Genomic DNA, 115,343 nt, shown 5'->3' on the forward strand with positions numbered 1-115,343 from the left:
GGATGCCTCGGGTCGAGGCATCCGCTCCGCTTCTTGTCGTCTGAGGGGAGGCGCCCGTCAGTGCCCTTCCGTGCCGAGGGATCCGAGGTAGAGCCCGATGACCTTGGGGTCGTTGAGCAGCTCGCGGCCGGTGCCCTCATACGCGTCACGGCCCTGGTCGAGGACGTAGCCGCGGTCGCAGATCTGCAGGCATCGGCGGGCATTCTGCTCGACCATGATCGTGGTCACGCCCGCCTTGTTGATGTCCGAGACGCGGATGAACGCGTCGTCCTGACGGACGGGGGACAGGCCCGCCGACGGCTCGTCGAGGAGGAGCACCGACGGGTCCATCATGAGGGCGCGCGACATCGCGACCATCTGGCGTTCACCGCCCGAGAGGGAACCCGCGCGCTGCTTGAGCCGCTTGCCGAGCTCGGCGAAGATGCCGGTGACGAAATCGAGCCGCTCGGCGTAGACCTTCGGGCGCTGATACAGGCCCATCTGCAGGTTCTCTTCGATGCTGAGCGACGGGAAGACGTTGTTCGTCTGCGGCACGAAGCCGACGCCGCGCTGCACGAGCTTGTCGGACTTCAGCCCGACCACGCTCTCGCCGTCGACGGTGATGTCGCCGCCCCGCACCTTCACCATCCCGAAGATGGACTTCAGCAGCGTGGACTTGCCGGCGCCGTTCGGGCCGATGATCCCGATGAGCTCACCCTTGCGGGCGACGAGGTTCGCCGAGTTGATGATGTTGATGCCGGGCAGATAGCCCGCCGTGAGGTCCTTGACATCGACGACGATGCGTTCGCTCTTGGCAGCCTCGGCGACGCCCGCCGCAGCCGGCGACCCTGCGCCGTTCTCTGAGCTTGTCGAAGGGCTCACTTCGTCTCCTCCTCGGCCTCGGCGATCGCGGCCTCCTCGGCCTCTTTGATCTCTTCCAGCAGTTCGACGGCAGAAGTGTCGAGCTCGCCCGCGACGCGCCCGGTCACAACGCCGAGGTCGACGTCCTGGTGGCTGCCCAGGTACGCGTCGATGACCGCCTTGTCCTCCATGACCGTGTCGGGCGGACCCTCGGCGACCACCTTGCCCTCGGCCATGACGACGACCCAGTCGGCGATGTGGCGCACCATGTGCATGTCGTGCTCGACGAACAGGACCGTCATGCCGAGGTCCTTGAGGTCGAGGATGTGGTCGAGCAGCGACTCCGTCAGCGCGGGGTTCACGCCGGCCATCGGCTCGTCGAGCATGACGAGCGTGGGATCGCTCATGAGGGCGCGCGCCATCTCGAGGAGCTTGCGCTGACCGCCCGAGAGCGACGCCGCGTAGTCGTCTGCCTTCGCGTCGAGCTTGAAGCGCGTGAGCAGGTCCATCGCCTTGTCTTCGATGCCGTTGTCCTGCTTGCGCCAGATAGCAGGGACGATGCTCGCGAACAGGCCCTCGCCCTTCTGTCCGGTAGCGCCGAGCTTCATGTTCTCGAGCACCGTCAGCAGCGACAGCGACTTGGTGAGCTGGAACGTGCGCACCTGGCCCATCCGGGCCACCTTGAACGACGGGATGCCTGACAGCTGCGTTCCGTCGAACGACCATGTCCCCGAGTTGGGCTTGTCGAACCCGCAGAGGAGATTGAACAGCGTGGTCTTGCCTGCGCCGTTGGGGCCGATGAGAGCCGTGATCGCGTTGCGCGGGATCTCGAGGTGATCGACGTCGACGGCGGTGAGGCCCCCGAATCGACGGGTCACACCGTCCACGACCAGGATCGGGTCGTTCTTGGCGACGCCGGGAGCGGCGTCGCCCTTCGCGAGTCCCGCGGTCTTGGGGCGCCGGATCGACCCGGTCGCCGTCGGCACCGAACCGGTGGCGGACGCGGAGCCCGCGGGCGCGGCTGCCGCGGCGTCGGGTGCCGGTTCGGGCGTGCTGGGCGGGTTACTTGACAAAGGTCAGCTCCCTCTTGTTTCCGAAGATGCCCTGAGGGCGGAAGATCACGATGAGCATGAGCGCGACGCCCACGAGGATGAACCGGAGGATGCCTGCCTGGATCGGAGTCATCGGCAGGATGCCCTCGCTGGCCAAGGCCGGCAGGACGTTGTCGAGGAACGCCATGATCACCCAGAAGATCACCGATCCCACGGCGGGGCCGAACACCGTCGCGGCGCCGCCGAGGAGCAGGATCGTCCACAGGAAGAACGTGATCGACGTCGTGTAGGTGGCCGGGATCACCGCCGAGGGCAGCGCGAAGACCACGCCGCCCAGGGCGCCGAAGATGCCGCCGATGACGAGCGCCTGCATCTTGTAGGCGAACACGTTCTTGCCGAGAGACCGGACGGCGTCCTCGTCCTCGCGGATGCCCTTGAGCACGCGCCCCCAGGGGCTGCGCATGAGGGCCCACACCAGGTAGATCGCGATCGCGAGCAGGAAGAGTCCGAACACACGCACCCACAGCTCCTGGGCGCTCCACGTCCACGGCCCGAAGCCGTAGGTGCCTTCGGGGAACGGGTTGGCCGCGCGGAAGCCGGCGTGATAGCCGCCCAGCCCGTCCGCCGAGTTGGTGAACTCGTCGAAGACGGTCGTCGTGAACAGCAGACGGACGATCTCGGCCGCCGCGATGGTCACGATGGCGAGGTAGTCGGCACGCAGTCGCAGCGTCGGGATACCGAGGATGAACGCGAAGATCGTCGCGCCCACCATTCCGATCAGGATGCCGACCCACCAGGGAAGGCCGAAGGTCAGGATCGAGATCGCGTACGAGTACGCCCCGATCGCCATGAAGCCGGCCATACCGAAGTTCAGCAGACCCGCGTAGCCGAAGTGGACAGCGAGGCCGGTAGCCGCCAGCGCGTACGCAATGGTCGTCGGCTGAAGGATCCAGCTCGCGGTGTTGTTGAAGATCTGTCCCCAATCCATCTCGCGGCCCCTATCCCACTCGTTCCTTGCGACCCAGGATTCCCTGTGGTCTGACCAGCAGCACGATGATGAGCACGGCGAGCGCGCCCACGTACTTGAGGTCGGGTGGCAGCCAGAGCGTGGAGATCTCCACGAGCAGACCGACGATGATCGACCCGATGAGCGCGCCGAACGCGGTGCCCAGACCGCCGAGGGTCACCGCGGCGAAGATCAGCAGCAGGATCTGCACGCCCATGTCCCACCGCACACCCGGGCGGAAGTAGGCCCACAGGATGCCGGCCAGGGCCGCCAGGGCGGCGGACATCATCCACACGATGCGGATGACGCGGTCCACGTCGATTCCCGAGGCGGCGGCGAGCCCCGGGTTGTCGGAGATCGCTCGTGTCGCCTTGCCGACCCGGGTGCGCACCAGCCAGAAGGCGACGCCGACGATCACGACGATGCTGATGCCCATCGAGATCATGTCGATGATCGACAGGCTGATCGGACCGAGGATGCGGATCTTGGTCGCTCCGGCTCCGGGAAGCTGATAGCTCGTGCCGCCGATGAAGAACTGGAACGTGTAGCGCAGCGCGAGGGACAGACCGATGCTGACGATCATGAGCTGCACGAGCCCCAGCCCCTTGCGTCTCAGCGGCTTCCACAGTCCCGCATCGAGAGCCCAGCCGAATGCCGCCCCGAACACGACGACCAGGGGGATCACGATCCACATCGGCCACGAGAGGAACGTGCCGAAGACGAGCGCGACGATCGCGCCGAAGGTCACCATCTCGGCGTGCGCGAAGTTGGTCAGGCCCGTGGTGCCGAAGATCAGCGAGACGCCGATCGAGGCGAGTGCGAGCAGCAGGCCGAAGTTCAGGCCGTTGATCACGAGGGCGACGACGCGGTCGAACGCCGTCGCCGTGACGCGCTCGCCCTCGCCGAGGAACAGGTTGAGGATCTTGCTGTTCGTCAGACCGAAGGAGACTTCGAAGGATCCGGTGGTGCCCTGGATGGGCTGGGTGCCTTCGGGCAGCTGCTCGGGGTCGACGATGACCCCGTCGGGGAGAGTGTCCTCGTCGATGGTGAGGACGTACTCCTCCTTCTCGGGGACGTACAGCCGCCAGCGGCCCTCGGCGTTGGTGACGGTCTCGGCGTCGAAGCCGTTGCCCTCGATGGACATCGTCACGCCCTCGACGGGCTCTCCCTCATTGGTGACTATGCCGCCGAAGTAGAAGTCGGTCTGCTCCTGGTCCCCACCGGGGGTGTCGGGGGCGTCCGCGTGCGCACCCGTGGGTGCGGACAGGAACACCATTCCCGCGGCCAGCAGCAGGCCGAAGATCACGAGGATCCATCGGCGGCTGTTGATCGTGGTCACAGTCGTAGGACCCACAGAACCTCCCGTTCGGCACACCACGCGGACACCGAAGCTCGGGTCGCATCGGCCGTGATGACGACGCTACGACTGTAATGTGTCGTCCCTGTTTCGCCCAAGGTCACATGTGGATAAGTGATCCGATCGAAACCGGACGGCCCCCGCTTCGCCCTGTCGCCCTCGCGCGCGCCCGCGCGTGCCGTTGCTGCGGGAACAAACGGCGCCCTGCGGCGCTTAGAATCGAGTACGGAGCGTCACGAGCGCACCGGCCGCCGCCGTCCACCCCGAGAGCACGCGCGCGCCCGCGCGAGGAGACCCCCATGGAGCACAACGACCCCTTCGGCTTCGTCGGACTGACCTACGACGATGTGCTGCTGCTGCCCGGCCACACCGACGTGATCCCCAGCGAAGCCGACACCTCGTCCCGAGTGACGCGACGCATCACCGTCGCGACCCCGCTCATCTCGAGCGCGATGGACACGGTGACGGAGTCGCGCATGGCGATCGCGATCGCGCGCGAAGGCGGTCTCGGGATCATCCACCGCAACCTCTCGATCGAGGATCAGGCCGCAATGGTCGACCGCGTCAAGCGGAGCGAGTCGGGCATGATCACCGACCCGATCACGACCACCCCCGACGCGACGATCGAAGAGGTCGACTCGCTCTGCGCGCAGTACCGCATCTCGGGCCTTCCGGTCGTCGACGACGACAACCACCTCGTCGGCATCGTCACGAACCGCGACATGCGCTTCGTCTCGGGCTTCGAGCGCCAGACCACCAAGGTGCGCGACGTCATGACGACCGAGGGCCTCGTCACCGGCCGCGTCGGCATCAGCGCGGGCGAGGTCATCGCGCTCTTCGCCCAGCACCGCGTCGAGAAGCTCCCGCTCATCGACGAGCACGGCACGCTCGCGGGCCTCATCACCATCAAGGACTTCGACAAGAGCGAGAAGTACCCGCTCGCCACCAAGGACGAGCAGGGCCGCCTGCGCGTGGGCGCCGCCATCGGCTTCTTCGGCGACGCCTGGCAGCGCGCCGAGGCGCTGCGCGACGCGGGCGTCGACGTGCTCGTCGTCGACACTGCCAACGGCCAGTCGGCCGGCGTCATCGACATCGTCCGCCGCCTCAAGGCCGACGCGAGCTTCGACCACATCGACATCATCGGCGGCAACGTCGCGACCCGCGAGGGCGCGCAGGCGCTCATCGACGCGGGCGTCGACGCCGTCAAGGTCGGCGTCGGACCGGGCTCGATCTGCACCACGCGCGTCGTCGCCGGCGTCGGCGTGCCGCAGGTGACGGCCGTGTACGAGGCGTACCTCGCCGCCCGCGAGTCCGGCATCCCGGTGATCGCCGACGGCGGCCTGCAGTACTCGGGCGACATCGCCAAGGCGCTCGTCGCCGGCGCCGACACCGTCATGCTCGGCTCTCTCCTCGCCGGCACGGACGAGTCGCCGGGCGAGATCGTCTTCCAGGGCGGCAAGCAGTTCAAGCAGTACCGCGGCATGGGCTCGCTCGGCGCGCTGCAGACCCGCGGCAAGAAGACGTCCTACTCGAAGGACCGCTACTTCCAGGCCGACGTCCCCACCGACGACAAGCTCATCCCCGAGGGCATCGAGGGCCAGGTCGCCTACCGCGGCCCCGTCTCGGCCGTCGCCTATCAGCTCGTCGGAGGCCTGCGTCAGTCGATGTTCTACGTCGGCGCCCGCACGATCGACGAGCTCAAGGCCAAGGGCAAGTTCGTCCGCATCACCGCGGCCGGCCTCAAGGAGTCGCACCCCCACGACGTGCAGATCGTCGTGGAGGCCCCCAACTACAAGAAGTAGCCCGCTTCAGCGAGACGGATGCTGCGGCCCCGCGCGCTGCGCAGGGCGGCAGCATCCGTTTCTCTGCCGTCGAACCGCGTCAGGGGAGGCGGAAGGGCTCGGCCGCCCGGGCCGTTTCGTCTGTCGCGAGGTCGGCGAGGACCGAACCCACCGCGGGCGTGAACTTGAAGCCGTGACCCGAGAAGCCGGCGCCGACGACGAGGCGGCCGCGGCGGTCGAGGATGAAGTCCTGCGAGTCCGTCGAGGTGTACGTGCAGCTGATCGGCGCGGCCGAGTCGGCGTCGAGGCCCGGGAACCACTCGGCCACGTAGTCGCGCAGCTGCCCTGCCAGCGCGGGCACCGGGTGGAAGGTGCGCGCGTCGGGGTCGACGACCGGCCCCACGAGGTGGAAGCCAACCTTGACGCCCTCGCCCGGCGTCGGCATGCCGTAGACGTTCGCGGGGTACCGCTCGCGCGGCAGGAGATGGTTGAACGACGGCCACACCGGGTCGGCTGCGATCGGGGCGAAGTGCGCAGGGCTCTCCTCGGTCACGGTGAGCCGGGGGAGCGGGAACGACGGCGGAAGGATGCCGGGGGTCCAGGCTCCCGACGTCACCACCACGGTCTCGGCGACGAGGTCGCGGCGCTCGCCGCCGGCCTCGACCGTCAGCGTCACGCCGTCGGCGCGCTCGTCGAGCGAGACCACGCGGTGCCCGAACCGGACGTCGGCTCCGTAGCCGCGCGCGCCGCGCTCGAGCGCCTCGAGCGCGGCCGTGGCGCGCACCACTCCCGCGCCGGGCGTGAACAGCACGTCGGCGTCGAACCGCATGCCGCTCCAGCGCCGGGCCGCCTCGCTCGCGGTGAGCACCTCCGCGCGCTCGCCTCGGCCGACCAGGGCCCCGTGCACCTGGGCGACGACCGCGTCGTCGCCGTGCGTCAGCAGGCCGTGCAGGCGCAGCAGCGGCTCTCCGGTCGCGCGCGAGAGCTCGTCCCACTCGCTGCGGGCGAGGGTGAGCAGGTCGAGGTAGTGCGCCGCCGCGTAGGCGTTGTTGAAGTTGCGGGTCGCGCCGTGGGAGGCGCCACGGGTGTGACCGCGTTCGAACCGCTCGAGCGCGACCACGCGGTGGCCGCGGCGCGCGAGCTGCCACGTCGTCGCGAGGCCCATCGCGCCCGCGCCGACGACGACGTACGGAACATGCTCGGTCACGGGGCCTCCACGGTCTCGGATGCAGAGGGGCGCAGCATCCGTCTCCGCTCCCATCCAATCGCACCGCGTGCCGCTGCCGAGGGGGCGGTGACGGAGTGTGACGGGCGCTGCGGCGCACGGTGTCGCTAACCTGGCGCCATGATCAGGCAGCGGCGGCATCCTCTGGCGACGCAGCGGACCACGCGTCTCGAGGCGTTCACCGACGGCGTCTTCGCGATCGCGGCGACGCTGCTCGTGCTCGATCTCACGCAGCACTCCCTCGGTGAGGTCGACTCCGACGCCGAGATGTGGGCGGCGATCGGCGGCATGGGCGAGCTCTTCCTCAACTTCGCACTGAGCTTCGTGCTGCTGTGCCTGATGTGGATGGTGCACGTGCAGCAGTTCGAGCACGTCGCCCGCGTCGACTCGACGACGGTGTGGCTGAACAACGCACGCCTGCTGTTCATCGTCCTTGTGCCGTTCGCCACGAACCTCACGACCGAGTACTCCGACTACCTCGCGGGCCGGCTCGCCATGCCGGTGACCTTCTTCCTCGCCATTCTGTTCAGCTGGCTGCAATGGCAGTGGGCGGTGCGCCAGCACGACGTGCTGCTGCCCGACATGAGCCGCGCGGATGCTGTCGCTTACGGCCGCAGTTCGCTCAGCGCCCTGATCATCTCGGCGCTCGTCGTGGTGCTGGCGCCGTGGATCGGGTCCCTCGCCTTCCTGCTCTTCGCGTTCGACGGCGTGTTCACCCGCCTGCTCCGCGGGAAGAACTGACACGCCGGAAGCCCGGGACGACCGCCCCGGGTTCCGCGCGATCGCTCAGACGCCGGCGCGCAGCACCTCCGCGGGGTCGGTCTCTTCAGCCTCGACCTCCGGCGAGCCGGGAGCCGCAGCATCCGTCCCCTTCCCGGCCGGCAGCCACAGCGCCACGATCGTCGCGGCGAACAGCACCGCGGCGCCGGTGAACACGGCGGGGCGCGCGGCGTCGACGTACAGGTCGGGGAGGAGCTCGCCGCCGGCGCTGACGAAGATCGCGGTCATCACTGCCGTGCCGAGGGCCACGCCGAGCTCGCGGACGGTGGAGTTCACGCCCGACGCCTTGGCGTGGTCGATGAGTCCGAGGGTCGCGAGCAGCGCCGTCGCCGACGGGGCGAACACCAGGGCCATGCCGACGCCGGCCATGATGAACGGCGCGATCAGGGTGGGGTAGTCGAGGTCGGTCGACATGACCGCGGCGATCCAGGTGAGGGCGACGCCCTGCAGGGCGAGGCCGAGCACCAGCAGCAGCCGTGTGCCGACGCGCGGGGCGAGGATGCCGGCGATCGGGGCGACGACCATGGGCGCGAGAGTCCACGGGGTGGTCTGCAGGGCGGCCTCGAACGGCGTCGAGCCCTGCACGACCTGCAGGTACTGGATGAGGATGAACACCGCGCCGAACGTGCCGAAGCTGAACGCGAAGCCGACGATGTTCGTGATCGAGAACGAGCGGTCGTGGAAGAGGCGCAGCGGCATGAGCGGCGCCTTGGCGCGGGTCTGCCACCAGAGGAATGCCACGACGAGCAGCGTGCCGAGCACGATCTCGGCGATGACGCCGAGCGAGTCCCAGCCGTCGTCGTTGCCGCGGACGATCGCGTGGACGAGGGCGAGCACACCGGCGGCGGCGAGCAGTGCACCCGGCACGTCGATGCGCACGCGGGCGCCGAAGTCGTTGTTCAGGACGACGAGCGCAAGCGGGATCGCGATGATCGCGACGGGCACGTTGATCCAGAAGATCGCCTGCCAGTCCCAGCCCTCCATGATGGCCCCGCCGACGAGCGGGCCGACGGCGACGCCGAGGCCCGAGACGCCGCCCCAGATGCCGATCGCGAGCGCGCGTCGCGCCGGCGGCACGGCACCGCTCAGCAGCGCGAGCGACAACGGCATGACCCCCGCCGCACCGAGGCCCTGCACCGCGCGGGCGGCGATGAGCTGACCCGGGTCGGTGCTGAGCGCGGCGAGCACGGATCCCACGCCGAACACGGCGATGCCGATCGCGAAGAGGGTGCGGCGGCCGAACCGGTCGCCGAGCGCCGAGGCGATGAGGATCGCGCCGGCGAACGCCAGCGTGTACGCGTTGACGAACCACTGCAGCTCTTCGACGCTCGCGCCCATCTCGCGGTGCAGCACCGGGAGCGCGTTCGTCATGACGAGGTTGTCGAGCGTGGCCATGAACATCGGAAGGGATGCTGCGGCCAGCACGAGCGCGAAGGGCCGCGTGCGGCGCGGGGCCGCGGTGAGGGTGGTGTCGGTCACGGGAAGCTCCGTTGTAATTCGATGATTACTTGCTGGAGACAATGTAGTAATCGACTGATTACAAAGTCAAGTCATTCGCTGATAACCTTTCGGCATGACATCTCCCGGACTCAGCGGCACCGGCGCCGTCGGCGTGGAGGAGGCGGTTCCCGAAACCGGCAAGCGCCTCTCGTCGGAAGAGCGCCGGCGCCAGATCCTGGTGGCCGCTCTCGCGGTGTTCGGTGCGCGCGGCTACGAGGGCGCGACGACCGACGAGGTGGCCCGCGCGGCCGGCGTCAGCCAGCCGTACGTGGTGCGGCTGTTCGGCTCGAAGGAGAACCTCTTCCTCGCCGCGCTCGATGATGCCCTGGCCCGCATGCTCGCGGGCTTCCGCGCCGCGCTCGCCGACACCGACGCCCCGCACGACCCCGACATCACCCCCGAGAAGGCCGCCGCCAAGCGCATCGGCCAGGCGTACGTCGACCTGATCGAGGTGCGCGGCCTCCACCAGACGCTGGCACACGCCTACCTGCTGGGCAGCCACCCCGCGATCGGTGCGGCCGCCCGCAAGGGGTTCGCAACCGTGTGGCGGTTCTTCCGCGACGAGATGGGGCTCGACGCCGACGACTCGCGCGCGTTCATGGCCGAGGGCATGCTCATCAGCACGATGATCGGCCTCCGCATCGTCGACGACTACGGCTCCGACCCGCAGATCACCGAGCTCTTCCGCTCCTGCTTCCCCACCGAGCTGCCCCACGTCCTCGAGGTGCTCCCGCGCGGCATCGACCGCTGGTAGGCGACTCGGTTCGGATGACGGATGCTGCGGCCCGCAGCATCCGTTCACATCACGTGTTCTCACCGAGTACATGCGTCGTTGGCGCGCACAACGGGTGGCCTCGGTGACAGCACGCGATGTGAACGAGCGGACGTCGGGAACGGATGCTGCCGCCCTGGCCCGCGTCGGGGGCGCGGCGTAGGGTCGGGGGCATGTGCCGGAACATCCACACGCTCCACAACTTCGAGCCCGCAGCCTCGTCCGAAGAGGTCCACGCCGCCGCGCTCCAGTACGTGCGCAAGATCTCGGGCACCACGAAGCCGTCGAAGGCGAACCAGGAGGCCTTCGACCGCGCCGTCCACGAGATCGCCCACATCACGCAGCACCTGCTCGACGACCTCGTCGCGGTGGCACCGCCGAAGAACCGCGAGGTCGAGGCGGCGAAGGCGCGCGAACGCGCGATCAAGTCCGGCCGCTACGCCGCTCCGGCCGCCTGACCCGTGGGGTAGTCTGGTCGGCTCCCTGCACGGCGACGGATGCCGGACGGAGCAGACAGGGAACACCGTGGGCTACATCGACATCGCCGCCGTCTCGTATGCGCTGCCGGACGGGCGGCCGCTCCTCGACGAGGTCTCGTTCCGCGTGGGCGAGGGGTCGACGACGGCGCTCATCGGCCAGAACGGCGCCGGCAAGACCACGTTGCTGCGCATCATCCGCGGTGAGACGCCCGCGCTCGCGGGCGTCGTCTCGATCGACGGCGGCCTCGGCGTCATGGACCAGTTCGTCGGCCACGGCGAGGCGGGGCAGACCGTCCACGACCTCCTCATCGCCGTCGCCCCCGACCGCGTGCGCCGCGCCGCGCGAGAGCTCGAGGACTCCGAGGCGGCGATCATCGAGCACGACGACCTCGACACGCAGATGAGGTACGCCGGGGCGCTCGCCGACTACGCCGAGGCCGGCGGCTACGAGTACGAGACCGTGTGGGACACGTGCACGACGACGGCCCTCGGCATCCCGTTCTCGCGAGCACGATTCCGCGAGCTCACGACGCTGTCGGGCGGCGAGCAGAAGCGGCTCGCCCTCGAGGCGCTGCTGCGCGGCCCCGACCAGGTGCTGCTGCTCGACGAGCCCGACAACTACCTCGACGTTCCCGGCAAGCGCTGGCTCGAGGAGCGCCTGCGCGAGACGAACAAGACCGTGCTGCTGGTGTCGCACGACCGTGAGCTGCTGGCGCGCGCCGCCGACCGCATCGTGACGCTCGAGGCGGGCGGCGCCGGAAGCACGGCGTGGGTGCACGGCGGCGGCTTCGGCACCTACCACCGCGCGCGGGAGGACCGGATGGCGCGCCTCGACGAGCTGCGCCGCCGCTGGGACGAGCAGCACGTCAAGCTCAAGGAGCTCGTGGCGACCCTCAAGGTGAAGGCCACCGCGAACGACACCTTCACCTCTCGGTACCGCGCCGCGCAGACGCGGCTGCGCAAGTTCGAGGAGGCCGGCCCGCCGCAGGAGCGCCCGAAGGAGCAGGACCTCGACGTGCGCCTCCGCGGCGCACGCACGGGGCGCCGCGCGGTGGTGGCGGAGCAGCTCGAGCTCACCGGGCTCATGAAGCCGTTCGACCTGGAGGTGTGGTTCGGCGACCGGGTCGCGGTGCTCGGCTCGAACGGCTCGGGCAAGTCGCACTTCCTGCGGCTGCTCGCGCGCGGCGGCACCGACCCCGACGGGCGGCTCGGGCACCTGACCACCACCGGCGCGGGGCTCGAGCCCGTGGCGCACACCGGCCGGGGCATCCTCGGAGCGCGTGTCGTGCCCGGCTGGTTCGCGCAGACGCACCGCCACCCCGAGTTCGACGGCAAGACGCTGCTCGACATCCTCCATCGCGGCGAGGACGCCCGCGCCGGCCTGCCCCGCGAGGCCGCGTCGAGCGCCCTCGACCGCTACGGTCTCGTCGCCCAGGCCGAGCAGACGTTCGACAGCCTGTCGGGCGGGCAGCAGGCGCGCTTCCAGATCCTGCTGCTCGAGCTCTCGGGCGCGACGCTGCTGCTCCTCGACGAGCCGACCGACAACCTGGATCTCGTCTCGGCCGAAGCGCTGCAGGACGCCCTCGCCCGCTTCGAGGGCACCGTGCTCGCGGTCACGCACGACCGGTGGCTCGCGAAGTCCTTCGACCGCTTCCTGGTCTTCGGCTCGGACGGGCGTGTCTTCGAGTCGACCGAGCCGGTCTGGGACGAGACGCGCGTCGCGCGGGCGCGCTGACGATCACGGATGCCGAGCCCCGCGGCATCCGTGACCCACGCCGTCGGAGTCGCGCCGGGGTTTCGAGGCGCGCGAGGGCCGCCGGGTAGGCTGGACGGCGTGAGCATGGACATCGAACTCGGCCGGGCCAAGCGGGCGCGTCGCGCCTACACGTTCGACGACATCGCGGTGGTGCCGTCGCGGCGCACCCGCAACCCCGAGGACGTCTCGACCACGTGGACGATCGACGCCTTCAGCTTCGACATCCCGGTGCTGGGTGCTCCGATGGACTCGGTCGTCAGCCCGCGCACCGCGATCATGCTGGGCCAGCTCGGCGGCCTCGGCGTGCTGGACCTCGAGGGCCTCTGGACCCGCTACGACGACCCCGAGCCGCTGCTCGCCGAGATCGCCGGCCTCGAGAAGGCCGCCGCGACCCGCCGCATGCAGGAGCTGTACGCCGAGCCCATCAAGCCCGAGCTCGTGCGCGACCGGCTCGCCGAGATCCGCGCCGGGGGCGTGACGGTCGCCGGATCCCTCACCCCGCAGCGCACCCAGGACCTGTACGAGACCGTCGTCGCCGCCGGTGTCGACCTCTTCGTCATCCGCGGCACCACCGTGTCGGCCGAGCACGTCTCGAGCGTCGACCAGCCGCTGAACCTCAAGAAGTTCATCTACGACCTCGATGTCCCCGTCATCGTCGGCGGCGCGTCGACCTACACCGCGGCCCTGCACCTCATGCGTACGGGCGCGGCGGGCGTGCTGGTCGGCTTCGGCGGGGGAGCGGCGTCCACGACGCGCGCGACCCTGGGCCTCCACGCCCCGATGGCGACCGCGGTCGCCGATGTCGCCGGCGCGCGCCGCGACTACCTCGACGAGTCGGGCGGGCGCTACGTGCACGTCATCGCCGACGGCGGTGTGGGCACGTCGGGCGACATCGTGAAGGCGATCGCGATGGGCGCCGACGCCGTCATGCTGGGCGTGGCGCTGGCGCGGGCGACGGATGCTCCGGGCCGAGGCTTCCACTGGGGCCCCGAGGCGCACCACGCCAAGCTTCCGCGCGGCCGCCGCGTGAAGGTCGACCAGGTCGCGTCGCTCGAAGAGATCCTCTACGGCCCCGCGCCGGTCGCCGACGGCACCGCGAACCTCATCGGCGCGCTGCGCAAGTCGATGGCCACGACCGGGTACTCCGACCTCAAGGAGTTCCAGCGCGTCGAGGTCGTCGTCGCGCCGTATGCCGCGGGATGACGGATGCCATGACCGACCCCGACCCGACGGGAGCGGCTGAGCCGGACCCTCCGGTCGCAGAGCCTGCCGAAGCGTTCCCGCCGACGCTGCGCGAGGTGATGCTGCGCCCGCGATGGATCGGGATGCTGCTGCTCTGCCTCGTCGTCGCGGGAGTGTTCGCCTGGCTCGGGCAGTGGCAGCTGGGTCGCGCGGTGCTGACGAATCCGGTGCCCCCGGGCGCGACGGAGGAGGTGCAGCCCCTGGCCGACGTGGCGCTGCCGGGCGAGTACCTCCCGGAGCCGCTGGTCGGCCAGCGCGTCGAGACCCGCGGTACCTGGGTGCCCGAGGACTTCCTCATCGTCGAGTCGCGCTACAACGACGGCGCCCTGGGCTACTGGGTGACAGGGCAGCTGCGCATCGATCCCGACGTGAGCGCGACCGTCGGCCCGGCCTCGGTCGCCGTGGCGCTCGGGTGGGCCGCCAGCGAGGACGACGCACGTGCGGCCATCGAGGAGCTCGAGGGCGCCGCATCCGTCTCCGAGACCGTCGAGGTGACAGGGCGTCTGATCTCAGACGAGGGGCCGGTCCTTCCGCCCCGCGGCGAGGATCCGCAGACGCTGACGCGCATGTCGCCTGCCGCGCTGCTCGGGCAGTGGCACGACGTCGACGCCCTCTTCGTGTACCGCCCGTACATCGCCTCCGTCGACGCGGTCGCCGGGCTCGACGCGATCTCGTCGCCGGCCCCGGTCGAGGGCTCGGGGATCAACTGGCTCAACATCTTCTACGCCGTCGAGTGGGCCGTGTTCGCCGGCTTCGCCTTCTACCTCTGGTACCGCCTCGCGAAGGACGCGTGGGAGAAGGAGGTCGAGGACTTCGAGGACGACCGCCGCGAGGCGGAGGGCGATCCCGAACCTGCGACCTCCTGAACCGGGGACGCCCGCAGCCCTGAGCCAGGAATCCGGGCACAATGCCGCGGGTAGACTGGGGGTCATGCCCCGCACCCCCAAGCTCGCTTCCTTTCCGGCGATCCGCGGAGCCCTGAAGTTCTACCAGATCTGCTCGATCATCACGGGCACGATGCTGCTGCTGCTCGTCGCCGAGATGGTCGCGAAGTACTGGCTCGGCTACGAGCTGTTCCTCGGTGGTTCCGGAGGGTTCCTGTGGTTCGCCCCCGTCGTCGAGACGGCCTCCGGCCTCGAGTCGACCGGCGACGGGTTCAACCTGTCGCTCGGCATCCTCGTCGCGCACGGCTGGTTCTACGTCGTGTACCTGATCTCCTGCTTCCGCGTGTGGAGTCTCATGCGCTGGAACCTCCTGCGTCTGGGCATGCTGGCCGCGGGCGGCATCGTGCCCCTCCTCTCGTTCTTCATGGAGGCGCGCGTCGGCCGCGACGTCAAGACCTACCTGGCCGAGCGTGAGGCAGCCGAGCTGCACTCCCAGGCCGGGCACTCGACCCTCACCCACGCGATCCCGACGGAGAACAAGCGTTGACCGAACAAACCGAGACCTCGCAGCGCCCCGTCCTCGTCGTCGACTTCGGCGCGCAGTACGCGCAGCTGATCGCCCGCCGCGTGCGCGAGGCCGGCGTCTACAGCGAGATCGTGCCGCACACGGCGACCGCCGCCGACATCGCGGCGAAGAACCCGGTGGGCATCATCCTCTCCGGCGGCCCTTCGTCGGTCTACGAAGAGGGCGCCCCCGCGCTCGACACGGGCGTCTTCGACCTCGGCGTGCCCACGCTCGGCATCTGCTACGGCTTCCAGGTCATGGCGCAGGCGCTCGGCGGCGAGGTCGCGAACACCGGACTCCGTGAGTACGGAGCGACGGATGCTGCGGTCACAGGTGACGGCGGCGTGCTGCTGGGCGGTCAGCCGGCCGAGCAGAACGTGTGGATGAGCCACGGAGACCAGGTCGCGAAGGCTCCGGAGGGGTTCGAGGTGCTCGCGTCGACGGGCGCGACTCCGGTCGCGGCGTTCGGCAGCGACGAGCGCCGCTTCTACGGCGTGCAGTGGCACCCCGAGGTCAAGCACTCGGACCACGGCCAGCAGGTCATCGAGAACTTCCTCCACAAGGCGGCGGGGCTTCCGGCCGACTGGAACAGCGGCAACGTCATCGCCGAGCAGGTCGCCAAGATCCAGGCGCAGGTCGGCTCCGGCCGCGTCATCTGCGGCCTGTCGGGCGGCGTCGACTCCGCCGTGGCCGCGGCCCTCGTGCACAAGGCCGTCGGCGACCAGCTGGTCTGCATCTTCGTCGACCACGGGCTCCTCCGTAAGGACGAGCGCGAGCAGGTGGAGCAGGACTACGTCGCGTCGACGGGCGTGCGCCTGGTCACGGTCGACGCGCGTGAGCAGTTCCTCAACGCGCTCGCCGGTGTCAGCGATCCCGAGCAGAAGCGCAAGATCATCGGCCGCGAGTTCATCCGCACGTTCGAGCAGGCCGAGGCCGCGCTCGTCGCGGAGGCCGAGGCCGACGGCGAGCCCATCCGCTTCCTCGTGCAGGGCACGCTCTACCCCGACGTGGTCGAGTCGGGCGGCGGCACCGGCACCGCGAACATCAAGTCCCACCACAACGTGGGCGGCCTCCCCGAGGACCTGCAGTTCGAGCTGGTCGAGCCGCTGCGCACCCTGTTCAAGGACGAGGTGCGCGCCATCGGCCGCGAGCTCGGGCTGCCCGAGGTCATCGTCGGCCGCCAGCCCTTTCCGGGCCCCGGCCTCGGCATCCGGATCGTGGGTGAGGTCACCGCTGACCGCCTCGAGATTCTGCGCGATGCCGACGCCATCGCCCGCGAGGAGCTGACCCGCGCCGGCCTCGACGGCGAGATCTGGCAGTGCCCGGTCGTGCTGCTCGCCGACGTGCGCTCGGTGGGCGTGCAGGGCGACGGCCGCACCTACGGCCACCCGATCGTGCTGCGTCCGGTCTCGTCTGAAGACGCGATGACCGCCGACTGGACGCGCCTGCCCTACGACGTGCTGTCGAAGATCTCGAACCGCATCACCAACGAGGTGCGCGAGGTCAACCGCGTCGTGCTCGACGTCACGTCGAAGCCGCCGGGGACGATCGAGTGGGAGTAGCAGTGGGGGATGCCTCGGATTTCGGTCCGAGGCATCCGTCATCTCCGATCCGGTACGGGAGGATGGACGGGTGACGGACCCCGTGGACACGCTGCCCGATGCCGATTACGTGGTTCTCGGCAGCCGCGTCGCACTGGGGCTCGACGGCGGGTTCGCCGTCGCCGTGCCCGCGCGGCTGCGCCTGCTCGAGTCAGCCGGTGCTCGCGAGCCGCTCCTGCTGAGCGTCGACGGACAGTCCCCCGAGGCGCATGCGGCGCAGCGGCAGGCGTTCGTCGACGGCGGCCACGTGCCCGACGCCTCGCGCGTGCGCAACCTGTTCGACGAGCTGCTCGCCGGTGGCGAGTGGCTCGAGCGGGTCGGAGAGCCCGGCGGGCGCACGCCCGGCGTGACCTATCGGACGATCACGGATGCTGCGTCCCGGCCTGTCGTCTCGCTTCCCGTGTTCGAGAACGATCCCGAGTGGCACCTTCGCGATGTGGCAGTGGTGGCGCACGCGGCGGGCGGGGATCGAGTGCTGCGCGGCTTCCGCGGTCTGTACATCGCATGGCTGGAAGCGATCGCCGACGAGCGCCGGGCGGCCGCCGGTGATCCCGCGCGACTGTTCGTCGTGGTGTGCGAATCGCGGCAGATCGGTGAGGCGCTCGTGGGGTGGGACGCACCGCGGGTGCGGCTCGTGCACACCGTCCACAACTCGCACCTGCCCGCGCCGCACGACGACCCCGCGGCGCCGGTGAGCGGCCTGTGGGACCGCTGGCTGCCGACGCTTGCCGCATACGACGCGGTGCTGTGGCCGACCGCGGCGCAGCGCGACGAGGTCGCCGCGCGGTTCGGCGACCCCGGCACGTTCCACGTCGTGCCGAACACGATCGAGCTCGGCACGGAGCCACCGGGTGCGGCAGCGCGTGATCCGCGCCAGGTCGTCATGCTCAACCGGCTCGCTCCGCAGAAGCGCGTCGACCTCGCGATCCGGGCCTGGGAGCGCGTGGCCGAGGCCGTGCCCGAGGCGCGGCTCGACATCTACGGCGACGGTCCGCTGCGGCAGGAGCTGCAGGAGCTGATCGACGAGCTCGGGGTGGCAGCATCCGTGACGCTCCACGGAGCCACCGCCGATCGCGACGCGATCTTCGACCGTGCCGCGCTGTTCGTCACGTCCACCGCCTTCGAGGGGCAAGGGCTGTCGATCGCCGAGGCGCTCGCGCGCGGCCTGCCCGTGGTCTCGTTCGACGCCCGGTACGGCCCGCGCGAGGCGATCGCCGACGCCGGCATCGTCGTGCCCCCCGGCGACGTCGACGCCTTCGCCGACGCGATCATCGCCGTGCTGCGCGATGACGACCACCGTGCTGAGCTGTCTTCGCGGGCGCGCTCCGCTGCAACGGCCTTCGCCCCCGGCGCGGTGCGCCCCGCTCTCGTCGCGGCCTTGCGGTCGGCTGTCGAGCGGCCCTCGCGTCGCATCTGAGTGGGGTTGCCCTGCCCGGTCGGCCGAGTACGGGTGCGCGGATCAGCGACGGTGCTGTCTCCTACGGTCGATGAACTTCCGGCTCACTCGGCTCCTCTTCGGCTACGGAGACTCCTCGTGTGAGTCGGAGGTTCATCGTCGTGTGGGTGTGTTTCGTGTTCGTGTGAGTCGGAAGTTCATCGTCGTGTGGCTGTGGTTCGTGTTCGTGTGAGTCGGAGGTTCATCGTCGTGTGGGTGTGGTTCGTGTTCGTGTGAGTCGGAAGTTCATCGGCCCACAGACAAGTCCTCGCCCACGACGCGGTCGTGCGACCCGACGGCCCCCGGGGACGCCGCTGAGGCACCAGCGGGGTTCCGCCGACGGCAGAGCCGCCGGGAGCGGAAACGGATGCTGAGACCCCGGCCGGCGCGCAGGCTGGGGGCATGGCTGAAGAAGGCAAGATCCCCCAGTTCGGGGCCGAGGCGCGGCGCGAGCTGTTCCACCAGCGCGTCCTCGTGCTCGACGGACCGCTCGACGACGACAACGGCACCCTGATCGCGACGCAGCTGCTGGCGCTCGCGGCGGAGGACGAGGCATCCGATATCGCCCTCTGGGTCCACTCGCCCGGCGGCTCGGTGCCGTCGATGCTCGCGATCCGCGACGTCATGAACCTCATCCCCAACGACGTCGCAACCCTGGCGCTGGGCCTCGCGTGCAGCGCGGGGCAGTTCCTGCTGTCTGCCGGCGCCCGCGGCAAGCGGCGCGCGCTGCCGCACGCGCGGATCCTGATGCACCAGGGCTCCGCGGGCATCGGAGGATCGGCGGTCGAGGTCGAGGTGCAGGCCGACGACCTGCGCCACATGCGGGACACCGTGCTGGGAATCATCGCCGCGGATACCGGACAGAGCGTCGAGCGCATCTTCGAGGACTCGCTGCACGACCGGTGGTACACGGCCGCGCAGGCGCGGGACTACGGGTTCATCGATGGGATCGTGGAGTCCTTCGCCCAGGTGGTGCCACGTCGGAGACGGCCCGCGGGACTCGGGCTCGGACCCGCGGATGTGGCGGCATGAGCTCGTACACGATCCCGAACGTGGTGGCGCAGCATCCACGAGGCGACCGCATCATGGACGTCTACTCGCACCTGCTCGCCGAGCGCGTCGTGTATCTCGGCACAGGGATCGACGCGGGCGTCGCGAACGCGCTCATCGCGCAGCTGCTGCACCTCGACGCCGACAGCCCGGATCGCGACATCCAGCTCTACATCAACTGCGAGGGCGGCGACCCGTCGGCGATGCTCGCGGTGTACGACACGATGCAGCACGTGCGGCCGGACGTGGCGACGACGGTCGTCGGGCAGGCGATCGGCGTCGGCGCGGTGATGCTCGCCGCGGGCGCGGCCGGCAAGCGATCGGTCCTCCCGCACGCGCGCATCGTGCTGCACCAGCCGGCGGGGAAGGGGAGGGGCGCGATCCCCGACCTCATCCTCCAGGCGGACGAGCTCGTGCGGGTGCGCGGCGAGGTGGAGGAGATCCTCGCGCGGCATACCGGACAGGATGCTGCGAAACTGCGTGCCGACACCGACCGCGACCGCGTCTTCACCGCCGCCGACGCGGTGGCCTACGGCCTCGCAGACGCCGTGCTCTACCGGCCGGGCGCCCCTGGCCAGACCTTCCCCTCCCACGGGTCGTAGTCGGCGAGGAGCTCCTCCTGCGGCGGGCGCTCGGACTCGGGAACGTGCTGCAGGTTCACGCGCACCCGGTACCAGAGCGAGCTCGAGCCCCGCATCCCGTCGATCATCACGTCGGCCGGGTGGAGCTGGTCGGCGACGGACGGGTGCCGCTTCATCCATTCGTCGAGCGCGGCGACGGACTCGGACTTGGCCTTCGTGCGGGCGATCTCGATGAGCGGCATCGTGGACTGCCGTCGGCCCGATCCGTCGCCGCCGCGCGGCGGCTTCTCGGCCGGGCCCAGTTCGTCGGCGAGCCGCAGCAGCCCATCGAGCGTGCCCACCGCGTCGTCGATGCCCGCGTGCGGGTCGCCGATCTCGGCGTACCGGCCGGGCACCGTGAGCACCGTGAACTCCGCGGGGCGGCGGGACCGCACCTCGTCCCAGTCGAGCGGGGTCGACACCCGCGCATCCGGCAGGGGGCGGATCGAGTATGCCGATGCCACCGTGCGATCCTTGGCGTTCTGGTTGAAGTCGACGAACACGCTCTCCCCGCGCTCCTCCTTCCACCACCGGGCGGTGGCGAGCCCCGGCGCGCGGTTCTCGACCTCGCGCGCGAGCGTCTCGGCCGCGAGGCGCACCTGCTTGTAGTCCCAGTCCGGCGCGATGCGCACCAGGATGTGCATGCCTCGCGACCCGCTCGTCTTCGGCCAGCCAACCAGCCCGACGTCGTCGAGCACCTCGCGCGCGACGAACGCGACGTCGACGATCTGCGACCAGTCCACGCCGGGCATCGGGTCGAGATCGATCCGCAGCTCGTCGGGATGATCGAGGTCCTCGGCGCGCACGGGATGCGGGTTGAGGTCGAGGCAGCCGAGGTTGACCACCCAGGCGAGGCCCGCAGCATCCCGGATCACCGCCTCCTCGGCAGACGTGCCCCGCGCGTACTGCAGGGTCGCCGTGTCGATGAACTCGGGGTGGTTCTCGGGCACGCGCTTCTGGAAGAACGGCTCGGCGTCGATGCCCTTCGGGAAGCGCTTGAGCACCATCGGGCGACCGCCCGCACCGCGGAGCGCCCCCTCGGCGACGGCGAGGTAATAGCGGACGACGTCGAGCTTGGTGATCCCCGGCTCGGGGAACACGATCTTGGTGGGGCTCGAGATGCGCACCTCGTGCCCGTCGATCTCGAGGATCTCGGCTTCCGGCTTGGCGGGCGTCACCCGGCCAGGCTAGCGACGCACCACGACATCGACCAGGGGCGACAGCCGACCCGTCAGGCGGCGAGGGCGTAGGCGACGCAGCATCCGACGACCGCGCGCTCGGTCGCGCGCGAGCGGAGGTCGTCGACGACGCCTGCGGTCAGCTCGATCAGCGTCACCTCGAGAGCGCCGGCGACGGCCGCGATCATCTCGCTCGACGGCTCCTTGAGGCCCCGCTCGATCTCGGAGAGGTACTGCGGCGAGACTCCGGCGCGGTCAGCCGTGTCGGCGAGGCGCTCGCCGCGTTCGTGGCGAAGGCTGCGCAGCCGCTCGCCCAGCGCATCGCGCCAGAGCGGCTCCGGCTCGCGGGGAGGGCGCCGCGACGTCGCAGGCAGCGGGATGATCTCAGCCATGGCGTCACGATAAGGCGACGGCGTCGCCCACCGCGAGCCGTTCCGCTCACAGCAGAAGCAGCGGGGTGAGCGACATGCATCGTTTCGACCAGCCGCCGGCCCGGAGGCTGAGTTCTCTGCTCAACCTGAGAGTTTCCTGTTGACGTTTTGGTTAATCCCACCTAACGTCCCCCTCACGACCCTCGCTGTTCCCCACACACGAGAAAGCAGGCTCCCCCTTGTTCCGACGTCCCCTGGCGGTCATCGGCGCGCTCGCGCTGACGATCGCGACTCCCACCGTGGCCATGGCCGCGGCACCAGAAGACGACCCCACACCGAAACTCGAGCAATCCGACGCCCACGGACCCGTCGGCACGAGCTTCCGCCCGCACAGCGTCGGCGCCGACGGACGCGTCACCGTCATCGTCGAGATGGCGGGCGACCCGACGGCCGTCGCCGAGGCCAAGAAGGGCAGCAAGCTCTCGAAGTCCGAGCGCTCCGCGATCAAGCAGTCGCTCAAGACGGCTCAGGACGCCATCGGCGGCTCGCTCGAGAGCAAGGGCGGCCGGATCCAGGCCAAGATGCAGTCGGCGTACAACGGCATCCAGGTGTCGATCCCGGCCGACCAGGTCGACGCGGTCGCGGAACTCCCCAACGTCGTCGCCGTGCACCCCGTCAAGACCTATACGCTCGACAACGCCGTCTCCGTCCCGTTCATCGGGGTTCCGGACGTCTGGCAGGACACCGGCTACACCGGCGAGAACATCAAGGTCGCGATCATCGACACCGGCGTCGACTACACGCACGCGAACTTCGGCGGCATCGGCACGACCGAGGCCTACGCCGCGGCGCGGGCAGCGGAGACGCAGCCGGCGGATCCGGCGCAGTTCGGCCCCGACGCGCCGCGCGTGAAGGGCGGGTGGGACTTCGTCGGCGACACGTACAACGCCGACCCCGACTCGGAGGACTACCAGCCCGTCCCCATGCCCGACGCGAACCCGCTCGACTGCAACGGGCACGGCAGCCACGTCGCCGGCACCTCCGCGGGAAGCGGCGTCGCGGGCGGTGACACCTACACCGGTCCGTACGACGCGAGCACGCCGGCCCAGACGTTCGACATCGGTCCGGGCGTCGCGCCGGAGGCCGACGTGTACGCGCTCCGCGTCTTCGGCTGCGGCGGCTCGACCGACGTGGTCGTGCCCGCGATCGACTGGGCGGTCGACAACGACATGGACGTCATCAACATGTCGCTCGGCTCGCCGTTCGGCCGGGGCGACGACGCCGACGAGGTGGCCGCGGCCAACGCCGTCGGCGCCGGCGTGGTCGTCGTGAAGTCCGCCGGCAACGAGGGGCCGAGCCCCTACCTCGCCGGCAACGGCAACGGCGTCGTCAGCGTGGCGGCCGTCGACAGCACCGAGAGCTTCCCGGGTGCGACCATCACCGTCGACGGGGTCGCGATCCCGGCGATCAACGCCAACGGCGCGGTGCTGACCGGACTCCCGTCGATGACCGTCGTGCGCCTGTCCGACGACCCCGCCACTCCGGGCGAGAACGAGGCGCTGGGCTGCTCCACCGCTGCGTACACCAAGGCCGGTGTCACCCCGGGCGGCAACCAGCTCGCCGTCTCGACCCGCGGCACGTGCGCGCGCGTCGCGAAGGCGGTCTTCGCGCAGAAGGCCGGCGCGGCGGCGGCGGTGATGATCAACTCGACGAACGACTTCCCGCCGTTCGAGGGCACGATCACCGAGAACCCCGACACCGGTGAGCAGTACACCGTCACGATCCCGTTCCTGGGCGTGCGGTCATCCGACGGGCCGAAGCTCGTCGACGACCTCCCGGCCACCGTCGTCGAGACCCCGCTCGCCAACCCGGGCTTCCGCGGCTATGCGTCGTTCAGCTCGAGCGGGCCTCGCAGCGGCGACAGCGCGCTCGGCGTGGACGTCGCCGCTCCCGGCGTGTCGATCGTGTCCACGGGCGTCGGCACCGGCAGCGGTCCGGCCACCATCTCGGGCACGTCGATGGCGGCTCCGCACGTCGCGGGTGTCGCGGCGCTCGCCGTCCAGGCCCACCCGGCATGGTCGGCGGCCGAGGTGTCGTCGGTGCTCGTGGCGACGGCCGACCCGGACGAGGTCGCCGGCCAGAACCCCGTCCGCGGCGGCGTCGGCCTCGTCGACCCCGCTCAGGCGGTCGCCCAGAACGTGACCGCCACCGGCGACTCGTTCAAGACGAACGACGGGCGCCTGCGCGAGACGGCGCTGAGCTTCGGGTTCCAGGAGAGCGCCGACACGTTCCAGGGCAAGAAGACCGTCACGCTGACGAACTACGGCAGCGAGGCGGTCACCTACAACGCCACGTCGCAGGCCTCCGCGCAGTCCGAGGCAGCCACCGTCACCGTCAGCCCGGCACAGGTCACCGTGCCCGCCGGCCGGTCGGCGAAGGTCACGGTCACGCTCAGCGCGGCGGCCTCGGCCGCGGGCAGCTCGACGACGGGCGGTTTCGCGTTCTCGGAGTTCTCGGGCGACGTCGTGTTCACGTCGGCGGCCGACACGCTGCGCGTTCCGTACCTGCTTGTTCCGCGTGCGACGACGGATGTCTCGGCCAAGGGCGATCTCAAGGTGACCAAGAAGTCGCAGCCGGTCGACGGCGAGGCCTCGGTCGTCCTCACGAACAAGAAGGGCGCCTTCACCGGAGGTGCGTCGTTCTACACGTGGGGCCTCGAGGACCGCAAGGATGCGCCGAAGTCGTTCGCCGACACCGGCTACGACCTGCGCGCCGCGGGCGTCCGCTCGTTCCTGTACAGCGAGGAGTACGGCCAGCTGGTGGTCTTCGCGCTCAACACCCACAACCGGTGGTCGAACGCGGCGAGCAACCAGTACGAGGTGCACGTCGACACCGACCGCGACGGAGAGCCCGACTGGATCGTGTTCTCCGCCGACGGCGGTCTCGTGACCACCGGCTCGGTGAACGGCATCGCGCAGGTCTTCGCCTACGACGTGGCGGCCGGCATCACGTACGCCACCGGCTTCAACGCCTCGGCACCGACCGACAGCAGCACCATCCTGCTGCCCGTGTTCGCGGCCGACCTCGGGCTCACCGAGGAGGCGGGCACGTTCGACTACGCCGTGCAGGCGTCGTCGATCGTGAATGACGGCTCGGATGCGATGGACGGCACGGCGACGTACAACCCGTTCGCGCCGGCGCTCGGTAACAGCCAGTCGGCATCCGTGCCGGTGGGCGGCACCATCCCGGTGCCGGTCGCGGTGGATGCCGCGGCGTTCGCCGAGCAGAAGCCGCGCGGAGTCATGGTCGTCGTCATGGACAACGCGGCGGGTGCGGGCGAGGCGATCCTGGTCAAGGCCAAGTAGCCCGGCGCATCTGATCGCAACCGGCAGAGGTGGCGTCCCGTCGTAAGGCGGGGCGCCACTTCTTCGTGCGGAGGGAGACGGATGCTGCGGCCCCCCGCCACCGGAAGAGCCCGTCTCAGCGGGTGCAGAGCTTCGGGGTGTCCGTCGTCCCGAACCGGTAGTCGTAGGTCTGCCCGTCGACGGTGACGACGACCTGCATGCCGTCGACCAGCGCCTGCGTGTACGAGACGCCCGGCGACGGGCATCCGAGCGCACCGTTGTTCCACGTGACGGCGTGGGACGACACGAGTTCGGGAGTCCCGGCGACGTCGCGCTCGGCGAGATCGGCGACGATCGCATCCCAGCGGGCGGGTGGCACCGGAACGGCTTCACCTGTCGGCGCGATCGGGCCGCGCGGCGTCGGGTCCAGTGGCGGCTCGCCCGAAGCCGAAGGCTGCGGGAGGGACGGAGTCGGCTCGGTCATGGGCTCTCCTGAGCATCCGGCGAGGCAGAGCACCAGCGCCACCGCGCCCACCGTCGCGAGTCGTCGAGCCATGCCACTCCTCGAATCGGCATCAGCCTAGGCGCGGCCGGCGTCGGGTGCCGGGATCCGGAGCGAACGCACAGCAGAACGGCCGCCCGGAGAACCGGACGGCCGTTCGTGTGAAGCGCTGGGCGTCAGTTGCTGCCGCGCACGATCGCGATCATTCGGAGGATCTCGATGTACAGCCAGACGACGGTGACCATGATGCCGAAGCCGCCGAGCCAGCCGTAGGCGCGCGGGGCGCCGTTGCGCACGCCCTGCTGGATGCTGTCGAAGTCGAGCACCAGCGAGTACGCGGCCATGATGACCACGAGCACGCCGATGATGAGCCCCAGCGGGATGCCCATGAACTGCTGGCTGAGCAGACCGAAAGCACCGCCCGCGATCGGCGCGTTGAAGAGCATCAGGCCGATGTTGATGAGCGAGAACACGAGGTAGCCGACCATCGCGATGAGGAAGACCTTCGTGGCCTTCTTCGAGGCGCGGATCTTGCCGCTGGCGAAGAGCGCGAGGGTCACGCCGACGACCGAGAGGGTCGCGAGCGTCGCCTGCAGGACGATGCCCTCCCACTGCACCTCGAAGAACGCCGAGATGCCACCGACGAAGAGACCCTCGAAGGCCGCGTAGCCGAAGATGAGCGCGGGACGGATCTTCTTGCGCGAACCGAAGATCACGACGAGCGACAGGACGAACCCGCCGAGCGCGCCGAGCATCCAGGGGAGGATCGAGATCTGGCTCGGGGAGGTCGCCGACGTGCCGCCGAGCGTCCACACCCAGCCGATGGCGGCGAAGACCAGGAGGACGGCGAACAGGCCGACGGTCTTCCAGATGGTGTCTTCGTACGACATGCGGCCGGTCTCGGCGGCACCCGCGGACGGTGCCGCGTACATGCCTTCGAGGTGGGCCTGGGCCGCAGCATCCGTCCCGGCGTGCTGCGCCGTCGCGAACTGCGTCTGCCCGCCCAGGTTCGCCGCCTGCGAACCACCGGGGTAGGTCTGAACGGCCTTCGGGTCCTGGAAGGCCGGGTTGTTGAACGCGGGGTTGTTGAGGGCCACTGCTCTCACACTCCAATGTCAAGGGAATCCCAGCACGATGCTGTTGATCAACACTATCCGACCGGCCGTGACCGGGCACGGGTTCGTGCTGTGAGCTGACTATGAACGGATGCTGCACCCCCGGGCTGGAGGCGGGCTCGTGGTTACGCTGGGACGGTGCCGCGCCGAACTCCGCTCGTCATCGGGCACCGCGGCGCGCCCGGGTACCGGCCCGAGCACTCCCGCTCGTCGTACGCCCTCGCGTTCGAGATGGGCGTCGACGCCGTCGAACCCGATGTGGTCGTGTCGCGCGACGGCGTGCTCGTCGTGCGGCACGAGAACGAGATCTCGGGCACGACGGATGTCGCCGACCGCCCGGAGTTCGCGGACCGCCACGCGACGAAGTTCGTCGACGGCGTCGAGCTGAGCGGCTGGTTCACCGAGGACTTCACGTGGGACGAGCTCGCGACGCTGCGCTGTCGCGAGCGCATCGCCGGGCTGCGCCCGACGAGCGCGAGCTTCGACGACGAGCAGCCCGTGCTGCGGCTGCGCGACGTGCTCGACCAGACCCGCGAGGCCTCGCTCGAGCGGGGGCGCGAGATCGGCGTCGTCCTCGAGATCAAGCACGCGACGTACTTCGCGTCGATCGGGTGGGACGTCGCCGAGCTGGTCGACACCGAGCTGCGCGAGGCGGGCTGGGCCGACGGCGAGCTGCCGCTCACGATCGAGGCGTTCGAGTCGACCGTGCTGTTCGGGCTTCAGGAACGCGGCATCCGTGGGTCGTACGTGTATCTGCTCGAGGACGCGGGGCGCCCGTTCGACCTGTTCAGCGCACACGGCAAGGCCGCGCTCACGTACCGGCAGACCGCCGCGCCCGCCGGGCTCGACGGCCTCGTCGGACGTGTGGATGGGATCAGCGTCGACAAGCGCACGATCCTCCGCCCCGACCGGCTCGGGCGCACCGCCGGGCCGTCGCGCGTCGTCGCCGACGCGCACGAACGCGGCCTGCGGGTCTTCACCTGGACCTGCCGCCCCGAGAACCGCTTCCTCATCGGCCAGTTCCGCACCCGCGGCGGCCCCGCCTCGTTCGGCGACTGGGAGTCGGAGTGGGGCGTGATCCGGGACGCCGGCGTCGACGGTGTCTTCGTCGACCACCCCGATCTGGGTGTCGCGTTCTTCCGCCCCTGAGCCCCGTTCGCGTCCGAACGACCACCCTGGAATCGCGAAAGGGTGGATTTCCGCACGCCGCATCCGCGGAGACCCACCCTCTCGCGAGTCCAGGCACTGAATCCGGGGAACCGTGTTCCCATGTCGCTAGGGTGGGCCCGTGACCACCCCCGGTATCACCGCCGAGCCCGGCATCGTCGTCCAGGGCGTGCGGCGCGCGTTCGGCGAGGTGCAGGCCGTCCGCAACATCACACTGCGAGCGGACGCAGGCAGGGTGACCGGCCTCGTCGGGCCGAACGGCTCCGGCAAGACCACGCTGCTGCTCATGCTCGCGTCGCTCCTGGCGCCCGACGCGGGCTCGATCCGCATCGACGGCGTCGACCCGGTGACCGACCCGCAGGCCGCCCGGGCACTGCTGGGCTGGATGCCCGACGCGCTCGGCGCGTGGGGCTCGCTGACATCGCGCGAGACGCTGGCGGTGACGGCGCGGTTGTACGGGATGCCGAAGGCCGCAGCATCCGTTCGCGCCGAGGCGCTCCTTGCCGAAGTGGGCCTCGTCGATCTCGGCAACGCGCCCGCTCGCGTGCTCTCGCGCGGGCAGAAGCAGCGACTCGGACTCGCGCGCGCGCTCGTGCACGAGCCGCGGGTGCTGCTGCTCGACGAGCCGGCGTCGGGTCTCGACCCGCAGGCGCGCATCGATCTGCGGCTGCTGCTGCGGCGCTTCGCGGCCGAAGGGCGCACGGTGCTCGTGTCGAGCCACATCCTGTCGGAGCTCGAGGAGGTGGTCGACGACGCCGTGTTCCTCATGGGCGGCGTGACCGTCGACCCCGCCCGCGTCGAGGCGGCGTCGCGCCGCGCACGGCCGTGGCGGGTGCGGCTCGCCGGGGCCGAGGCATCCGATTCCCGCGCGAGCGTGGCCGCCGCGCTGCAGGTTCCCGCCGAGAGCCTGGGTGTCGACCGCCGCGACGTCATGGCGTCGTTCGCGTCGGAGCAAGATGCCGCCGCGGCCCTGCGCGACCTCGTCGCCGCGGGACTCGAGGTGGTCGAGTTCGCGGCGGCGCAGGGCGCTCTCGAGCGCACCTTCCTCGACCTCGGCGACGGGCGACCGCCCCAGGCGCCGCCACCGCCGCCGACCGCCGGCACGGACGAGAGCGAGGCGACGTCGTGAACGCGCAGCGACTCGGCACCATCGTCGGCCTCGAGCTGACGCAGCGCACCCGCAGCGTCGCCTGGTACGTGCTGCTCGGCGTGTTCGGGCTGCTGCTCGTCTTCGTGACGTCGCTGTCGTTCCTCGCCTGGGGTGCCGTCGACGAGCCCGGCGGCGCGATCTACTCCACGATCGTCTACATCACCCTGCTGCTCGTGGTGCTGGTGTCGCCGACGCTGAGCGGCAACGCGATCAACGGCGACCGGGATGCCGCGACCCTCGCACCCGTTCAGGTCACGCTGGCGACCACCCTCGAGATCCTCATCGGCAAGTTCCTGGCGGCCTGGGTCACCGGCCTCGCGTTCGTGGCGGTGGCGGTGCCGTTCCTCGTGCTGGCGACCGTCGTCGGCGGGGGAGCGCCCGGCACGATGGCGGTGTCGCTGCTCGTGCTGGTGTTCGAGGTCGGCGTCATCGCGGCGATCGGCGTCGCGCTGAGCGGCATCCTGTCGCGACCGCTGTTCTCGGTGGCCACCACCTACCTGGTCGTCGCGGCGCTCGTGATCGGCACGCTCATCGCCTTCACCCTCGTCGGCTACACGACGAGGTCGGTGGTGACCAACCACTACCGTTCGATCGAGTACGACCAGTACACCGGCGACACGTTCCCGTGCATGCCCGGCGAGACGCCGAGCGACGAGTATCCGTGCGACGACGATGTCGAGGTGCGCTGCGGCGAGTGGCAGACGTCGACGTACGAGGTCCCGCGGTTCGACCACGTGTGGTGGCTGCTCGCGGCGAACCCGTTCGTGATCCTGGCCGACGCGACGCCGACGCAGTACGACGAGAACGGCAACCCGAACGACCTCTTCGGTCAGATCAAGTTCGGCGTCCGCGCGGCTCAGCAGCCGCCCGAGCTCGAGCAGCGCTGGGACGACTGCGCGCCGCCGCTCGAGGACTTCCGACCCACCCCCGAGGAGATCATCGACCGGTCCACGCCGAGCTGGTTCGTCGGCATGGCGCTGCAGCTCCTGCTCGCGGCGGGCCTGATGTGGTGGGCGTGGGCGCGGACGCGCACCCCCGCCGGCCGTCTGCCGGCGGGGACGCGCATCGCATAGGAGAGCGGAGGTCGGGCTGCGCTCGGTGTACCGGGCTCAGCGCACGAGCGCGAGGCCGCCGGTCCAGCCGATCTGCTCGCCGACCGCGAGGGTCAGCTGGAGGAAGCCGATCGCCTCGAGCTCGTGAGCACGGGCGAGTGCGCCCGCGTCGACGGCTTCGAGGCCACCGGCGGTGATGGCGGTGATGAGCCCGGTCTTCGCGGCGTCGTCGTCGCCGGCGACGAGTACGGTGGTCGTGGCGTCGCCCTCGCGACCGCTGACGAGCGTCGCGGCGAAGTTCGTGTTGAACCCCTTCAGCACCCTCGACTCGGGCAGAGCGGACTGGAGCTCCGCGGCCGCCGAGCTGCCGGCGGGCACGACGAGGGCGTCGAACGTCGAGAAGTCGAGGGGGTTCGTGATGTCGACGACCGTCTTGCCGGCGAGCTGGGGGCCGTAGGCGGCGGCGATCTGCGCGAGTGCCGGGTACGGCACCGCCAGCACGACGATGTCGCCGTTCACGGTGGCGCCGGTGTCGGCGCTGCCGATGTGCTGGATGTCGGCGCCGCCGCGGGCGAGCACACCGCTGATGGCCTGGCCCATGTTGCCGTTTCCGAAGATCGTGATCGTGGTCATGGCTGTTCTCCTGTCGGACGAATTGCTTGTAGCTTCAAGCATCTGCTGATGACAACTCGCTTGTCGCCACAACTATTCCTAGAATCGGAGAATGGACAGGCCGCGGTTCTACACGGCGGAGGAGCAGGACACGTGGGTGCCGTTCGCGGCACTCCTCGAACTGCTTCCGCGCGAGCTCGACGCCCAGCTGCTGCGCGATGAGGACCTCACGCACTTCGACTACTTCGCGCTGTCGATGCTGTCGAACGCCGACGATCATCGCCTCCAGATGAAGGAGCTCGCGTCGATGACGAACGCGACGCTGCCGCGCCTGTCGCACGTGATCTCGCGGCTCGAAGCACGCGGCCTGGTGCGACGGGAGCGCAACACGGCCGACGCTCGCGCGACCGACGCCGTCATCACGGCCGACGGGCGCCGCAAGGTGCTGCACGCCACCCCGGGGCATGTCGAGTCCGTGCGTCATGTGCTGCTGGATGTCATCACGCCCGAGCAGGCGGAGCAGCTGCGGGGGATCACCGCAGCCGTGCTCGGCCGGCTCGACCCCGACGGGCGGATGGCCGCGAGCCGACCGCGCTGACCGGCGCGTTCGCATCGGGTGGTCTGACCGAGAGCACCCGTTATTCGCGTTCGGATCGGGTGATCTCGGTGAGAGCACGCGATAGTGACGCGGGGAGGACGCGGACGCGCAACGCGAGGACCCCGCACGTGCGTCGAGCATTCACCCGATACACCCCGTCCGTTCATCGACATGCGGGCGCGTGGCCCCGACGATGGATCGACCGGCACCGGTGCCGACAGTGACCGGCCGGAACGAAGGTTCCGGCATCCGATTCGTCCGTCGTCCCTCCACCCGAGAGGTGCCACATGACCCTTCGCGTGCTGTCGCTCTACGAAGGCTTCTTCGCCGGTGGGGCACGGATCCTCCACTCCGATGTCGTCGCGGGGCTCCACGCCGGCCGCGAGCAGTCCCACGCCGTGCTGTCGCTTTCCGCCCAGGCGCGACGAGATGCCACCGTCCAGTCCGCCCACGACGACCCCCGCTATCGACGGCTCGCCGGCGCCGGCGTCGAGATCACCGCGCTCGGGGGCACGGCGGGCGCCGAACCGATGGATCCGTCGTCGTTCCGCGAGCTCGACCTCCACCGCGCCGCCGAGGCGATCGCACAGGCCGACGTCGTGCTCTCGCTCAAGGAGCAGCCCCTCGGCCTGCTCCTCGCGCTGCGCGCGCACGGGCTCATGCCGTCCGTGCCGGTCGCAGCGTGCCTGCACCGCTCCGATCCGTCGCACTCCGGGTCCGCGCTCGGGTGGCTCCGCGAAGCGGCCGAGACGGGGCTCCTCACCGCCACGATCTCGTGTGCGCGGTCGACCGACGAGGCGTACGCGCAGCACCTGCCGTTCGGCCTCGATCGTCGCGTGGTGCCGAACGGCATCGACACCGACGTGTTCGCGCCCGCGACAGACGCGGCCGAGACCGCCGCGCTGCGCACCGGGCTCGGCATCCCGTTCGATGCGCCCGTCATCCTGCTCGCGGCCCGGTTCGACGAGATGAAGGACCCGGGGCTCTTCCTCCGCGCAGCCGCGCGTCATGCCGCGGCGCACCCCGATGCGCACTACGTCCTGTGCGGCGCCGGCATGACCTGCGACAACGCAGGTTTCGCTTCGCTGATCACGGATGCTGCGGCCCCGGCCGATCGCGTGCACGTCCTGGGCATCCGCAGCGACATGCCGGCCCTCTACCGGATCGCCGACGTCGTGGCGCTGACGAGCGCCTACGGGGAGGCCTCCCCGCTGTGCCTGCTCGAGGGCGCTGCCGCGGGGGCGACCCCCGTCACCACCGACGTCGGCGACGCCGCCCGGAGCGTCGAAAGGTTCGGGCTCGTGACTCCGCGCGACCCCGACGCCATCGCGTCCGCCTGGGACGCGGTTCTGCGCGATCGGGACCACTACCGGGACGCCGCGCTCGCCGCCCGCCCGGGCCTGTCGCGCGGCCGGATGATCGACGAGTACCGCCTGGCGATCGAGAGCCTCGCCGAGCGCCGCCGCCTCGCGGCCTGAGCGGGACGCGCGCGCCGGCACACGATGGTGACGTGCCGCGTCAGGCGTAGAAGCCGTCGCGGAGGTTGATGCCGTGCTCGACCCACACCTTGAGGGCTGCGAGCATGCCGGTCCAGCCCTCGCAGTTGCCGAATGCACTCTTCGCGCCGTCGGCGTTCGCCTGCCAGGCGGATTCGGTGATGGTCACCAGCGTGCGCGCGCCGTCGTCGACGGGTTCGAACTCGAATGTGGTCGTGGTCTCGGCCTCGACGCCGGCCCGCGCCTCCCACCGGATGACCAGCCGTCGCGGCGGGTCGGACTCGACCACGGTGACCGGGAAGCGGCCGGGGAAATCGGCGAAGTCCCACGTGACATCGGCGCCCTGCTCGAGGCGGCCGCGCGCTCCTCCGGTCGTGAAGTAGCGCGAGAGCTGCTCCGGGTCGGCGACGGCCTCGTAGACCTCCGCGACGGGTCGTGCCACCCGCCCCGACACGGTGAACGACAGCGCGGTGAGTTCTTCAGACATGTTGTAGGTTTATAACATGATGGATGCTGAGCACAAGGGGTCCGACGACGACCTGGTGTTCAAAGCGCTCGCCGCGCCGCTGCGCCGCCGCATGCTCGACGCGCTGAAGCAGGAGCCGCTGACGACGGGCGCGCTGTGCGCCCGGTTTCCCGAAGTCGACCGCACGACGGTGCTGCAGCACCTGCGCGTGCTGGAACGGGCGGAGCTCGTGACCGGGCGGAAGATCGGGCGCGAACGCCACCTGGCGCTGGCGCCGGTGCCGATCAAGCGCATCCACGACCGCTGGATCGGGGACTACGCACGCGCCGCGGTCGACCTGCTCGACCGTCTCGGCGACTGATCCGCGGGTCGGGGGGTGCTCGTTGGTTCGGGGCGTTTCGTCTCGCTCGCTCAGCGACCGGGGATCAGGCGCTCCTTCACCACGCGAGCGGTCGCGGCGGGGTCGGGGCGGTGCATGACCGACTCGGGGACGACGACGAGCTCGGCGCCATCGATCTCGTCGGCCAGACGGTCGGCGGCGGTGATCAGCATCGGGAACGTCTGCGCGCCGCGCAGCACGGTGACCGGCGCCGCGACCGAGAGCATCTCGGCGCTCGGCGTCGACGCGACGCCCACGAGGTTCGTGTCGTACACGGTCGACTGCGCGAGCGGCACGAGCGCGGCGAACTGATCGCTCGCGCGGATGCCGTCGACCATCTCGCGCGGGAGCCCGACGCCCTCGAGCTGGAACGTGACGATCGCCTCGTCGGCGCGACCGTCGTCGACGAGGGTCTGCAGGCGCTCGGCGAGATCGTCGGCCGGCTCGTCGACGCCGAACCGCAGCGGCGGCTCCGAAAGGAACAGCGCCCGCACCGGCACCCCACGGGACGCGGCGAACAGCGTCAGCACCGCGCCCGACGAATGGCCGAGCACCGCGGCCTCGCCACCGACGCCGTCGATCACGGCCGCGAGGTCCTCGACCTCGCGCTCGGGCGTGGAGTCCCGCGCGTCCCCGCTCGAGCCGCGCGCGCGGCGATCCCACGTGACCGCTCGGAAGCCGGCATCCGCCAACGCGGTCGCCAGCCCTGCCGCGTCGGCCGCCGTCGACATCGCTCCGTTCACGATGACGACGACCGGGCCGTCGCCCGTCTGGTCGTAGCCGATGGGAGTGCCGTCGGCAGAGGTCACGGTGTTCATGGGCGCCAGCCAACCACGGGTGTCCGACACGCGACAGGGGCGCAGCATCCGTCATCCGAGTCCCTGCACGCATCGGCACCCGTGTCAACCACGTGTGCGGGAGGCGCGAGCGAAGGGCACCCTTGCGGCATGAAGCACGTGACGTACGCAGACAAGGCACTCTTCCTCGACGACGAGGCGGCCGACTGGCTGATGGAGTACGCGCGTGCCCTGGGGCTTTCGGGACTGACGGACACCATCACGCTGCACGCGATCGGCCTCGACGGCAACGAGGTCGACGCGACGTTCCTGCTGAACGCGAGCACGGAGCTCATCACGCAGACGACACAGAACTCGCTGAGCGGCCCGACGAACGACGAGGCCGTCGGCTACATGCAGGAGCGGACGCGGCTCATCGTGTCGCCACCTCCCGCGCGGATGGTGGACGATCCGCTCGACATCTCGTGAGCCGCCCGGGTCTCACCGCGACCGGATCGCGAGGAACCGGATCGGCACCTCGATGAGCTCCACCGGCCCGTGGGCCGCCTCGCCGTCGAGCAGCAGCGCGTCGCCGGGCGCCATCTCGTACTCGTAGCCGCCGTGCCCGTACTTCATGCGTCCCTCGAGCATGTACAGGAACTCGGTACCGGGGTGCTGGAAGAGCGGGAACACGTTCGACGCGTCGGTGAGTGTGACGAGCGTCGGCTCGAGCGCGTTCGGGGTGTCTTTGAGCACGCCGAGCATCCGGTACAGATGCCCGTGCTGCGTGCCGCTGCGCACGCTGACGCTGCCCGCGCCGGCCTTCGTGAACGACGCCTCGCGGTCGCTCGCCGACCCGCGGAACAGTGCGGTGACCGGGATGCCGAAGCCGTCGGCCAATCGCTGCAGCGTCGTGAGCGAGCACGAGGTCGTCGCCGACTCGATCTTCGAGATCATCGCCTTCGACAGCCCGGTGCGTGCCGCGAGGTCGGCCGCCGAGATTCCCTGCTCGGCGCGGTAGCGACGCACCTGCTGGGCGATGACCGGCTCGAGCACGCCTCCCGCGTCGGCTGCTCCGGGGATCGCGGCACTCACCTCGCCATCATATGTGCGGTGCTCGCAGCCGCCCCGGCGGCCGGCGCGGCCAGCCCCTGCAGCACGTCGGCCAGCGCCACGGCGCCGAGTTCGGCGTCCGCGTCCTCCACGAGCTCCTCGGGGGAGTGCGAGATGCCGGTCGGGTTGCGGACGAACAGCATCGCGGTCGGGACGGATGCTGCGAGCACGCCCGCGTCGTGACCAGCACCCGTGCCCAGTTCGGGGGCGTCGGCCAGCGTGGCGCGGAGCGCGTCGCGCAGGCCGAGGTCGAAGTCGACGGTGGGGCTGAGGGACTCCTCGCGCACGTCGGCGCGGCAGCCCTCGTCGACGGCCGCCGCGAGCATCCGGTCGCGTGCCTCCGACACGAGCGCCGCGGTGACGAGGTCGTCGGGGTGGCGGATGTCGATCCAGAACCGCACCTGCGACGCGATGACGTTCGTCCCTCCGGGCACCGGCTCGAGGCGGCCGACGGTCGCGCGCGCGTCGGGCGTGCGGCGTGCGAGGTCGCGGATCTCGACGATCATCCGCGCGGCCGCGACCATGGGGTCGCGCCGGTCGTCCATGAGGGTCGTGCCGGCGTGGTTGCCCTGGCCGTCGACGGTCACACGCCAGCGGCCGTGGCCGAGGATCGACGAGGCGATCGCGACCGGCCGGCCGAGTTCGATGAGGCCGCGCCCCTGCTCGACATGCAGCTCGACGAATGACGAGATGCGGGCGAGCCGCCCGGGATCGGGGCCGATGTGCGCCGGGTCGAGACCGTCTCGGCGCAGGGCCTCGGCGAACGTATCGCCCTCGCGGTCGGTGAGCGCCAGCGCGCGCTCGGGGCCGATCGCACCGCCCATCAGGCGCGAGCCCAGGCACGCGACGCCGAACCGCGACCCCTCCTCCTCCGGGAAGACCGCGATCCCGATCGGGCGCTCCGGGACGACATCGCGGGCGCGCAGGAGATCGACGGCGGCGAGAGCGGATGCCACGCCCAGCGGTCCGTCGTAGCCGCCACCACCGGGCACGGAGTCGAGGTGGCTGCCGGTGATCACGGCGCCCGCGGTGCTCCCGCCCGGGTTCCACCACGCCCACAGCGTGCCGTTGCCGTCGCGCTCGAGGTCGAGGCCCCGAGCCTCGGCGTGCCCGGTGAACCATTCGCGCAGCTCGCGGTCGGCGTCGGAGTATCCGGCCCGGCTGAAGCCGCCGCGTGCCGGATCGGCTCCCACCGCCGCGATCTCGCGCAGCATGCCCGCGACGCTCATGCGCCCGCCAGGGCCGCGAGCGGACGGAACCGTGCGATGCCGGAGTCCTCACCCGTGACGAGCCGCGCGGTGAGCTCGCCCAGCAGCGGCGCGAACTTGGCGCCGTGGCCCGAGCAGGGGGAGAGGATCGTCACCCCGCCGACGCGGTCGATGATGAACTCGTCGGCGGGGGCGTTCGTGAAGAGGCACGTGGTCTCGGCGTACGGCTCGGGCACGAGCCCGGGCAGCGCCGTCGCCACGTACTCGACGAGCCGGTCGCGCCGCGCGGGGTCGACGATGCGGTCGTGTTCGAGCGCCGAGCCGATGATGCGCCCGCCGTTGTACTCCGCGACCTTCTGGCCGCGGAAGCCCGCGTCGCGCCCGCCCGGCAGACCGTAGACCTGGATGTCGGCGCGCTTGTTGATGAACGTCGGCCATGCCGCGGCGGGGTCGCGGTACGGGAAGTGCAGCGCCTGCTCCTGCCGCACCTCGAGCTTCGGGAACCCGTCGAGCGCCTCCTGCGGCAGGCCCAGGCCGCCGAGCAGCGCCGGCAGCCAGCCGCCCGCCGCGACGACGACCTGCGACGCCACGACCGTGTCGCCCGACTCCGACTCCACAAGGTAGTCGTCGCCGTGCGGGCGCACGCGAGCCGCCGCCCAGTCCTGCCGAAGCTCGGCGCCCGCGGCGGTCGCCAGCCCGACCATGGTCCTCACCGTCTCCTCGGCGTCGATGACACCCGCGTTCTCATGCCACAGCACCGGACCGTCGAACGCGAACCCCGCCCAGCGGGCCGAGGCCTCGGCAGCCGTGAGCAGCTCGTGCGGAACGCCCGCGTCCGCGAGCACACTCGCCAGCACCGACGGGTCGCGCGTGGCGCCGTAGTCGAGCGAGCCGGTCGGCGTGATGAGACGCTCGCCGCGGAGGGCTTCGAGCTCGTCCCAGCCGCGCCGCGCCTCGACCATGAGGCCGGTGTAGAACGGGTCGGGGTAGGTGTAGCGCAGGATGCGCGCCGAGCCGTGCGAGCTGCCCCACTCGCTCGCGGGAACGCTGCGCTCGAGGATGACGACGTCGTGCCCGCGATGGGCGAGCTGCCACGCCGTGGCGGCGCCTGCGAGGCCGGCGCCGATGATCGCGATCGGGTGGAGGGACATGGTGGCCTTTCAGGAGGGCGGCTCGTCGCCGGACGGAGTGAGGTCGAACCGCGCGATGAGCGCGGACTCGCAGACGATGCGGCGTTCGCGGGGGCTCTGCAGCAGCGCGCTGCCGGGCGGGAGCGGCAGGTCGTCGACCGTCGCCGCTCCCGCCAGCAGCACCGTGAGGGTGGCCGCCGGGTCCACGTGCACCGTGCCGCGGTGCAGTTCGACGCGGTATGCGGGCTCCGCCAGCCCGCGCTTGACCATGAGGTTGACGACCGAGACGCCGCCGCGATCCGCGGTCGCGATGACGCGGGCTTCACCACGGAAACGGATGCCGCGTTCCCGCGTGACGCGCCGCTCGACCCCGTCGACGGCCAGGGCGACCGTGGGCGCACTCAGCGGGATGAGCACGCGGTCGATGCCGGGGAACGCCGAGAACGGCATTCGTCCCCGCAGCTCCGCGATGCTCAGCCGCCACGCGAGCCGCTTCGCGAGCACGCGCGTGACGCCGAGGCCGTTCGCCCACGATTCCGGAGAGGCGTCGGCGGGCGTGACCACATCCAGATCCGAGAGTGCGCCCAGGTCGAGGGACATGGCGTCAGCTGCGCCCGGGGATCCAGGAGGTGCCCGCGAGCGGCACGCCTGCCATCGCGGCGGACTCGACCGTGAGGGCGACGAGGTCCTCGGGCTCGAGGTTGCGCACGTGCGACTTGCCGCACGCGCGGGCGATGGTCTGTGCCTCGAGCGTGAGCACGCGGAGGTAGTTCGCGAGCCGGCGTCCGGCGGTGACCGGGTCGAGGCGGGCCGAGAGCTCGGGGTCCTGCGTCGAGATGCCGGCGGGGTCGCGTCCGTCCTGGAAGTCGTCGTAGAAGCCGGCCGCAGAGCCGAGCTTCGCGTACTCGTCGGCGTAGCGCGGGTCGTTGTCGCCGAGCGCGATGAGGGCCGCGGTGCCGATGGCCACAGCATCCGCTCCCAATGCCAGCGCCTTCGCGACGTCGGCGCCGTTGCGGATCCCGCCCGACACGATCAGCTGCACGCCGGTGCGGTGCACGCCGAGCTCCTGCAGCGCCTGGACGGCGGGGCCGATGGCCGCGAGCGTCGGGATGCCGACGTGCTCGATGAACACCTGCTGCGTCGCCGCAGTGCCGCCCTGCATGCCGTCGAGCACGACGACGTCGGCGCCGGCCTTCACCGCGAGAGCGGTGTCGTAGTAGGGCCGCGAGGCGCCGATCTTGACGTAGATGGGCTTGCGCCAGTCGGTGATCTCGCGGATCTCGGCGATCTTGATGGTGAGGTCGTCGGGCCCGGTCCAGTCGGGGTGGCGGCTCGCGGAGCGCTGGTCGATGCCGACCGGGAGGGTGCGCATACCGGCGACGCGCTCGGTGATCTTCTGGCCGAGGAGCATGCCGCCGCCGCCGGGCTTCGCGCCCTGGCCGAGCACGATCTCGATCGCATCGGCCTTGCGGAGGTCGTCGGGGTTCATGCCGTAGCGCGACGGCAGGTACTGGTAGACGAGCGTCCTCGACTGGCCGCGCTCCTCGGGCGTCATACCGCCGTCGCCGGTCGTCGTCGAAGTGCCGGCCTCGCTCGCGCCGCGGCCGAGGGCCTCCTTGGCGTTGGCCGACAGGGCGCCGAAGCTCATGCCCGCGATCGTCACCGGGATGTCGAGGTGGACCGGCTCCAGCGCGTTGCGCGCGCCGAGGGTGACGTCGGTCGCGCACTTCTCGCGGTAGCCCTCGAGCGGGTACCGCGACATGCTCGCACCGAGGAACAGCAGATCGTCGAAGTGGGGGAGAGCGCGCTTCGCCCCCCACCCGCGGATGTCGTAGATGCCGGTGGCGGCGGCGCGCTGGATGTCGGAGATGGTGGCGCGGTCGAAGGTCGCGGACTCGCGGAGGCCGAGCGCGGCGAGATCGGTGGTCATGGTGATGCTCCTGGGTGGATCCGGATGGTCGACGGGGCTCAGTACGAGCCGGCGTTGTCGACCTTGAAGTGGTAGAGGTTGCGCGCCGAGCCGTACCTCTTGAATTCGGCGGGGTCCTCGGCGCGGCCGGCGCGGTCGAGCAGGTCGGTGAGCTCGGCGAGGTGCTCGGGGCGCATCTCCTTCTCGACGCAGTCGGCGCCGAGGGAGGCGACCTCGCCGCGCACGTAGATGCGCGCCTCGTAGATCGAGTCGCCGAGCGCTTCGCCCGCGTCGCCGCAGACGACGAGGCGGCCGGCCTGCGCCATGAACGCCGACGCATGGCCGATACTGCCTCCCACGACGATGTCGACGCCCTTCATCGAGATGCCGCAGCGTGCGCCGGTGTTGCCGTCGACGATCACGAGACCGCCGTGGCCTGTCGCACCGGTCGACTGGGAGGCGTCGCCGGTCACGTGCACGACGCCCGACATGATGTTCTCCGCCAGGCCGACGCCCGCACTGCCGTGCACGGTGGCGGTGCCGGTCTGGTGCATGCCGGCGAAGTAGTAGCCGACGTTGCCGTCGACGGTCACGTCGATGTCGGCGGTGATGCCGACCGCGATGTTGTGGCTGCCGACGGGCGACTTGACGACGAACGCGTCGCCGTCAGCGGCGTCGTGCAGCAGCTGGTTGAGCTCGCGCACGGTCGAGTCGGCGAGGTCGACCGTGGTGGCGGTGGTGCCTCCGCGAACGCTGGCGACAGGCTGGGTGGCGATGAGGGTCATCGGGCTGCTCCTTCCAGGACGGGCGCGAGCGCCCAGGTGTAGACGACGCCGGGCGAGGGCTCGAAGATGCGGGCGTCCTCGATACCGGGAAGGCCCGCGAGGGCGCGGTACTCCGACGCCATCGCGATCCAGTCCTCGGTCTCGGCGATGATCGCCGGCTTGCACGCGATGGGGTCGCGCACGACCGCCATGCTGTCGGCGGTCGTGACGACGAGCGTGTAGAACCCGTCGAACACGCCCTGCAGCGCCTTCAGCGCTGACTCGAGGTCGTCGCCGTGGCCCATGCGCCACGCGATGAAGCGGGCGGCGACCTCGGAGTCGTTCTCGCTGTCGAACTCGACGCCCTCGGCGCGCAGCCACCGGCGGATCGACGCGTGGTTGCTGAACGAGCCGTTGTGCACGAGGCAGAGATCCTCGGCGACGGTGAACGGGTGCGCGCCCACCGCCGTCACGGCGGACTCCGTCGCCATGCGGGTGTGCGAGAGCGCCTGCGTGCCGCTGATCTCGGTGAGCCCGTACACGTCGGCGAGCTCGACCGGGTGGCCGACGCCCTTCAGCACGGCGACGTTCGATCCGCGGCCGATGATGCTCTCTCCGGGAAGCGCGGCACGCACCGCGTTCTCCAGCACGGATGCCTCGACCTCCGCGTTCACGAGCACGGATTCGGCGTACGCGACCACCGTCGGCTCTGCTCCGTCCGGCAGGTTCGCGCGCAGGTCTGCCGTGAGAGCGGCGGGGTCGGCATCCGTGATCACGGTGATCGCCGACGATCCTTGGGGAGTCAGCCGATCCGAGCCGTAGAGGGCGAGGCCCGCCGAGTCGGGGCCGCGCTCGACGATCTCGCACAGCATGCCGTGCATGAGGCCGCCGAGCTCGCCGCGCAGCGCGGGGTTGCGAATCTGCAGTGCAGCGATTCCGCACATGGGTGGTTCCTTTCGTTCGTAACGGATGCTGCGGCGCTCAGTACGCCGTGAGGTAGCGGTCGAGCTCCCACTCGGTGACGGTGTTGTGCCAGCCGAGGAATTCGTCCTCCTTGGCGTCGGCGAAGTACTCCCCGACCCCGTGGCCGCCGTCGTCGAGCGCGTCGCGCAGCACGGCGTCGTCGCGGAGCGACTGCACGGCGTGGAGGAGCGTGCGGGGGAGCACGGCCGAGGTCTCGCGGAACTCGCCGGGTCCGCAGGGGGCGCCGGGGTCGGCCGCGCGCTCGATGCCGTCGAGACCGGCGTGGACCACGGCCGCGAGGGCGAGGTAGGGGTTCGCCGAGCCGTCGGCGGCGCGCAGCTCGATGCGGTTCGCGTCGGGCACGCGGATGAAGTGGGTGCGGTCGTTGCCGCCGTACGTCGCGTGCTTGGGCGACCAGGTCGCGCCCGACGCGCTCGTCGTGGCGCCGCGGCGCTTGTAGGAGTTGACGCTCGGCGCGAGGAACAGCTGCAGGCCGGGGGCGTGGTCGAGCATGCCCGCCACGAACGAGTAGGCGACGTCCGACAGGCCCAGCCCCCGCTCGTCGGCCGCGTCGGGGAACACCGGCGCGCCGTCCTCGTTCCACAGCGAGAGGTGGAAGTGGAGGCCGTTGCCGGCGCGGTCGCTGAAGGGCTTCGGCATGAAGGTCGCGGTCATGCCGCGCTGCTCGGCGAGCATGCCGATGAGGTAGCGGAGAGTGATGACCCGGTCGGCCGTGACGAGGGCCTCCTCGTACTTGAAGTTCTGCTCGAACTGACCGGGGGCGTCTTCGTGGTCGTTGGCGTAGTTGCCCCAGCCGAGCGCGTTCATCGCGTCGCTGACCGCCGCGAGGTGGTCGTACATGCGCGTCACGCCGCGGGCGTCGTAGCACGAGCGCAGACCCTCGTCCTTGGCGTCGGCCGCCGTCAGCGTGCCGTCTTCGGAGCGGTCCACGAGGAAGTACTCGACCTCGGCGCCGACCTTGGCCGACAGGCCGCGATCGGCGAGGCGCGCGAGCGCGCGCTTGAGGATGACGCGCGGTGCGTACGGCCACGGCTCGCCGTCGACGTAGGGATCGCAGTGCACGATCGCGAGGCCCTCGCGCACGAACGGGATGGGCGCGTACGAGTCGAGATCGGGCACCGCGATGAGGTCGGCGTCGTGCGGGCGCTGTCCGATGAGTCCGGCGGCGAAGCCCGCGAAGCCGAGCTCGCCGGCCTCGAGCTCGTCTGCGGCTGAGACCGGCACGAGCTTGGCGCAGGGCTTGCCGTTGAGGTCGACGAACACCGCGAGGATGAAGCGGACGTCGTCCGCCAGCGCGCGATCGCGCAGCGACTGCGGTGCGGTGGGGAGCGTGACGAGGTCACCCCCGGCGAAGGCGGGAAGGGTCATGGCGGATCTCCTCAGGTCGGGTTGACTGTTGGTGAAGCGTGTTGAACGACAGTAACAATCCATCCACGGCAGGGAGGTGTCGCCGATGTTTCGCGCACGTAAAACCGGTCTCACCTGTTGTCACGCAAGGTTCACGCGGCAGAAATCGCCGCTGAGTTGCGCGTGGTGAAAATGGGTTGCACGGCAGTGGTCTGTCGGCAGGCGCAGATCACAGGTGCACCGCAACCCGGCGGTCCCTCCCGCAGCCGCCTGCAGAGAGGCTCGCGTCATGGATCAGGGAAACACCACATTCATCCTGCTGTCGGCAGCACTCGTGCTGCTGATGGCGCCCGGTCTGGCCTTCTTCTACGGAGGTCTCGTCAAAGCGAAGAGCGTCATCAGCATGATGATGATGACGTTCGGTGCGGCCGGACTCATCGGCGTGCTGTGGGTGATCTACGGCTACGCAATCGCGTTCCCCGGCTCCGACGGACTCGTCGCGCCGTGGGCGATCGACTGGTCGGCCGTCGGGCTCGAGAGCCTCATCGAGGTGCCCGAGGGCGCGGCCTACCCGCCCATGGCGTTCGTCGCCTTCCAGGCGACGTTCGCGATCATCACCGTGGCGCTGATCTCGGGTGCGATCGCCGACCGCGCGAAGTTCGGATCATGGATGCTGTTCGCAGGCGTGTGGGCGACGGTCGTCTACTTCCCCGTCGCCAGCTGGGTCTTCAACTTCGGTCTCGCCGAGGACGGCAGCTTCGCGTACGGCGGCTGGATCACGTACGGCCTGCAGGAGGTCTTCGGCGTCGGCGTCATCGACTTCGCCGGTGGCACCGCCGTGCACATCAACGCCGGTGCGGCCGCGCTCGCGCTGGCGCTCGTCCTCGGCAAGCGTGTCGGATTCAAGAAGGGCGTCCACACGCCCCACAACCCGCCGTACGTGCTCCTCGGCGCGGGCCTGCTGTGGTTCGGCTGGTTCGGCTTCAACGGCGGCTCCGAGCTCGCGGCCGACGGCACCGCGGCCCTCGTCTACGTCAACACGATCGCGGCGACCGCCGCGGCGCTCCTCGCCTGGCTCGTGGTCGAGAAGCTCAAGGACGGCAAGCCCACCTCTGTCGGCGCCGCGTCCGGCGCCGTCGCGGGTCTCGTCGCGATCACCCCGGCGTGTGCCGCGCTCACCCCGATCTGGGCGATCGTGCTCGGTCTCGTCGCCGGTGCGCTGTGCGCTCTCGCTATCGAGCTCAAGTACAAGTGGGGCTTCGACGACTCGCTCGACGTCGTGGGCATCCACCTCGTCGGCGGCCTCATCGGCACCCTCTACCTCGGTTTCTTCGCGACCGGCGCCGGCCTGTTCATGGGCGGCGACGGCACGCAGCTCGTCGTCCAGGCGATCGCGGCCTTCGCGGTGCTGGGCTACTCGCTGATCCTCACCCTCGTGATCGGCTTCGCGATCGACAAGACACTCGGCTTCCGCGTCAAGAGCGAGGACGAGGTCGCCGGCGTCGACCTCGCCGAGCACGGCGAGACGGGCTACGTGCTCGACGAGAAGCAGCCGGCCTGACGCCGGCGCCGGGGGCGCAGCATCCGTCCCCGTCCATCTGGAATCGCGAGAGGGTAGGTTTCCGCACACCACGGCGTGCGGGAATCCGCCCTCTCGCGATGCCGGGGTGGCGGTGGCGGATGCTGGAACCCCGGCGCGGGTGCACAGAATCGGAGAATTCCGGCGACGCGCCGGTGACGGATGCCGCGGCCCGGCGCGCCGCGGATTCCCTCCGATTCTGTGCCGGCGTCAGCGTCGCCGGGAGGGAGCCGGGCCCGACGACTCCCGCACGACGACGTGCGGGATCTCGATGGGCACGGACCGGGCCGCAACGCCCTCGATCTGGCCGATGAGCGATGCGACCGCTTCCCGGCCCCGCGCGACGTGGTCGACGCGCAGCGTGGTGAGCGGGGGATCGATGTACGCCGACTCGGGGAGATCGTCGATGCCGACGACGCTGACGTCGGCGGGAACGCGCAGCCCGCGTCTCTTCAGGGCGAGGATGGCCCCGATCGCCATCTGATCGTTCGCCACGACGTACGCCGTCGCGTCGGGGAGCACGGGCAGGGCGGCGATGGCGTCGTAGCCGGATCGGGCGGACCAGTCGCCGGTGAGTTCGCCGGCGTTGATGAGGCCGAGCTCCTCGACCGCCGCGGCGAACGCGCGTGCCCGGTTGCGGCCTGCCGACCAGTTCGCCGGGCCCGCCACGTGGGCGAGCCGGCGGTGACCGAGGTCGCGGAGGTAGGCGATGAGAGCCGGCATGCCGACGCGGGAGACGTCGGTCTTCGCCAGTCGGGTGTCGTCGGCCTCGCTGTGGACGTACGTCGGCATCGTGAAGTGCGCCGCGTCGAACGCGCGCACCATCTCGTCGGTCGACGCGAGGGCGAGGACCCCGGCAAGGGTGTTCGGGCCGATGAGCGCCAGCGACTTCGTGATCGAGTCGCGGTCGTGGGCGTCGAGCGAGATGACGTCGAGCACGTAGCCCGCCTCGCGCGCCTCCATGGTGGCGCCGTGCGCCGTGAGACTCGGCCCCGTCTCCGATTCGTCGTGGACGAGTGCGCCGATGCGGTGGGACCGTCCGGACTTCAGGCTGCGGGCGGACAGGTTCGGCTGGTACTCCAGCTCGGCGAGCGCGGCCTCCACGCGCGCCTTCGTCTCGGGCCGGATCCCCGGGTAGCCCGTGAGGAACCGGCTCACCGTCTGGTGCGACACGCCGGCCACCTGCGCGACGTCGTAGATCGTCGCGGCGCGGGCCGATGCCGCGGGCGCCCCCAGTTGCGCTTCGGTCTCTTTTCTCACGATTCCCGATTGTCCCTTGACAGCGCGATGTTACCGGAAACATACTAACTCCGCCCTGATGTTTCCGAAAACATCGAACCCCTCTCTCGACGACAACGGAGTCCCCGATGCATCTCGACCGATCCGGCATCCTCTTCGGCGCCGCGTACTACGCGGAGTACCACCGGAGCGACCGCGTCGATCAAGACCTCGACCTGATGAAGGCGGCGGGCTTCACCGTCATCCGCGTCGGCGAGTCGGTGTGGTCGACGTGGGAGCCGCGCGACGGGGAGTTCGACCTGGAGTGGCTGCAGCCGGTGCTCGACGGGGCGCACGCGCGGGGCATCGCCGTCGTGCTGGGAACGCCGACGTACGCCGTTCCGCCGTGGCTGCAGACGGCCTATCCCGAGATCGCGGCGGACGTCCACACCGGCGAGCCGATGCCCTGGGGTGCTCGCCAGGAGGTCGACTACTCGCACCCCGCCTTCCGCTTCCATGCGGAGCGCGTCATCCGCGCCGTCGTCGGCAGGTACGCGTCGCACCCGGCGGTGATCGGGTACCAGGTCGACAACGAGCCCGGCATGGTGCTCTTCCACAACCGCGGCTCGTTCCAGCGGTTCGTGCGCCGGCTCGCGGCGACCTATGGCGACGTCGACACGATCAACCGCGAGTGGGGGCTCACCTACTGGTCGCACCGGCTGTCGGACTGGTCCGACCTGTGGACGCCGGACGGCAACTCGCTCCCGCAGTACGACCTCGCCTGGCGTCGCTACCAGGCCGAGCTCACCACGGAGTTCATCGCCTGGCAGGCCGACATCGTGCGCGAGTACTCGACGCCCGAGCAGTTCGTGACGACGTGCATCGCGTATCCGCGCCCGGCGCTCGACGACGAGAAGCTCGTCGAGGCGCTCGACATCACCGCGGGCAACCCGTACTACGCGATGCAGGACCACCTCGACGCCACGAAGGAGCTCGCGCCGGTGACGCCGTGGACCACGAGCGGCGTTGCGGCGATGTTCCGCCAGGCCGACCGGCTGTTCTCGTCGAACCAGGGCCGGTTCCTCGTCACCGAGACGGACGCGCAGTCGATCGGCGGATCGGAGTTCAACCTGCCGCCGTACCCCGGCCAGCTCGCGCAGGCGGCGTTCGCGTTCGTCTCGCGCGGCGCCGCGATGATCGAGTACTGGCATTGGCACACGCTGCCGTACGGCACCGAGACCTACTGGGGCGGCATCCTTCCCCACAGTCTCGAGCCGGGACGCGTCTATCGCGAGCTCGCGGGTGTCGGCGCGGACTTCGCCGCGATCGGCGACCTGCTCGACGGCTATGAGCCCGATGGCGACGTCGCGCTCCTGTGGTCGAACGACTCGCGCTTCGCGCTCGAGTTCTTCCCCACTTTCCCCACGGCGACGGGCCAGCCCGACCGAACCAGCTACACGCGCATCTTCGACGCGTTCCACCGCGGCATCGTCGACGGCCGCGCGCAGGCACGGGTGCTGCACCCCGATCAGGCCCTCTCGTGGGGTGCGGAGAAGCTCGCCGCACGGTTCCCCGTCCTCATCGCGGCCGGCTTCTACGTCGCGACCGACGCCCACCTCGACCTGCTGCGTGAGTACGCCGCCGCCGGCGGCCACCTCATCGTCGGCATCCGCACCGGCTACGGCGACGAGGAGGCGCGGGCGCGTGTCAGCGTGGCTCCGGCGCGGCTCACGGATGCCGCGGGCGTGAGCTACGAGGAATTCTCGAACCTGCGCGAACCGCTGCCGCTCGCCTCCGACGGGGACCTCACGCTGTCGGACGGCGCGCGGGCGACCCTGTGGGCCGACGGGCTCCTGCCGTCCGACGCCGACACCCTCGTCCGCTACGTGCACCCGCGGTTCGGCGACTTCGCCGCGGTGACCAGCCGCGAGCACGGCGACGGGCGCATCACCGTGGTCGGCACGGTGCCCTCCGCCGAACTGGCGGCCGACCTCGTGCGCTGGGCCGCACCGACGCCCGTGGCCGATGTGATCGCGCCGGGGCGCGCGCTTCCGGTCACGGTGAGCTCGGGCACGCTGCCCGACGGCCGCCGCGTGTGGTTCGTCTTCAACTGGAGCGCCGAACCGCAGGCGTTCACGCCGGCCGTCGACCTGGCGGACGCCGTCACGGCGGAGGAGCTGGCGGCCGACACCGAGATCTCCCTTCCGGCGTGGTCGACACGCTGCCTCGTCGGAAGGTGAGCACCCACGGGGTCATGCGATCCCACCGAGAAGAAAGAGCAATCATGAAGAAGGCACGCAGAACAGCAGCGACGCTGACCGTCGGCGCGGCCACGGTCGCGGTGCTCCTCACGGGGTGCGCCCCGAGCGGCGACGACGGCGGCGGTGCGCAGGGCCCGATCACGCAGGAACAGATCGACGAGGCGATGAGCACTCCGACGGAGCTCACGTTCTGGACCTGGGTTCCCGACATCCAGAACGAGGTCGATCTCTTCGAGGCGAAGTACCCCGACATCTCGGTGAAGGTCGAGAACGTCGGCCAGGGCCTGCCGCACTACCAGAAGCTCCGCAGCGCCATCGAGGCGGGCGAGGGCGCACCGGATGTCGCGCAGATCGAGTATCAGTACATCCCGTCGTTCGTGCTCCCCGAGTCCCTCCTCGACCTCACCCCGTACGGCGCCGACGACCTCGCCGACGACTACGTCGGCTGGGCGTGGAACCAGGTGTCGCCGGGCGACGAGGTGTGGGCCATCCCGCAGGACGTGGGTCCGATGGGCAACCTGTACCGCGAGGACATCCTCGCGTCGGCGGGCATCACCGAACCCCCGGCCACGTGGGACGATTACGCGACCGCCGCGAAGGCCGTCAAGGACAGCACGGGCTCGTACATCTCCAACCTCGGCGCGACGCAGGCCGGACAGATGATCGGGTTCTTCTGGCAGGCGGGCGTCAAGCCGTTCGGCTACGACGGCGAGGAGACCGTGTCGATCAACGTCAACAGCGACGAGGCGAAGCAGGTCGCGGACTACTGGACCGACCTGATCCAGCAGGACCTCATCTCGACCGACGTCGACTTCAACGACACCTGGTACCAGGGCCTGGCCAGCGGCAAGTACGCCGGCTGGCTGACCGCGGCCTGGGGGCCCATCTTCCTCCAGGGCACGGCCGCCGACACCTCGGGGCTGTGGCGCGCGGCGCCGCTGCCGCAGTGGAGCGCGGGCGAAGAGGTCTCGGGCAACTGGGGCGGATCGTCCGACGCCGTGCTGGCGTCGAGCGAGAACCCGATCGCCGCATACGAGCTCGCGAAGTTCATCAACAACGACCAGGAGTCCGCGATGATGCTCGCGACCGAGCAGTTCCTCTACCCGCCGCAGGTGTCGGTGCTCGAGGACCCGGCGTTCGCCGACCAGGAGTCGGAGTTCTACGGCGGCCAGCAGGTGAACAAGCTGTTCGCGGAGATCTCCACGACGGTCGACACCGACTTCCAGTGGCTCCCCTTCATGGACTACGTCTACTCCACCTATGAGGAGACCATGGGCACGGTGATCGCGGCCAAGGGTGACATCAGCGACGCCCTCGACACGTGGCAGGACCAGCTCGTCAGCTACGCAGAGGACCAGGGTTTCACCGTCGAGTGAGACCGCAGGGTGCCCGGCCGACGCCGGGCGGGCACCCTGCGCCCCGGCCGGTCGCGCCGCGGACGTGACGCGATCGGCCGGCCCGCAGCATCCATTCGAAAGGAGACCCCCGTGGCGAACGCATCGACGCTGCCTGCCGCGCGTCCCGCAGCGCCCGCGAAGAAGCGGCGCACCAGTCCCACCAAGCGCAAGCAGTACCGCGCGGCCTACCTGTTCCTGCTGCCGTTCTTCGTCGTGTTCCTCACGATGCTCGTCATCCCGCTCGTGTACGCCGGGTACCTCAGCCTGTTCGAGAGCAAGCTCATCGGCGGCGAGGTCTTCGCCGGCCTGAACAACTACGTCCGGGCGCTGACCGACCCCCAGTTCTGGGGCGGCCTCGGCCGGGTGGCGCTGTTCTTCGTCGTCCAGGTGCCGATCATGCTCGGCCTCGCCCTGTTCTTCGCGCTCGCGCTCGACACGTTCCTGGCGCGGGGATCGAAGGGCGTCCGGCTGCTGATCTTCATGCCGTACGCCGTGCCGGCGGTCGTGGCGACGCTGATGTGGGGCTACCTGTACGGCCCGGATTTCGGTCCGATCGCCCAGATGGCGCGGGCGCTCGGCCTCGGCACCCCCGACTTCCTGTCGGCCGAGAACATCCTCGGCTCGATGATGAACATCGTCACGTGGGAGTTCGTCGGCTACAACATGATCATCATGTACGCCGCGCTGCGTGCGATCCCGGGTGAGCTGTACGAGGCCGCCGAGATCGATGGCGCTGGGCAGTTCCGGCTGGCGTGGAGCATCAAGATCCCCGCCATCCGCCCGGCGATCCTCCTGACGGTGATCTTCTCGGTGATCGGGTCGTTCCAGCTGTTCGCCGAGCCGAGCCTGCTCAACGTCATCGCCCCCGATGCGATCACCATGGGCTTCACGCCGAACTACTACGCATTCAACGTCGCGTTCATCAACCAGGAGCTGAACTACGGCGCGGCTCTCGCGTTCCTGCTCGGAATCGTGATCGCGATCGTGTCGTACTTCGTGCAGCTCGGATCCGAGCGATCCGCGCGCCGTGAGCGGAAGGGGCTCGCATGACCTCCACCGAGACCCGCACGCTGGTCACCGGGGAGCGGCTCGACCGCCCGCAGACCTCCTACTCCCGCTCCCGCCGGCGCAGCTGGCTGCTGACGATCCTGCTGTGGCTGTGCGTGCTGTATTTCGTACTGCCGCTGTGGTGGCTGCTCGTGTCGTCCACGAAGGACAACTCCGCGCTGTTCTCCACCTTCGGGCTGTGGTTCGGAGGCGAGTTCTCCCTCTGGGAGAACCTGCAGACCCTGTTCACCATCCGCGGCGGGCTGTTCACGCGGTGGCTGATCAACACGGTGGTGTATTCCGTGACGGCCGCGGTCGGCGCGACCCTGCTGTCGGCGATGGCGGGCTATGCCTTCGCGAAGTACGAGTTCCCGGGCAAGAAGGTGCTCTTCAGCGCGACCCTCGGCGCCATCATGATCCCGCTGACGGCTCTCGCCCTGCCGACGTACCTGCTGTTCGCTCGAGCCGGGCTGACCGACACCCCGTGGGCCATCATCGTCCCGTCGCTCGTGAGTCCGTTCGGGGTGTACCTCATGCGGGTGTACGCGGCCGACGCGATCCCCGACACGCTCATCGAGTCGGCGCGCGTCGACGGCGCCGGCGAGTTCCGCACGTTCTGGCAGGTCGGCTTCCGGCTGCTCGGACCGGGGCTCGTGACGGTGTTCCTCTTCTCGCTCGTCGCGACGTGGAACAACTACTTCCTGCCCCTGGTCATGCTGAACACGTCCGACCTGTACCCGATCACCGTCGGCCTCGCGCAGCTGCAGGCCGCGGCCTCAGCGGGCGGCGGCACGCAGGCGCTGTTCTCGACGGTGATCACCGGCTCGTTCGTGTCGATCCTGCCGCTGATCATCGCCTTCCTGTTCCTGCAGCGCTACTGGCAGTCGGGTCTCGCGACGGGAAGCGTCAAGGGCTGATCGACGCGGGAGACGGATGCTGCGCCGCAGCGTCGTGCGGGAGGCCGGATGCGCCGGCCTCCCGCACCTCGATACCCGGGCGCGGCCGGGATTGCAAGACCTTCGCGGGGTTCGTCCTCCCACCCGCAGAATGGCGGCATGCCTGCGATCTCGCCGTTCGACGTCTCGCCCTGGGGCATCGGCTGGACCGGGTGGGAGCCGTCCCGGCAGGCGCGACGCGAGTCCGTGTTCTCGCTGTCGAACGGCCACATCGGCTGGCGCGGCACCCTCGACGAGGGCGACCCGTGCGCGACACCGGGCGCCTATCTCAACGGACTCTTCGAGCACCACCCGATGCCGTACGCGGAGGACGGCTACGGGTACCCCGAGCACGGGGAGACCGTGGTCAACGCCCCCGACGGCAAGGTCATCCGGCTTCTCGTCGACGACGAGCCGTTCGACATCCGCGAGGGGCGGCTCGACTCCCATGAGCAGCACCTCGACTTCCGGGCGGGGACCCTCCGTCGCGAGGTGCGCTGGACGTCGCCGTCCGGCGCGACGGTGCGGATCGAGTCGACGCGGCTCGTGTCGCTCGCGCATCGCGCGATCGCCGCGATCGACTACCGCGTGACGGCGGTCAGCGGTCCACTCGACGTCACCGTGCTCTCCGAGATCGTGGCGAACGAGCCGCTGCCCGAGGTGCACCCCGACGAGCGGGTGATGGCACCGCTGCGGCATCCCTACGAGCCGGTCGACCGCGTCGTCATGGAGACCGGAGCGACGCTCCTGCACCGCACGAAACGCAGCCGCATCGGCGTCGCGGTGGCGATGGACCACCTCATCGAGGGTGCCTCGTCGTCCGTCGGCACCGAGGCGTGGGAAGACGTGGCCCGCACCACGGTGACCGCGCGGCTGACGGCGGGCGGCAGCATCCGTGTCGTGAAGATCGTCGGTCACGAGTGGTCCGATGGCCTCACGGATGCCGCGCTGCGCGACCGCGTCGAGGCCGCCGTCGCGACCGCCACGCGTCTCGGGTGGGACGGACTGGCGCGCGAGCAGCAGGCGTATCTCGACGACTTCTGGGATGCCGCGGACGTCGAGCTCGAGGGCGACACACGGCTGCAGCAGGCGGTGCGGTTCGCGCTCTTCCAGGTGCTGCAGTCGGCGGCGCGGGCCGATGTGCGTTCGATCCCGGGGAAGGGGCTCACCGGCCCCGGCTATGAGGGGCACACCTTCTGGGACGCCGAGACGTTCGTGCTGCCCGTGCTGACCTACACCGCGCCCGAGGCCGCGGCGCACGCCTTGCGGTGGCGGCACTCGACGCTCGACATCGCGCGGGAGCGCGCGACGCAGCTGCACCTGGCCGGCGCCGCGTTCCCGTGGCGGACGATCAGCGGACGCGAGTGCTCGGGCTACTGGCCCGCGGGCACCGTCGCCTTCCACATCAATGCCGATATCGCCGCGGCGGTCATGCGTCATGTGCGCACGACCGGCGACCAGGAGTTCGAGCGGGAGGTGGGCGTCGAGATCCTCGTCGAGACGGCGCGGCTGTGGGAGTCGCTGGGCTACCAGGATGCGCACGGTGTGTTCCACATCGACGGGATCACCGGCCCCGACGAGTACTCGGCCCTGGTCGACGACAACACGTTCACGAACCTGGCTGCGCAGCGCAATCTCCGCGGCGCCGCCGAGGCGGCCCGGCGCCACAGCGCGCGGGCGCGCGAGCTGGGCGTGCACGACGAGGAGATCGGCCGGTGGGAGGTCATCGCCGACGCGATCGCGCTGCCGTACGACGAGGAGCGCCGCGTGCACCAGCAGGCCGCCGGCTACACCGACCTCGAGCGCTGGGACTTCGAGGCGACGTCGCCCGAGCAGTACCCGCTGCAGAGCCACTTCCCCTACTTCGACCTGTACCGCAAGCAGGTGCTGAAGCAGGCCGACCTCGTGCTGGCGCTGCAGCTGTTCCACGAGGCCTTCACCGCGGACGAGGCCGCGCGCGCCTTCGCCTACTACGAAGGACTCACGGTGCGGGACTCCTCGCTGTCGGCCTCGACCCAGGCGGTGGTGGCCGCCTGGGTCGGGCAGAGCGAACTCGCGATCGAGTACCTCACCGAAGCCGCGACCATCGACCTCAACGACCTGCGGGACGACGTCGACGACGGGCTGCACATCGCCGCGCTCGGCGGAGTCTGGACGGCTGTCGCGTGCGGCCTCGGCGGCATGAAGGACGGCCCGAGCGGCTTGGAGTTCTGCCCGCGTCTGGCCGCCCCGATCACGCGGCTCGCGTTCGGCATCCGGACGGGCGGACGGATGCTGCGCGTCGAGGTCGCCGAAGACACGGCGTCGTACGCGCTCAGCGACGGCCCGCCGCTGCCCGTCCGCCACTTCGGTGAGGCGGTGGAGCTGCGGGCGGGGGAGGCGACGCGCCTGCCGATCCCGCCCGCACCGGATCCGGGGCCTCGGCCGTCGCAGCCGAAGGGGCGCTCGCCGGAGGAGGTCCGCGCCGCGAACGGGGACTGAGGATCAGTCAGCGGAGCCGTCGGGCGTGATCTCAGCGCCGGCCGCCTCGATGGCGGTGCGGAGTCCGCCCGGCTCGAGTCCGAGCGCCCATTCGCTCACGTCGGCCACGACGTGCAGGTGCGCAGGGTGGGTGGGCGGCGTCGCGGTGTTCACGTAGGACCCGCCGCCGTCGACGGCGATGAGGATCCGGGTGCAGGCGGTCTCAGCATCCGTGATCGTGAAGTCGCCCGACGCGATGCCGTCCTCGATGATCGCGGTCAGGCGCTCCCGGTCGAGCCCATCCTGCTCTTGAAGCGCCTCGTCGAGCGCCGGGCTGAACCGGGCGAGGTGCCGCGCGTTGAGCCACATCCGCGCGAGCGGCAATGACGCGCCTCGTTCGATGTGCGCGACGAAATGCGCCACGCGCCCCCGCGGGGTGCCCGATGCCGTGAAGAACCGCTCGCGCTCCTGCACGGCGGCGCGGGTGAACGCCTCGATGACGAGGGCCTCGGCGGCGGGGAAGTAGTGCGTGATCAGCCCCGGGCGCACCCCGAGCCGGTCGGCGACGGCGCGCAGCGTGATCCGCTCGAGACCTTCGTCGAGCGCGATCGCCGTGGCGTGCTCGAGGATCTCCTCCCGGCGCTCCTCGGGACGCTTGCGCGTGCGAACCGAAATCTCACTTGACGTCACACCGTTCATGCTATTGAATGTGTGACCAATAGTCCATTGGGCATGTGACCAATAGCAACGATGCTTTCCCGGAAGGAACACCGTGACCCATTCACAGACCGAGCTCGATGACGAGTTCGTCGACACCGCGTCGCGTCCCGAGACGCGCGGAATCGAGCTGGTCGGCGATGCCGAGCGGCACGGCCGCGCACGCGACCTCTTCTTCATCTGGGCGGCGCCGAACGTCAGCATCCTGAATCTGACCATCGGCGCGACGCTCATCCTGCTCGGGCTGGAGCTGTGGCAGGCGATCGCGGTCATCCTCGCCGCCGCGCTGCTGTGGGTCTTCCCCGGGATCATCGCCGGCAGCGGCCCCGCGTCCGGAACGTCGGGCTCCGTCGTGACCCGGGCGATGTACGGCGTCCTCGGCAACCGGCTCTTCGTGGCATTCGTCGGGTGGTTCATCGGCGCGGTGTTCCTGTCGCTGACCTGGCTCGCCTCGTCGTTCATGGGCGCGGACCTGCTGCGCCGCATGGGTCTCGACGACCCCGTCTGGGTGCCCATCGGGGTGACGGTGGTGGTCGCCGCGGTCACCATCCTCGTCGCGATCTTCGGCCACGGCCTGATCGTGCGCGCCTACTCGTACATGGCAGCCGCCCTGTTCGTGATCTTCCTGCTCGTGGCCGCCTTCATCCTGCCGACGGTCGACTGGCAGTACTCCTCGCCCGTGGCGCTCGAGGGGCCCGCGCTGTGGTCGGCGATGGCCATCGGGTTCACGATCCTCGCCTCGACGCCGCTGTCGTTCATCAACAGCCCCGACATCGCGCGCTATCTCCCGCGCTCCACGAAGCCGTCGCACATCGCGCTCGCGACCGGCCTCGGCGGCGCCATCCCGTTCATCGTCTTCACGATCGTCGGCGTGCTGCTGGCGACCGGGCTCAGCGCTGCCGCCTTCGAGGCCGGCATCGACGTGGCCCTCCTCGACCTCCTGCCCGGGTGGCTCGGGCCGATCCTCGTGATCGGGGTCGTCATCAACACGATCGCCCTGAACGCGATGACCACCTACACCTCGAGCATGGCGCTGCAGGCGATCGGGTTCCGGCTGCGCCGCATCCCCGCCGCGATCATCGTGGGCGCGGTGGGCACGGCCCTGACGATCTACCTCGTGCTGTCGTCGAGCCTCCTCGAGGCCGCCAACCTCATGCTGCAGTTCCTCGTCATCGTCTCTGGGCCGGCCATGGCCATCTTCGTCGTGGACGTGCTGCTGCGCCGCTACCGGTACGACGGGGTGGAGCTGTTCGACGACCACCCGGGCGGACGCTTCTGGTACACGGGCGGATGGGGCATTCCGGGCCTGACCGCCCTGCTGGTCGGCGGACTCGCGACGGCGCTGTGCCTGTCGACGAGCGTCTGGTCGGGACCGATCGCCGAGGCGACGGGCTACATCGATCTGTCGGTGCCGGTCGGCATGCTGGTCGCCGCCGCTCTCTACGCAGGCCTCCTGCGCACCCCGCTCGGAAAGAAGGGCCGTCCATGATCACCCGCTACGTCAACGGTCGCGTCTTCACCGCAGACCCCGATCCCGAGAAGGCCTGGGCCGAGGCGTTCGCCGTCCAGGGCGACGTCATCGCGTTCGTCGGCGACAGCGCCGACGCTCCCGACGCGGAGGCGACGGTCGACCTGCAGGGCCGGCTCGTGCTCCCCGGCTTCACCGACGCGCACACCCATCTGCTCATGATGGGCGCGGCGCTCGGGCAGGTGCACCTCACCGACGCCCGGTCACTGGACGAGATCCAGTCCCGGCTGCGCGACGCCCGCGATCGGGATCCGGATGCTGCGGCCCTGCGCGGACGCGGATGGCTCTTCGACTCCGTACCCGGCGGGGCGCCCACCGCGGCGATGATCGACGCGGTGGTCTCCGACATCCCCGTCTATCTCGACGCCAACGACTACCACTCGTGCTGGGTGAACCGTGCGGCGCTCGCCGAGCTGGGCATCACGCGCGACACGCCGGATCCGATCGGCGGCGAGATCGCCCGCGACGCCGACGGCGAGCCGACCGGAATGCTGTACGAGACGGCGGCGGTGCAGTTCGCGTGGGCTCACCGTGACGCGACCACGACCGACGGCGACCGCGACGAGGCCGTCGAGCGCGCCATCGCCGCCTACCTGGCGACCGGCGTCACCGGGGTCGTCGACATGGCCTTCGACGAGTTCGGACTCGCCGCCTTCGAGCGCGCCCGCGCGCGCCGCGGCGGCGAGCTGCCGATCCGCGTGGCCGCGCACTGGCTCATCGAGAACACGGGCGACGACGAGAGGAACCTCGCTCAGGTGGCCCGCGCGGCCGAGCTCGCCGCGAGAGAGTCGTCGCCGTGGCTCCGCGTCGTCGGCATCAAGCTCATCCTCGACGGGGTCATCGACGCCTGCACGGCGGCGATGCGCCAACCTTATGCCGACGGGACGAACGCGGGGCCGATCTGGCCGCTCGCTCAGCTCGAGCCCGTGATCGTGGCCGCCGACGCGGCGGGGCTGCAGGTCGCCCAGCACGCGATCGGCGATCTCGCGAGCGACATCGCCCTCGATGCCATCGAGCGCGCGATCGCGGTCAACGGCCCGCGCGACCGGCGACACCGCATCGAGCACCTCGAGTACGCCGCGCCCGAGACCGCGGCGCGGATGGCGGCGCTCGGCGTCACGGCGTCGATGCAGCCGGTGCATTCCGACCCCGCGATCTTCGCGAACTGGGCCGAGATGCTCGGCGACGAGCGGGTCGAGCGCGCCTTCGCGTGGCCCGAGTACGAGGACGCGGGGGCGCTGCTGGCGTTCTCGACCGACGCGCCGACGGCACCGCACAGCTCCCTCGCGAACATGTACATCGCCGCGACCCGCGCCTCCGCGCTCGACCCGGGCGTGCCCGCCACTCATCCGCAGTACGCGCTGCCGCTCGATCGCGCGATCGGCCACGCGACGCGAGACGCCGCCGCCTCGGTCGGCGACGGCGACTGGCGCGGCCGCATCGCCCGCGGCTTCGCCGCCGACGTCGCGGTGCTCGACACCGACCCGTTCGCGGCCGGCGCGGATGCGCTGCTGGAGGCGCAGGTGGTCGAGACGATCATGGCGGGGCGTTCCCGGTACTCCGCGTCCGTCGAACCGGCGAGCCGAGGGTGACGCCACGCGAGCGGCTCGGTCCACCTCCCCCAGTCGGAGGGTCGGCCGTTCGAGCCGCCCTTCGCCGCTCGCCGGAGTCGGGTGTACTGTCACCGAGATGAGCCAGTCGCGCCTGCCGAAGAAGCTCTACGAGCGCGAGCTGCGGCGACTGCAGGCCCAGCTCGTCGACATGCAGGCCTGGGTGCAGGCGTCGGGTGCGCGGATCGTGGTCATCTTCGAGGGACGGGATGCCGCGGGCAAGGGCTCGACCATCAAGCGGGTCGCGGAGTATCTGAACCCGCGCGTCACCCGCATCGTCGCCCTGCCGACTCCGACGGAGCGCGAGAGGACCCAGTGGTACTTCCAGCGCTACGTCCCGCACCTGCCGGCGGCGGGCGAGATCGTGCTCATGGACCGGTCCTGGTACAACCGGGCCGGCGTCGAGCACGTGATGGGCTACTGCACCAATGCGGAGTATCACCGGTTCCTGCATCAGGCGCCGATCTTCGAGCGGATGCTGGTGGAGGACGGCGTCATCCTCCTGAAGTACTGGTTCAGCGTCTCACCGGATGAGCAGGAGGCGAGGTTCCGCTCGCGCGCCCACGACCCGATGCGGCGCTGGAAGCTGAGCCCGAACGATGTGATGTCGATCACCCGCTGGGAGGACTACTCCCGAGCGAAGGACACGATGTTCGTCCACACCGACATCCCGGAGGCACCTTGGTTCGAGGTGCCGTCGGTCGACAAGCGCCGCAGCCGGGTCAACATGATCTCCCACCTGCTCGCGAGCATCCCCTACGAGCTCGTCCCGCGCGAGGCGGTCGCGATTCCGATCCGCCCCGATTCCCGCGGGTACGAGCGCCCGCCCCGCAACCTCGAGAACTACGTCCCCGACGTCGCCGCCGAGCTGGAGCGCTCCGCTCACAGCGACGACTGAGGTCGTCAGAGCTGGACGCGCCCGATCGTGACCGAGACCGGGTCGCCGAGCGAGCCGTCCGGTAGAGGCGTCTGGTACGTCAGCGTCGCGGTCGCGAAGCCCACCGTGATCTGCACGGCGGGGTCGGTGCCCGCGAGGGCGGTGCTCGCCGAGGTCACGACGGTATCCTCCATGCGCAGCGTGAAGTAGTCGCCGACCATGCCCTGCCTGCGCGCGGACACCAGCACGAGGTCCAGACGGATGCCGCGGGCACAGGCATCGAAGAGGCGCGGCGTCGCCTTGTCGAGGCGGATCACGAGGGAGACATCCGAGATCGTCGGCTTGCCGACTCGACCGCCGCCGCCCCCGCCGGCGGACGGTGCGTTCGCCACCGTCCAACTCCAGCTCAGCACCTCGATGGCACCCGGATGCTGGTCGTCGACGACCTCCCCGGGGATCGATGAGATGGTGAGGAACAGTTCTTCGGCCACCGCACGCTCCCGTCCCGATTCCCCCGACCGCGCGACCGCGCACGACCGAACCCAGAGATACTCCCCGTGAGCCGGACCCGCAAGGGGCGACGGTCCCGGCGGCCGGTCCGTCACCGGGCGGGGAGGTCAGAGCCTGAGCACGCCGTCGGCGATCACGAGCCCGCTGCCCGACAGGTCCACGCGATCTCCCTCCACGGCGATCTCGAGCACGCTGGGCCTTCCCATGGCGTGGCCTTGGAGGATACGGATGCTGCCGCCCGGCGCGTCCCCATCGCGGGTGAGCAGCGCGGCGAGGGGTCCCGCGGCGGTGCCGGTGGCGGGGTCCTCGACGATGCCGACCGTGGGGTTGAAGAAGCGGGTGTATGCATCGGCGCCGTCCGCGCCGCCCTCGGTCGAGTAGACGTAGCACCCCTCTGCGCCGACCCCGGCGAGCAGGGTGCGCAGGCGCGCCGGTTCCGGCGCCGCGGCGTCGACGTCGGCGCGCGTGCGGAGCCCGAGCATGAGGTGCTCGGCCCCGGTCCACACCACCTCGGCGGTTCGGTCGGCAAGGGCGCCGGCGGAGAGTCCGAGGGCCTCGGCGAACCCCGCGTGGCCGGTCGTCGAGTGGAGGAACCGGGGCGCGGCCTGCCGCATCGTGACCCTCGACCGCCCGTCCTCGCTTCGCGTGATCCACACGGGCAGCACGTCGTCGCCGATCTGCTGCGCGAACTCGTCCCGTTCGGGCGGCAGCACCCCGGTGTCGGCGAGCCAGATCCACGCGCCCATCGCGTTGTGGCCGGCACCCAGCACCTCGATCCCGGCCGCCGTGAACGACCGCAGGCGGTGATCCGCGCCCGTGGCAGACGGCGCGACGAGGAACGTCGTCTCCGACTGGTTGAACTCCCGCGCGATCGCGCGCATCTCCCGCTCGCTCAGCCGGTCGGCGTCCGGCACCAGCGCGAGCGGGTTGCCAGTCAGCGGAGTTTCGGCGAAGACATCCACCCACGAGAAGCGCAGCTCGGTCAACGGTCGATCCTTCCTCAGCCGTTCCGCCAGTCTCGGCCGCGCGGGCCCGCGCGGTCAACGCACGGTTCCCGCCGAAGGGCCGATCAGCGCGGAGAAGTCGCCGGATGACGGGATTTGACGCCCTTTGACGTCCGGCGCCGACGCTGCCCGACCCCGCAGTGAGCCCCGCCATACGATCCCCGCAACCGGGCGCACCCCGCGGCCCGAGTGACGGAGGACACGATGAGCCGCATCCCGATCGGGATCGACCTCGACGGCGAAGGCGCCCACCCTGCTGCCTGGCGAGCCGCCGACCATGCACCGGCGGAGCTGTTCACGCCCGGCCGGATCGCCGCGCGCATCGCGGCCGTCGACGAGTCCGGCCTCGGGTTCGCGACGTTCCCCGAGTACGACCCCACCGCGCCCGGCGGCGTCGGCGGCGGGCTCGACACGATAGAAGCCGCGTCTTTCGCCGCCGCCTCCACCACACGTATCGGCCTTGTGCCGGTGGTCAACGCGATCCACGCCGAGCCCTACCACCTCGCCAACCAGCTCAACACCCTCGACTGGGCGTCGCGCGGCCGGGGCGGCTGGTTCGTCCGTTCCGCCGACTCGGCCGACATCGCCGCCGACTACGGCCGTGCACCTCATCGCACTGCGGCGGACGCTGACGAAGAGGCCCGCGACGTGATCGCCGCCGTGCGCCGGCTCTGGGACACGTGGGAGGACGATGTCCTCATCGCCGACGAGGAGACCGGCCGATTTCTCGATCTCGACCGCTGGCACTACGCCGACGCCGTCGGCGGCTCGTTCACGATCAAGGGCCCGGGGCTCCTCCCGAGGCCGCCGCAGGGGCAGCTCGTCGTGTGGGCGGATACGCCCGACTCGGTGCTTGCCGCGTCGGTCGACATCGCCGTGGTGAGTGGACGCAGCCTGCCGCAGATCATCGCGCGCGCAGGTGCGGCGGCCGAGCGCGGCGTGCCGCGCCGCGTCGCGTCGGTGGAGATCGCCCTCGACGCCGGTGGGCAGTCGGCGACCGAGCGCCTCCGCGCACTCGACCGCGAGGCCGAGTGGGCGCCGGGCGACAGGCTCAGGATCGTCGGTTCTGCGGCCGAGGCAGCTCGACGCCTGACCGAGCTCGCCCCCTCGGTCGATGGCATCCGCCTGCATCCGGCGGTGATCGACGTCGACCTGGCCGTCATCGCCGACGAGCTGCTGCCCCGCCTCGACGCGGAGGGCGTGCTGCACGCGCCCCTGGTGGGCGAGACGCTTCGAGACCAGTTCGGGCTGCCGCGCCCCGCCAATGTCTTCGCACTCGCGGAGGAGAACCGATGAACGACCGTCGTCTGCGAGACGCGGACTACCCGCGCCCCCATGCACGCCTGCACCTCAACGTCTTTCAGCCGTTCGGCCCGATCTACGACTGGTCGCGCACACCCCGGCTGCGCGACTACTACGAGCCCGATTCCTACCTCGCGCTCGTCCAAGAGGCCGAGCGGGGGCTCTTCAGCGCGATCTTCCTCGGCGAGAGCCTGCGGCTGCGCGAGCACCTCGGTCGGCTGAACGACATCGCGGTGACCGGTCGGCCCGACGCCCTCGCGCTGTTCGCCTACCTCGCCGCGAACACCAGCCGCATCGGCCTGGTCGCCACCCTCAACACCACCTACACCGACCCCGTCGACCTCGCTCGCCGCATCGCGACCGTCGATCTGCTCAGCGGCGGCCGTGCGGGCTGGAACGTCGTCACCACCGACAACGGCTGGACGGGGGAGAACTTCCGGCGCGGTGGCTTCCTCGATCGCGACAACCGCTACCTGTACGCCGAGGAGCACGTTGCGGTGGTGCAGGCGATCTGGGACGGCTTCGCGCCCGACGCGATCGCCACGGGCACGGATGCTGGCGCCTGGCTGCGTCCGGGCGGTGTCACGCCCGTCGAGCGCAGCGGGGAGCACCTCAGCGCCCGCGTCGTGCCGCAGGTTCCGCCGAGCCCGCAGGGCCAAGCCGTCTATTTCCAGGCGGGCGACTCCGCCGAGGGTCGTGACTTCGCCGCCCGCCGCGCCGAGGGCATCTTCACCCACCACGTGGAGTTCGACGAGGCCGTGGCGTTCACCGCCGACATCCGCCGGCGCGCCCGCTCGTACGGCCGCCCCGGCGACGACATCCTCGTCATCCCCGGCGCCTCGATCGTCGTCGGCGACTCCGCCGCCGAGGCGGACGAGAAGGCGCGCCATCTGCGCGAGCGCTTCCTCACCGATCGCCGCGTCCGCCAGATCGTCGAGGAGGTGTGGCAGGAGGACCTCTCCGACGTCGACCTCGACGGGCCGCTCCCCACTCACGCGCCCGCCGCCGACCGCCAGAGCCGCACGCACGGCATCGTGCACACCGGTCACGAGCCGTCGGCCAAGATCCGGGAGTGGCGGGCGATCTCGGAGGCACGGGGGTACAGCATCCGTCAGCTCGTCCATCACCTCACGAGCGCTCGGGCCTTCGTCGGCACCCCCGGCGGCGTGGCCGACGAGCTCGCTCACTTCGTGCGCTCGGACGCGTTCGACGGCCTCAACGTCACGCCCGACGCGTTCCCCGACGGGCTCGGCGACGTCGTCGACCGGCTCGTCCCCGAGCTGCAGGAGCGCGGCATCTACCCGAGCGAGTACGCGGGCACGACGCTGCGTGAGAACCTCGGCCTCCCCGAGACGGTCGGCCATCGCGTGCCCGAGCGGGCCGCATCGCGTGCGGAGTCGGTGGCGGTATGACGAGCCTCGCGGTGGCGGGGACGGATGCCGTGGCCTCCGCCTGCGAAGCGTCGCTGTTTCAGCCGCTGCGGCTGCGCGGGCTCGAGGTGCGCAACCGCCTCTGGCTCTCGCCGATGTGCCAGTACTCCGCGGTCGACGGATTGGCGGGTGACTGGCACCTCGCACACCTGGGCGACCGGGCGTCGGGCGGCTGGGGCCTGCTGTTCACCGAGGCGACCGCCGTCGCCCCGGAGGGGCGCATCAGTGCCGGCGACACCGGAATCTGGAACGCCGCGCAGGCCACCGCGTGGCAGCGGGTCGTCGACTTCGTGCACGCACGCGGCGCGCCCATCGCGCTCCAGCTCGCGCACGCCGGGCGCAAGGCGTCGCTCGCCGCGCCGTGGTCGGACAGCGAGGGCTCGGTCCCGCCGGAGCGCGGGGGATGGGTGGCCCGCTCGGTGAGTGCCGAGCCGGTTCCCGGGCTCGCCGCGCCGGTCGCGCTCGAGGCGGACGAGATCCCGCACATCGTGGACGCCTTCGCGGAGGCGGCGGCGCGGGGCGTGTTCGCGGGGTTCGATGCGATCGAGATCCTCGCCGGGCACGGGTTCCTGCTCCACTCCTTCCTCTCGCCGCTCACGAACCACCGCACGGACCGGCACGGGGTGGCGCACCGCAGCCGGCTTCTGGAGGAGGTGGTCGTCGCGGTGCGGGGAACCATCCCGGCGCACGTGCCGCTCCTCGTGCGGGTGTCGGCCACCGACTGGCTTGCCGGCGGCGTCTCCATCGCCGAGACCGTGGTGCTCGCGCGGCGCCTCGCCGCCCTCGGCGTGGACCTCGTCGACGTCTCGACCGGCGGGCTGCTGCCGGCCGACATCCCGGTGGGGCCCGGGTATCAGGTCGGCGCCGCGCGGCGCATCCGCGAGCAGGCGGGCGTGCCGACCGCGGCGGTCGGGCTCGTCTCCGACGCCCGTGACGCCGACCGCATCGTGCGTTCGGCCAGTGCCGATGCGGTGCTCATCGGGAGGGCGGCGCTGCGCGATCCGTACTTCGCGCTGCGCGCCGCGCACGAGCTCGGGGTGGACGCCGAGTGGCAGCCGCAGTACGCCCGCGGGGCGTGGAGCTGACCGACCTCGGGTGGCAGCATCCGTTCATCCACTCCACACGTGCGATTCATCGACTTCGCATCGCGTGGGAGGGGTGTCCGCTCGAACTGCCGTTGACGTCGGCGGGGGAGGTCGCCCAGAACGCGTGGGCGTTCATGCCGCTTTATCCGTGGGCGGCCGGCGGTGGACTACTGGTTCCGGTCGTACGGGCTCGGCACCGAGTTCTGGCACATCCCCTGATCGACCCATGGACGCGCGCCTCTCGCTTCGGAGTCAGGCCCGAGCGGGATCAGCGCCGTCGTCACGCGATGAGGACTGCTCGTGGGTGGATTCGGCGCTGCCCTCCTCCTCGAGACGTTTGGAGAGCAGGACGATCAGGATGACGCCGAACGTGTCGGCGACGAGGCTGATGTTGTACTCCCAGACGAACCAGATCCAGAACTCCGCGTAGTCGAGCGGATCGCCGTGCGTGTTCTGCTCGCCGACCCAGACGTGGTGCCCCGTCCAGAGCGCGATCCCCGTCTGGACGACGAGGATCGCCGCCAGCATGAGGGAGAGGCTGTGTCGCTGCAGGAAGGTGCCCTGCCGGGCTGCGCCGCGAAAGTTGTATCCCATGGCACAGGGTCGCGAGAAATGCCTGGCCGAGTCAACACCCCCACCCGGATGCCTCATACGGTCCGAGACCGAGCACGCGCGCTTCAGGCTGGATTCAGCCCCGGCGGGCCAGACTGGACCCGATGCGGATTCTGGTGGTGGATGACGAGGTGCGCCTGGCCGACGGCATCCGTCGCGGGCTCGAGGCGGAAGGCTTCGGCGTCGACGTCGCCCACAACGGTGTGGACGGACTGTGGCGAGCCCGCGAGACGGCGTACGACGCCATCGTGCTCGACCTCATGATGCCGGGGATGAGCGGGTGGAAGGTCTGCGAGGCGCTGCGCGCGGAGGAGAACTGGACCCCGGTGCTCATGCTCACGGCGAAGGACGGAGAGTGGGATCAGGTCGAGGCGCTCGAGACCGGCGCCGACGACTACGTGACCAAGCCGTTCTCGTTCGCCGTGCTCGTCGCCCGGCTGCGGGCGCTGATCCGCCGCGGCGGGATCGAGCGGCCGACCGTGCTCGAAGCGGGCGACCTGCGGCTCGACCCGGGAGCTCGAAAGGTCTGGCGCGGCGACGCCGAGATCGATCTGACATCGCGCGAGTTCTCCGTGCTCGAGCATCTCATCCGCCATCGCGGGCAGGTGCTCTCCAAGCGCGACCTCATCGCCGGCGTGTGGAACGACGACTTCGAGGGCGATCCGAACATCGTCGAGGTGTACGTCGGTCACCTGCGGCGCAAAGTCGACCGGCCGTTCGGCCGCGAGGCGATCGAGACCGTCCGCGGTGCGGGCTACCGTCTGGCGGCCGACGGTGGCTGAGCCACGGCGCCGGCGTTCCCTGCGGACGCGCATCAGCGCGGCCGCGACGCTGGTCGTCGCCGCCGCGCTGGTGGTCGGGGCGCTGGCGTTCTACGGCACCCTGTCGGTCAGCATCCACGATGCCACCGTCCGCGCCGCGGAGACCCGCGCCGAGCAGCTGGCGGCGCGGATCGAGGCGGAAGGACCTTCGGCGGTGACCGAGCTCGACGACGACATCGTGCAGGTGCTCGACGAGGACGGGCGTGTCGTCGCCGCTTCGGAAGAGGCCGACAGCGGCGACCTGCCGAATTCCGAAGGAAGCGTGGTCAGCTACGACGACGAGCCGATGCTCGTCGTCCGGGAAGACCTCGACGACGGCACGCTGCTCCTCGCCGTGCCGGTGGAGGACGACCAGCAGACTCTTGCGACCGTGGCCCTGCTGCTGGCGGTCGCCGTCTTCGCCGTCGTCGCGCTCGTCGCCGCGATCACGTGGTGGGTCGTGGGGCGTGCCCTCCGCCCGGTCTCCCGCATCCGGGCGGAGGTCGACGACATCAGCGCCGACCGCCTCGACCGGCGTGTGGCCGTGCCCGCGTCGGGCGACGAGATCGCCGCGCTCGCGGCGACGATGAATCGCATGCTGGACCGACTGGATGCTGCCGCCACCGCGCAGCGCCGATTCGTGTCCGACGCCTCGCACGAGCTGCGCTCCCCGCTGGCGACGATCCGCCAGCACGCCGAGCTGGCACAGCTGCATCCCGACGCGACGTCCGTGGACGACCTCGCCGAGGTGGTCCATGACGAGGGCCTCAGGATGCAGGAGCTCGTCGACGCGCTGCTGCTGCTGACCCGACTCGACGAGCGGGCGGCCCAGCCCCGAGACGACGTCGACATGGACGACCTCGCGCTCGCCGAGGCGAAGCGGCTCCGTGCCGGCGGTGCGGTCGTGGATGCGTCGGGCATCCACGCAGCACGCGTGCCCGGCGATGCCCGCCTGCTCGGCCGGCTGGTGCGCAATCTCGCCGACAACGCCGCCCGTCACGCGCGAACCGCCGTCGCGATCGGGGTGCTCGAGCGGGACGGGCAGGTGCTATTGACGGTCGACGACGACGGGGTCGGCGTGCCGCCTGCGGAGCGCGAGCGCATCTTCGAGCGCTTCGTCCGGCTCGACGAAGCCCGCGCGCGCGATGCGGGCGGCAGCGGACTGGGGCTCGCGATCGTCCGCGCGATCGCGGAGGCCGAGGGCGGCAGCGTGCGTGTCGAGGACTCTCCGCTCGGCGGCGCACGGTTCGCGGTCAGCCTGCCGGCGGCCCGCTGAACGCGGCTTCAGGATGCTTCAGGTCTGCTTCAGCGACCGCTCGGCACCATCGAAGCATGGATGACACGAACAGCACCCCCGAGACGTCCCCCGCCGTTGCCCACTCCGCCGACGCCGATCGCACCGAGGTCGTCGCATCGACTCCGACTCCCGCTCCGGCCCCGAAGCGCAGCCGCACGCGCGGCTGGTTGATCGGCGGCGGCGCCGTGCTGGCCGCGGCGCTCCTCGCCGGTGGCGGCATCGCCCTCGGCGCGGAGATGGCTGACGAGGCCGCTGATCTCACCACGTCGTCGTCGGATGACCGCGACGATGCCGGCGACGACGATGCCTCGAGCGGCGACAGCACCGGCGGCGACCTCTCGAACCTCGGCACCGACTCCGCCGACGACCTGGTCGCGATGGTCGACGCTGCGTCCGCCGCCGGTGAGGGCGAGCCCACCTCGATCGACCTGAAGCGCGACGGCAGCGCCGAGGTGACGCTCGAGGCCGCCGATGGCGCGGAGACCGAGGTGCGCGTCGACGCCGGCGGCGAGGCATCCGTCGTCTCCAGCGAGTCCGCCGACGACGACGGCGCCCCGCAGTACGTCCTCGACGCCGACTCGATCGCCGCCATCGTGGACGCTGCGCTCGCCGAGGCCGACGGCCGCATCGTCGAGATCGAGGCCGACGACGACAGCACCTCCCCCTGGGATGTCACGGTGCTCACCGCGGCCGGCGAATTCCTCGAGCTCGACCTGGATGCCCAGTTCGCGGTCGTCTCCACCGGAACCGACAGCGACGACTGAGCAGACGCGCGGCGGCGGCCCGATCACATCGGTCGGGCGGCCGCCGTCGCCGCTCCGCTCCTGGCTAGCTGCCGTCGCGCAGGTCGCCGAGCGTCGTCCGCGTGAAGCTCGCCCGATCGAACCACACGGCGCAGCCGTCGCCGGTCGGGCTCTGCCCCTCGAACCCGACCTGCAGGTCCCCGAGGTCGTCGCCCAACGCGAACGCGCGGACGAAGTGCCACCAGTCGCCGTCGGTCGAGGCGTGCAGGGCGAACACCCGCCTGACCCGCGAGACGCGGAGCCAGACCGCGTCGCCGTCGACGGTGAACGAGTTGGCGTCATCCGACACCCCGCGGGTGACGACCGACACCACCATCGGCGCTCCGGCCGGCGACCGCTCGAAGCACAGCTTCGCCCAGTGCCGCTCATCGGCCCAGACGAGGAGGACGGCGGCGTCGAACATCGCCCGGAACTCCGCGCCCACGCGAGCCGAGAAGACGAAGTCGCCCTCGCCGGGCGTGCCGAGCAGTGTGACCGCGTTGAGCATCGTCTCGGCTGCGGTGCCGCTCTCGCCGCTCGGGTCGACGAAGAGATCGCTGTGCGCGGGGGCGCGCACCTCCACCCGGTCGTCGGCGACCGTCCAGTCCGAGTCCTCCGTCGGGGTCAGCTCGAACGGAATGCCGGGAACGGCGAGGGATGTCGACATCGGGTGCTCCTGGTGTGGCGGCGGCGCCGTCGCGGCGCGGCCGAGGGGATGACGGATGCCGCGGGCCGCGGCATCCGTCATCATCATGCCGTGGCGGGGAAGGTCGGAGCGTCGTCGGGCGTTGGCTTGTCGCATGCGATCGATCGTCTACTCCCACACCGGCAGTTCGTCCGTCCTCTCGCTTGTGGAGCGTGAACTCGCGGACCCCGGCCCGAGGGAGGTGCGCGTGCGGGTGACCGTCTCGGGCGTGAATCCGACGGACTGGAAGGCGCGCGTCGCCAGTGGGGCGAAGCCGGCGTTCGACGAGGTCGTGCCGAATCAGGACGGCGCCGGTGTGATCGACGCCGTCGGCGAGGCCGTCGAGGGGCTCGCGGTCGGTGACCGCGTGTGGCTGTATCTCGCGCAGCACCAGCGCCCGACAGGCACGGCGCAGGAGTTCACCGTCGTTCCCGCCGAGCGGGCGGTGAAGCTGCCGGAGGGGGTCGGCTTCGAGATCGCGGCGAGCCTGGGCGTGCCCGCGATGACGGCGCATCGCGCGCTGACCGTGCACGAGTTCGGTCCGGCGCGGTTGTCGCCGGGTTCGCTCGACGGGCGCGTCGTGCTGGTCGCCGGGGGAGCGGGCGCCGTGGGTCACGCCGCGATCCAGCTCGCAGTCTGGGCAGGGGCGACCGTGATCGCCACCATCTCGGGCGACGAGAAGGCGGCGCTGGCGCGCGCCGCGGGTGCGCACCACATCGTGAACTACCGCGACGCGGCGGCCGCCGAGCAGATCTCGGCGCTCGCACCTGGTGGCGTCGATCACATCGTCGAGGTGTCGATCGGGCAGAACGCCGGCCTGGACGGTCACGTGATCGCGAACCACGGGTCGATCGCGTACTACGCCGACAACGGCGGCGACGAGGCGACGATCCCGGTGCGCGCGACCTTCGCGAAGAACGTGCGCATCCAGGGGCTGCTGCTCTACACAGTGGGCGAGGCGGCGCTCTCGGCTGCTGCCGAGGACATCACCGCGGCGCTGCACGATGGCGCACTTCCGGTGGGCGAGGCGGCCGGGCTGCCGCTGACGTGGTTCTCGCTCGACGAGACGGCGGCCGCGCACGACGCCGTCGAGCAGGGCGCGGTGGGCAAGGTGCTCATCGACGTCTCCGGCGACAACCGCTGAGGCACGACGCACACACCACCGCGGAAATGTTCCGGTGACAGCCCGAGCCCGCGGGCTCCGTGATCGACGCGCGCCCCCACCGCTACCCGGCGGCGGGGCTGACTCTTCGCGCCGGTGGTTGGAGGTCGCCGAAGTCGTAGCGGCGTGCGACCCGCACCGGCAACCCGGTCTGGGGGTATCCAGGGCGATGAAGGACGAAGTCGCCCTTGCCTCTTCGCGTGATGCGCCAGCCGTGGTGGTGCAGATTCATGTGGTGGAACGGGCACAGCAGGATTCCGCGATCGATGTCGGTTCGGCCGCCCTGCGCGAAGGGGTCGATGTGATGGGCCTCGCAATACGATGCAGGTCGGTCGCAGCCCGGGATGCGGCATCCACCATCTCGTATCGCCAGCGCGACGCGCTGTTTGGGAGTGAAGAGCCGCGCTTCTCGTCCCAGATCGAGCGGGTTGCCCGCAGCGTCGAGGGTGACGGTCATGGTGGCGGCCTCGCAGGTGCGGGTGCCGAGGATCCAGCCGGGCAGCGTGGCGCCTGTGTCTTCGACGAGCGCGACCGCCGGCCGGTCACGCAGGGCGTCGTCGAGGGCGGCTTGGGTGGCGATGACGCGGATGCCTGCTTGCCGGGTGCCGAACACGGTCGGCGCGTCCGCGAGCGCGCCGGCACGGATGAGGTCCATGACGAGGTCGTACGCGAGCTGGTCGTTGGTGCGCGGGTCTTCCTGCAGTTCCCGTGCCCGCGCGGCCTCGTCGGGATCGACGAATCGAGGCCCGCCGCGACGGGGGCGCAGCGCCGTGCCGATGATCGTGTCGATGCCCACGGCACCGACGTCGTCGAACGTGAAGCTGCCGCGACGCACTCCGTCGCGGTCGGTCCACGTGCGGAACGAACGTGCGTCGAAACGCTCGTCGAAGCGGCGCTGCGCACCCTCGGGGTCGAGCAGGTCGCGGATGGCCCGTGCCGCCGTCGCGAGTTCTTCCACCGTGCGCACGTGCGACTCACCGATCAGCTGCTCGGCCGCCATGGCCCAAGCGTCCCGAGCTGCCGAGTCTTCGCCGTCCGCTTCCGTCGGCGGAGTCCCGAGCCCCCGGAAGATCGCGTCGTGCTGTGCGGATGTAATCGTGGCCGCCAGGAGAGCCGCCCCGAGCGCGGCGTGCCACGGAGGGGGCTTCGGTCCCGCGGCGCCCGCGATGGCCACTTCGCCGGGGTCGGCATCCGGCGCAGTCGAAACGGATGCCGCAGCCAGCGCCTCGCCGATGCGCACCTGCTTCGTCGCGTCGGCCCGCGTGCTGCCGGTGAGGTCTTGGATCAGCGCCACGGCCGATCGGTGCCCGCGCTTCTGGGCGAGTCCGCCGTGGCCGGAGGCCCTCGTCGAGCGAGCCGACACAACGCCCGACGCGGCGATTCGAACGGACTCGCCGGCGCGCACCAGCGTCGTCGCACTCTGGATGACCGATAGCAGTGCGTCGTCGTCGAGCCGCTGTACGGTGGCCGGGATGCTGGCTGCACCCTCATCTCCGAGCGTTGCATGCAGAGCGTCGAGCGCCGCCTGCAACTCGGAGAAAAGATTCATACTTCATTGTGACGTGAACCTCAGACATTCGAAGCTATCTCTCCTCGAGTGCATCGGCGTCGAGCTCGTCGCGCGAGGTCAGCCCCAGTTTCCGCAGCGCGTTCGACATGTGGGTCTCGACGGTGCGAGGAGAAAGGAACAGCTCCGCGGCGATCGTGCGGTTGGTGCGTCCCGCTGCCGCTCGCCGCACGACCTCCTGCTCGCGTCGTGAGAGGTCGTTGCCGTGAGCAGGGCGCCCACCGCGCCACGGATACGGCACGGGAACGCCGTGCCGGCGCATCGTCCTGGTCACCCGGGCGATGTCCTGTCGTGCCGACAGGCGGCCGTACTCGATGAGGGCTTCCGTCAGCAGGCTCGGCCCATCGGCCGCGCCGTGTTCGCAGCGCCAGTCTCCGAGCCGTTCCGTCGATCGAGCGGCCATGTGCACCAGCCCCGTGTCGTGCGCTGCCGCGCGTGCTCGCGACATCCGCTGCTCGGCGGTGGAAGTGTCGCCGTCGTGGTGCGCGATGAGCGCCTCGCAGGTCATCAGCGCCACCGCGATCGCCGGCGCTTCCGCGTCGCGGACGCGGTCGCCGACGGAGGTGATCCGGGCACGGATGTCGTCCACTGTGCCGAGGGCCGACGCGGCCTCGACCTGGCACACCAGGGCGTCGGCGGCCCACGCCCAGATCCCCTTGCGCTGCAGCTGGTCCAGGGCGGCGGAAGCCTGGCCGAAGGCTTCCTGCGCATCCCCCAGGGTGAGCCGGAGCCGAGCGAGGGCCGCCCGCGCGGGCACCAGAGGCCACACCGCGCCGACGGCCTCGCAGTCGCGGATGAGGTCGGTGAGACCCTCGACCGCCTCCGCGGCGTTGCCGCCGGAGCCCACGACGAGGTAGTGCAGGTAGCGCGCCTCGAACGACGCGGCACCGAATCCGAAACCGCGCGAAGCGAGGTGCTGAGCCCGCTCGGCGAGACCGTCCCATCGCCCTGCTGCGTGGTCGACCAGCGCGCCGACGAGTTCGACGACCTCCAGCAGGCGGGGCGAGCCCGATCGATCGGCGATCGACCGCCCCTCGATCAGCAGTTCGTCGGCACGGCGCACGTACCCGATGTGGAGTGCGCCCTGCGCCCAGTTGATCGCGGCTCGCGCGTGTTCTCGTGGCTGTGTGAGCACGACAGGATCGCGACGCGCGGCGTCGATCAGCGCCCACGCGGCGGGATCGCCCTGTTCGAGAAGTAGCGATGCGCGCGCGATCCGCACCCCGAGTTCGACGTCCGCCGAGCCGGCGCGCTGAGCCGCCTCCACCGCTTGCGTGCACCGCGCCAGATGAGTCTCGAGCGACACATCCACGACGGTCTCGGGGGCCGCCAGCACGGCGAGCGCACGCGCCTGGAGGTCGGGACGCTCGTCGAGCTCATCGACCGCGCGCTCGATCTCGCCGTACCCGTCGCGGGCGAACCCCTGCTGCCGGTAGAGCCTGCCCAGGGCGAATCGCAGTTCGCCGCGGGCGGCCCGCGTCAGCTGCTCGCTCTCCAGGAGACGGGTGAGGATCGGGGCGGACTCGGCGTGGGCCAGCCCGTCCACGGCGGCACGACCGAGCTTCGTGGCGATCCGCACGCGATCGTCGATCGAGAGTTCGGTCATGTCTGCGGTCGCCTCGCGGAGGAACTCCGCCGCCGCGGCCTCGTTCCCATGGCGGACCGCTTCATCGGCGGCGGCCTCGGCCCAGCGGACGAAGTCCTTCACGAGCCCGGCGCGCTGGTAATGGTGGGCGATGCGCGCCGAGAGGATCGGGTCGTGCCGCTCCTCCAGCACGCGAGCGATGCGGGCGTGCCACCACTGGCGGGTCGGCAGGGGCGTGGCGTCGTAGACGATCTGCTGCGCGAGGACGTGCCGGAAGCGGCTGCGGCCGTCATGCTCATGCAGCAGGCCCGCGGCATGAGCCGACGCGAGAGCTCTCGCCACCTGCCGGGCGTCGTGCTCGGTGAGCTCTGCGGTGAGGCCCGGGTCGACGGTCGGCCCGACCACGGCGGCCGCCTCGACGACCTCACGCGCGGACGCGTCCAGCGTCATCAGCCGCTGGATGACGACATCACGCAGCGCCGTCGACACCGACAGCGCCGCGAGGGCTTCCGTGTGCGTGGGGATGTCCGCGGCCGGGATCTGTGCCAGCAGAGTGCGGAGGACTTCCTCGACGACGAAGGGGACCCCGCCCGTGACCTCGTGCAGCGCCGCCGCGACCGGATCAGGCACATCCACGCCCAGCAGGTGCCGCGACAGTTCGCCGACCTGCGCGACATCGAGCGGCACGAGCCGGGCCGTCCGCGTCCGGCCCTCCGGGGCGCGTGCGAACGACTCGCCGACGGGTGTCGCGCCGAGATCGGCGCGGCTGGTGACGACGATCGTCACTTCGGCCGGCTGGTGCGCGATGAGGTAGGTGAGGAAGTCGAAGGTGACGGCGTCCGCCCAGTGCACGTCTTCGAGCACCAGGACGGCGGGCGAGAGATGCTCGATCAGTTCCGCCGCCGCGCGGAAGATCTGGTGCCGCGCGTCGCGTTGATCAGCCGGGCGTGCGGGCGGAGCCGGGAGGCGGTCGGCGATCTCGGGCACGAGCGGAGCCAGGTTGCCCACCACGGGGCTCAGACCGCGGACGTCGATGTGATCGCGGTGTTGCCGGAAGGCGTCGAGCACCGGTCCGAGTGGGAACGGATCGTGGAGCTGCTGACACTGACCCATCAGCACGGCCGCCGAGCGCGGGGCCGCGGCCAGGAGTTCGCGCACCAGGCGGCTCTTCCCGATTCCCGCCTCGCCCTGGACGACGATGAGCGCCGGGGGCGACGCGAACGCCCGCGCCAGCGCGTCGAACTCGGCGCGACGACCGACGAGGACAGGCGACACCCCGCCGGGAGGTGGAGCGGGGGGCTGAGGCATGACTGCCATTCCGTCTCGTGGGGCGCGAGCAAAAGTCAGTGTAGGTCACGGATGCAGGCCCCGTTCACCCGTCCGTAACCTGCAACGGAACGCGTGAAACGAATCATCCGTGTGCGAGGAGAGACAGTGCCCAGACATCTCAGACAACGACCGCGGAGGCACACCTCCACGCGGTTGACCATCGCGGCGGCTGCAGCCCTCGCCCTCGTGGCGACAGGCGCGCCGCCGTCGGCGCTCGCCGTGGATCCGACGGCGCTCTCCGTCGAGGACCTCGGCGACCGGACCGGCGGCGTGAAGGTCACGACCCCCGAGGACGCGCAGGCCCTGGCGAGCGAAGCCAGGCAGCCGGAGACGTACATCGTGCAGATGGCGCCGGCGCCCGTGGTCGCGTACGGGGGCGGCGAGAAGGGCCTCAAGGCGACGAGGCCACGCGGCGGCGCCAAGGTCGACCCGGCCGATCCCGCGGTCGAGGCGTACAGCACGCACCTCAAGGGACAGCAGCGCGCGGCTCTGGCGAAAGTGAAGGGCGGCAAGCCCTCGTACAGCTACGTGTACAGCTTCAACGGATTCGCGGCCGAGCTCACCCCCGCGCAGGCTGCCGAGCTCGAGGCGCAGCCGGACGTCGTGTCGGTGCATCCCGACCAGGCGGTCGAGACCGACACGTCGTCCACGGCGGGCTTCCTCGGACTCGATGACGCGGACGGCCTGTGGGCCCAGCTCGGCGGTCCGACCGGAGGCAAGAAGTCGCCGGGTGCGGGCGAAGACATCGTGATCGGCGTGATCGACAGCGGCATCTGGCCCGAGGTCGGCAGCTTCTCCGATCGCAACGAGACGAACAAGCTCGTGTATCAGGGCAAGCCCGAGGGGTTCCGCGGCACGTGCGCGTCGGCGGAGAAGGTGGGCGACGACTCGTGGGATGCGAATCTCTGCAACAGCAAGCTCGTGACCGCCCAGTACTTCAACGCTGCGTGGGGAGGCAACGAGGGCGTCGCGCAACAGCTGCCCTGGGAGTTCCTCTCGCCGCGTGACTACAACGGTCATGGGACCCACACCGCTTCGACCGCCGGCGGCAACCACGGCGTCGACGTGACGGGCCCGGCGGCGCCGTTCGGAGAGATCTCGGGCATCGCGCCGCGGGCGCGCATCGCGGCGTACAAGGCGCTGTGGTCCGTCGAGGACGGCTCCACCGCGACCGGCTACACCTCCGACATGGTGGCTGCCATCGACAAGGCCGTCGCCGACGGCGTCGACGTCATCAACTACTCGGTCTCGGGTTCGAGCGCCGACTTCCTCGAGCCCACCGAGGCGGCGTTCCTCAACGCCGCTGCGGCCGGCATCTTCGTCGCCGCTTCCGCCGGCAACTCCGGCCCGGACGCCGGCACCGTGGCCCACCCCGGCCCTTGGCTGACGACCGTCGCGGCCGGCACCCACGACCGCACCACCACGGGCGCCGTGGTCCTCGGCAACGGTGCGCGCTACGAGGGAGTATCGCTCAGCAGCGCAGCGGTCGGCCCCGCCCCGATCATCACAGGCGCCGCCGCGCGGCTCTCGGGTGTCTCGATCGGCGCCGGTGCACGCTGCTATCCCGCGAGCGACAACGACGGCAAACCGGCGCTCGATCCCGCCAAGGTCGCCGGCAAGATCGTGCTCTGCGAGCGCGGCGGCGACATCGCCCGCGTCAACTCGTCGCGTGCGGTCGCCGAGGCGGGCGGGGTCGGCATGATCTTCGTGAACGCCTTCGGCAACTCGCTGAACGCCGACTTCCACTCGGTGCCCACGGTGCACCTGCAGGACACCGGGTGGAGCGCGATCAGCGCCTACGCGGCGACGGCAGGAGCCACCGCGACCATCGAGAAGGCGGTCATCGCGACCGGCGGCACGGCGCCCTTCACCGCAGAGTTCTCCTCGCGCGGCCCGCTCGTCGCCGGCAACGGCGATGTGCTCAAGCCCGACGTGATCGCTCCGGGACAGGACATCCTCGCCGCAGTCGCTCCTCCCGGCCAGGGAGGCATGGACTTCAACCTGATGAGCGGCACGTCGATGTCGGCGCCCCACGTCGCCGGCCTCGCCGCGCTGCTGCGGGACCTTCACCCGGACTGGTCGCCGATGGCGATCAAGTCGGCGCTGATGACCACAGGATCCGACGTCCTGGACGGCGAGGCGAACACCGACCCGAACCTCATCTTCAAGCAGGGTGCCGGGCACGTGCAGCCCACGAGTGCGGCCGACCCGGGCCTGGTCTACGAGAGCGGTGTCGATGACTGGACCGCGTTCCTCTGCGGCTCCACCCGCGGCGTGGCGGACGCCGCCTGCGACGACCTCGAGGCGGGAGGACGCTCGCTGGACCCCAGCGACCTGAACACCCCGTCGATCGGCATCGGCCTGCTCGACGGCACTCAGACGGTCACGCGCACGGTCAAGAACGTCGACGACGAGGCCGCGACCTACACGGCGATGGTGAGCGGTCTCGCCGGAGTGGGGGTCACCGTCGAGCCGAGCACGCTCACCGTGGCGCCGGGCGAGACCGCGTCGTACTCGGTCACCTTCGCCGTCGGCGAGGAGACCGAACTGTTCGACTACCTCGCCGGTCAGCTCTCGTGGACCGATGGCACGCACACAGTGCGATCTCCGATCGTGCTGCGGGCGAAGCAGCCGGGTGACGAGGACTGGGCTGCCCGGTACGACGGGGCGAGCGGGCAGTTCGGCAGCTCCTCGGATGCCGGCACCGAGCTCCTGCTCCACCCCGACGGTCAGCGGGTCTACATGAGCGGCTACAGCCGGCCGCCGTCGGCGGGCGGGCTGGTGAACGACTTCCTCACCGCCGCGTACGACCCCGAGACCGGCGAGGTGATCTGGGAGGAGCAATGGGATGCCTCGGCCGGCGGCTCCGACGAGCCCGCGGGCTTCGGGATGAGCCCCGACGGCGAGACGCTGTACGTCGGCGGCACGAGCGGCGGCGATTACCTCACGGTCGCCTACGACGGCGCGACCGGTGAGCGGCGCTGGACCGCCCGTCTGGACGGTCCGGTTCAGGCCGGCGACTCGCTCAACGACCTCGTGGTCGGCCCGGACGGCGCGACCGTCTACGTCACCGGCTACCAGACCACGGGCGAGGCGCAGCTCGACTACGCCACCGTCGCGTACGACGCGGCGACCGGCGAGCAGCGGTGGGTGTCGCGTTACGACGATCCCGTGAACGGCACCGACGACGCCCGCAGCATCGCGGTGAGCGAGGACGGCTCGACGGTCGTCATCACCGGTCAGAGCGCCGGCGACGGCACCGGCCTCACGGACTGGGGCACGGTCGCCTACGACGCCGCGACCGGCGCGCAGAAGTGGGACGTGCTGCGCAACGGTTCGCAAGGGCTGATCGACATCGCGGACAACATCGCGATCACCGGAGACACCGTGATCGTCGCCGGCGTGCTGAGCAACACCGGCCGTCAGGTCGACTGGGAGACGGTGGCGTACGACCTCGCCACCGGTGAGGAGCGCTGGGCGGTCGGCTACGGCGAGGCGGGCACGGACGTGCCGCAGTCGCTCGCGGTCAGTCCCGACGGCGGCACTCTGGTGGTCGTGGGCAACGTGGAGGGCGGCGCCGAGATGGACTACGCGTCCGTTGCCTACAACGTCGCCGACGGCGCTCAGCTCTGGGCGACGCGCTACGACGGCACCGCTCACGGGCTGGATGTCGCGTATGACGTCGCGCTGACCGCCGATGGCACCCACGCCGTCGTCACCGGCGAGTCCCGCAACGCCGAGACCGGCTGGGACTACGTCACGATCGCCTACGACCTGGGCATGGGCGAGCCGGTATGGTCGGCGAGCTACGACGCGACGGGCGCCAGCGACGGGGCGAACGGCGTGGCGGTGGACCAGCGAGCCGACGGGACGCGGCGGGTGTTCGTCACCGGCGCGAGCACCACCGCGTTCGACTCGGTCGGGCTCGACAGCAACGTCGACGCCGCGACGGTGGCGTACTTCGACCCGTTCGACTAGTCGACCGGGCGGCGCTGCCGTGATGACGGATGCCGCGGGCCGCGGCATCCGTCATCATCATGCCCGTTGTCTCGAGGCGGGTGTTCAGTCGATCGACGCCGCGGCGGCGCGGATCGCGTCGAGGGTCACGTCCGGGTGCGACACCATCGACACGTGCGACGCGTCGACCTCGGTCACGGTGGAACCGGCGCGTGCGGCCATGCGGCGCTTGGTGTCGATGGGGATGACCCGGTCTTCGGTGCCGAGCACCGCCCAGCTGGGGATCGACTTCCACGCGGGCGCGCCCGAAGGGACGACGTTGGCGACGATGGAGGCCGGGCGCTGGGTCGCCACGATGAGCAGCCGGTCGGCCTCGGGAAGGTCCTGCGCGAACGACTCGTGCACGACGTGCGGCTTGAGCCATGCGTCCGCCGCGCCTTCCGGGGCGCCCGGGTAGCCCGCGAGGTCCAGCACGGTGGTCGGGTCGGCGACGGCCAGCGCGGATCCGGAGCCCTCGAGGATGCCGAGCACGGTCTCGCCCTCGTCGGGGATGAACGCGTCGACGTAGACGAGCGCGCGCACGTCACCCGCCTGTCCGGCGTTGGTGATCACCGCGCCGCCGTACGAGTGGCCGACGAGCACGACCGGTCCGGAAGTGCGCTGCGCCAGGAACGACGCGATGTACGCGCTGTCGCTGGTCAGTCCGCGCAGCTCGTTCGGTGGCGCGAGCACCTCGAAGCCTTCGGACTGCAGCGTCGGGATGACGGCGTTCCAACTCGACGAGTCGGCCCAGGCGCCATGGACGAGGACAATGGTGGGCTTGTTTTCCGGCATGGGTCTGCTTCCAGTTCGGGCGCCACCGCGGCGACGCAGCCAAGGGGGAGAACGCGCCAAGAGCCCGCGCACTCGTCACCATAGGGGGAGCGGCAGCGGGCCGCCAGAGGCAGTATGCGGACGAATGGGTTTCCGCGTGGGGAATTTCACCGATCCGGCCCACCCACCCGCGCACCAGGCGTAGCGTGCGGACATGACGCCTTCACCCGCGATCACCACCGCCGGCCAGCTGCGCGCATCGGGTCACACCTACCGCCCGGTCCGCATCGAGATGCGCGAGAACCTCCTCGCCGCGCTCGCGAACGGCGACGACCCGTGGCCCGGCATCCACGGCTTCGACACCACCGTCATCCCGCAGCTCGAGCGCGCGCTCCTCGCCGGACACGACATCGTCCTGCTCGGTGAACGCGGGCAGGGCAAGACACGACTCCTCCGCAGCCTCGACGGACTGCTCGACGAGTGGTCGCCGGTCATCGAGGGGTCGGAACTCGGCGAGCATCCGTTCCACCCCATCGCCCCGGCATCCGTCCGCCGCGCGAGCGAACTGGGCGACGAGCTGCCCGTGAGATGGCGCCACCGCAGCGAGCGGTATGCCGAGAAGCTCGCCACTCCCGACACCTCGGTGGCCGACCTCATCGGCGACGTCGACCCGATCAAGGTCGCCGAGGGGCGCTCGCTCGGCGACCCCGAGACGATCCACTACGGGCTCGTGCCGCGCAGCAACGGCGGCATCGTCGCGATCAACGAGCTGCCCGACCTCGCCGAGCGCATCCAGGTGTCGCTGCTCAACGTCATGGAGGAGCGCGACATCCAGATCCGCGGCTACGTGCTGCGCCTCGACCTCGACGTGCTCGTCGTCGCCACCGCGAACCCCGAGGACTACACCAACCGCGGCCGCATCATCACCCCGCTGCAGGACCGCTTCGGCGCCGAGATCCGCACGCACTACCCGCAGACGATCGACGAGGAGATCGCCGTCATCCGCCAGGAGGCCGACCTTGTCGCTGAGGTGCCCGCGCACCTTCTCGAGGTGCTCGCGCGCTTCACGCGGAACCTTCGGGAATCGGATGCTGTGGACCAGCGCTCGGGCGTATCCGCCAGGTTCGCGATCGCCGGCGCTGAGACGATCGCCGCGGCGGCCCTGCATCGCGCGACGCGCCAGCACGAAGAGGTCGCGGTGGCGCGGCCCGTGGACCTCGAGACCGCCGTCGACGTGCTCGGCGGCAAGATCGAGTTCGAGACGGGGGAGGAGGGCCGCGAGCGCGCGATCCTCGAGCACCTGCTGCGCACAGCGGTCGCCGATACCGCGCGCGCCCACCTGCGGGGCCTGGACTCTCGTGCGTTGGCGGATGCCCTGCACGACGGGGCGACGGTGATGACGGGCGAGCAGGTGCCGGCGGCCGATGTGCTGGCGGCTCTCCCGGTGCTCGGCGAGTCGGACCTGTACGACCAGGTGGCCGCGCGGCTCGAGGCCGTGACGCCGGGCGAGCGCGCGGGTGCGCTGGAGCTGCTGCTCGAGTCGCTGTACCTGGAGAAGAAGATCGGCAAGGACAGCGCGGGCGGTGAGACGGTCTATGGCTGACATCGCCCCGCGGTCGTCGAGCGAGCGGAGCGCGACGAAACGCCCCGGACCACCGAGCGACACTGATCCGAGGCATCCGTAATGCCCCGCTCCTTCCATCGCACCCCCGCGCACACGGCCCGCTACGGCCGGTACCAGGGCGGCGACCCGCTCGCGCCGCCCGTCGAGGTGCAGTCCGCGCTCGAGGCGATCGGTCGCGACGTGATGTCGGGAACCTCCGCCGAGCGCGCGATGCAGGAGTACCTCCGCCGCGGCGACCGCGACCGCCTCGGCCTCGACGACATCGCCCGCCGGGTCCGCGAGCGCCGCGCCGAACTCACCCGCCGACACCGCCTCGACGGCACGCTGGAGGAGGTCCGCCGCCTGCTCGACCACGCGGTCCTGGAGGAGCGCAAGCACCTCGTCCGCGACGTCAACCTCGACGACGACGTCCGCGCCTTCGCCGAGATGCGGCTCGAGAACCTCCCCACCAGCACCGCCGCGGCCGTCAACGACCTCGCCGACTACGACTGGCAGAGCCCGGCCGCGCGCGCCGACTACGACCGCATCCGCGCGCTGCTCGGCCGCGAGCTCCTGGATCAGCGCTTCGCCGGTATGAAGAACGCGCTCGAGAACGCGACGGATGCTGACCGCCAGGCGATCCGCGACATGCTCAACGATCTCAACGACCTGCTCGAGAAGCGCCGCATGGGCGAAGACACGCAGGAGGACTTCGACGAGTTCATGCGCAAGCACGGGGATCAGTTCCCCGAGGACCCGCAGAACCTGGACGAGCTGATGGATGCCTTGGCGCAGCGCGCTGCGGCGGCGCAGCGCATGCTCAACTCGATGACGCCCGAGCAGCGCGACGAGCTCCTGAGCCTCGCCGAGCAGGCGTTCGGCTCGCCCGACCTCATGCAGTCGCTGTCGCGTCTCGACGACAATCTGCGCTCGCTTCGACCCGGCGAGGACTGGTCGGGGTCAGCATCCTTCTCCGGTGACCAGCCGGCGGGTCTCGGCGAGGCGACCGGCATCATGCAGGACCTCTCCGACCTCGATTCGCTGACCGATCAGCTCGGCCAGATGTATCCGGGCGCGCGCATGGACGACATCGATCTCGACGCGCTCGAGCGGCTCATCGGCGAGGACGCGGCCATCAGCGCCCGCACGCTGCGCGAGCTGGAGCAGGAGCTGAGGGATACCGGGATGCTGCAGCGCGCGTCCGACGGACAGCTCAGGCTGACCCCGCGGGCGATGCGGCAGCTGGGGCGCGCGCTGCTGCGGGATATCGCGACACGGCAGTCGGGTCGCTCGGGTCGGCGCGAGACGCGCAACGTCGGAGCCGCCGGCGACCGCACCGGTTCGACGCGCGAGTGGGCGTTCGGCGACACCGAGCCGTGGGACATCCCGCGCACGGTGTCCAACGCGGTGCTGCGGACGGTGCTCGACGGGGGCGACGCGTCGGCCGGCGTGCGGCTCGACACGCGGGATGTCGAGGTGGTCGAGACCGAGGAGCGCACGCAGGCGGCGGTCGCCCTGCTCGTCGACACGTCCTTCTCGATGGCGCTGGACGGCCGGTGGGTGCCGATGAAGCGCACGGCACTGGCGCTGCATCACCTGATCTCGACGCGCTTCCGTGGCGACAAGCTGCAGCTGATCGCGTTCGCCCGGCACGCCGAGGTGATCGACATCGAGCAGCTCACGGCGAAGGATTCCGTGTGGGACAAGGGCACGAATCTGCAGCACGCGCTGCTGCTGGCGCAGCGACACTTCCGCAAGAACCCGACCGCGCAGCCGGTGCTGCTGGTCGTGACGGACGGCGAGCCGACGTCGCACCTGCGTCCGGACGGAAGTGTGTTCTTCGCGTACCCGCCGGACCCGCGGACGGTGGCGGTCACGGTGCGCGAGCTCGACAACGTGCAGCGGCTCGGCGCGCAGACGACGTTCTTCCGCCTGGGGGAGGACCCGAGCCTTGCGCGGTTCATCGACGCCCTCGCACGGCGGGCCGGCGGGCATGTGGTGGCGCCGGAGCTGGACGACCTCGGTCGGGCGGTGGTGGACAGTTACCTCGGCGCGCGGCACACGGGGCGCGGGACGCCGGAGGACTTCGGCGACATGCTCCACGGGCGATCTTGGTGGTGGTGAGGAGGGCTGGTGGCGTCGACCGCCTGGTCCTACCGTGGCTTCATGAGGCTCACGCCGGAGCGCTCAACCAAGGACATCCCGGATGACGGACGGTCGCACCCGGGGATTCTCCGACGTCCGCGCGCTCCGGAGGTGTTCACCGAAACCGGCAGGCCGCCCAGCCGGGCGTCCATGACGCCGGCGCAAGTTCAGCGATTGCAGGGTGTGCTCGGCAATCGAGCTGTCCAGCGCATGCTTGCCCCACCGGCACAGGCCCACACGCATGACCGCACTTCCGCATCCCTTCGTGATCTCGAGCAGGGCATCGAGGCCGAAGCCGCAACCGAGCGCGACGCGCAACGCGACGCCCCGGTGGTTCAGCGCTGGGACTGGGGCGGAGCCGCCGTCGGCGGGCTGATCGGCGCGGGCATCGGCGCTCTCGGTGGCGCCATCCTCGGCGGGCCGGTCGGCGCGGGCGTCGGCGCGCTGGTGGGAGGGGTGCTCGGCGGGATCCTCGGCGGGCTGTTCCTTCGGCCCACGCAGGATCCGCAACGGGCTCTCCAGCGGGCCGCCGAGTCGATCGCCGAGATCGGAGGCACGGCGGACGAGGCCGATCGCAGCGCGGTCGTCGCCGAGATGATCAAGATCCCCCTGCCGGCGCTCGAAGCGCTCAAGCGCAAGGGCACGAAGGTCGTGGTGTGCCGCAACTCGGTCACCGAGATCCGCACCGACCTTCGCGGCGTTCGCCCGCGTCACTGGTCCCCAGGCAAGTCCTGGGACACGGTCCCGGGCTTGAACGACCCCGCCCGCAACCGCGTGATCATCGCCACGCGCAACGGCCGCGTTCCACCGACCGGCGATGGCCATGGTGCGGCCAACCTCGTGCTGCACGAGGTCGGGCATGCGATCGGCGACGCGGTCACGACCGGGGGCGTGACCGATCCCCGCTTCGTCGCGGCCCGTGACGCGGACAAGGCGCGGCTCGACAACTACGAGGGCGACGCCAATCCCGCCGGTGTCAGGGAGACGTACGCTGAGAGCTTCGCGCGCTTCTACAGCAACGACCCTGACGACGCCCAGGCGTATCCGCGTCTCCACGCCTACTGGGCGAGCAACCCGTTCGTGGCAACCGGCAGCCCGTGAGAGCGCGCGACGCAGGAGACAGGAGCATGGTGGATCCGGAGCGACCCTCGAAGATCGGCGTCGCGGAGATGCGCAACGACGGCACGATCGTGCTTCGGCTTCGGGCGGAGACCCCGGACGGTGCGACCGGGGAGGGCTTCTTCACCTACTCGCCCACAGACGCCGACTATGAGTCCGTGCGGCGACACGTGGGTGGCCTGGAACCGGGTGAGAGCAAGCTTGTTCCGCCCTGGCCCGACGAGTGAGGGGCCCGCTCGCGAATGCCCCTGGCCCCGGACCACCCCGGCTCAGTATCATCCTGCCCGTGACCGCGTTCCTCGTGGGAGCGGGGCCTGCGGGAGGCCGCGCGAACGGAGGTGCGAGATGGCTCGTGCATACACGGGGATCTTTCTCCCCGGCAACGACGGACACGCGCTGTGGGCAGCCGACTGGGAGAGCTTCGAGGCGAAGTGGAAGGAGCTCTCGAGGAACGGGCTCCGACTGCACAGCATCTCGGTGTCGGTCGAGAACGACGTCCCCCAGTTCATCGGCACGTACCGGGCGGGTTCGGGCGGACACGCACTGTGGGTCTCGAACTGGCCGAGCTTCGAGGCGAAGTGGAAGGAGCTGTCGCGGCAGGGCCTTCGCCTGGTGAGCATCGCCGTCTACGAGGACGACGGCACCGCGATGTATGCGGGCGCCTTCCTGCCGGGGACCGATGGCCACGCTCTGTGGGTCGCCGGCTGGGACAGCTTCGAGGCGAAGTGGAAGGAGCTGTCGAGACAGGGCCTTCGCCTGGTGAGCGTCTCGGCCGCCATGATCGGCGGTGCTCCGCAGTACGCCGGTGTGTTCCGTGCGGGCAGTGGGGGTCACGCGCTGTGGGCGTCGCCGTGGGACGGCTTCGAGACGAAGTGGAAGGAGCTCTCCGGCCAGGGCCTGCGCCTCGTCAGCGTCGACACCTTCCAGGACGGCCGCACTCGGATGTGGGTCGGCGCATACCTTCCCGGGCAGGGCGGTCACGGCCTGTGGGCCGGCCAGGACTGGGAGAGCTTCACCGCACGCTGGCATGAGTGGTCGCAGCAGGGCCTCAGGCTTGCCGATACGGCCGGGGCGCAGCATCCGTGCACAGCCAATGCTCTCAACCAGGTCGTCATGCCCACCGGCACCTACAACTACACCGTCACGGGGCACGCAGACGTGTACCACTGGCCGGTGCAGGACACGACGGGCGCGACGCGGTTCGCGCGGCTGGGCCACCTCAGGGGGGTGGAGCCGTTCCTCACCCTGCCGTTCTCCGACACCGACGTGACGCGGGGTGGCATCTGGCGCTACGGCGACGGCGGCTGGCACCACGCGGGCGACTACTCGCAGGGCGATGCGACGTTCGAGATCAGGGCATCCGCCGCGGGTGAGGTCATCCACGTGGGCTGGGACCAGTGGTCGGGCAACACGGTCATCATCAGTCACGACGTGAACGGGCGCGCCGACGCCTATCGCACCATCTAAATGCACCTGCGCGACGGCGCTGATCATGACGCGGATGCCGCGTGGAACGACACGATGACGGCCACGTGGATCAAGGCATCCGACCTCGCCGACTACAAGACGCACCTGCTCGACACCGGCAACACGCAGGATCCCGCGACGCGGAACCTGGATGCCGCGCACTGGGGCACGAACGCCGAGACGATCCTCGTCTCGGTCGGTCAGCAGGTCTCGCGCGGGCAGCAGATCGCGTGGGCCGGCAACACGGGGCCGGGTGGCAAGCGGGGGAGCGGCGGCCCGAACACGCACCTGCACATCTTCTGGGCGCGGCGCGACACCGACGGGCAGTTCTACTTCTACGACCCGTACGGGGTGTATTCGACGCCCGACAACTACGCCGCGGGGGTCACGGATGCGACGACCGGGCCGTGCGTGCGGTATCCGGTCGGCTGGCAGGGCGGGAAGCCGCACTACCCGTAGGTGGGTGGTGCGAGGGCGCTCGTGCTCGGATCATGGTGACGAGGGTGTGACTGCGGGTGCTCAGTTCGCTGCGGCTTCGCGCTTCATCCGGCGGGGACGTCGATGTCGCCGACGACTGCTCGGCACGCCTTCGATGGAAGAGGGAGTCACCGATGAAAGAGAACGGATGCCGCGGGCTCAGCGCCGTCCTGATCGCGGCGTCGCTCGTCGCGCTGTCGGGGTGTTCGTTGATGATCCCTGCCGGGCCGATGGCCTCCGAGGAGCGGGACATCGGCGACGTGTCGCAGGTGGTGCTCGAGACCTCGGGTGACCTCGTCGTGTCGGAGGGGGAGCCTGCGCTCACGGTGCACGCGCCGGAGGGGGTGCTGGAGCGACTCACGTCCGAGGTGGACGGCGAAACCCTGGTTCTCGCGACCACCCCGGGCTTCACGATGGGGTTCGGTGAGGTGCGGTACGAACTGACCCTGCCGAGTCTGGAGATGATCGAGCTGAACGGCTCGGGCGATGTGGATGCGACGGTGTCCGCGGACGGCACCGTGCGGCTCGACATCGATGGCTCGGGCGACGTCGACTGGTCGGGCCTGGCGGCCGATCGCGTCGAGGTGCGCCTGTCGGGGTCGGGCGACGTCACCTTGGCGGGCTCGGCAGGGGAGCTCTCCGTCGAACTTGAGGGCAGCGGGCACGTCGACGCCGAGGAGCTCGAGTCGCAGGATGCGGTCGTCAATCTCTCCGGATCGGGTGAGGTGGACGTCTCGGCGAGCGACAGCCTCGCCGTCGACCTTTCGGGCAGCGGCCGTGTCACGTACTCCGGCGACCCGAGCACCGACGTGCGCGTGTCGGGCTCGGGAGACGTCGAGCGGCGCTGAGACGGAGGTGGTTGCTTTCGACGCGACGGCGGGAGTCGAAACTGCGGTTGGTGAATTCTTTCGCCATCCGACTTGCCGCGGAATCTCGCACGTGGGGCGTTCTGCCACGGAAACCAGCGGCTCCGGCTCCACTCAGTCGTCTGGTGTCGTTCGCGTTCAATCAGCGTTCTCGGTTCCGATCCGCGCAGTTTGTGTCCACCTGGTGTCCACGCGAGACGGGCGACTGACAGCGTGGCCGGTGGCTGGTAACGTTCCCGCACTGCTCCATCGGTACTCGAGAAGGGTGGCGTCCCGTGTGGTGGTGTGCGCGTGCTCGGTGAGCGGCGGACTGAACGTGCTGGATGGGAGAGAGTCCATTCGACACGAGCTGCGGCGGACCGAAGGTCGTTACCGGCGCCCCTATCCTGGATCTGAATGTTCTCTTCGACTCCCGTCCCCCCCGCGCAGAAGCGCCTCGGGGCCTTCTACAGCCCCGATACCTATGCGCGAGCGCTGACCAAGTGGGCGCTGGCCGGCGGCGCGACTACCGTGCTGGACCCGAGTTACGGCGGCTGCGCGTTCCTGCGCGTTGCCCTCGACGAGCTTGTAGCCTCATCGCACGTCGATTCTGGATCTCGAATATTCGGTGCCGACATCGACGGAGAGTTGGACGAATGGACGTCCAGTTTGACTTCCCGTGGCGTCCCAAAGGGCAATCTCGTTCGACAAGACTTTCTGGCCCTGCGGCCCGGCAACGAACTACCTTCGGTTGACGCGGTCGTCGGTAACCCGCCCTACGTCCGACATCACTGGATTTCGACGAGCGTCAAGCACGCAGGACAAACAGCCATGAGAGATGTCGGCGTGAAGCTTCCCGGCACCGCAAGTCTCTGGGCGTACTTCGTCATCCACGCCGCAACCTTCGTCAAACCGACCGGACGGATGGCGCTCCTCCTGCCCTCCTCGTTCCTGCAGTCCGACTACTCCGTAGCCGTGCATCGCTTTCTCGAGGCGAGCTTCGGATCGCTGTGGACCGTTCGAGTGCAAGAGCGCATCTACGCCGACGCACAGGAGGAGGCTATCGTCCTTCTCGCAGCGAATGCGGGGGCGCAATGTTCAGACCGTCGACACTTCGAAGTTGAGAACTTGGATGAGCTCGAGTCGCTGATCTCTCCGGGTGGAGCGGCGGACCGCGCACTCGACGGGCCTCGTACGGCCAACAAACTCGACCTAATCGGTGACGATGCCAACGAACTCCTCCGCGAGGCGATGAGGCACCCACGGATCGCGGGGTTGGGTGATCTCGCTCGGATCCGCATAGGTCTCGTGACGGGTGCGAATGGCTTCTTCGTTATGTCTCGGTCTGAAGCCGCAGCAGCCGGTCTCGATGAAGAGACGCGAGTCGTCGTTGCCCGCAACAGCTGGGTCGTCAGCGAGGTGTTCGACCTCTGCGCTGTGGACGACGGCGACCGCGCGAGCTTGCGGAATCGGCTCGTCGCTGTCGACGCCAAGCATGTCAGTCCAGCTCTCGCTCGCTGGATAGCGGCGGGCGAGGAAGCGGGCTTGAGAGATCGATCGCATCTCCGGCGAAGGAATCCGTGGTGGTCGATCCCGCTCCCAGCCACGCCGGACGCATTCCTTCCCTACATGGGGCAGCATGTGCGAGGCATCGCACTCAACCGGGCTAGCGCTTTTGCGACGAATGCGCTTCACCATGTCTATTTCAACACTCGCGTGACGAGCCAGGAGCAGTTGGCCACAAGTGCATGGTCGTCACTCTTTGCGCTCGCGGCAGAAGTGTATGGGCGCCACTACGGCGGCGGCGTCCTGAAGGTCGAACCTTCCGCCGCAAGATTGCTGCCCGTACTGTTCGACACAGATGAAAGCGTCCCTGTGGGACGGACGCCGCGTGAACGAGCAAACTCGCTTGTCGCCAAAGTCTTGAACTGGTCGCATGCGGAGATCAGTCACATCGATCGAGCCGTGGATCTTCTTGCCCTTCGACGCTCAGCTCACGGCCCCAAGCGCTAGAGAAACAGGTCGACCGGCGGCTTGCCGGTTTTTATCGCAACCCAGGGGGAGGACGCAGCGCGGTCAAGCTGGGTACCATGCCAGCTCAACTGACGCTGAAGACGAGTCCGTTGGATTCCGCTCCAGACACCCATTGCGCCGGTGTCGCGACTCGCCGTCGCTGGCCAGCGGTCCTGGAATAGCTCTGCAATGACATACTCCACGCACGCGAGGGGGCTGATGATAATCCCGGGAAGACGAGGAATATCGAGTGACTTGGGAAATGGGCCGAGCTCGTCGTTTCCCAGCACTTGTACGTGAAAGTGAGTTCCGGGCGCCCTAGCGTCGCCCACCTCCATTCGCCACCGTGCGATCTCGTGGCCGTCCAAATGTGCGCCGGGATTACCCTCCATCACTCGCACGAGTGTGCTGGCCAGCCCTACTAGCTCAACGTCCGTCGCGGGGCGGCCGACGACTCCGGACGGGTGCAGAGGAAGCAGTTCCCATATGAACGTGACGGCAGCGTACACGTGAAGCTCGCCCTCTGCTGCAGGCATGTACTCACCCTGGCTCTGCTGTGTGAGGATCGGGTTTGAGGCGCTGACCTGCCATCGAACTGCGCTCCCCCTGGAGACAGCAATTGCGTCAAGCGCGCTCTCGGCCTGCCGAAGAACGGAGTCGGCTCCCGGGGCGAGGTAATCGCGAGCTATGGAGCGAAGCGCAGTGATCTCGCGTTTGAGTTCGCCCACCCGAAATCTAAGCGTCACTGCCGATGCCCACAAGATAGCGGTCAGCGGGCTCAATAATCCTGGCGAGCTCCGCGTGTGCACGTACATCCTCGATGCGTGCAAATGCGTCGTCAGCGAAGGGAGGCCAGTCGTCTGGACGTACTCGGACTGCAACCTCCACTTCGACGAGCGCTTCCTCCGGTTCCATCGTGGGGGAGAGGACTACGACAGGCCGGAGGAGGTTGGCGTCTGCTTTGCCGCCCAGAGCGCGCCCGATTTCCGCCACGGCAATCGAGTCTCCTGAGTTTCCGCCCGTCTTCTGAAACAGCCAGCTTTCCACCCCGGATCGCCACCACCGGCGCCCGCCGAAATCCGACAGAACGCCTCCATACTCGAAGGGTGCGAGCTCTCGGAAGAGATCGGGCGCATTCGATAGATCGTCCATTCGCAGCCGGGCCCGCAGATGCCGCTCATCCAGGAGGAAGCACGGGTACGGCAGTACACGATGGAGCATCCACCTAATCATGGCTAGGCCGCCAGTTCGCGGTCCCAGGTCAAACAGCGGTGGATGACAATCGAGAACATCGTCGCGCGCCAGCGCGCTCCAGTCATCCTGGCCAATATCGAGCAGCCTGTAGATCCAATCTGGGTCGAAAGCCGGGGATTCCATCGCTCGCACCGCTCGCGCAAGTGACGCGATTTGCCGGGCACCGTCCTGGGTCGAGACCTCGGTTCGTCGGAAAACCCATTCGAGATTGTTCTCCCGTGCAAACACGCTCGGCAACGTGTACTGGGGCAACTCCAGCGTTGCCTCCGCGAGGTTCGCGGACCAAAGCGCGAAGGCGACTGCCCGCGGCGGACGCTGTCCGACAGTTCGTCCAGATAGCCCCGGAAGGAGGCGGCTACGCAGTGAAGCGATCACCGCAAGCCCGTCTCGCGGTGAGCGTGAGGCGCTAGCAATGTCGTCGCGCTCACCCCAGTGAGTCAGGAAATAGTCAACAACGATTAGCTCCGCGCCGTGAACATCGTCATCGATGACCTCCTCAGGATGCAGAAACTGGGCATCGAGACCCTCAGCGCGAAGTAGGTTCGAGATCGTGTGACGCTCGGGAGCTTCTTCGTCATCAATGAATAGGACACGCATCTTTACGCCTCGATCATCACGCTGGAAGACGGACTTGAATCGTGGTCGCGAATCCCGCCGAAGCGCCGACAAACATCACGGTGCCCCCGTACTCACTCACGATCTGGCGGGTGATGGGCAGACCGAGACCCATGCCTTGACTGAGGGTCGGATCGATGGATTTGGAATCGCTTACGTACGGGAGGAACAGCCGGTCGCTGGTTGTGACATCCACCGGGGTCCCGGTGTTGGATACCTCAAGCTGAATGCCATCTGGCGAGGTGCGAGCATCGACTGCGATCATTCCTCCTTGGTTCACCGCCTTTGTCGCGTTCGAGAGCAGGTTGGAGAGTATCGATTGGAGGTCGGCCTTAAACAAGGGTGGAGTGGTCAGAGTCTCGGGGACCCGATTCTGTGTCAAGGCTGCTCGGCTGGCGGCTGCGGTTTGCGTCGCGAGGAGCGCGATATCGACGCGTTCCCGCAAGTTCATTCGAGTTCGCCGCGCTCGTGACTCCGAACTTGAGAAGTCGGTCAGGTAGGCAGCCTGCCTTTCGATCGCCCTGGTGAGGTCACGAATCGTATCTCTGACAGCGCCGGCCCGGGCGGGCCAACGCTCGCCTGGCCTCGGAGCGAGAGCTTCCTCCGCCCCCATCGCTATTGGAACGAGGTGTCCCATCTCGTGCGTGAACGCCGCAAGTTGTGAGCCCACGCTTGCGAGGACGCGGAGAAGACTTGCGTCCTGAAGCACTTGCTCCGCGGCCACCCTGGACTGAAGTGCAAGATGCTTGAGGTGAGGTTCGGTCGCTAGGGAACTGTGCTGCTCGAGCGCGCGCCCAAGCTCGTCCAGAACTCGCACAAGGCGCGTTCCACTCCCTTCATTGGAGCCTTCGGGTGCGAACTCCTCACCGGGAACGTCCTCCGACGGTTCCAGCGGATCGGATTCGTCGTCATCAGGGGCGTAATCAGCGCCGGTGGAGTCGGCGTCGGGTTGCGGGTCGTCGATCGGTCCCTCGGCAGCTGCGTTGCGCGTCGCACTTTGGCTCGCGCCCGACCATTCCGCCGTCACTTCTGGCTCGCTAGCAGATGATTCCGAAGCAGCAGCAGCAGCCGCAGCCGCTGCCGCTGCTTCTGCGGCCGCTAGTTCGGCGTCGCTTTTCTTCTTTTGCAGACCCGCAAGTGCCCAGGCTCGGTGCAGAAGATCGATCCCCGTGCGGACCATCTGAACTAGGCGCTCGTATGCTTCGTCGGGGACGAATCCCTCTCTGTTGACGAGGGACCGAAGTCCGCCTGAGCCCGCTTCGGTGAGAAATACCGCGCCGAAGAAGTTTCGGTTCGGTTGCAGTCGGAGGCTCAAATCGCGGGACTTCAACGCGCGAAGCTCCGCTAGATCGCTCCCCGGGCCGCCCAGTGACGGGTCAAGCTCAAACTTGCCGGACCGTCTCGTGTAATCGAGGTCAAGTGAGAGCCAGTCGTTCTTGGCCTCGCCGTAGGGGAGCACTCGAAAGCCTTCGAGATACACACGTACGCCGCTGTTGGCCGTGCTCCACCCTCGTTGCACCCCCGGAACTATGCCGGGTCGCAAGAACACTCGTGCGTCGAAGAATGGTCCGACTTCGGGGGCGGGATGGGGAGCGAAGGTCCTGAACGGTGCCGCGAAAGCGTTCTCTCGGTGGCCAGCTACAGTCGGCGAAGCCGCGTACTCGATCAACCCGCCTCTGTCAGCGCGGATCTCGAGGATCCAATCCGACGTTCGCGCGACGTCGGGCCACCATTGCTCGCTGAATGAGAAGTCGCCTTGCAACTCCACTGTCATCCCTGGGTCAAGTGTTGATACGTCGCGAGCGCGGGGGGCCGTGAACAACACTGGCTCTTTCGTGACCGTTCGCGAGAGGGGCTCGATCAACACCTTGGGGGGTGAAAAGTTCTCAAGCTGAATGCCCAATTCGGCTAGATCACGGTTACTCCAAGCGTGTCGCATTCGGCCGATTGTGATCTTTGTCCCGTGCGCCCCGGCCGCTGCAGGACGCTCGGCTACAGATAGACCAGCGTCGATATCCGCGACGCTCTCGACCATCTCGATTTGGTCCCAATCGATAAGCGCTTCAATGAGCTTCTTGGGGGCTTCGGAAATGAGCGCTTGAATCTCAGTGGGTTCAGCGAGGGGAAGCTGGGCGCGTAGCGAATGAGCGAGATTGTCTCCCAGGCCCGCAGCGACAGTTTCGACGTGCAACAACGCACCGAGCTTATGTGCAGCGAGCCGTCCCACTCCCTTCTCGCCAGTGAATCGTCGAAGGAAAACAGAACTCCGACGGGTCCCCTCGGTCTTCGACCGTGCCGCAAGTCGAAGGAATCCGCGAGCAAACTGCTGGGCGGTCATGCCGTTGCCGTTGTCGATGACCTCGATTGTGGCGTTGTCGGCGTCATCGAGATTGCTGCCGATCAAGATGAGAGTCGTTGCATCCGCGTCGTACGCGTTCTTCACCAGCTCGACGACTGCCGTAGCGTCGCGACCGACTAGCAGCTCACCGAGCTGTCGGAAGAGTCCCGTATCTACGGAGAATGCGGGGTGGTCAGTATCCACGGCCCAACCCTATCGGGCCCGCGTTTCACCAATCGATCAGCCGCACACTCAGATCGTCACTCATTTCCGACTGGGCGCGCGGAGCTCCCTGGGTCGAAGCGAATCTCGTCAGGAGGGCGCCGCGAGAGACAACGACAACATGAACCTCTGGCCGGGCGCAGCGTAACTTTGCTCCCGCTCGCTGGTCGAGGCATTTCGTTCACCCGCCCGCGGGCCTGCCCACGTTCGACGTCATCCCGACCAGCCACCCTGCCGCGCGAGCTTTCTGAATCCAGTCTGAGGCGGTTCGCTCGGGTACGTCGAGCTCAAGTGCGATGAGCTTGACGGGCGGAAGGTCTGCGAGCGCTGCGGTGCCGTAGAGGATCTCGATGACCTCCCACCGCTCGTCCTTCATTCCTCGCTTCACCACGGCTTGCGCCATCCATGGGGGGATGATGCGTCCCTCCGCCGTGGTGAGGTCTGCGACCGTCGTCCAGGGTGCGCCAGGATCTTCATCCAGCTGGAGTGCGACGCAGTGGGGGATAGCGACCTGCAGGATCGCCTGCGGCGCTGCGTGCTTCAAACGGTCCTCGTTGAAGTCCTCGGCGATCGCGCGGTTGACGATGGTCGTGATGACGTAGCGACCGCGTCCTGCACTGTAGTGCGCCTCGATCGTGGTCTCGACACCCGTCGACTCATCGATCGCGGTCGCGACGAAGGCCGGTGCGATTCGCAGCGCGGACCCGACTGACTGTGATGCAGCATCCGCCGACATCGTCTTGCCATCGGGTGTCTTCACGTCGACCTTCACCCCCTCATCTTGTCCTACTGGAGAGGAGTTCTGCAGAAACCTCTTGACTATGGATACGCATTAGGAGTGTACTACTGTCAAACGTCAGATTGAATCTGCAAGAGGAGGCGAGTTCCATGACGACAGCGATGAGCCCTGTCACTTCCGGTCTCAGCCACGTCTACCTGAGCCCAGACGAGCTCGCGGCGGCTCTTCCGGGCGTCACCAAGAACACTCTCGCGATGTGGCGATACGAGAAGAAGGGGCCGCCGTACCGCAAACTCGGCCGCATCGTCGTGTACGCACTCGACGAGGTCGAAGCGTGGATCGAAGACGGCGCTCGGGCGGGCGGCCCCCATGCTCAATAGCAGGTTGTTTCACGATCACGGACCTGACCACGACTCGTCGGAGCAGATGATCATCGTCTACACGACCGGGCCCGAGTGCATTCGGTGCACGATGACCAAGCGGCTGCTCACGCAGAAGGGCGTTCGATTCATCGAAGTCGACATCCGAACCAACCCAACTGCTCGCGAATACGTCGTCGATGATCTCGGGTACACCCAAGCGCCTGTCGTTGTCGTCAGTGACGAGGACCACTGGAGCGGATTCCGACCTGACAAGGTCGACGCGCTCGCCTCGCGCCTGGGGATCGTCCGATGAGCCAGCTGAGTGCGCCTGTGGTGGGGGAGAGCCTCGCGGAAGCAGGGGAGCGCATTCACGCGGCGGCTCCGATCCGCGGCGAACGTGCCACCGATTTGGACTGCCGCATCCGTCGTGAACTCATCAACGACACCCTCGCCGCCCGCGCGGTCGAATCATGCGACCGCAACTGGCACACGGCTCAACTCGTGGACGGTCACGTCGTCGGAGTCTGGGCCGACTCCGCCGATGAGGCAGAACTGGAACTCACCGTGTGGTGGGGCGTCCGCTGCCACTGGGTCGTCATCGATCCGGGATGCTGGCTATTCCAGGAGTACTTCCCGCGAGGCAAGCGGTCGGCGGCCGAGGCCGACCATCGGTTTCCGCTAGCGCCGCCGCGCAGCATCCGTGATCGCTTCGCACCAGCCGACTCCTTGCTCGACGGAATCTGGGCACCGACGCGGTCCGACGCGTCGATGGCGAGGTGAACACCGTGCCCGACGACGAAGCCGAGCGGCTTGAGCGCGAGAGCGAAGATATCCGGCTGCAGATCGCCCACGCACGAGCGGCAATCCACGACCGCGAGAAGCAGCGCAGGGAAGCGCGCCGACAGTACGCGCGCGACTACTACGCGCAGCATCGTGAGGAATATCTCGAGTACCAGCGGCAGTATCGCGCCGAGCAGCGGGAGAAGGATCCGGAGGCGTACCGGCAGGGCAAACGCGAGCGGAACCAACGCTGGCGCGACAGGCACAAAGATGAGGTGAATGCGCGACTCCGCGAGAAGTACCGCGAGGACCCCGAGAAGCATCGCGAGCGTCGGCGTGAGTTCTACGCCGAGCATGCCGAGGAGCAGCGTCTGCGCCGCCGCGAGTACTACGCGCGCAACAAGGAGAAGCAGAACGCCGCCCACCGCGCGTGGCGCGATCGCGAGAAGCGTCGTCGTGACGCGGGACTGCCGGTGCGTCGCATCCACCGCACGACGAAAGCTGAGCAGGTCGAGAACCGTGCCGCCGCGGACGAGTTCTTCTTACGAGTGTGGACGAAGGAGGAACTCAAGGTCGCCATGAAGAGCATCGAGACGCCCGCCGACGTGTGGGCTGCGTGGAAGCGCGATTGTCTCAGGGCCCGTGCGGAGTACGCGCTGGCAGAGCAGAAGGAAGAGTTAGTGCGACTGCAGAAGGAACTCGACCGCGCGAAGCCCGGCCCCAAACCGAAACCGCGTCCGACGCCTCGAGAGATCGAGGAAGCCCGCATGGATGCCATCGCCCGGCAGGTCAACGAACGCTTGCGTCACCGTGAGCAGCCGCGGAAGCCGCACCACCTCGACCCCGCTGCGCCGCATCCGATGCTGCAGCCGAACAACCCGATGGGGATGAGCCGATGAAGACGATCGACCGCAGCCATACCGAGAAGGTGCTCTACCGTGTCGCGATCTGCGCCTTCACGTACTACCCGGAGAAGCCCGAGCAGGAGCCCGGCTACGACGTCGAGGAAGACGTCGCCTGGTGCACGTTACCGCTCGAGAAACGACTGCCGCGCCCAGAGCTCGCGATGTTGCGCAACGTGATACGGATGCTGATCACCGTGCCGACGGCGGACCGGCGGCCTTTCATCCTGAAGCTGTCGGAACTGTCGGGTGACGTATGAGCGGGTCGTTCGTTCCCGGCGGCCGATCGTAGCGACCTCCGGCGTGCTCCGTTCCGGCCCTGCGGCATATCCTCCCTCGCTTCGCTCAGTCCGGTAATCCTCGGGTTCGGCACTGCGCACGCCTGCGGTCGCGATGTGAGCCACTGCCAGGAAGAACCCGAGGAGTGGTCAGGGCTGGTCGTGAGGCACTTTAAGGGAGCGTTGAACCGCGTTGGCGCTCACCCCGAGCACACGGGCGATATGCGTCACAGGCCGGCCGAGGCTCCGAAGCTCCTGGGCCATCGCAACCCGTTCCGGGGTCATGACCGTGGGCCGGCCCGGGCGCCGACCCTCGCCAGCGGCGGAGGCCATCCCCGCCCGCGTCTGAAGGCTGGAGAGTCGACGTCGCAGTGATTCGAGTGCAGCGATCACGTCGGCCGGATCAGCCTGCCCGCCGGCGGAGAGGATCGGATCGGAGAGCGAGCGGAAGGTAACGCCTCTCGCCGACAGCCCCGCGACGGTACCCATGAACTGCGGGACTGTCGGTGCGAGCATCGCCGCGCTCGTGACGATGAGCGTGTCGCCCGCCCGAAGAGACTCGAGGCACTCGCGAAGCCCTGCGCGCTTGGCTGCATCGGCGGAGTCGTCATCAGTGAACACAGCGGAGGCGCCGGCGAGCATCAATTGCTCCACGTCCGACGCCGTCCCGAGTCCCGGTGCGAGCTCGCGGGAGTAGCCGACGACGCGAGTCACCGCGAGATGCCCTTACGTTCCGGGCCAGCCGGCGCAACCACCGGGGCCGCGACATCCACTGGCTGCTCCCGCAGGAGCGAACGACGCAACGCGACGAGGCTCGCTACCGTCTTCTGCTCGATCGCGATCGTGAACTTACCGTCGCTCGGAACGTGCAGTTCGGGAATCACCTCGCGAAGCGCCACCTCGTGCAAGTCCACGAGAAGGTCGGTCACACCGCTCGGCAGATCACGACGGGATGCGGCGAACTCGGTCACGTGGTGGAGTTCGCTCAGCCACTGCGTGGCGTCGAACCGGCTCAGTCGGGCTGACTGTGCGGCTTCCAGCGCCTCACTGGCACCGCGGAACGCGTAGTCACCCTCGATGCGTTGAGCATCGAACGTGGTCTCACCATTCCGCTTCAGGATCGTCAGGCGGTGGACGGCTGCCGCGTCCTCCACGGCTGCGACAAGCACCCGCGACGCCTCGAAGGCTCGATCGTGAGCATCACAGCTCACGAACCGAGCGGGGGCTGAGGCGTGAACGTCGCGGAGAAAAAGGGATGTGACCGACAGCAAGCTCTCAGCGCGTCGGGACGCCACGACGACGACGCGCGTCTGGAACCCCTCGTCCGCAAACCGCGCGGCAGTTCCAATCGCGACCTTCGGATCGAGGGACGCTCCTTCGAGGAGCAACGAGCGCTTGTTCCCGCGCGCGTACCGGATGCAGTCGCGAACCCATCCGGCTGTTGTGCGTGCGAGACCCTCGCGCGCTTCGGGTGCTGACGTTGCGCTGACCTCAGCGAAACGAGGGTGGAAGGCCCGAAGGTCGTCGTTGCTGACGACTGCGAGGTCCGCTCCATGCCCGGCAATGAGCGTGCTCGTCGCGCGAGATCGTCCCGCCCCCGGCTGGCCTGCCAGAAGCATCAGTCTCGGGGATGTCTCCGACTGCGTGAAGGCTGGGAAGTACGACGGCAGGATGTCGCGTCGCAGGATCTCGTCGCGGTCGTCGTCCGCGAGCTCCCACCCGCTCACGGCTTCGACTCCGTCAGTTCCTTGATCCGATCGCGGATTCGGTCGGCGAGCGTGGACACCGCGTCACGATCGTACGAGTCCACCGCGAGCACGGAGCTTCTGAGCTGTCTGACTTCAGCGGCTACCTCAACGACGGCCGAACGGTCGTCGTCCGACGATCCAAGTAGGAGTGCGGTGAGCGTTGTAGCCGACTCGCGCATCACCTCGTAGGCGACAACGTCGTTCGCGCGCCACGCTGAGCTACCACCCACACCGGCCTCCCGCACTAATCGTAGCCGTGTCGCGGAAAAGGTGCGCTGGTGCCGTTTTCGCCCGCCGAGTCGTGGCGCGAAACGGGATGCCGTCCGCCGTTATACGCCCAATGCTCGCAGGAGCGCGGGAACGTCGCTCTTGACCACGAGCGCCAGCAGACTTTCGGACTCCTTGCCGGAATGCGACAGGGCGATTGCGGTTGGCGCGACGCCGTGTTCGCCGCTGAACATCGACCAGGCTTGGACCGCAGTCAGTGTGCGAGGAGCGAGCTTCACCGCGTCGCCTGGTTCGCGATAGTCGAGAACGTCAGCAATCGGGGCATCTTCGATGATTGCCCCTGCATCGTCGTAGCCGCTGGCGATCCATCGAGTGAAGGCGTTGGTGGTGATCAGGGAGAGGGACCCGTTCGGCATGCGGACCGGCGATTGGGAGAAGTCGTTCGGAAGCGCGACCTCCTTGATGAACTCACGGACGCTCTGTTCGCTGCTTAGCGTGCGCGGTGGTTTCGGACGAAGAATGTCCAGGACTCGCGGTGGGCGAACGAGCAGATCGAGCTGCGTTTCAATGCTCGCGACGACATCGATGCGTGGATCCGCGATCGGACTTGGATTGCCTCTTCGGGGAGTGTGGACGATCACGTTTCGTAGTTCCGCCCACTTGAGAAGCATCTCGCGCTGCATCGGCGTGAGATCGCGAGACTGGCGAACGAGTTGCGCGAACGGCGTGTATCGATCTGCTTTCGCCAGCCGTGCGAGCTCGTCCTCGATCCCGTTGAAGGCGTCGAGGAATCGATCAGCGTTAGTCAGCTCGTCGCTCGCTACATTCGGACGCTCGTCATCGACTGAGGCGGTCACAGCGTGACAGCTCCGGACCGCGAGAGCACATCGCTGAGCTGCGGCTGCTCGCCCGCGCATAGCAATTCCATCGCTGCGCCGACTATCGCCGCCCTCCGCTGAAGGAATGCATCGAAGTCCGGCTTGACCGACGCGGCCAGTGCCGCAGCAGCGTCAGTGGGCGAGTAGGGCCCCGCATCATGGAGTTCGTCGGAGGGGACGAGGTGAGTGCCGAGCCTTTCCGCAATTGCTTGCGAGGTTGGGGCAGCCGCTGAACGAGCTTCGAGGTACGCGACTGGATCCATCCGACCGATGGTCCGATTGGTCTTCCACGTGATCAACGCACAGTTCAGTGCCAAGTAACTGTCGATCCCTGCATCCTGTAGCAACTTGTCCGGGAACAGGTGGTGATATTCGCGAGTCCCGACGTTGCGCGCGGTGAGGATCGAGTCGTCAGCGAAGTCACGCGCGCCGAAGCTGTTCGCTGCTGCCAATACTGCGCGGCTGAGGCTGCTCCGTCCTTTCGGCCAGCGGGCGGCCATGAGCTGCTGAGGAGTGGGCAGCGGATACTGAACGGGATCGAACACTGGCGCGTTCGCGCCTCCGGAACCGTTGGGTCCAGTCGTGGACGCTGCCGACGCGAGGGGCCGGTAGTCCGCATACGCGCGAGTCGCCGCCGCGCCGTCATAGCGTGAGGTGAAGAACGAACGCCACAGGTAGGACCTGCAGAGGTGCTCGACTGAGCCTCGAGCATCTCCGTGGATTGGTGCCCGGGCAAGGATGGCGGCGACCACAGGGAACGGAATCGCCGTGGGTAGACGCTCCGAATCCCAGATGTTCATGCGGCTGAGCAGGTCCGCAGTGGCGGCGAGCCCGACGCCGATCGCGCTCCAGTCGGCGATCAGTTGCTCGGCATCGAGCGAGTAGAAGCCTCCGCGGTTGGGCGCCTTGTCCTGAAGCAGTGCCGCTGTCTGCAGCGCGAGTTCTTCGGTACCGCCGAAACGAGCAACCTCCGGATGCCGTGAGCGCAGATCCGCAACGAGTTCGTGCAGTCGCTCGCCTGTGTGATTCTCGACCTCGGCGACGACGATGTCGTAAGGCTTTAGAGGCTTGCTGTTCGTGTTCATGTTCACGAACACATCGAGCGCGACGTCTTTCGGCGTGGTTGCCGGAAGGCTCAAGTAGGGGAGTCGGTAGTGGCGGATCGTCTCGCGAAGAGGCGCGATCACGACGTCTTTGAGGAGTTTTCGTCTCGCTTCGTACGTCTCCATCGCGGCGAGCACTTGCTGGACATCGGTGGCTTGCGCCGACGGCCGAAGGGAAGCCGTGGCCTCGTCGATCCATTGGTCTGGCCCCGACTCATCCTGAGGATCGAGCAGTCGGAACGGAATCAGCCCACGTCGGGCTGTTTGCGCAGGATCGTCAGCCCAGCGCGGCATCCTGTTGCCGGCAGAGTTCTTCCATGTCTTGTACGACCACACTCCGACTTCGTGATCGTCGTTGGTTGGGTCGTCGTCGATGGTTGGGACATGGACGAAGAATGTCCAGTCCTCGTAGTTGTCCTTGAGCGCGCGCCAGAGAGCGGTGAGTCGCTGCTGACCATCGAGCAGATGTTCCGACACCTTGACGGTCCGCGAGGGGGCGGTGGCGAGCGGACGGGAGTGGAACTTCTCCTCGTCACCAACCTCAAGGACCAGCGTGATCCCGAGCGGGAGATCGCGAACGATCGTCCTGAGCATGGACTCGATTCGCTTTCGATCCCATGCCTCTGCGCTGAAAGCTCGGGAGCACCAGTCGACCCGAGTCGATCTCCGACAGCCACTGCTGGATGGGTCGATCGAGTGCTTTGCTCCCGGTGCTCACCCGCCTGAGCCTAGCGGCACCTCAACGGCCGACGAATTGCGCGAATCGCTCAGAGAGTAGGTCGCGCGCCGGCCGTGAATTGTGATTGGTCGGTACGCGGATTCGGCGTCCGTGCATGTCCTGCAAGCCGTGGCGGAGCATGGGTCCGTCGATCTCGTCGAGGAGGCCGCGATCGATTCGAACCTCGTAGTCGGCTGTGATGCCGAGCAAGGAGCGGTCGTACGCCGCGTGGTGAATCTTGCACATCGCGAGCCCATTTGTCACATGGGGGACTCCGTGAGACTCCTTGTCAGCGATGATGTGTGCCGCATCGAGGAGCTCTGGATGCTTGAGATCACAGACTGTGCACGCGCTCGCGTACGCGCGGAGAACGCGCGCTCGAAAGAGCGGCTGATGCAAGCGAGTGCGTACGACCGAATCTGCGTATCTGCGCTGGTCGTCCGAATACTGGAGCGGATCGCCGAGGAATCCGAGTCCCTGGTCGAGGGGGAACCGCACCTTGCGTTCCACGGCGTCGTTCTCGGCGATCACGATTGGGTAGTAGGGAAAGTAGAACCCCTCGCGGACGGCACGAAAGTAGACAAGGGGAGCCCGCAGCTCAAAGGCGCGGATGAGTTTCAGGTTGTCGCCCGCCTCTTGGTCGCGGTACGAGTACTCGATCCAGCCGTTCTCGTCTTCGAAGTCGCGGTACTTGTTCTTCTTCCATCCCGACATGATTGAAAGGGTCGATCGGAATGTCGCAGGGTTTCGAATCCCCCTTCCTGTATCGAGGAGTGGGATCCGCTCGCCAAGGAACGAGTAGTTCAACAGTTCCGCACGGCTGATCTCGTATCCACCTCTACCGATGAACGCGGCGTCCAACCACCGGAATACGTCGTTCCGAATCGCCTGCTCTTCTTCGAAGGTTCTCATCCACGTCCTCTCCGCGCGAGTCGCTCGATCGCATCCGCGACAGCAATCGGCGACTCATGTTCCCAGAATCTCGCGACAATCCATCCGGCCGCAGACAGCCGAGAGTCCGCGTCGCGGTCGCGGGCGACGTTTGCTGCGAGTTTGGGTCCCCAGTAGTCGGCGTTACGTTTCGGCGCGGTCCCGTGGATTGGGCACGCGTGCCAGAAGCATCCGTCGATGAAGACCGCGATCCGCGCGCGTGTGAAGACGACGTCAGCCCGGCGCCGGATACCCGGGACGGGTGCGAAGTCGACCCGGTACCGCAAGCCTCGCGAGTGCAGTTCGTGCCGCACGGCGAGTTCTGTCGACGTGTCGCGACGCTTGTTCGCGAGCATCGACTTCCTTGTCCCGTCGGACGAAGCCCAGGATGCTGTTTCCGCCATTCTCAACCCAGGTCGGTGATCGCCCCGTGCTCCCAGAGCTTCGTGAAGCGCTGCCGCATGCGCGAAGCGAACTCGGCGTCGTGGATGATCACGCCGGCTTCCAGATTGCGCTCTGCACCTGCGATCGACAAGTTCGCGCTGGTGACGAATGCGCTCCGCGAATCGACGATCACGACCTTCGAGTGCTGCGCTGAGTACCCACCGTCGGGGTGCACATAGGTCCAGAACCGCGCTCCGGTGAGCTTCTGCCGCAGCATCTCGGCTGTCTGTCCGTGCTTGATCTTGGAGTCGACGAGCAGCGTTGTGCGAACCCCGCGGGCGATCGCGCGCCACAGGGCCCTCACGAACTCGGAATCGGGCGTTGCCGAGAACGTCGAGGCGAAGACTTCCTCCTTGGCATCGTCGATGAGGTGCGCGATCGCAGATGTCGTGTGGTCGCCGTCCCCATCGAACGTCGGGCCGCTCCACACTGGGCGGAGATCGGTCCCATTCGCCTGCGCGGCAGCGGCGAATCCACGGAGCACCGCGGCGAGCACAGCACCGCCGAGCGCATCGAAGGCGCCCTTAAGCGGAACCAGCGCCGGTGACCCCGGCGGTAGTTTCTCGAGGGCCTTCCTCAGCCGCCCGTCGATTTCGAGACTGGATGCCACCTTCAGCGCAGCAGCGGGGGCCAGCAGTCGTCCGAGTTCGACGAACGGATCGGCCATCAGCTCGCGCTCGCCGTGATGCCCGCGAGAAGCGGCTTTACATCCCACGATCCTGCGTGGAGGTCGAGAACGAACCGCCGATCGAGGAAGCGATTCGCGCGCTCGCAGGAGGTTTCCGACAGGAACGTGCAGAAGTGGCAGGCCGCTCCATGCAGGAAGTCCTCCTGATTCCTCGGCACGCGGTGCGCGCAGATGGGATCGGACGAGCAGCGGTCCGCGCGGTGCAGCGCCTCGTGCATGACGGACTCGAGTCGTTCGGTTCGGGCGAGGTCGACGAGCCCGCCGAGCGTTCCCTCACTGTCGGGCGATGTCGTCGTGATGAGGATGCCCGCGGCAGGATCTCGTCCCTCCGACGCCCGCCACGCGTAGATGCGCTCCGAAAGCGAGGCCGAACCGTACCCGCTCGACATCGCCATCTCGCGAATGAGCATGTGCGAGAGCGAATGCAGGGCCCAGTACCGCGGAGGGGGCATGCGGTCATCCGCGCTCACGGCGACGGCGGTGCTGCTCTGGCGACGCTCGAGGTTGCGTTCGTGCGCGGCGCAATGAGCCGCCCACACATCGCTCGTGAGAACACCTGCCTCCCAGGTATCGACGACGGACTCGTCGAAGCGGATGAACACGCCCTCACCGCGATCCTCGGTCGCGGGCACCCATTTCGGCTTGCCGGACAGCGCGATCGGCGCGATACGCGTCGCGTCGTCGCCCACCCGGTCGAGTGCGTCGATGCGGGTGAATCCGATGAACGCGTTCGCCTTGCGAATGCGGTCGACCGCCACCACGTTGCTGATCGCGGTGCGCAGCGTCGTTGCGGCCTGAACGGGATGCACCTTGAATCCGTTGCGTCGGTCCTCAGCGAGGAACTCCTTCGGATGCGTCAGCGTCTCCCACTCGGGCGCGAGCAGGTAGTTCGGGTCGTATCCCACCGGCCCGGCGACATCGGGCGTCAGCGGCGGGAGGTCGCCGCGTGCGATTTGAACGGCGGTCCAGAGATCTTCGTCCGAGATCCCCGCGAACCTATCGGTGATGCTCTCCGAAGCCCACATCCTCCAGCCTGAGACGTTCGCGAGCGACGTCAGCTTCGCCACCTGCGCCGGCGGCAGCCCCAGCACCTCGGCTACCGTATCGGCCGGCTGGGGCGCCTTGCGCGACGGCAGCACGAGCACGCTGATCGTCGCGGGGAACCACTGATTCGCGGCTCCGAGCAGCATCAGCCGCACTTCGCCCTGGCACGGCTTGTCCGCGGGTGCGTAGGACGGCAGATGAGGATGCCGCCCGCGACAGTTCGGCAGCGAGTCCTCCCCACCCGCGCGCGTCAGCTCCACGATGTTCCGCGAGGTGTTGCACACCACGCACTTGATCGACACCTGCGGGCCGAGGTTGGAGCGCCATTCCAGCATCCGCATCTTCGGCTGTGCCACGCATTCGACGCGGTGCCCGTCTGCGCCGTGCACCCAATCAACGTAGGGGAACTCGTCGAGGTGACCGTTCGTGCACGCGATGAGGTACCGTGCCGGCACGGCGACGCGGTCACGTCCCTTTCCGCCGGTGTACCGACCCTTGCACCCCTTGTGGACGAAGCGTGCCATGTCGGGCCGGTGCTTGCGCGTGTTCTCGAACTCGAACGTGTTACCCGTCGACACCGGTGCGAGCAGATCGCAGCCGGTGCACCGCAGCCACTGCGGGAAGATCCGCGTCGGGATGCCGATGGGCGTGGAGTCTCCGCCGAGTTCGTCCGGGAGCCACGGAGGCTGCCGGAGCTCGCCGACCTGCTGACCGAGCTGGCGGCGCACCGCCTCGATGAGTCGCGGGACGAGAACGAGCGTCGGCTCCCCGCCCATCCGCGTATAGGCCTTCTCCCACGCGTCGATGCCTTGGGGCATCACCGCGATCTGCGGGAGGTCGACGGTCGCACCGATGCCCGACGTGTAGAGCATCGCGCTCGGGCGGATGGATCCCACGCGTGCACGATTCTTCGGTTGGCCGGCACCTGAGTACGGGTCGGCGACATCGCCGGCGACGCCGACCGTGGCCTCGTCCACCGCCTCGGCGCCGGGAGCAGTCGTGCTTTCGGTCACTTCGCGTCCTTCTTCGTCTTCGCAGTGAACGTCCATCCCGGCGTCGTTGCACTCGCCGGTTCTGACAGCTTGCCCGGGAAGGGCGAGACGAGCAGGTCGATCTCCGGCTGCACTTCTCGCATCGAGTTCGCGACTTGGAACAATCGATCGCCTTCCTCGCCGATGGAGTCTTCCGGACTGATCAGCAGTGGCTCGACGGTCTGCTGGGGAAGGCTCTTCTTCGAGTACGTAAGCGCGCCTGACGTCTGAGTCGCTCGGTCGGTCCACTTGTCGAGTCGCAGCACGAGCTTGCTCTTCATGCTGGACGCGGCCTGCTGATCGGCCGCTTGAGCAACCCTCGCGACGAGCTTGTCGACCAAGGCGTCGACCGTTGCTCGGCGCGCGACGATCCGCCCGGCGCCTGCGTTCGCTTCCGCGGACAACGAAGTATCGCTAGGGACCCTGGCGTCGATCACTCGAGCCGCGGAGACGATGAGACCGGTAAGCCCGCGTTCGAGCGCGGCCTCGGAGAACGGTGTCACCGAGAGCGCTTCGACGTTCGCGTAGAACGTGTCGTGGTAGTGCTCGAATTGCTCGTAGTGGGCCATGTCGCGGGGTCGCGCGCGATTCGCGAGCGTGACGACCAGACCAGGCTTCGCGCCGTCACGACCGACGCGCGAAGACGCCTGGATGTACTCCGCAGTGTTCTTCGGTTGACCCACGATCATCATGAGTCCAAGGCGGGGCACGTCGACGCCCACTTGGAGCATGGATGTCGCGAGCACGACGTCGTACGGCAGCTCCCGCGGGGCGAGCTCTTCGCCCGCCTTCAGCTTCGCCGCAATCACGGCGCGCCCGACGGTGGTGTCGGTCTCGGAGTCGAACGGAGATGCCAGGTGGGTCAGTGTCTTGCCGATCTCGGATGACGAGATACGGGATGTCAGCTCGCCCAGCTTCAGCGGAGTCCGCCGGCGCGGATACCCGGAGTCCTTGTCCGGGTTGCTGACACGCGTCGTGACATCGTCTTCGAGGTAACGGCGCATGCCGGCGAGCTCGCGAGTCGCGGAGAAGTAGTCCACGAGCGTCAGGTACGGCTCCGCCGCAGCGCCGCGCTCGTCGAACAGCTTCTGGCCGGCGAGGAGAAGGATCTCACTGAGACGGATCTCGGCGAGTGTCAGCCGTGCCCCATGGAGGCACACGCCGAGGTACCGACGACCGGGTGCCTCGGCGAGCGGGACCTCCTTGGAGAAGAACGTGTCGGTGACGCTGAGCACCTGCGGCGGAAACACCTCCACGTCCCGCGCGTACAGCCGCTGCACTTGTTCGGCGGCCTTCCGCACGGTCGCTGTGGAGGCGATGACGAGGGGCTTCACCGGCTTCGGGCCGCCGGCGGAGCCGAGCTCCCAGCCCGACAGGACGTCGATCGCGCCTTCGAAGAGACCCACGGCGGTGCCGAGCGCTCCGGTGATGAGGTGCAGCTCGTCCTGGATGATGAGGTCGGGCGGGCGCAGCCGGCCGACCGTGGTGACCTGCGTGGCGGGGTAGGTGCGTCCATTCGCGGTCTTCGCATTGTGGGAATCAGCGCCGCACACGCTCCCGTCGGTGTCGAGGTGCTTGTAACCGTGCCGCGGACACTTCTTCGCGACATACCCGAACAAGCTCGCCGCCTCGCCCTCCCGCGCCAGGCGAGCGAACTTGTCGACGGTGGCGAGGAGGAACGTTGGCGGATGCCGGTAGATTTCGTCGTCGACGGTGAGAACAGGCAGGCCGACCTCGGCAGATCCGCCGGCGGCGAAGGGGCACCGTGAACGCCGATCACCGCAGTAGACGCGGATGCGTTTTGCAACGTCGTCGGCTTCGACGTTCGCCTTTGGATTGATCGCCGTTCCACACCAGGGGCAGTGGTCGAACTGGAGCACGGTAAGCCCGTACGCGGAGCTGCCGTCCCGCTCCCGTACATCTTTCACCTGCTCGGCCGCTTCGGAGTAGCGCTTCGGGCTGACGCTCGAGCCGACCCAAAGGCCGATCGTGAACGGCGCCGACCCCCACGTCGCCGGGTCTTCGCGGCGGACGACCTCTGCCGCACACATCAGGGTTGTGGCGCGCAGGAATTGCTGCGACGTGAGGAGGCGCAGCGTGTACCGCATTAGCACGGCGACACCGTCGCCGCCATCGAGGAGACCTTCGGGTGTCTCGACTTTGCCCTGCAGACGCCGGATGCCGAACGTGAAGGCGGCGAGGCCGAGGTAAGCCTCTGTCTTGCCACCACCGGTGGGGAAGAAGAGCAGCTCGGCTCGGGCGAAGTCCGTGGACCGTCGGACATGCGTCGGATCGACGACCGCGGGGAGCTGCATCAGGATGAACGCTAGCTGGAACGCACGCCAGGATGCGGCCTTCTCGCCGCGTCCGTTGACCTCAGCGACGGCGTCGGCGATCGACATGTCCTTTTGCGCGATACGCAGTGCCGAGACCTGCGAGCGGAGACGTTGGTCGCGCATCGTGCGGTTCATGAACCAGAACGCGCGCTGCGCCCGCTCGTTCGAGACGAGCAGGCCCAGACCTGCGCGGAGGCGAGTCAGTGCGGCTGCACCATCACCGAGCCCGATGCGGCCCTGCTCGCGCAGCCATTTCGGAAGTGTTTCGTTCTCAGCCTCGCGCTCGTCGAGCCAGGCAGAGTACCCGTCGATGAGCGGGTTCAGGCCCGCCTCGAGCTCTTCGGGCGATGCCTCCATGAGCGCTCGCATGCTGAGCACCGCATTCGCGACCGTCGGCGCCTGGGTCTGCGGAACCTCGGCCGTGGGCAACCAGGTCGTTCTGACCGCCGTCGCACGACGATTGTCCGTTTCGGAGAGATCCCATTCGACGGAGGCAGTACGCCCGACGGCGAACTCGAGACGGTCTCGGTACAGCAGGTCGAGGCGCCGCACCTCGGGGTCGCGGGATCCGCGGTCGGCGATCATCGCGTCACGAGCGGGGAGGAAAACGGCGTCACCGTTCGGCGCCGTGACCTCAAGCTCCGCCTGGAACATCCAGAGCCGGGGTGGGAGTTCGCGCCCGGTGACGGCCGTGTTGAGGAGCGCTGCTTCCACGACGCGGCGTCCGTCGAAGTCGAAGACCTCTACGGCGATCTCCACGTCGCCCGTAAGCGGAGTTCGCTTCGACTCGCCCGATTCGATCGCAGAGATGTCGACCTCTGTTGGCTCCGCCAAGGCGGTCCGGTCGTAGTACGTCTGTGTCTTGCCCTGTTCGTCGGCCTCGCGGCGTGATTCGTACTTTCCCCATCGGGCGGTGAATCGGAGCTGACCGGTGCCCGCCGGCACCTGGAACCGAATGCCCATCGACGACGGCGCGATGATCTTCGACTCTGGACCACGGTCCTCGTCAGGCTCGCTTGGAGAGGCTTCACCAATCATCTCGTCTTCGTCGGCGGGAACACCTCGCACCTCACGAGCGGTCGTGAGATCCGCAACGGCCAGCGAATCGTTCGACCGGACGTCGTCCAACGTCTTGGCTTTCGCGCTGGCCGGACTGCTGGCAGCATCGGCACTGCCGTCGAGGAGCGAGATCGGGGCGAGCGCGCCAGCGAGGTAGCGAGCGCGAGGCGTACCCACGATCGTCTCGTTGGGCCCGTCCCAGGGGCCGACGAGATCGCGCGCGATCAAGTCGACGAGTTCTTCACGGACCTGAGCCGAAGAGGTCACGGAATCGCCGGCCATTAGAACATCGCTCCTTCGGGTGCAGCGGATTCTTCAACGCTATTGCCCGCCTTAGCCTTCTTCGCGGGTGCGGCTTCGGCTTCGAGCTTCGCGCGTCGACGGTTTTCCTCAAGCAGGCGGTCGAGAATCTCTGCGCGGGCCGCGGGGCTAACAGTCCATCGTTCCATTTGGCGGTAGGAGTGGAACCCATGCTGAAGTGGAATGTCGGTCCAGCCATATGCATCGGAAACTGCTGCGTCGACCTCCGCGTGCGTAGACCGGATGAGGTCGATATCAGGATCGTCTTGAACCACGCAGTCGTTCACCAGGTTATAGAGGTCGGTCACTCCGAGGTGCCTTCGAGTCATAACTGCCCGGCGTTCCCTATCCAGCCTTTCTCCGATCAGACGAAGGCGTTCGTTGACGGGAGGAAATGGAAACGTTCGAAAGCTACGCGCAATTGAGTATCGGAGCCCACGCCCGAACGTCGTCGCGTACTTGATTGCCCAGAGTTGATGCTGTGTCGATGCGAGAATCGCGAGATCTGCAAAATCATCCGTGGCGACGATGGGAGCGGTTTGGTCGATCACCTGTTTCGTCGAAACGCGCTGGAAAGCCATCGCGTTCGAGGTAAGAGTGATCGCAAGCACCGTGTCGAGGTGGCTAATTGCGCGTTGCATTCCTGATGCGCGTTCAGCGTACTGCCACCACCGTTCGGCACGGGCTTTGCGAATCACAAAGTCCCCATTTTGGTCTCGTCGTTGCCGCTCAGGCTTGACCGCTTTCAGAATTTGGTTGTATGGAGCGACGAATCTCGCGGCCCGCTCCTCTGGCCAGTCGAAGAAATTGATTACCCAACGTCCGGCCGCGGAGCGTGGGTCCGAGTTCAGATCATCTCCAATGAGATACGGGAAGATGACCTCGCGGTTGCGCTCGTCGACCTCAAACATCTGCAACGCCTCGGTGTCGTTCAGGACAAATCCCTTGCCGAGAATATATGGACCGATGAAAGACAAGCCGAGATTGCTTTGAAGTACTGATGGGTCCCCGGCATCCGGGTCCTGGTCGTCGAGCAGTGTCGAAATGTGGTCGACGACGGCGTCGTCGAGGACGGGTCTAGTCGACGGGGCAGGTGTCGAGAGCCAGACCGCCGCGAACTCGAGATTCGCGCCACGTGCTGGCCAGCGGCGGCTACGAATGGCGCGGTAGATGCGGCGACGATCGGGGACGAGCGCATCGAGCCCAACCCCACGAGTATCGCCCTGCGCAATCGTATTCGTTGCCAAGAGACCGACTGTGCTGGCAGGGGCGTCCTTCGTCAGCGCGACCGAACGGAGGAAGAAGTAGGCGCAGAGGTCGGCATTGCCGCGGTTGCCGCCCGCGACCGCATTAACGTAGAGATCACGAACGTTTACGCCCTGGGCGCCGGTAATTCGTCCGCCACCGCGAAACGGGGGATTTCCAATGACGGCATCGAATCCCCCGTGGGCGTGTATGACGTCGGGGGCTTCGAGGATCCAGTGGACGGGTTTCCAGCGCGCTTCACCCGTGTCAACCGTGGGTGTGAGGCCGGTGGCGATGATCGCGTCGAGTTCGGCGCGGTCTGGCGTCATGTCGTCGGTAGGGTAGGCGGCGCGAAGAGCGTCGGCGAGGTCATCGTATCTCTCGTCGAGTCTCTTTCCAGGCTTCCCGCCTTCGAGGAGGCCGGCGGCGATGATGCCGTCGGCGACGTCGCGGAGCTTTGCAGTGACACGCGCGGACTGCGCGAGGAGCGCTTGCTTCATTTTGGTCGAGCGCATCCGGTCGGCGTCGTCCACCTGTCCGGAGGCGAGCTCGCGTCGTATGCGGGCGGCGTCTTCGAGGTCCTTGTCGACGTCGAACCAGAGCAGCTGCTCGCGGCCATGCCGACGGTCGGGGTAGATGTGCTGGGCCTTGAGTTGCTCTTCCGTGGTGACGCCGAGGAGGGAGTTGCCGTGGAAAACGCGGTCGTCGACGAACGAGAACGGCTTGCCGGGATCCATGGAGATGAGCCAGAGCGAGAGCTTGCACATTTCCACGGCCATGCCGTTGATGTCGGCGCCGTAGAGGCAGCGGGCCACGATCTCACGGACTGCCCACCGTTTCAGGTCGGACTCGCGGGTCCCATCGAGCCCTTCGTGCGCGCGTGCTTCGATGAGTCGGTCGGCGAGGTAGCGGGCGGCGGCGACGAGGAACGCGCCGGAGCCGGCGGCGATATCCGCGATCTTCAGGTCGAGAATTTCCGCCGACGACTTGAGCTTCCACTCGCTCCGGTTCTCGGTGTCGAGCGGGCCGGGGGAGTAGACGAGCGGTTCGAGTGCGTGCAGCACGACCTCTTCGGCGAGAGACCGCGGGGTGTAATGGGTTCCGGTGTTCGCGCGCTGCGGCGACTCGGTCATCACCAGTCCGTCCGCGGGCACGACATAGGGGAACCCGCGCAGGTCGTTGCGGATCAGCCCGTAGAACGGCTGCAGACGCTCAGCGAGCACATCCTCGCCGAGGAGTGCGTGACGCAGTCGGGTCCGAGCGTTCGCCGCGGCAACCGCATCGTCAATGCCAAAGGCTTTCGCGATCTGGTTCGCGGTCTGCGGCTTCGCGTGTTCCTGCGTCTTCTTCAGACGCTCAATGAGAAGCTTCGCGAAGTCGGCGGGGGACGACGTGGCATCGGCGATGTCCTCGAGCTCGGTGAGTGCGATCTCGGGTTCGAATCCGCCTTTACCGTTGAGACCGACGGTTACGTCGGGAACATATGCGGCGGAGTAGCCGAGCAGGCCCTCGTAGACGTATCCGATCTGCTCGACGTCAAGGTCGCGGAACGACAGCTGCATCGCGCCGTCTTCGATCGTCTGCACAGCGCGCAGGACCGCGAGCATCGCGCGGTCTGTGAGACGTACCCGCAGGCGACCCTGCTGGTCGGTGGCGTGCAGCCACGGGAAGCGAGCTGGATCGAACAGGGAACCGCCGTAGGCAGGCATCCGCATGTCTTGGAACGACGCCCCGCCGAAGACGGCGCTGCTCGCGGCGAGGAGGCGATGCCACGTCTCCCAGGAGTGGTCGAGTGCTTCCTCAGATGTCTCGGTCTTATCATGCTGCAGTTGCTCGCGGACGCGCGCGATCGCATACGACGACCGGTACAGGTCGTGCTCCGGCAACAGCCCGCGTTCCTCCGCGAAGAGGAGAAACACGATCCGCATAAGCACCGTGACGGCGCCCTCGTAGACGGCCTTCGGATCCTCCGGCAACGGGGACGGCTCACCCTGCGCGAGAGCACGCAGGTGCGTGTCGGACATGGACTGGAGCACGAGCTCGACGGCACGGCGCACCTGATCGCCGAGCGCCTCCGTTATCTCCTCCGCGCTGGCGACGCTCTTCGCGAAGACCAGCGGCAGACGCTTCTCCGGGGCGCCACCCGCAATGGAGGTGAAGCTCGCGAGTGCGAGGAAGGCGTCGCGGCTGGGCCGCTCCTCCCTCCAAAGCAGTGCGTCCCACACACCGCTGGCCGTCGTGACGTCCTTCGCGGCCGATACCAGCGCCCACCATCGGCCGTCGGTGACGATGCCGATCGTCACGCCAGTCTCCCGCAGCAGCACAGCCATCCGGTCGATCGCGTTCGCCGACCAACCGTCGACCCCCGTCGAGCGGAGATCGTCGGTGCGGTCCACGACGGTCACGAGCGCCTCGGGCTTGCCCTCTCGTGGGAGCGCAGCCCACGGTGCGACCGTGACCGCACCGTTCGGTGACTCCGCGGCGAGGCCGGCGGGGGAGAGCCGCAGGTCGTCGGACCAGTCGAGCAAGCGTCGAAGCACGACTCCCACCCAGCGGTCCCGCGCAGCTTCGTGCGCCTCCGGGGATGCGGACCACGCAGCCGACCAGCGGACGAACTCGTCCACGAAGACCGTGCTCGTGTCATCGGCATCCGGACGGGGGAGCCCTGACGGGTAGAACGACTTCAGCGCCGCCTTCGAGAGGAACGGTCCATCGTGGTCGATGAGCGACAACCACTCCCACACATCAACGGGCACTAGCGGACTCCAGCTTTTCGGCGTCTTCGGGGGTCAGCGCGAACACAAGGGCAGCGACGAAGGTGTGCGGCTGCACATCGCGGTAGCGGCGCTCCACAGCATCGCGCTCGGCATGCAGTTCATCTTCGAGGTGCGACAGGCGGGTGCGAACGCGGGCGAGATCGGTGTCGCGTTGCTTCTTCTCTTCGGGCAGTTGGAAGAGGGCTTCCTCCCCGGCACGGCGGGCCTCCTCAGCTGCGGCGATCGTGCTCTCCAGCGTCGAACGGAAGTTGTCGAAGATCGCATCGACGCTCTTGAGGTCCGCATTGCGCCGCTCTTGAAGCTCCACTTCAACGCCGCTCTTCAGCCGCTCCGCACGGTTCTGGATGGCAGCGCTCACGCGATTTCGGATCCCGTCCAGGGCCTCGTGCTCCTGGTTCCAGTCGGCAGCGAGTGCCGAGAGAACTCGTTCGCTCGGTTGCCTCAGACGCGTGCCATCGAGGGCGGATGCGAGCAGATCTTCGGCCTTCTCGATCCCGAGCTCCTGCCGACGCGAGACGCGTGTGCCGGCGAGGAAGACCTCCTCGTGGAGGCGCGTGCCGCCTTCGCCGACCAGGACGAGCCGAGCGACCCCGGCGGCGAAAGACGTGTCGAGACCGTCGACGATGACCGCGCTGATACCGCGGACCTGATCCGTGCGAGTCCAGACCTGGCCGCGCAGCTCCCGCGCAGCGCGCTGAATGAGCGGATGCCCGAGGTGGGCGTAGACGACGTCGGTCTGGTGGCGGGCCCGTTCCTCGTCGAACGTGATCGGGCGCAGCACGCCAGGTGCAAGGCGGGTGTCGAGCCCGGCGAGCGCGGGCACCCACGTGCGCGAAAGCCCAGGCGGTACCTGGAAGAGGCGCGCCTCCTCGCGCGGGTCATCGACCTCGACGGGCTGTGGTTGACCGGAGATGCGCAGTCCTTGCTCGAAGACGCGCAGGAGGTTGCCTTCGTGGAGGTGCATCCGGTCGCGAGATGCTCCAAGACGCTCCGCGAGGCGGGTGAGGTTCTGACCGAGTGCGTGCTCGGCCTGAAGCACGCGGTTGATCACCTGCTCGCCGGCATCCTTCTGGGGCTTTCGCGCCGGGCCCTCGCCGAACCCGAGCTCGCGCTGAAGGTCTGGCGCGATGATCTCGTTCGACGAGACGCCGTCGTGCTCGGAGTTCGCGATCTTGCTCGCCAGCCTCGCGAGTAGATCGTTGTCTTTCGCGTAGTCGGTCGTGTTCTGCTTCGCGGCGCGGGGATGCCAAACGAGAGGCGGCTCGTTCTGTCCATAGCGATCGATGCGACCGATGCGCTGCTCGAGCCGGTTGGGGTTGAACGGGATGTCGAAACTCACCAGACGGTGACAGTACGTCTGCAGGTCGATACCCTCGCCCGCCGCATCCGTCGCCAACAGGATCCGCACCGGTTCAAGACGGGGAGGCGCTGTGAATCGCGCACGGATCTCCTCCCGGGTCTCGGCATCCGTTCCCCCGTTGATGATCGCGAGGCGTTCTCCGCCGAGTCCGCGCGATTCGAGCACATCGCGCAACCATTCGAGGGTGCTGACGTACTCGGTGAACACCACGATGCGCTCCTCGCCCCATCCATGTCCCGGAACGAGCAGCTCACCCTCGATGAGCCTGAGGAGGGCGTCGAGCTTGGAGTCGGGGCGACCGTCGTACCGCTGGCCCCAGGTTATGAGGTCTTCGAGGTCTGCGATGTCATCGGCGGTCAAGGCGACCTGCGCGCGCTTCGCCGTGCGCAGCGCCTCGAGCTCGGGCTGTTCCGCCCGACCCTCCTCTTCATCGGAGGCCTCGTCGCCGAGGATGTCGTCGTAGTCGGGCAGCTGCACGTCCTCGTCGCCGCGCGCGTCCAGATAGGCCTGTGCGGTCGACGCGAACGCGACCGGTGACGAGAAGAAGCGCTTCTTCAGGATGATCGTCGCGAGGTCCGACGCACGCTTGCCTCGTTCCTGCTTGATGGCGGTGTTCCTTCGCCGGGTGAACGCGATGAGCCTGTCGTACGCGTCCGACTCGTCAGGCGTCGGGTCGAACCACAACGCCTTCACAGATCTCGGAAGGAAGCCCTCGTCGGGCAGGTCGCGCTTCAAACGACGAACCGCGACCTGCTGCAGTGCCTTCTCGTCGAGATCGGCACCGCGCGCGAACCGCTGCGGGTCGACCATCTCGAGGAGCGCAGTGAATGACTCGGTGTATCCGTTGTGCGGTGTTGCACTGAGGAACAGACGGTGCTCGCAGAGTTCCGCGAGGCGTCGCACCGCCGTCGTCCGCTGGCTGTCGATCGCGTACCGCGGCCTGTCCGATGACGAACGGGTCGGAGCCGACGGCGCAACGTGGTGGGCCTCGTCGACGACGAGGATGTCGAACGCCCGACGCTCGGCGGTACGAGCATCCTTCACGCTCGCGTAGACCTCTTCGAGCATGCGCTCAGCGCGTGGTGAAGGAAGCCACGACATCGAGACGATCACGCGCGGATAGACGCGGAACGGATTCGCGTGCACGCCGAAGGTGCGACGAAATGTCTTCATTGCTTCGGAGTTGACGATCTCGAAGTGGAGGCCGAACTTGTCGCGCAGCTCCTCCTGCCACTTGATCACGAGGCCCGCCGGGCAGACGACTATGACCGAGCGTGCGCGGTGCCGTAGGAGGAGTTCCTGGATCACCAGGCCCGCTTCAATGGTTTTTCCCAGGCCGACGTCGTCGGCGAGGAGCATGTTGGCACGGGGTGAGTCGATGGCACGACGGAGGGGCTCGAGTTGGTAGGCCTCGACGGACGCGCTGCTGCGGAACGGTGCCTGAAGGGTTCTCGGGTCGGCGCTCGTGAGCGCTCCCCACCGGAGGGCGTCGACGTAGGCGGCGAACGTCGTCGGGTCGTCGAACTGGTCGGACTGGATCGTGGTCGGCAGACCCTGCTCGTGAACGACGCTCCGGCCGGGCTCGAGCTCCCAGATGACCGTGAGCTCTCGGCCGTAGTGGTCCTCTTCGATCGACTGCATCGTCACCGCGTGCTGGAGCTCAGCTCGCCCGTCGTCTGCGCTGCTGCGCGGGAGTGACTGCGCGGTCACGTCGGTGACCGACCATCGCGCTCCGCGCACATTCACCAGGCTGCCGATTTCCGGTACCTCTGCGATACCTGTCGCCGCGTCGTCAATCACGCTCGAGCTCATCCTCAAGTCCCCATTCGCCATTCCCCAGAGCAAAGCCTTCCAGTATGTCGGCTACCGCCGACACGTCAAGCTGGCAGGGCGACTCGTTCGGTCCTGTCCTCTGTCGACGCACTCGCGTGCGACAGATACGCACCGATGAGCGATGCCGCCAGCGCCGGTGGAACAGCGTTCCCGATCATCGTTGCGAGTGCGCTGCGGGTCGGGCACGACGAGAAGTCGAAGTAATCCGGGAACCCCTGGATGCGGGCTGCCTCGTGCGCGGTCAAGGCTCGGGCACGCTCCGGGTGCATGTAGCGACCTTGCCCGATACTGCCGAAGCCGCTCGTTA

The 115,343-nt window shown here is 69.1% G+C and carries 97 protein-coding genes (1 of these 97 running past the window's edge); 50 read left to right on the forward strand and 47 right to left on the reverse strand.

The annotated features are described in order from the left end of the window. Positions 1-57: 57 nt before the first annotated feature. From ACFQ7C_RS14550 to ACFQ7C_RS14565, 4 genes are all read right to left on the reverse strand, one after another. Positions 58-780 (reverse strand): ABC transporter ATP-binding protein, encoded by a 723-nt coding sequence (locus ACFQ7C_RS14550; RefSeq protein WP_378902870.1) that lies wholly within the window; start codon positions 778-780, stop codon positions 58-60. A 77-nt stretch (positions 781-857) separates the two neighbouring features. Continuing rightward, positions 858-1,805: an ABC transporter ATP-binding protein gene (locus ACFQ7C_RS14555; protein WP_378902873.1), complete on the reverse strand. Its 948-nt coding sequence runs from the start codon at positions 1,803-1,805 to the stop codon at positions 858-860. Positions 1,806-1,902: 97 nt separating this feature from the next. Next, positions 1,903-2,880 (reverse strand): branched-chain amino acid ABC transporter permease, encoded by a 978-nt coding sequence (locus ACFQ7C_RS14560; protein WP_378902478.1) that lies wholly within the window; start codon positions 2,878-2,880, stop codon positions 1,903-1,905. Between the two features lie 10 nt (positions 2,881-2,890). Then, the gene (locus tag ACFQ7C_RS14565; protein ID WP_378902876.1) at positions 2,891-4,174 is read right to left on the reverse strand and encodes a branched-chain amino acid ABC transporter permease; all 1,284 of its coding nucleotides are present in this window, start codon (positions 4,172-4,174) and stop codon (positions 2,891-2,893) included. A 380-nt stretch (positions 4,175-4,554) separates the two neighbouring features. Here ACFQ7C_RS14565 and guaB point away from each other — a divergent pair, with 380 nt between their 5' ends. After that, positions 4,555-6,057 carry an IMP dehydrogenase gene (guaB, locus tag ACFQ7C_RS14570; protein ID WP_378902481.1) on the forward strand — a complete coding sequence of 501 codons (1,503 nt, stop codon included), beginning with the start codon at positions 4,555-4,557 and terminating at the stop codon, positions 6,055-6,057. A 79-nt stretch (positions 6,058-6,136) separates the two neighbouring features. Here guaB and ACFQ7C_RS14575 read toward each other — a convergent pair whose 3' ends face one another. Then, positions 6,137-7,243, reverse strand: coding sequence for an FAD-dependent oxidoreductase (locus ACFQ7C_RS14575; protein WP_378902484.1), 1,107 nt, complete (start codon positions 7,241-7,243; stop codon positions 6,137-6,139). 138 nt (positions 7,244-7,381) lie between these two features. On the opposite strand from ACFQ7C_RS14575, the gene ACFQ7C_RS14580 reads away from it, so the two are divergent. Then, entirely contained in the window at positions 7,382-8,002 is a 621-nt protein-coding gene (locus tag ACFQ7C_RS14580) for a TMEM175 family protein (RefSeq protein WP_378902487.1), read from the forward strand. A 45-nt stretch (positions 8,003-8,047) separates the two neighbouring features. Here the strand turns inward: ACFQ7C_RS14580 and ACFQ7C_RS14585 are convergent, their stop codons facing one another. Then, on the reverse strand, positions 8,048-9,520 hold the full coding sequence (locus ACFQ7C_RS14585) for an MFS transporter (protein ID WP_378902490.1): 1,473 nt from the start codon (positions 9,518-9,520) through the stop codon (positions 8,048-8,050). 94 nt (positions 9,521-9,614) lie between these two features. Between ACFQ7C_RS14585 and ACFQ7C_RS14590 the strand changes: the two genes are divergently transcribed. The 10 genes from ACFQ7C_RS14590 (at position 9,615) to ACFQ7C_RS14635 (ending at position 19,927) form a co-directional block, all read left to right on the forward strand. After that, positions 9,615-10,295: a TetR/AcrR family transcriptional regulator gene (locus ACFQ7C_RS14590; RefSeq protein ID WP_378902493.1), complete on the forward strand. Its 681-nt coding sequence runs from the start codon at positions 9,615-9,617 to the stop codon at positions 10,293-10,295. Between the two features lie 191 nt (positions 10,296-10,486). Beyond that, positions 10,487-10,771, forward strand: a complete 285-nt coding sequence (locus ACFQ7C_RS14595; RefSeq protein ID WP_378902496.1) for a DUF2277 domain-containing protein — start codon at positions 10,487-10,489, stop codon at positions 10,769-10,771. Between the two features lie 67 nt (positions 10,772-10,838). Next, entirely contained in the window at positions 10,839-12,527 is a 1,689-nt protein-coding gene (locus ACFQ7C_RS14600) for an ABC-F family ATP-binding cassette domain-containing protein (RefSeq protein WP_378902499.1), read from the forward strand. 105 nt (positions 12,528-12,632) lie between these two features. Continuing rightward, on the forward strand, positions 12,633-13,751 hold the full coding sequence (locus ACFQ7C_RS14605) for a GuaB3 family IMP dehydrogenase-related protein (RefSeq protein ID WP_378902879.1): 1,119 nt from the start codon (positions 12,633-12,635) through the stop codon (positions 13,749-13,751). 98 nt (positions 13,752-13,849) lie between these two features. Continuing rightward, on the forward strand, positions 13,850-14,656 hold the full coding sequence (locus tag ACFQ7C_RS14610; protein WP_378902882.1) for an SURF1 family protein: 807 nt from the start codon (positions 13,850-13,852) through the stop codon (positions 14,654-14,656). A gap of 64 nt (positions 14,657-14,720) precedes the next feature. After that, complete coding sequence (locus tag ACFQ7C_RS14615; RefSeq protein ID WP_378902502.1) at positions 14,721-15,221, forward strand: DUF3817 domain-containing protein; 501 nt, start codon at positions 14,721-14,723, stop codon at positions 15,219-15,221. Next, positions 15,218-16,801, forward strand: coding sequence for a glutamine-hydrolyzing GMP synthase (gene guaA / locus ACFQ7C_RS14620; RefSeq protein WP_378902505.1), 1,584 nt, complete (start codon positions 15,218-15,220; stop codon positions 16,799-16,801). Before ACFQ7C_RS14615 ends, guaA begins: the two co-directional genes overlap by 4 nt. Positions 16,802-16,871: 70 nt before the next feature. Next, a complete protein-coding gene (locus ACFQ7C_RS14625) occupies positions 16,872-18,257 on the forward strand; it encodes a glycosyltransferase (RefSeq protein WP_378902508.1) in 1,386 nt (461 codons plus the stop codon). 420 nt (positions 18,258-18,677) lie between these two features. Then, on the forward strand, positions 18,678-19,307 hold the full coding sequence (locus ACFQ7C_RS14630; RefSeq protein ID WP_378902511.1) for a ClpP family protease: 630 nt from the start codon (positions 18,678-18,680) through the stop codon (positions 19,305-19,307). Beyond that, positions 19,304-19,927 (forward strand): ClpP family protease, encoded by a 624-nt coding sequence (locus tag ACFQ7C_RS14635; RefSeq protein ID WP_378902514.1) that lies wholly within the window; start codon positions 19,304-19,306, stop codon positions 19,925-19,927. The genes ACFQ7C_RS14630 and ACFQ7C_RS14635 overlap by 4 nt, the downstream gene beginning before the upstream one ends. On the opposite strand, the gene ligD is transcribed toward ACFQ7C_RS14635, so the two are convergent. Together ligD and ACFQ7C_RS14645 are read right to left on the reverse strand one after the other, a co-directional pair. Further along, positions 19,879-21,123: a non-homologous end-joining DNA ligase gene (ligD, locus tag ACFQ7C_RS14640; protein WP_378902517.1), complete on the reverse strand. Its 1,245-nt coding sequence runs from the start codon at positions 21,121-21,123 to the stop codon at positions 19,879-19,881. The genes ACFQ7C_RS14635 and ligD overlap by 49 nt on opposite strands. Before the next feature lie 53 nt (positions 21,124-21,176). Continuing rightward, complete coding sequence (locus tag ACFQ7C_RS14645) at positions 21,177-21,515, reverse strand: helix-turn-helix domain-containing protein (RefSeq protein ID WP_378902520.1); 339 nt, start codon at positions 21,513-21,515, stop codon at positions 21,177-21,179. A gap of 218 nt (positions 21,516-21,733) precedes the next feature. On the opposite strand from ACFQ7C_RS14645, the gene ACFQ7C_RS14650 reads away from it, so the two are divergent. After that, positions 21,734-24,859, forward strand: coding sequence for a S8 family serine peptidase (locus ACFQ7C_RS14650; RefSeq protein WP_378902523.1), 3,126 nt, complete (start codon positions 21,734-21,736; stop codon positions 24,857-24,859). A gap of 115 nt (positions 24,860-24,974) precedes the next feature. Here ACFQ7C_RS14650 and ACFQ7C_RS14655 read toward each other — a convergent pair whose 3' ends face one another. Together ACFQ7C_RS14655 and ACFQ7C_RS14660 are read right to left on the reverse strand one after the other, a co-directional pair. Next, complete coding sequence (locus ACFQ7C_RS14655; protein WP_378902526.1) at positions 24,975-25,394, reverse strand: hypothetical protein; 420 nt, start codon at positions 25,392-25,394, stop codon at positions 24,975-24,977. A 122-nt stretch (positions 25,395-25,516) separates the two neighbouring features. Further along, on the reverse strand, positions 25,517-26,437 hold the full coding sequence (locus ACFQ7C_RS14660; RefSeq protein ID WP_378902885.1) for a Bax inhibitor-1/YccA family protein: 921 nt from the start codon (positions 26,435-26,437) through the stop codon (positions 25,517-25,519). 156 nt (positions 26,438-26,593) lie between these two features. Here ACFQ7C_RS14660 and ACFQ7C_RS14665 point away from each other — a divergent pair, with 156 nt between their 5' ends. The 3 genes from ACFQ7C_RS14665 (at position 26,594) to ACFQ7C_RS14675 (ending at position 29,845) form a co-directional block, all read left to right on the forward strand. Continuing rightward, complete coding sequence (locus ACFQ7C_RS14665; RefSeq protein ID WP_378902528.1) at positions 26,594-27,604, forward strand: glycerophosphodiester phosphodiesterase family protein; 1,011 nt, start codon at positions 26,594-26,596, stop codon at positions 27,602-27,604. Between the two features lie 139 nt (positions 27,605-27,743). Continuing rightward, the gene (locus ACFQ7C_RS14670) at positions 27,744-28,751 is read left to right on the forward strand and encodes an ATP-binding cassette domain-containing protein (protein ID WP_378902530.1); all 1,008 of its coding nucleotides are present in this window, start codon (positions 27,744-27,746) and stop codon (positions 28,749-28,751) included. Beyond that, positions 28,748-29,845: an ABC transporter permease gene (locus tag ACFQ7C_RS14675; RefSeq protein WP_378902532.1), complete on the forward strand. Its 1,098-nt coding sequence runs from the start codon at positions 28,748-28,750 to the stop codon at positions 29,843-29,845. Before ACFQ7C_RS14670 ends, ACFQ7C_RS14675 begins: the two co-directional genes overlap by 4 nt. A 36-nt stretch (positions 29,846-29,881) precedes the next feature. Here the strand turns inward: ACFQ7C_RS14675 and ACFQ7C_RS14680 are convergent, their stop codons facing one another. After that, positions 29,882-30,457: an NADPH-dependent F420 reductase gene (locus ACFQ7C_RS14680; protein ID WP_378902535.1), complete on the reverse strand. Its 576-nt coding sequence runs from the start codon at positions 30,455-30,457 to the stop codon at positions 29,882-29,884. Between the two features lie 91 nt (positions 30,458-30,548). On the opposite strand from ACFQ7C_RS14680, the gene ACFQ7C_RS14685 reads away from it, so the two are divergent. Both ACFQ7C_RS14685 and ACFQ7C_RS14690 read left to right on the forward strand, forming a co-directional pair. After that, entirely contained in the window at positions 30,549-31,034 is a 486-nt protein-coding gene (locus ACFQ7C_RS14685; protein ID WP_378902538.1) for a MarR family winged helix-turn-helix transcriptional regulator, read from the forward strand. A 287-nt stretch (positions 31,035-31,321) separates the two neighbouring features. Further along, positions 31,322-32,512 carry a glycosyltransferase gene (locus ACFQ7C_RS14690; protein WP_378902541.1) on the forward strand — a complete coding sequence of 397 codons (1,191 nt, stop codon included), beginning with the start codon at positions 31,322-31,324 and terminating at the stop codon, positions 32,510-32,512. Positions 32,513-32,552: 40 nt separating this feature from the next. On the opposite strand, the gene ACFQ7C_RS14695 is transcribed toward ACFQ7C_RS14690, so the two are convergent. Continuing rightward, positions 32,553-33,017, reverse strand: coding sequence for an SRPBCC domain-containing protein (locus tag ACFQ7C_RS14695; RefSeq protein ID WP_378902544.1), 465 nt, complete (start codon positions 33,015-33,017; stop codon positions 32,553-32,555). 16 nt (positions 33,018-33,033) lie between these two features. Between ACFQ7C_RS14695 and ACFQ7C_RS14700 the strand changes: the two genes are divergently transcribed. Further along, entirely contained in the window at positions 33,034-33,357 is a 324-nt protein-coding gene (locus ACFQ7C_RS14700; protein ID WP_378902547.1) for an ArsR/SmtB family transcription factor, read from the forward strand. A 50-nt stretch (positions 33,358-33,407) separates the two neighbouring features. Here ACFQ7C_RS14700 and ACFQ7C_RS14705 read toward each other — a convergent pair whose 3' ends face one another. Then, positions 33,408-34,193 (reverse strand): alpha/beta fold hydrolase, encoded by a 786-nt coding sequence (locus tag ACFQ7C_RS14705; RefSeq protein WP_378902550.1) that lies wholly within the window; start codon positions 34,191-34,193, stop codon positions 33,408-33,410. 129 nt (positions 34,194-34,322) lie between these two features. Between ACFQ7C_RS14705 and ACFQ7C_RS14710 the strand changes: the two genes are divergently transcribed. Next, a complete protein-coding gene (locus tag ACFQ7C_RS14710) occupies positions 34,323-34,640 on the forward strand; it encodes a hypothetical protein (RefSeq protein WP_378902553.1) in 318 nt (105 codons plus the stop codon). A gap of 12 nt (positions 34,641-34,652) precedes the next feature. On the opposite strand, the gene ACFQ7C_RS14715 is transcribed toward ACFQ7C_RS14710, so the two are convergent. The 8 genes from ACFQ7C_RS14715 to glnT are packed head-to-tail and all read right to left on the reverse strand — an operon-like array spanning position 34,653 to position 42,627. Next, the gene (locus ACFQ7C_RS14715; RefSeq protein WP_378902556.1) at positions 34,653-35,246 is read right to left on the reverse strand and encodes a helix-turn-helix domain-containing protein; all 594 of its coding nucleotides are present in this window, start codon (positions 35,244-35,246) and stop codon (positions 34,653-34,655) included. Further along, entirely contained in the window at positions 35,243-36,493 is a 1,251-nt protein-coding gene (locus tag ACFQ7C_RS14720) for an allantoate amidohydrolase (RefSeq protein WP_378902559.1), read from the reverse strand. The genes ACFQ7C_RS14715 and ACFQ7C_RS14720 overlap by 4 nt, the downstream gene beginning before the upstream one ends. Beyond that, the gene (locus tag ACFQ7C_RS14725) at positions 36,490-37,623 is read right to left on the reverse strand and encodes an FAD-dependent oxidoreductase (RefSeq protein WP_378902561.1); all 1,134 of its coding nucleotides are present in this window, start codon (positions 37,621-37,623) and stop codon (positions 36,490-36,492) included. The genes ACFQ7C_RS14720 and ACFQ7C_RS14725 overlap by 4 nt, the downstream gene beginning before the upstream one ends. Before the next feature lie 9 nt (positions 37,624-37,632). Then, entirely contained in the window at positions 37,633-38,202 is a 570-nt protein-coding gene (locus tag ACFQ7C_RS14730) for a HutD family protein (protein WP_378902564.1), read from the reverse strand. Positions 38,203-38,206: 4 nt separating this feature from the next. Then, a complete protein-coding gene (locus tag ACFQ7C_RS14735; RefSeq protein ID WP_378902567.1) occupies positions 38,207-39,532 on the reverse strand; it encodes an FMN-binding glutamate synthase family protein in 1,326 nt (441 codons plus the stop codon). A gap of 38 nt (positions 39,533-39,570) precedes the next feature. Then, positions 39,571-40,296 carry a protein glxC gene (locus tag ACFQ7C_RS14740; protein ID WP_378902570.1) on the reverse strand — a complete coding sequence of 242 codons (726 nt, stop codon included), beginning with the start codon at positions 40,294-40,296 and terminating at the stop codon, positions 39,571-39,573. Next, the gene (locus tag ACFQ7C_RS14745) at positions 40,293-41,219 is read right to left on the reverse strand and encodes a glutamine amidotransferase (protein ID WP_378902573.1); all 927 of its coding nucleotides are present in this window, start codon (positions 41,217-41,219) and stop codon (positions 40,293-40,295) included. The genes ACFQ7C_RS14740 and ACFQ7C_RS14745 overlap by 4 nt, the downstream gene beginning before the upstream one ends. Before the next feature lie 37 nt (positions 41,220-41,256). Then, positions 41,257-42,627: a type III glutamate--ammonia ligase gene (gene glnT, locus ACFQ7C_RS14750; protein WP_378902576.1), complete on the reverse strand. Its 1,371-nt coding sequence runs from the start codon at positions 42,625-42,627 to the stop codon at positions 41,257-41,259. Between the two features lie 268 nt (positions 42,628-42,895). On the opposite strand from glnT, the gene ACFQ7C_RS14755 reads away from it, so the two are divergent. Beyond that, positions 42,896-44,167 (forward strand): ammonium transporter, encoded by a 1,272-nt coding sequence (locus ACFQ7C_RS14755; protein ID WP_378902579.1) that lies wholly within the window; start codon positions 42,896-42,898, stop codon positions 44,165-44,167. Between the two features lie 228 nt (positions 44,168-44,395). On the opposite strand, the gene ACFQ7C_RS14760 is transcribed toward ACFQ7C_RS14755, so the two are convergent. Next, positions 44,396-45,445 (reverse strand): LacI family DNA-binding transcriptional regulator, encoded by a 1,050-nt coding sequence (locus ACFQ7C_RS14760; protein ID WP_378902582.1) that lies wholly within the window; start codon positions 45,443-45,445, stop codon positions 44,396-44,398. Between the two features lie 107 nt (positions 45,446-45,552). Here ACFQ7C_RS14760 and ACFQ7C_RS14765 point away from each other — a divergent pair, with 107 nt between their 5' ends. The 5 genes from ACFQ7C_RS14765 to ACFQ7C_RS14785 all read left to right on the forward strand — a co-directional run bounded on the left by ACFQ7C_RS14765 (position 45,553) and on the right by ACFQ7C_RS14785 (position 53,524). After that, positions 45,553-47,643, forward strand: a complete 2,091-nt coding sequence (locus ACFQ7C_RS14765) for a beta-galactosidase (RefSeq protein WP_378902585.1) — start codon at positions 45,553-45,555, stop codon at positions 47,641-47,643. Positions 47,644-47,687: 44 nt separating this feature from the next. Further along, complete coding sequence (locus tag ACFQ7C_RS14770) at positions 47,688-49,040, forward strand: ABC transporter substrate-binding protein (RefSeq protein ID WP_378902588.1); 1,353 nt, start codon at positions 47,688-47,690, stop codon at positions 49,038-49,040. Positions 49,041-49,151: 111 nt separating this feature from the next. Continuing rightward, a complete protein-coding gene (locus ACFQ7C_RS14775) occupies positions 49,152-50,111 on the forward strand; it encodes a carbohydrate ABC transporter permease (protein WP_378902591.1) in 960 nt (319 codons plus the stop codon). Then, positions 50,108-51,025, forward strand: coding sequence for a carbohydrate ABC transporter permease (locus tag ACFQ7C_RS14780; protein ID WP_378902594.1), 918 nt, complete (start codon positions 50,108-50,110; stop codon positions 51,023-51,025). Before ACFQ7C_RS14775 ends, ACFQ7C_RS14780 begins: the two co-directional genes overlap by 4 nt. A 138-nt stretch (positions 51,026-51,163) precedes the next feature. Next, positions 51,164-53,524, forward strand: coding sequence for a glycoside hydrolase family 65 protein (locus tag ACFQ7C_RS14785; RefSeq protein ID WP_378902597.1), 2,361 nt, complete (start codon positions 51,164-51,166; stop codon positions 53,522-53,524). A 3-nt stretch (positions 53,525-53,527) separates the two neighbouring features. Here the strand turns inward: ACFQ7C_RS14785 and ACFQ7C_RS14790 are convergent, their stop codons facing one another. After that, positions 53,528-54,202 carry a TetR family transcriptional regulator gene (locus ACFQ7C_RS14790; protein ID WP_378902601.1) on the reverse strand — a complete coding sequence of 225 codons (675 nt, stop codon included), beginning with the start codon at positions 54,200-54,202 and terminating at the stop codon, positions 53,528-53,530. Between the two features lie 73 nt (positions 54,203-54,275). Between ACFQ7C_RS14790 and ACFQ7C_RS14795 the strand changes: the two genes are divergently transcribed. The 3 genes from ACFQ7C_RS14795 to ppk2 all read left to right on the forward strand — a co-directional run bounded on the left by ACFQ7C_RS14795 (position 54,276) and on the right by ppk2 (position 58,256). Then, positions 54,276-55,709: a purine-cytosine permease family protein gene (locus ACFQ7C_RS14795; RefSeq protein WP_378902604.1), complete on the forward strand. Its 1,434-nt coding sequence runs from the start codon at positions 54,276-54,278 to the stop codon at positions 55,707-55,709. Then, on the forward strand, positions 55,706-57,340 hold the full coding sequence (locus ACFQ7C_RS14800) for an amidohydrolase (RefSeq protein WP_378902607.1): 1,635 nt from the start codon (positions 55,706-55,708) through the stop codon (positions 57,338-57,340). The genes ACFQ7C_RS14795 and ACFQ7C_RS14800 overlap by 4 nt, the downstream gene beginning before the upstream one ends. Before the next feature lie 97 nt (positions 57,341-57,437). Then, the gene (gene ppk2, locus ACFQ7C_RS14805) at positions 57,438-58,256 is read left to right on the forward strand and encodes a polyphosphate kinase 2 (RefSeq protein ID WP_378902610.1); all 819 of its coding nucleotides are present in this window, start codon (positions 57,438-57,440) and stop codon (positions 58,254-58,256) included. Positions 58,257-58,261: 5 nt separating this feature from the next. On the opposite strand, the gene ACFQ7C_RS14810 is transcribed toward ppk2, so the two are convergent. Both ACFQ7C_RS14810 and ACFQ7C_RS14815 read right to left on the reverse strand, forming a co-directional pair. Then, complete coding sequence (locus tag ACFQ7C_RS14810) at positions 58,262-58,726, reverse strand: Hcp family type VI secretion system effector (protein ID WP_378902613.1); 465 nt, start codon at positions 58,724-58,726, stop codon at positions 58,262-58,264. A 126-nt stretch (positions 58,727-58,852) separates the two neighbouring features. Continuing rightward, on the reverse strand, positions 58,853-59,731 hold the full coding sequence (locus tag ACFQ7C_RS14815) for a PhzF family phenazine biosynthesis protein (protein WP_378902616.1): 879 nt from the start codon (positions 59,729-59,731) through the stop codon (positions 58,853-58,855). 222 nt (positions 59,732-59,953) lie between these two features. Here ACFQ7C_RS14815 and ACFQ7C_RS14820 point away from each other — a divergent pair, with 222 nt between their 5' ends. From ACFQ7C_RS14820 to ACFQ7C_RS14830, 3 genes are read left to right on the forward strand one after another with little or no spacing between them, the layout of a single operon-like run. After that, a complete protein-coding gene (locus ACFQ7C_RS14820; RefSeq protein ID WP_378902619.1) occupies positions 59,954-61,045 on the forward strand; it encodes an LLM class flavin-dependent oxidoreductase in 1,092 nt (363 codons plus the stop codon). Beyond that, on the forward strand, positions 61,042-62,463 hold the full coding sequence (locus ACFQ7C_RS14825) for an NtaA/DmoA family FMN-dependent monooxygenase (RefSeq protein ID WP_378902622.1): 1,422 nt from the start codon (positions 61,042-61,044) through the stop codon (positions 62,461-62,463). The genes ACFQ7C_RS14820 and ACFQ7C_RS14825 overlap by 4 nt, the downstream gene beginning before the upstream one ends. After that, positions 62,460-63,566: an NADH:flavin oxidoreductase/NADH oxidase gene (locus ACFQ7C_RS14830; protein WP_378902625.1), complete on the forward strand. Its 1,107-nt coding sequence runs from the start codon at positions 62,460-62,462 to the stop codon at positions 63,564-63,566. Before ACFQ7C_RS14825 ends, ACFQ7C_RS14830 begins: the two co-directional genes overlap by 4 nt. Positions 63,567-63,818: 252 nt before the next feature. Here ACFQ7C_RS14830 and ACFQ7C_RS14835 read toward each other — a convergent pair whose 3' ends face one another. Beyond that, a complete protein-coding gene (locus ACFQ7C_RS14835) occupies positions 63,819-64,160 on the reverse strand; it encodes a hypothetical protein (protein WP_378902628.1) in 342 nt (113 codons plus the stop codon). A 122-nt stretch (positions 64,161-64,282) separates the two neighbouring features. Here ACFQ7C_RS14835 and ACFQ7C_RS14840 point away from each other — a divergent pair, with 122 nt between their 5' ends. Genes ACFQ7C_RS14840 through ACFQ7C_RS14850 form a run of 3 tightly spaced genes read left to right on the forward strand, consistent with a single transcriptional unit; the run spans position 64,283 to position 67,039 of the window. After that, positions 64,283-64,960, forward strand: a complete 678-nt coding sequence (locus tag ACFQ7C_RS14840; protein ID WP_378902631.1) for a response regulator transcription factor — start codon at positions 64,283-64,285, stop codon at positions 64,958-64,960. Next, a complete protein-coding gene (locus ACFQ7C_RS14845; RefSeq protein ID WP_378902634.1) occupies positions 64,953-66,254 on the forward strand; it encodes a sensor histidine kinase in 1,302 nt (433 codons plus the stop codon). Before ACFQ7C_RS14840 ends, ACFQ7C_RS14845 begins: the two co-directional genes overlap by 8 nt. A gap of 56 nt (positions 66,255-66,310) precedes the next feature. Beyond that, on the forward strand, positions 66,311-67,039 hold the full coding sequence (locus tag ACFQ7C_RS14850; RefSeq protein ID WP_378902637.1) for a PepSY domain-containing protein: 729 nt from the start codon (positions 66,311-66,313) through the stop codon (positions 67,037-67,039). 64 nt (positions 67,040-67,103) lie between these two features. Here the strand turns inward: ACFQ7C_RS14850 and ACFQ7C_RS14855 are convergent, their stop codons facing one another. Continuing rightward, a complete protein-coding gene (locus ACFQ7C_RS14855; RefSeq protein WP_378902640.1) occupies positions 67,104-67,859 on the reverse strand; it encodes a DUF1349 domain-containing protein in 756 nt (251 codons plus the stop codon). On the opposite strand from ACFQ7C_RS14855, the gene ACFQ7C_RS14860 reads away from it, so the two are divergent. Continuing rightward, entirely contained in the window at positions 67,858-68,886 is a 1,029-nt protein-coding gene (locus tag ACFQ7C_RS14860) for an NADPH:quinone reductase (protein WP_378902643.1), read from the forward strand. The genes ACFQ7C_RS14855 and ACFQ7C_RS14860 overlap by 2 nt on opposite strands. 82 nt (positions 68,887-68,968) lie before the next feature. Here the strand turns inward: ACFQ7C_RS14860 and ACFQ7C_RS14865 are convergent, their stop codons facing one another. Continuing rightward, positions 68,969-70,453 (reverse strand): HNH endonuclease signature motif containing protein, encoded by a 1,485-nt coding sequence (locus ACFQ7C_RS14865; protein ID WP_378902646.1) that lies wholly within the window; start codon positions 70,451-70,453, stop codon positions 68,969-68,971. Positions 70,454-70,487: 34 nt separating this feature from the next. After that, positions 70,488-73,364, reverse strand: a complete 2,877-nt coding sequence (locus tag ACFQ7C_RS14870) for a helix-turn-helix transcriptional regulator (RefSeq protein WP_378902649.1) — start codon at positions 73,362-73,364, stop codon at positions 70,488-70,490. Between the two features lie 174 nt (positions 73,365-73,538). Here ACFQ7C_RS14870 and ACFQ7C_RS14875 point away from each other — a divergent pair, with 174 nt between their 5' ends. After that, positions 73,539-77,363: a S8 family serine peptidase gene (locus ACFQ7C_RS14875; protein WP_378902651.1), complete on the forward strand. Its 3,825-nt coding sequence runs from the start codon at positions 73,539-73,541 to the stop codon at positions 77,361-77,363. A gap of 84 nt (positions 77,364-77,447) precedes the next feature. Here the strand turns inward: ACFQ7C_RS14875 and ACFQ7C_RS14880 are convergent, their stop codons facing one another. Continuing rightward, positions 77,448-78,176, reverse strand: coding sequence for an alpha/beta fold hydrolase (locus tag ACFQ7C_RS14880; protein ID WP_378902654.1), 729 nt, complete (start codon positions 78,174-78,176; stop codon positions 77,448-77,450). Positions 78,177-78,369: 193 nt separating this feature from the next. On the opposite strand from ACFQ7C_RS14880, the gene ACFQ7C_RS14885 reads away from it, so the two are divergent. The 8 genes from ACFQ7C_RS14885 to ACFQ7C_RS14920 all read left to right on the forward strand — a co-directional run bounded on the left by ACFQ7C_RS14885 (position 78,370) and on the right by ACFQ7C_RS14920 (position 87,824). Continuing rightward, the gene (locus ACFQ7C_RS14885; protein ID WP_378902657.1) at positions 78,370-79,758 is read left to right on the forward strand and encodes an AAA family ATPase; all 1,389 of its coding nucleotides are present in this window, start codon (positions 78,370-78,372) and stop codon (positions 79,756-79,758) included. Positions 79,759-79,839: 81 nt separating this feature from the next. Further along, entirely contained in the window at positions 79,840-81,882 is a 2,043-nt protein-coding gene (locus ACFQ7C_RS14890) for a VWA domain-containing protein (RefSeq protein ID WP_378902660.1), read from the forward strand. Positions 81,883-81,891: 9 nt separating this feature from the next. Continuing rightward, a complete protein-coding gene (locus tag ACFQ7C_RS14895; protein ID WP_378902663.1) occupies positions 81,892-83,004 on the forward strand; it encodes a hypothetical protein in 1,113 nt (370 codons plus the stop codon). A 26-nt stretch (positions 83,005-83,030) separates the two neighbouring features. Next, on the forward strand, positions 83,031-83,249 hold the full coding sequence (locus ACFQ7C_RS14900; protein ID WP_378902666.1) for a hypothetical protein: 219 nt from the start codon (positions 83,031-83,033) through the stop codon (positions 83,247-83,249). Between the two features lie 118 nt (positions 83,250-83,367). Further along, a complete protein-coding gene (locus tag ACFQ7C_RS14905; RefSeq protein WP_378902669.1) occupies positions 83,368-84,489 on the forward strand; it encodes a hypothetical protein in 1,122 nt (373 codons plus the stop codon). Next, a complete protein-coding gene (locus tag ACFQ7C_RS14910; protein WP_378902672.1) occupies positions 84,490-84,948 on the forward strand; it encodes a hypothetical protein in 459 nt (152 codons plus the stop codon). A gap of 152 nt (positions 84,949-85,100) precedes the next feature. Further along, positions 85,101-85,814 (forward strand): head GIN domain-containing protein, encoded by a 714-nt coding sequence (locus ACFQ7C_RS14915; RefSeq protein ID WP_378902675.1) that lies wholly within the window; start codon positions 85,101-85,103, stop codon positions 85,812-85,814. Between the two features lie 414 nt (positions 85,815-86,228). Beyond that, on the forward strand, positions 86,229-87,824 hold the full coding sequence (locus ACFQ7C_RS14920) for an N-6 DNA methylase (protein WP_378902678.1): 1,596 nt from the start codon (positions 86,229-86,231) through the stop codon (positions 87,822-87,824). On the opposite strand, the gene ACFQ7C_RS14925 is transcribed toward ACFQ7C_RS14920, so the two are convergent. From ACFQ7C_RS14925 to ACFQ7C_RS14940, 4 genes are all read right to left on the reverse strand, one after another. Beyond that, positions 87,821-88,552, reverse strand: coding sequence for a hypothetical protein (locus ACFQ7C_RS14925; protein WP_378902680.1), 732 nt, complete (start codon positions 88,550-88,552; stop codon positions 87,821-87,823). The two genes, ACFQ7C_RS14920 and ACFQ7C_RS14925, sit on opposite strands and share 4 nt — an antisense overlap. A gap of 7 nt (positions 88,553-88,559) precedes the next feature. After that, complete coding sequence (locus tag ACFQ7C_RS14930; RefSeq protein WP_378902682.1) at positions 88,560-89,675, reverse strand: hypothetical protein; 1,116 nt, start codon at positions 89,673-89,675, stop codon at positions 88,560-88,562. 16 nt (positions 89,676-89,691) lie between these two features. After that, a complete protein-coding gene (locus ACFQ7C_RS14935; RefSeq protein WP_378902684.1) occupies positions 89,692-92,235 on the reverse strand; it encodes a sensor histidine kinase in 2,544 nt (847 codons plus the stop codon). 199 nt (positions 92,236-92,434) lie between these two features. Beyond that, entirely contained in the window at positions 92,435-93,013 is a 579-nt protein-coding gene (locus tag ACFQ7C_RS14940) for a hypothetical protein (protein WP_378902687.1), read from the reverse strand. A 128-nt stretch (positions 93,014-93,141) separates the two neighbouring features. Here ACFQ7C_RS14940 and ACFQ7C_RS14945 point away from each other — a divergent pair, with 128 nt between their 5' ends. Genes ACFQ7C_RS14945 through ACFQ7C_RS14965 form a run of 5 tightly spaced genes read left to right on the forward strand, consistent with a single transcriptional unit; the run spans position 93,142 to position 95,296 of the window. Continuing rightward, positions 93,142-93,372, forward strand: coding sequence for a helix-turn-helix transcriptional regulator (locus ACFQ7C_RS14945; protein WP_378902690.1), 231 nt, complete (start codon positions 93,142-93,144; stop codon positions 93,370-93,372). A 46-nt stretch (positions 93,373-93,418) separates the two neighbouring features. Further along, the gene (gene nrdH / locus ACFQ7C_RS14950) at positions 93,419-93,667 is read left to right on the forward strand and encodes a glutaredoxin-like protein NrdH (protein WP_378902693.1); all 249 of its coding nucleotides are present in this window, start codon (positions 93,419-93,421) and stop codon (positions 93,665-93,667) included. After that, positions 93,664-94,134: a hypothetical protein gene (locus ACFQ7C_RS14955; protein ID WP_378902697.1), complete on the forward strand. Its 471-nt coding sequence runs from the start codon at positions 93,664-93,666 to the stop codon at positions 94,132-94,134. Before nrdH ends, ACFQ7C_RS14955 begins: the two co-directional genes overlap by 4 nt. A gap of 5 nt (positions 94,135-94,139) precedes the next feature. Further along, a complete protein-coding gene (locus ACFQ7C_RS14960; protein WP_378902700.1) occupies positions 94,140-95,033 on the forward strand; it encodes a hypothetical protein in 894 nt (297 codons plus the stop codon). Continuing rightward, positions 95,030-95,296 carry a hypothetical protein gene (locus ACFQ7C_RS14965; protein ID WP_378902703.1) on the forward strand — a complete coding sequence of 89 codons (267 nt, stop codon included), beginning with the start codon at positions 95,030-95,032 and terminating at the stop codon, positions 95,294-95,296. The genes ACFQ7C_RS14960 and ACFQ7C_RS14965 overlap by 4 nt, the downstream gene beginning before the upstream one ends. Before the next feature lie 168 nt (positions 95,297-95,464). Here ACFQ7C_RS14965 and ACFQ7C_RS14970 read toward each other — a convergent pair whose 3' ends face one another. The 13 genes from ACFQ7C_RS14970 to ACFQ7C_RS15030 form a co-directional block, all read right to left on the reverse strand. After that, complete coding sequence (locus ACFQ7C_RS14970) at positions 95,465-96,028, reverse strand: recombinase family protein (RefSeq protein ID WP_378902706.1); 564 nt, start codon at positions 96,026-96,028, stop codon at positions 95,465-95,467. Continuing rightward, entirely contained in the window at positions 96,025-97,041 is a 1,017-nt protein-coding gene (locus ACFQ7C_RS14975) for a zeta toxin family protein (RefSeq protein WP_378902709.1), read from the reverse strand. Before ACFQ7C_RS14975 ends, ACFQ7C_RS14970 begins: the two co-directional genes overlap by 4 nt. Continuing rightward, the gene (locus tag ACFQ7C_RS14980; protein WP_378902712.1) at positions 97,038-97,307 is read right to left on the reverse strand and encodes a hypothetical protein; all 270 of its coding nucleotides are present in this window, start codon (positions 97,305-97,307) and stop codon (positions 97,038-97,040) included. Before ACFQ7C_RS14980 ends, ACFQ7C_RS14975 begins: the two co-directional genes overlap by 4 nt. Before the next feature lie 84 nt (positions 97,308-97,391). Continuing rightward, a complete protein-coding gene (locus ACFQ7C_RS14985; RefSeq protein WP_378902715.1) occupies positions 97,392-98,147 on the reverse strand; it encodes a hypothetical protein in 756 nt (251 codons plus the stop codon). Continuing rightward, entirely contained in the window at positions 98,144-99,964 is a 1,821-nt protein-coding gene (locus ACFQ7C_RS14990; protein WP_378902888.1) for a DUF262 domain-containing protein, read from the reverse strand. Before ACFQ7C_RS14990 ends, ACFQ7C_RS14985 begins: the two co-directional genes overlap by 4 nt. 46 nt (positions 99,965-100,010) lie before the next feature. Then, entirely contained in the window at positions 100,011-100,901 is an 891-nt protein-coding gene (locus tag ACFQ7C_RS14995) for an HNH endonuclease (protein WP_378902718.1), read from the reverse strand. Further along, on the reverse strand, positions 100,898-101,323 hold the full coding sequence (locus ACFQ7C_RS15000) for a very short patch repair endonuclease (RefSeq protein ID WP_378902721.1): 426 nt from the start codon (positions 101,321-101,323) through the stop codon (positions 100,898-100,900). The genes ACFQ7C_RS14995 and ACFQ7C_RS15000 overlap by 4 nt, the downstream gene beginning before the upstream one ends. Before the next feature lie 2 nt (positions 101,324-101,325). Next, positions 101,326-102,030, reverse strand: coding sequence for a DISARM system phospholipase D-like protein DrmC (gene drmC, locus ACFQ7C_RS15005; protein ID WP_378902724.1), 705 nt, complete (start codon positions 102,028-102,030; stop codon positions 101,326-101,328). Next, positions 102,030-104,108 (reverse strand): DrmB family protein, encoded by a 2,079-nt coding sequence (gene drmB, locus ACFQ7C_RS15010; protein ID WP_378902727.1) that lies wholly within the window; start codon positions 104,106-104,108, stop codon positions 102,030-102,032. Before drmB ends, drmC begins: the two co-directional genes overlap by 1 nt. Beyond that, the gene (gene drmA, locus ACFQ7C_RS15015) at positions 104,105-107,803 is read right to left on the reverse strand and encodes a DISARM system helicase DrmA (protein ID WP_378902730.1); all 3,699 of its coding nucleotides are present in this window, start codon (positions 107,801-107,803) and stop codon (positions 104,105-104,107) included. Before drmA ends, drmB begins: the two co-directional genes overlap by 4 nt. Then, on the reverse strand, positions 107,803-111,822 hold the full coding sequence (locus ACFQ7C_RS15020; protein ID WP_378902733.1) for an Eco57I restriction-modification methylase domain-containing protein: 4,020 nt from the start codon (positions 111,820-111,822) through the stop codon (positions 107,803-107,805). Before ACFQ7C_RS15020 ends, drmA begins: the two co-directional genes overlap by 1 nt. After that, positions 111,812-115,036, reverse strand: coding sequence for a DISARM system SNF2-like helicase DrmD (drmD, locus tag ACFQ7C_RS15025; RefSeq protein ID WP_378902736.1), 3,225 nt, complete (start codon positions 115,034-115,036; stop codon positions 111,812-111,814). Before drmD ends, ACFQ7C_RS15020 begins: the two co-directional genes overlap by 11 nt. Positions 115,037-115,080: 44 nt before the next feature. Then, positions 115,081-115,343, reverse strand: partial view of a DNA cytosine methyltransferase gene (locus ACFQ7C_RS15030; RefSeq protein WP_378902739.1) — the 3' end only. Its footprint extends 913 nt past the window's final position; the window shows 263 of its 1,176 coding nt (coding positions 914-1,176); the start codon falls outside the window, past its right edge; it ends in the stop codon at positions 115,081-115,083.

This window comes from Microbacterium sp. NPDC056569, from assembly GCF_042793475.1.
Lineage (GTDB): Bacteria > Actinomycetota > Actinomycetes > Actinomycetales > Microbacteriaceae > Microbacterium.

Excerpts from the sequence above, each read along its gene's own strand:
- ACFQ7C_RS14560 (WP_378902478.1), bottom strand. The coding sequence starts at position 2,880 with ATGGATTGGGGACAGATCTTCAACAACACCGCGAGCTGGATCCTTCAG.
- ACFQ7C_RS14565 (WP_378902876.1), bottom strand. The coding sequence starts at position 4,174 with ATGGTGTTCCTGTCCGCACCCACGGGTGCGCACGCGGACGCCCCCGAC.
- guaB (WP_378902481.1), top strand. The coding sequence starts at position 4,555 with ATGGAGCACAACGACCCCTTCGGCTTCGTCGGACTGACCTACGACGAT.
- ACFQ7C_RS14580 (WP_378902487.1), top strand. The coding sequence starts at position 7,382 with ATGATCAGGCAGCGGCGGCATCCTCTGGCGACGCAGCGGACCACGCGT.
- ACFQ7C_RS14590 (WP_378902493.1), top strand. The coding sequence starts at position 9,615 with ATGACATCTCCCGGACTCAGCGGCACCGGCGCCGTCGGCGTGGAGGAG.
- ACFQ7C_RS14595 (WP_378902496.1), top strand. The coding sequence starts at position 10,487 with ATGTGCCGGAACATCCACACGCTCCACAACTTCGAGCCCGCAGCCTCG.
- ACFQ7C_RS14605 (WP_378902879.1), top strand. The coding sequence starts at position 12,633 with ATGGACATCGAACTCGGCCGGGCCAAGCGGGCGCGTCGCGCCTACACG.
- ACFQ7C_RS14610 (WP_378902882.1), top strand. The coding sequence starts at position 13,850 with ATGCTGCGCCCGCGATGGATCGGGATGCTGCTGCTCTGCCTCGTCGTC.
- ACFQ7C_RS14615 (WP_378902502.1), top strand. The coding sequence starts at position 14,721 with ATGCCCCGCACCCCCAAGCTCGCTTCCTTTCCGGCGATCCGCGGAGCC.
- ACFQ7C_RS14630 (WP_378902511.1), top strand. The coding sequence starts at position 18,678 with ATGGCTGAAGAAGGCAAGATCCCCCAGTTCGGGGCCGAGGCGCGGCGC.
- ACFQ7C_RS14635 (WP_378902514.1), top strand. The coding sequence starts at position 19,304 with ATGAGCTCGTACACGATCCCGAACGTGGTGGCGCAGCATCCACGAGGC.
- ACFQ7C_RS14645 (WP_378902520.1), bottom strand. The coding sequence starts at position 21,515 with ATGGCTGAGATCATCCCGCTGCCTGCGACGTCGCGGCGCCCTCCCCGC.
- ACFQ7C_RS14655 (WP_378902526.1), bottom strand. The coding sequence starts at position 25,394 with ATGGCTCGACGACTCGCGACGGTGGGCGCGGTGGCGCTGGTGCTCTGC.
- ACFQ7C_RS14680 (WP_378902535.1), bottom strand. The coding sequence starts at position 30,457 with ATGACCACGATCACGATCTTCGGAAACGGCAACATGGGCCAGGCCATC.
- ACFQ7C_RS14685 (WP_378902538.1), top strand. The coding sequence starts at position 30,549 with ATGGACAGGCCGCGGTTCTACACGGCGGAGGAGCAGGACACGTGGGTG.
- ACFQ7C_RS14690 (WP_378902541.1), top strand. The coding sequence starts at position 31,322 with ATGACCCTTCGCGTGCTGTCGCTCTACGAAGGCTTCTTCGCCGGTGGG.
- ACFQ7C_RS14695 (WP_378902544.1), bottom strand. The coding sequence starts at position 33,017 with ATGTCTGAAGAACTCACCGCGCTGTCGTTCACCGTGTCGGGGCGGGTG.
- ACFQ7C_RS14700 (WP_378902547.1), top strand. The coding sequence starts at position 33,034 with ATGATGGATGCTGAGCACAAGGGGTCCGACGACGACCTGGTGTTCAAA.
- ACFQ7C_RS14705 (WP_378902550.1), bottom strand. The coding sequence starts at position 34,193 with ATGAACACCGTGACCTCTGCCGACGGCACTCCCATCGGCTACGACCAG.
- ACFQ7C_RS14710 (WP_378902553.1), top strand. The coding sequence starts at position 34,323 with ATGAAGCACGTGACGTACGCAGACAAGGCACTCTTCCTCGACGACGAG.
- ACFQ7C_RS14720 (WP_378902559.1), bottom strand. The coding sequence starts at position 36,493 with ATGAGCGTCGCGGGCATGCTGCGCGAGATCGCGGCGGTGGGAGCCGAT.
- ACFQ7C_RS14725 (WP_378902561.1), bottom strand. The coding sequence starts at position 37,623 with ATGTCCCTCCACCCGATCGCGATCATCGGCGCCGGCCTCGCAGGCGCC.
- ACFQ7C_RS14730 (WP_378902564.1), bottom strand. The coding sequence starts at position 38,202 with ATGTCCCTCGACCTGGGCGCACTCTCGGATCTGGATGTGGTCACGCCC.
- ACFQ7C_RS14735 (WP_378902567.1), bottom strand. The coding sequence starts at position 39,532 with ATGACCACCGATCTCGCCGCGCTCGGCCTCCGCGAGTCCGCGACCTTC.
- ACFQ7C_RS14740 (WP_378902570.1), bottom strand. The coding sequence starts at position 40,296 with ATGACCCTCATCGCCACCCAGCCTGTCGCCAGCGTTCGCGGAGGCACC.
- ACFQ7C_RS14745 (WP_378902573.1), bottom strand. The coding sequence starts at position 41,219 with ATGTGCGGAATCGCTGCACTGCAGATTCGCAACCCCGCGCTGCGCGGC.
- glnT (WP_378902576.1), bottom strand. The coding sequence starts at position 42,627 with ATGACCCTTCCCGCCTTCGCCGGGGGTGACCTCGTCACGCTCCCCACC.
- ACFQ7C_RS14755 (WP_378902579.1), top strand. The coding sequence starts at position 42,896 with ATGGATCAGGGAAACACCACATTCATCCTGCTGTCGGCAGCACTCGTG.
- ACFQ7C_RS14765 (WP_378902585.1), top strand. The coding sequence starts at position 45,553 with ATGCATCTCGACCGATCCGGCATCCTCTTCGGCGCCGCGTACTACGCG.
- ACFQ7C_RS14770 (WP_378902588.1), top strand. The coding sequence starts at position 47,688 with ATGAAGAAGGCACGCAGAACAGCAGCGACGCTGACCGTCGGCGCGGCC.
- ACFQ7C_RS14780 (WP_378902594.1), top strand. The coding sequence starts at position 50,108 with ATGACCTCCACCGAGACCCGCACGCTGGTCACCGGGGAGCGGCTCGAC.
- ACFQ7C_RS14785 (WP_378902597.1), top strand. The coding sequence starts at position 51,164 with ATGCCTGCGATCTCGCCGTTCGACGTCTCGCCCTGGGGCATCGGCTGG.
- ACFQ7C_RS14790 (WP_378902601.1), bottom strand. The coding sequence starts at position 54,202 with ATGAACGGTGTGACGTCAAGTGAGATTTCGGTTCGCACGCGCAAGCGT.
- ACFQ7C_RS14800 (WP_378902607.1), top strand. The coding sequence starts at position 55,706 with ATGATCACCCGCTACGTCAACGGTCGCGTCTTCACCGCAGACCCCGAT.
- ppk2 (WP_378902610.1), top strand. The coding sequence starts at position 57,438 with ATGAGCCAGTCGCGCCTGCCGAAGAAGCTCTACGAGCGCGAGCTGCGG.
- ACFQ7C_RS14820 (WP_378902619.1), top strand. The coding sequence starts at position 59,954 with ATGAGCCGCATCCCGATCGGGATCGACCTCGACGGCGAAGGCGCCCAC.
- ACFQ7C_RS14825 (WP_378902622.1), top strand. The coding sequence starts at position 61,042 with ATGAACGACCGTCGTCTGCGAGACGCGGACTACCCGCGCCCCCATGCA.
- ACFQ7C_RS14830 (WP_378902625.1), top strand. The coding sequence starts at position 62,460 with ATGACGAGCCTCGCGGTGGCGGGGACGGATGCCGTGGCCTCCGCCTGC.
- ACFQ7C_RS14835 (WP_378902628.1), bottom strand. The coding sequence starts at position 64,160 with ATGGGATACAACTTTCGCGGCGCAGCCCGGCAGGGCACCTTCCTGCAG.
- ACFQ7C_RS14840 (WP_378902631.1), top strand. The coding sequence starts at position 64,283 with ATGCGGATTCTGGTGGTGGATGACGAGGTGCGCCTGGCCGACGGCATC.
- ACFQ7C_RS14850 (WP_378902637.1), top strand. The coding sequence starts at position 66,311 with ATGGATGACACGAACAGCACCCCCGAGACGTCCCCCGCCGTTGCCCAC.
- ACFQ7C_RS14860 (WP_378902643.1), top strand. The coding sequence starts at position 67,858 with ATGCGATCGATCGTCTACTCCCACACCGGCAGTTCGTCCGTCCTCTCG.
- ACFQ7C_RS14855 (WP_378902640.1), bottom strand. The coding sequence starts at position 67,859 with ATGCGACAAGCCAACGCCCGACGACGCTCCGACCTTCCCCGCCACGGC.
- ACFQ7C_RS14865 (WP_378902646.1), bottom strand. The coding sequence starts at position 70,453 with ATGAATCTTTTCTCCGAGTTGCAGGCGGCGCTCGACGCTCTGCATGCA.
- ACFQ7C_RS14870 (WP_378902649.1), bottom strand. The coding sequence starts at position 73,364 with ATGCCTCAGCCCCCCGCTCCACCTCCCGGCGGGGTGTCGCCTGTCCTC.
- ACFQ7C_RS14880 (WP_378902654.1), bottom strand. The coding sequence starts at position 78,176 with ATGCCGGAAAACAAGCCCACCATTGTCCTCGTCCATGGCGCCTGGGCC.
- ACFQ7C_RS14885 (WP_378902657.1), top strand. The coding sequence starts at position 78,370 with ATGACGCCTTCACCCGCGATCACCACCGCCGGCCAGCTGCGCGCATCG.
- ACFQ7C_RS14890 (WP_378902660.1), top strand. The coding sequence starts at position 79,840 with ATGCCCCGCTCCTTCCATCGCACCCCCGCGCACACGGCCCGCTACGGC.
- ACFQ7C_RS14900 (WP_378902666.1), top strand. The coding sequence starts at position 83,031 with ATGGTGGATCCGGAGCGACCCTCGAAGATCGGCGTCGCGGAGATGCGC.
- ACFQ7C_RS14905 (WP_378902669.1), top strand. The coding sequence starts at position 83,368 with ATGGCTCGTGCATACACGGGGATCTTTCTCCCCGGCAACGACGGACAC.
- ACFQ7C_RS14910 (WP_378902672.1), top strand. The coding sequence starts at position 84,490 with ATGCACCTGCGCGACGGCGCTGATCATGACGCGGATGCCGCGTGGAAC.
- ACFQ7C_RS14915 (WP_378902675.1), top strand. The coding sequence starts at position 85,101 with ATGAAAGAGAACGGATGCCGCGGGCTCAGCGCCGTCCTGATCGCGGCG.
- ACFQ7C_RS14920 (WP_378902678.1), top strand. The coding sequence starts at position 86,229 with ATGTTCTCTTCGACTCCCGTCCCCCCCGCGCAGAAGCGCCTCGGGGCC.
- ACFQ7C_RS14930 (WP_378902682.1), bottom strand. The coding sequence starts at position 89,675 with ATGCGTGTCCTATTCATTGATGACGAAGAAGCTCCCGAGCGTCACACG.
- ACFQ7C_RS14945 (WP_378902690.1), top strand. The coding sequence starts at position 93,142 with ATGACGACAGCGATGAGCCCTGTCACTTCCGGTCTCAGCCACGTCTAC.
- nrdH (WP_378902693.1), top strand. The coding sequence starts at position 93,419 with ATGATCATCGTCTACACGACCGGGCCCGAGTGCATTCGGTGCACGATG.
- ACFQ7C_RS14955 (WP_378902697.1), top strand. The coding sequence starts at position 93,664 with ATGAGCCAGCTGAGTGCGCCTGTGGTGGGGGAGAGCCTCGCGGAAGCA.
- ACFQ7C_RS14965 (WP_378902703.1), top strand. The coding sequence starts at position 95,030 with ATGAAGACGATCGACCGCAGCCATACCGAGAAGGTGCTCTACCGTGTC.
- ACFQ7C_RS14995 (WP_378902718.1), bottom strand. The coding sequence starts at position 100,901 with ATGAGAACCTTCGAAGAAGAGCAGGCGATTCGGAACGACGTATTCCGG.
- ACFQ7C_RS15000 (WP_378902721.1), bottom strand. The coding sequence starts at position 101,323 with ATGGCGGAAACAGCATCCTGGGCTTCGTCCGACGGGACAAGGAAGTCG.
- drmC (WP_378902724.1), bottom strand. The coding sequence starts at position 102,030 with ATGGCCGATCCGTTCGTCGAACTCGGACGACTGCTGGCCCCCGCTGCT.
- drmA (WP_378902730.1), bottom strand. The coding sequence starts at position 107,803 with ATGGCCGGCGATTCCGTGACCTCTTCGGCTCAGGTCCGTGAAGAACTC.
- drmD (WP_378902736.1), bottom strand. The coding sequence starts at position 115,036 with ATGGCGAATGGGGACTTGAGGATGAGCTCGAGCGTGATTGACGACGCG.